This is a genomic window from Paenibacillus sp. JT22N12 (genome assembly GCF_056269365.1).
The window spans coordinates 230,686-346,028 of record NZ_JBWDNU010000004.1; the positions used below are offsets into that span (position 1 = coordinate 230,686).

A 115,343-nucleotide genomic window follows, 5' to 3' on the forward strand; every position below is an offset into this window, starting at 1 on the left:
TATGAGACAGATATGATCGCGCAAGCAAGATGCGAGCATGCTTTCGAGAACTATGATCTGGCGCACACGGTGTTCGAAATCACCAACACGCTGGAGCAGTATTTGCAGCGGAATCTGGAAGAGCGGGATTAAGGAAAAAGGCTCACCCCATGCGGGCGCGGTACGTCCTCGGCGACACCTCGGCGACTTTCTTGAACAGCCGCGAGAAATAGAAGACGTCCGCGTATCCCAGCATGGCGGCAATTTCCTTGAGCGTCTTGTCCGTCCGCAGCAGCAGCATCTTCGCTTCGGCGACCTTCAGCCGATGCACGAACTCGCCCAAAGGATAACCCGTGTATTCATGCACCATACGCCGCAGCGTCGGGATCGAGATATGATGGCGGGCAGCGACCGCCGCACTGTCCAGCGGCTGGTAGACCGAATCGGTCAGATCGCCGATCAGCTTGTGGACGAACAGGCTGCGGCTGGTGGCAGCCGGTTGGCGCGCACGGTCCGCCATCTCGTAGAGCAGCGCCTCAAGCGCCAGCGACGCACGGTCCTGATTGGCCGGTATGCCGCTCTCCATGAGCATGAATACCATCTCCATTTTGCTGAAAAAAGCCTCCTCAATGCCGATCGTCTTGACGGTCTCCGGCTGCTGGCACCAATTCGCCAGCCATTCCTGCAGCCGCTCCCCCTCCAGGGTAAAATAATACTCGTCCCAAAATCCGTCCTGATCCGGCCCATAATGAAATGTCGTGCCCGGATACAGGCAGAACATGGTCCCGGCTTCTACCGTCTGGCGCGGACCGTCTCCGGCCTGGTAATAACCACGTCCGGCTCCGATATAGACGAAGGCCCAATGGTCGAAGGTGGTTCCGTTGCGCTGCAGCGTCCGGCCCGGCAGATGGCCGGCATGCAGAATCACCAGCGATTTGACGCTGAGCTTGCTGTGGTCAACCATGCACTGGAATATCCGGATCGGCAGCGGGCTGATCATATAATCCATGTATGTTGGCATAACGTGCATTCTCCCTCCGCTGAAGCCGTGTTATCGTAAGGACTAAGGTGAACGTTATTACAAGCGTCCCATGCAGATGAATTAATCATGACGTTCATGAACTTATTATATCCGGTTTCAAACCAGGGTGAAAGGATGGAATGGATGACAATTCAGGCTCGGAAGACGAAGTTGAATATTGGTGTTGTTGGTGCAGGTTCCATATCCAGCGCGCATTTGGGGGCTTATGCGGCCAATCCGGATGCGCGTTTGGTTGCGATTTGCGATCTGAATGAAGGACGGGCGAAGGAGGCTGCTGTCAAATACGGGGCCGAGAAGGTATACACGGATTACCGGGAGCTGCTGGCCGATCCTGAGATTGATGCCATCAGCGTATGTACATGGAACAACACGCATGCCGAGATCAGCATTGCTGCGCTGGAAGCCGGCAAGCATGTCCTGTGCGAGAAGCCGCTGTGCAAGACGATCGCCGACGCGCTGCTGGTGGAGGAAGCGGTGAAGCGGTCCGGCCGCCTGCTGCAGGTTGGTTTTGTCCGCCGTTATGCCTCCAACACGGAAGTATTGCGCCGCTTTATTGATGCCGGCGATCTTGGCGAGATCTACTATGCCAAAGCTTCATGTCTGCGCAGGCTGGGCAATCCGGGAGGCTGGTTTTCCGATAAGGAACGCTCCGGCGGCGGGCCGATTATCGATCTTGGCGTGCATATTATCGATGTATGCTGGTATCTGATGGGCAAGCCGAAGGTCAAATCCGTCAGCGGCAACACTTACCGCAAGCTGGGCAACCGGTCGAATGTACAGAATCTGTCTTTCTATAAAGCTGCCGATTACGACGCGGAGCGCAATGATGTCGAGGATATGGCCAATGCGCTGATCCGATTCGAGAACGGCGCGTCTCTGTTCGTGGACGTCAGCTTTACGCTGCATGCCAAGAAGGATGAACTGACGGTCAAGCTTTATGGCGATAAAGGCGGCGCGGAACTGGAGCCGGAGCTTGCGATCATGACGGAAAGCCACAATACCATCGTAAATGTCGCACCTCAGGTCGACCATTTGGGCTTTGATTTCCAGCAGGCTTTCAGCCAGGAAATCGCCACATTCATCAACAGCTGCCTGGGTACGGCGGAGACGCTCAGTCCTGTACAGGACGGCGTGGAAATTACAAAGCTGCTGTCGGCGATCTATGAGTCGGCGAGCCAAGGCAAAGAAATTCATTTTGACTGATGCTCTACCAGGAAAGGAGAGACCATGGTGAAATTAACGAATAAAATCGGCGTCATTGTGGACAGCTTCAATCTTGGCGTTCGCGATGGCTTGTTGAAAGCAAAAGAGGTCGGGGCGGAGGGCGTGCAAATTTATGCCGTTTCCGGCGAAATGGACCCTGCCAACCTGTCCGCTGAGGACAGGCGCGAGCTGCGCAGCATGATCGACGGATTGGGGCTGGATATTTCCGCGCTCTGCGGCGATCTGGGCGGCCATGGCTTCCAGGACCGCGCAGCCAATGCGGTCAAGATTGAGAAATCCAAGCGCATTCTCGATCTGGCGATCGAGCTTGGCACGGATATCGTCACTACCCATATCGGCATTGTGCCGCATGAAGGCAGCGGTGCAATCTATGAGGCGATGCAGGAAGCCTGCGACGAGCTCGGCCGTTATGCGAAAAGCATGAATGCCTATTTTGCGATTGAGACCGGACCGGAGCCTGCGGCCCATCTCAAGAGCTTTCTCGACACGCTCAGCACGAACGGCGTTTCCGTCAACTTCGATCCTGCCAATATGGTCATGGTGACAGGAGATGATCCGGTTCGGGGCGTCCATACGCTGAAGGATTACATCGTGCACACGCATGTGAAGGACGGCAAACGGCTGCGTATCGTGGACCCGCGCAAGGTCTACGGATTTCTTGGCTACGACGCCATGAGCCATGAGCATATTGCCGAGATGGCTGCTTCAGGCGCGGATTTTGAAGAAGTGCCGCTTGGTGAAGGCATGGTTGACTTCAAGGCTTACTTTGCCGCGCTTCAGGAAATCGGCTACAGCGGCTATCTGACGATTGAACGCGAGGTTGGCGACAAGCCGGAGCTGGATATCCGCCGCGCCGTCGAGTTTATCAAGGTCTATCGTTAGCGCCGGTTCTCCCCAAGAAACGAAAGAGGAGCTGCACGAAACCTATGAAAACATCGCTTAGTGTCTGGAGCTGCCACAAATATTTGTTTGACAAATCATGGACCAATGCCGACTTTATCGATTTTGCGGCCTCTACGGGTGCGCAGGGGGTTGAACTGCTCAGCGTATTTTGGAATGAGGAGACGGATATTCCTGCCGTCCGCGATGCGCTTGCTCGTACAGGCATCCAGCTTGCCTGTTTCGGGGCCTGCAACAATCTTGTCCAGACCGATGCCGCCGCGAGAGAGGCACAGGTGCAGGATATCCTGCGCTCCGTCGATATGGCGGTGGAATTTGGCGCCAGGGTCGTACGTGTATTTGCGGGTGACAAGAGGGATGGCATCAGCTACGAGCAGGCAAAAGGCTGGATTGTGGACGGTCTGAAGCAGGGTGCGGATTATGCTGAATCCAAAGGGGTCACGCTCTGTCTGGAGAATCACGGCATCTTCGCAGGCAGGGGAGACCAGGTCGTAGAGCTGATTGAAGCAGTCGGCTCCTCTGCACTGCGGAGCACCTTTGATATGGGCAATTTCCTGCTTGTTGACGAACAGCCCGTGGAAGCCTTCAATCAGGTATCCGCCTATATTCATCATGTGCATGCCAAGGACTTCCGCAAGGTTGGACCGGAAGAGACGGAAGGTGTGTACCGCTCCATCGCCGGCGATCCTTATGTGGGAACCGTTCCTACCGAAGGCGATGTTCCGGCTGCAGTTCTTGTGGGCAAGCTGGCGGAGACGGGTTACGACGGCTGGTTGTCCGTGGAGTACGAAGGACTGGAAGAGCAGCGTTCGGGATCGGAGCGGGCGGTGCGAATCATCAATCAGCTGGTTCATTCGCAGGGTTAATGTTTAACCTGTTATTCCGGGTAGATGAGCTTCATCATAATATACGGCAGGGGTATCGTTGTCTTACAGACTGCGGAGCCCTTGCCGTTTTTTGTTCTACTATGAGAAAGGTTAAAATTCCTTCATGCTCCGCTTATATGCAGATTCATTCAGGAGGTACTTAATTATGTTAAAATGAATGAAATCGTATTTCCGCCAGATGACTAGGATAAGGCAGGTGAGCGAATAGAATGCTTTCTATCAGAAAATCGCTGCTGAGGAGAACCATTTTAACACTGGCAGCGGCTGCAGTTTCCATCTCTATGCTTGCAGGCTCCGCTGCTTATGCGGGCGTCGATCCGCATACCTCTTATGTGGGCAATAATGTTGATACCCCTGTACAGACCAAAACTGTGAAGGATTACTGGGCAATCGCCATGGATAAGCCTGTGGATGATGAGTCCATGGGCGGCGGCGTGGTGGCCTCCGGGGAGAACAAGCTGTTTTTGATCCAGGGAGGCCAATTGCTGGCGGTGCAAACCACAACCGGGAAGAAGCTGTGGTCCTTCGGCAGCAGCCTCAAAACAACCGTTGTGTATGAGAGCGGACATGTATATGTCGTGTCGAACAGCGGCGTGCTGTACGCGGTTGACGCCGCTTCGGGCAAGAAGCTGTGGACATCCGCCGTGCCGAGCAAAGGCACTTCGCAGCTGTATGTGAATGGGAAACAGCTGTACGCTCTGAATGGAGACATCCAGGCCTACCAGGTCTCAGACGGCTCCTTCCTGTGGCGCGATGACTATAAGGAGCCGCTGCCAGGGCCGCTGTTATTTGCCGGGGAGCGCATATTCGCGTCCAACATCGAGTCGGGTGCGTATTCCTACGAAGTGCTCCATGCCTTCAATCAAGATACAGGCAAAGAGGCCTGGCAGAAGATGAACAAGAGCTTTCCGATTGCGGTTGAGAACGATACGATTATTGTGCAGCGGCAGCAGACCATTATCGATAAAGGCATGCTGGTCACGCTCGATACCCTGGGCATTGAGGACGGGAAGGCGATAAAGTCCGTCGATTATAATCCGGAAAATATCGATCTGGATAAAGAGGAATTCTATTCTCCCGGAACAGCCTGGATCAGCGGCAATCAAGTCTATATCGCGGTGGGGATGAAGGTATACGCATATCCCCGGAATGAGGTTCCCGCCGAAGCCGTGAAGCAGACCTATCTGTCTCCGGCAGCCGGCGATGTCCGTTATGCGCTTGGCCCCTTTGAAGGGCGGCTGATCTTCTCGGACAGTCAAAGTATTCTTGGCGTCAAGCTGGCCAACAAGGGGCCAGTTTTCTATAATGGAGGCCTCTCCAATCCTATTGCCCGCATCGATTTGATTGGAGGCGGCATGTATGTCGCCCAGACCGACGGGCGTCTGATTGCCATCGACCTGCTCAAAGCCGAACCGGTCGAGCAGCTGCTGACCTACGGCCGCGTATTCGGGCCGACCTTTGCTGCAGACGGGATGATCGTTGTGCAGACCAAAGGCAAGCTGCTGGCTTTTCCGCAGCCGAAAAGCCTTAAGTAGGAAATACACTATATATATCCAATTTTAGATATAAATGACATGATGCGTCTGCCTGACGAAGTTTCGCCTACGCCAAATCGTTCCACGGACATCGCTGTTGCCGGCTATGGGGACGGAAACAAGTGGTGGAGCAGGCATGGATGACCGCCATCTCCAGTACGTACAAAAAGATCGCCAACCACCTGTCCAGGCAGGCGAGGTTAAGGCGGTCTTTTTAATTCAGGCAAAAAAACTGTTATACAGTATTCAAACACAAAACAAGACAAGGCCCCGAAATCAAGGTCTTGTCGACAACCTATATATTAATTTTTATGAAGAGCTCTCTTTAATGCGTCGACATATTGTGCTTTGGCACGTTTGCTGATTTCCGCTTGAGGAACGACTATTTCAAAACCGTGAAAAGATCCAGGATATAGATGGAATTCAGTTGGGACGCCGGCACGGCTAAGCCGTGCGATATAATCGATCGTTTCATCACGAAAGGGTTCTAATTCTCCAACGCAGGTATAGGTTGGAGGTAATCCTGTTAAATCAGTAGCGCGAGATACGGCCGCGTAGGGTGATACTTCACCCCGATGATCTTCTCCCAGGTACATGGCCCACCCCTTTAGGTTTAATTCCCGATTCCATATTCGTTCATCTACGATTGCATGACTGGATGGAGTTGTATTTCGATCGTCAATCATGGGATAGAGAGGCATTTGGAATATTAACGAAGGACCTTGACGATCTCTTGCCAATAATGAAACTGCTGCTGTTAATCCGCCGCCAGCACTGTTCCCTGCGACAGCAAGACGAGAGGCGTCCACTCCCAGATCAGCTGCATGTTCAGCAAACCATTCTAATGCTGTATAGCAGTCTTCCAATGGAGCCGGAAAAGGATTTTCGGGAGCCAATCGATAATCTACGGAAACAACGACACATTGAGCTTCTGTAACAAAAAGTGAACATAGATCATCATTCATTTCTGGATTGCCAACAACATATCCCCCGCCGTGTATCCATAGGGTTCCGGGAAGAATCTCGTTTCTTACGGCTGGTCCATAAATTCTTATGCGAATATCTGGCCCCCCTTCACGACCTGGAATGAATCGGTCTTCTATAGAAACAGATTCATGTATAACCGGTGTCGATGCCAATAGCATTTCCTTGATCATGCTTCTGGTTTCTTCGGAATGATCAAGCTTCAAAGCCTTCATAGTGTCTAACACTACACTTAATTCCGGATCGTATTTCGTTTCCATTAGATTCTCTCCTCGGTCTGCAGCTATTTATTAGGTGTAAATACAATGGTTAATTGTGAAATAAACTCATCTCTGAGAATAAAATGAAAATCAAGCAAGAGGGGCACCGGCAGACCTGTTTTATCAAAATCGCCATCCACCGCAGCTGTGACCACAGTTTCATTATTGATCTCTTTCGCATCCATAATTTCTATAGTAAGTTTGGTAGAAAAATGCTGATGATCGCACCATTCTTTGATGGAGGCTTTCCCGCTGTATTCCTTCCCTTCATCAACAACAATAGCGTCCTCTGCAAAGATGGCAAGAAAAGCATTCGGATCAGGGAAATTTGTTGCATGGAAATATGTTTCAATAGGTTTTGGCCATTTATTCATCATGTATTGTCTCCCTTTCATCGTTGATTTCACTTCAAAGTATAACCTGTATAATATGACTACGTTATGTCATATTACATAGAGCTTTCACCTTACAAAATCTGGATTTATATTATTTTACACCTGCAGGCAGGCGCTGTTGAACTTGCACCATTTGGAATCAAAACAACGAATGAAGAACCAGGTGTCTTTTAACCCGGATTTAGGGGGCATTCGAGAAAACTGGCTGAACCAAAGCCGGAAATGCCCCCATTTATGAAGCTTTTTATCAAGCATTTGATGCTGCGCAAAAGGAAGATCAGGGTAAAGCGGTAGAAGCAATAATCGCGATGATCAACAGTGAGAATCCGTTTCTTCATATCCTTGTTTTTCCGATGGATTGACGTTGCCCGCCGCTTAACGTAATAATAGGCGATATAAAAGCAATAGTTACTCTACAAGGACGGGGATGAGGGCTTGGCCTTCCTGAGAAGATTGTCGATCCGCTCGCAATTGTTTATATTGGCGGGTTCGTTCATCATGGTGATCCTGATTATTATTTTTCACAGCTACTCCACCATGTCCGGGATGATTACGCGGAATCATGAGGAATATGTCAAGCAGACGATATCGGAGATCCAGAAGAATGTAACCTCCAACAAGGATGTCATCTACAGGCTGATGCAAAATATATCCTACAATGAGGAAGTCCAGAACTACCTGGTGGAGAAGAACGCTTTGCTCAAATACGACATGTTCAAAAAATTAAACAAGCTGTTCATCAGCCAAAGAGAGCTGAAGGAGGGCATTCTGGATATCGTCCTCTCCGGAAATAACGGGCAGTGGGTGGATCTGTACGGCGGGAACAAGTATGTATCCGCACTCAGAGATGCCGTTCCGCCCAAGGTAAATGCCTATTACTCGGGTGTCCAGCGGTTCGGAACGCTATTCGGAGGGGAAGAGGGACTGGTCTTCGCCACCAGCATTTACTACATGAAGCAGGGCGAGCTGTTCAACACGCGGGTCGGCACGATGTTCTTCATCGTAGATCCGAAGGCGCTGGTCGGCGAGCAGGATTATTCCTCCAAGCAGACCAACACGCAAATTTATTTGCTGGACCGGGACCAGAAGGTGATTACAAGCAATCTGCAAAATGTAAGCGTAGGCACCCAATTGACTGGTCTGCCCAGCGGCACTTCAGCCGGAAGCGATAAAGCGCTTCAATGGAACAACAAGCTCTATGTGATGCAAAGGCAAAGTCTTCCGGACATCGACGGAAGCATTCTGAGCATGGCGCCCAAGGATGAGCTGCTGCGCGATCTGCTCGACATCCGCAGGCAGGAGCTGCTGATTCTGGCCATCTGCCTGCTGATTCTGGCGATTCCCTTCATGTTTATTATTAATAATATTCTCTGGCCGCTGAAAAAAATGATGTTCTTCATGACCACCGTCAAGCGCGGGGATCTGCTGAAGTTCAAAAAAAGAATCTCCCTGCAGGGCTATATGGAAATCAGCATTATGGCCTCCGAGCTGAACAGCATGCTGGACGAAATCGACCAGCTGACGCAGCGTCTGATCGAGACCAATACCAGGTTGTACGGCATCGAGCTGGAGAAGAAGAAATCCGAGCTGGCTTTCCTGAGAAGCCAGATCAATCCCCACTTCCTGTACAATACGCTGGAAGCGATTACGGGGATCGCCGTCGTCAACAAGCAGAACCAGATCAAAACAATGACGCGCGCCTTGTCGAGTATTTTCCGCTACAGCATCAAGGGAACGGGCATGGTTCCGCTCAGCGAGGAATTGGGTATCATCAAATCGTTCGTCAGCATTCAGCAGATCCGCTTCGAGGACCGTTTCTCCGTCGATTATGAATGTACGGAAGAGGCTCTGGCGTACCGGGTTCCGAAGATGATTTTGCAGCCGCTCGTGGAAAATGCGGTATATCACGGATTTGAGCCCCGTTTGAAGCACGGGCTTCTGGAGATACGGGGATTCGTCGACGGGCAGGGAAGTCTTGTCGTCAGAATTGTGGATGACGGCATGGGCATAGATCCTGTCCGTCTTACGGAGCTGCGCGCCCTTCTGGCGGCCCCGCCGTCCGCTCTTGCGGAAGAAGACGAGGAGCAGAGGAGCATCGGGCTGGTCAATGTCAATAACCGGATCAGGCTTATGTTTGGAGAGGCATGCGGCATGCGTGTGGAGAGTACGCTTGGCAGCGGAACAGCCATCGAGCTGACCATTGCGGGGAGGAGAGAGCTGAATGCTTAAAGTGCTGATTGTCGATGACGAGAATTGGGTCGTGGAAAGCTTGAAGGATATGGTCGATTGGCAGCGCCACGGCTTCGAGGTGGTCGGCCAGGCCTACAATGGGGTGGATGCGCTTGAGGCGATGAACAGGCTTAAGCCCGATGTCGTCTTTACGGATATCAGGATGCCGGAAATGAACGGCCTGGAGCTGATCCAGCGGGCCAGAAGCCTGGCTTTTCCCATCCATTTTGTCGTCGTAAGCGGTTACGCCGAGTTTGCCTATGCGCAGAAAGCGCTGACGCACGGGGCTCTGGCTTATTGCCTGAAGCCCTTTGATGAAATCGAGATCAACGGAGTGCTGGCGAAAATAAGCCGGATGCATGCGGTCGCAAGGCCAACGCGCGATTCTTCTCTTATCCATCTGCTGGAGGATCCAAGCGCCGGGAATCAGCTGAAGCTGCAGGAGGAGCTGGAGAAGGAGGGGTTCTCCGATTGGAGCAGCGCAGGCATTGCAGCTGTTGTCTCCGTCGGTTCGTCCGAGCTTGAAGGCATCCAGGGGCCCGTCATCAAGCTGAAAATCGGCACCGCCAAAACCGCCTTCCTGCTTCAAGAGCGTCAGGCGGCAGCCCTCAGGGACAAATGGAGGACGGGCGTCCCGCAAGGAATCAGAGGAATCGGCTTCAGCGGCAAAATAACAGATTTGGGCGGGATCAGGGACGCAATCTCAGGCGCCGATATGCTTGCGCATCAATTTTTTGTTACCGGGAAGCCCGCGGTCTATGATCAGCAGCCGTTCCGGGATCAGGAACTGAACCGGTATATGGTGGATATGAGCAGCGCCGTCCGCGACAAGGACAATCCGGCCATTCATCTCGTTTTTGAACGGATCGGGGAGCTGTTCAGAGCGCAGGCTCTGTCTATCCGGCATGCCTTTCAGGTGTATAATATGACGGTTTCGTTCCTGTTCAAGCTGGGACAGACGGAAAGCATTCTGTACAGCTACGAGCAGCTGGTCCAGTCGTATGAGCATGTATTTGCGATGCTGGATGAACTGGAATCGCTCGCCACCGGTTATTCCGGCACCGCCGACCCGCTGTCCGTTGAAACCAAGAACCGGACCTTCAACGCCATTCTCCGCTTTGTTACGGACCATTTCACCCAGGAGCTGTCGCTGCAAAGCCTGGCGGATCAGTTTTTTATGAATCCGAGCTATATCAGCCAGCTCTTCAAGAAAGAGGTCGGAGAAACCTTCACCGGCTATATCTCCAGACTGCGCATCGCTTACGCACGCGAGCTGCTGGATCATGAACAATATTCCATCCAGGAGATTGCCGAGAAAATCGGTTATCAGGATTATTTTTATTTTGCCCGCATTTTCAAAAAAATGACGGGGACAACACCCAGCCAATACCGCAATGACCGGGAGTGACGCTCCCGGCTATGCATTATTTTTAGAATCCATATGGATTATCTTTAGAAAACTTTCCGGGAAAGTTTTCTTTTTTTGTGAGCGCTTTATTTTCAGCTTCAAAACCATAAATTGCGTGCATAGACGCATTGGGCCGGCAGGGGCGATAATAAATGACGAGGTCATGGTAACGCTTACGAGGAGGTCCAAGATGGAAAAATTATTAGGGAAGGGCATTTACAAGCACAGGTTCCTGTACATTCTGCTCCTTCCTACCGTACTTTATTATTTACTCTTTCAATACTTTCCGATGTATGGAATTTTGCTCGCTTTCAAGGAATTTCATATCAAAGCGGGCATCTTGCAAAGCCCGTGGGTGGGGCTGGCCAACTTCGGGGAGCTGGTCAAACAGAGCGATTTCTGGCAGGCGTTCAACAACACCATCATCATCAGCCTGGGAAGGATCGTCATCGAGTTTCCGGCGGCCATTATTCTGGCATTGCTCATCAATGAAGTGATGAAGGAGAAGCTGAAGAAATTTTACCAGACGGTATATACGTTTCCGCATTTCATCTCCTGGGTTATTATAAGCGGAATTATGCTTAACTTTCTCGGCGAATCGGGCGTGCTGAACCAGATCATCTCCGCGCTTGGCTTTGAGAAGCATACGTTTCTGACCGATCCCGGATTGTTCCGGCCGATCGTCTTCCTGTCCAATATGTGGAAGGAAGTAGGCTGGAGCGCGATTATTTATTTGGCGGCCATTGCCGGCATCAACCCGGAGCTGTATGAAGCCGCTTACGTGGACGGCGCAAGCCGGTTTCAGCAGTTGAAGGCTATCACATGGCCGTCTATCCGCGGTACGGCGGCGATCCTGCTCATTCTTGCTGTGGGCAATGCGATGAATGGCGGTTTTGAGCAAATTTTCAACATTTACAATCCCGGCGTCTATAAAACAGGCGATATCATCGATACGTATGTGTACCGCTCCGCGTTCGGCGACGGCTTAAGCTTCGGGGTTACAACGGCGGTCGGGCTGTTCAAGGCTGTCCTCAATTTCGCACTCTTGTATTTCGCGAACTTTATTGTCAAACGACTGGGTGGGGAGGGGCTGGTGTAATGGAACCGGCATTGAATCAAAAAAGCAAGGCACCGGTTGTGGATCATGCAAAATGGGCGCAAAGACGGGGCAAACTGAATGCGGCGGATATGATTATCCATGCGATCCTGATGCTGCTGACTCTTTGTACGATATTTCCGTTCTACAATGTTATTCTGATGTCGTTCAGCAACACGGTTGCGATCTCCAAGCAGGTCGTATATTTGATCCCGACGACCTTCGACTTCTCGGCCTACAGCTATATTTTTCATGAGCCGCGGTTTCTGAAAGCTTTCTACGTCACGCTGTTCGTGACTGCAGCAGGCACGGCCTTAAACATGCTGGTCACCGTGTCGGGCGCCTATGTGCTTTCCAAAAACGGATTTCCCGGACGGAAGTTTATTATGTCGGCCATCCTGTTCACCATGTTTTTCAACGGCGGCCTGATTCCGTTCTACCTGATGATGAAAAATTTCGGGCTCATCAACAATCTGCTGGTCATGATTTTACCGGTGGCCGTCAATACCTTCTATCTGATCATCTGTATCGCTTTTTTCCGGACGCTGCCGGCGGCACTAGAGGAATCGGCCAAGATCGACGGAGCCAACGAGATTCAGATTCTCTATAAAATCATTCTGCAGATATCGAAGCCCATGATCGCCACCATCGCGCTTTTCTATGCGGTGGACCGCTGGAATGAATGGTGGTACGGCGTGCTGTTCATGACCGATGTGCAGCTGCTTCCTCTACAGGCGCTGCTGCGGGAGCTGCTGACCAATTACCAGCAGCTGCTGTCAGGAATCAATGTAAGCTCGGTTGTAGCGCAAAATTCGCAGCTTCGTCCGGAAATGCTGAAAATGGCGGTTCTGGTCGTCAGTGTTCTGCCGATTGTCTGCCTGTACCCTTTCCTGCAGAAATATTTTTCCAAGGGCGTCATGATCGGCTCGATCAAGGGATGATAGAAGCGTAAGGCTTTTATTATAAAAAAATAAAATTAAGGGGATACGTAGAACATGAAGAAAGCAAAACTGCAGGTCCTGTTGTGTTTAATCGCCGCCTTGATGGTTACGCTGATTGCCGGCTGCGGCAGCAATGACACGGGGAATAATCAGCCGGCGGCAGATGCGTCGAATTCGTCAAATGCCGCAAACCAGACGGATACGGGGGCTGCCGCAGATAATCCGTTTGCGGAGCATATGGATATTTCCCTGTCCTGGTGGGGGATCGGCGTAGGCTTCGGGAAGAATGACGAGGTGCTGCAAAAGATTGAAAAGGATTTCAACGTTACTCTGAAGCCAATGGATATCGGATGGGATAACTATAAGGAGAAATCCCAGGTGTGGGCGGCAGCCGGACAGCTTCCGGATATCATTACACACAGCATCACCAACGATAATCCGGCTACGTACAATGACTGGGTGAATCAGGAGCTGATTCATACCCTGCCGGATGACCTTAGCGCTTACCCGAATGTGGAGAAGGTTGCCAAGGCGGAAGACGTGAAAGGAATCTATAAAGACGGCAAGCTGTATGCGATTCCGCGCATGACTTATCCGAACACCGATTTGTGGGCGGTTGACCGCGCGCTGTTCGTCCGCAAAGACTGGATGGATAAGCTGGGCATTAAGGATCCAACTAATTTCGACGAATTTGCAGCCATGATGAAAGCGTTTGCGGATCAGGATCCGGACGGCAACGGCAAGAACGATACAACCGGTGTCGTTATGAATACGCTCGGCTATTTTAAATATGTATTTATCCCTACTTTCCCGCAGTTCGACAATTCAAGCTGGGTGAAGGAAGACGGCAAATGGATTCCGTTCTATTCCTCCAAGCAGATTGAGCAGGTTATGGTGCAGGCCCGCAAATTGTATACGGACGGCGGTCTCGATCAGGATTTTGCGGTTGAGAAGGCGGGAGAAGCAAACCAGAAGTTCTACCAGAACAAGGCGGGCGCTTTGTCGTTTAACGTGGATTCCATCAAAGGCGCAACCGGCGTTAAGGCAGAGTGGGAAAAAAACAATCCGGGTGAAAAATTCGACGACCACGTCAAGCTGCTTCATCTGTGGCCTGCGGCGGACGGCAATATCTACCGTCATACGACAAACACATGGTGGTCTGAAACGATGATTAACGCCGATGTCGATGACAAGAAGCTTGACCGCATCCTGCGCATCTACGACTGGCTGCTTTCGCCTGAAGCCCAGGATTTGTACAACTACGGCATCGAAGGCAAGGATTACACCAAGGATGGCGACAAATATACGATTACCCGTCCAAAAGACGATAAAGGCCAATATGTTGATCTTAAGGAGGAGTATCCGTCCCTGGATATTATCTCGCAGCTGGCTGCCTGGAGAAATGCAAGCACACTGGAGGACAGCGAGGCGAACAGAGCGGCATTCGGCGATGAATCGGTGCAATTTGTCCAGGACGAATTGAACTGGCAGATGACGAACGCCAAGGCGATTCCAACCGCTTTTGAAATTTATACGATGTCCACGCCGGCGAAGGATAAGCTCTCTGGCATCAACTTCGACGATGATTTCACAAGAGTGATTCTCGGCAAGGACGATCCGGTCAAAATGTGGCAGGAAACCCTGAAGGGCTACGACAGCAAAGGGCTGCAGCAGGCGATTACAGAAGTAAACGCCGAAATGGCGAAAATCAATAAATAATTTTCGTTAAGGAAGGATTCCGCCTATCATATGCGGAATCCTTCTTATTGTCCTGGAGCTCAATCTCAATCAATGGCGGATTTCCAGCTTCGCAAACGGTGACCAGGGTGGTATTTTGATTATGCTTGTCATCGATGTGACGGAACGGAAACGGCCAGATCCTTGTTGAAAAACGGCCAGATCCTTGTTGAAAAACGGCCCTATTAATTTTTCAAGCTTGGTTTATTTCGTCAAGCGCCGGCTACCCGGCCTGTTCACAGAACATATACAATCAAACAAAGGATGGTTCATAGAATGCCAACTAAGGAAAAGGGAACATTTCCCGCTCCCGCAGTCATCCAGCTTACCGACTATGGCGTGCTGCCGGATTCCGGGGCGGATTCCATGGTTCCGATGCAGCGTGCGATTGAGGCTGCTTCCCGAATTGAAGGTCCAGTCATGCTGGAATGCCAGACAGGGCGGTATGATTTTCACCCGGAGCACGCGACCAGAACGCCTTATTACATTTCCAACACGGCCAGTGAGGAAGAGAATCCGGATGTGACCAAGACGGTCGGGATCCTGTTCAAAGGCATGAAGGATGTAGTATTGGAAGGGAACGGCTCCCTGTTCGTCTTCCATGGCAAACAGACGATGATTGTGATCGATTCCTGCGAGAATGTCACAATCAGCGGTGTCCATACAGAGTACGAAAGGCCGACCGTCGCGGAGATGACCATCGAGGAAAGCGGGAGCGATTATTTCGATGTCAGGATCCATCCCGATTTCCGTTATGAGCTTGAAGCGGGCAGGCTGTATTTTCTTGGCGACGGCTGGCGCTTCCGGGAAGGTCCCATGCAGGAATATGATCCGGTTATCGACAAGACCTGGAGGATCGATAATCTGATGGAGAAGGCCGTCCGTGTTGAAGAGCTTGAGCCTTACCGGCTGCGGCTGCATATGGAGGCTGCTCCGAATCAGGTTGTGGGTCGGGTTCTGCAGGTTCGCGACGGCTTGCGCGATCAGGTCGGAGCCTTTATTTTGAAGAGCCGCGACATAACCTGGGAAAATGTCGGCATGCACTTTATGCATGGGCTTGGCATCGTATGCCAGTACAGCGAGAATCTGCGCTTTGACAGGCTGAATCTGGCTCCCCGTCCGGAAACCGGCCGAACGGTCGCGGCCTTCGCCGATTTTATCCACTTGTCAGGCTGCCGGGGCAACGTGAGCATCAGCAGCAGCCGGTTCATCGGCGGGCATGACGATCCGATAAATGTGCATGGCACGCATTTGCAGATTATCGGTACGCCTGCGCCTGACCAATTGCATCTCCGGTTCATGCATCCGCAAAGCTACGGCTTTGACGCTTTCTTTCCCGGCGATGAGATTGAATTCGTCAGAAGCAGCTCGCTTGCCGCCTATGCCGGGAATGTAGTAAAGGCTGTTAAGGCCGTCAATCCCCGGGAGATCCTGCTTACCTTAAGCAAGCCTGCTCCGGAGGGGATAATGCCTGGCGATGTTGTGGAAAATATAACCTGGACGCCTGAGGTTGAAATTACGAATAATTATTTTGCACGGGTTCCCACCCGGGGCGTACTTGTGACGACGCGCAGGAGGGTTGTAATCGAAAATAATCACTTTGAACGCATGACCATGAGCGGCGTGCTGGTTGCCGATGATGCGGAGAGCTGGTATGAATCCGGCAGGGTGAAGGATATTGCGATTTGCGGCAACCGTTTTATCGAGTGCGGGAGCAGCAGCAATCCCGTTATTTATATCGCGCCCGAGAACACGGAAGCTCATGCGGATAAGCCTGTCCATGCCAATATCCGTGTAGAAGGCAATTATTTTCTGACGTCTGACGCAGCGGTTCTGGGTGCCAAGAGCACACGGCAATTAAGCTTCACGCACAATGAAGTTTCCGTAACAGGAGAATCATCGGCTATCCCGGATATAATTCGCTTGAGGGCCTGCAGTGACGTGACAATTGCCGATAATTCGTTCTCTGGCGGCGGAGCGGACCATAAACATATCCGAATTCAGGATATGAAACGGGATACGCTGACGGTGTCGCCGGAGCAGAGCTTGCCGGTTATCGGCTAGCGCCAAAAAGCAAAATCTCCATCAATTAAAACCATGAGCCGATCAAAGACGCTCCAGGCGGCAATGATCTTCCGATTGATTTGTACCCTCAATTTCTGAATTTGGATCGCACAAAGCTGAAATTCGGGATACAAAAGAGATCGTTGCCGTTTCTCCAGATTCAAATGCAGAAAAAGGTTGACATGAGGTGCCTGAATATTTGATAATGAGAATCGTTATCATATATTGGATTCGGAGGGGTTTATAACTTGAAAATATTTAAACGCAAATTTCCGGCACTGCTCCTTGCAGCAGTAATGATCATCGGTCTGCTCGGCGGGTGCGGTGCTTCGGAAAATCAAGCCGCCGCTCCAGCCGGAGATTCGGGCAAGGGAACAACCGACGATACAACGCCTGCAACAAGGACGGTCAAGCATCTAAAGGGGGAAGCGACGATTCCGGCCGAACCCAAACGGATTGCCGCATTGGACTATCGGGTGGCCGACTCGCTGCTTGCCCTGGGAATCAAGCCCGTTGCGACGGGAAGCTATGCCGGTACGACGGAAATTTCTTATATGGACGGCAATCCACTGAAAGAGGCCATAAATCTGGGAGATACGCCGAACCTGGAAGCCGTTTTGGCTGCCCAGCCGGATCTGATCATAGGGACGGATGTGCAGAAGCTCGATTATGACAGCCTGACCCAAATCGCTCCGACCATCATTGTATCGGTGACGCCGAAAGACTGGCAGACCGCGCTGCGGGAACTGGGACAAATGCTGAACCGGGAGAGTCAGGCCGACGAATGGATCGCGCAATATTCGGCGAAGGTGGAAGAGGCGAAGAAGCAGTTGAGCGAGCGGATCGGACCGGACGAGACTGTCATGTTCATTCGCGTGCTCAAAAAGGAATACAGGCTGTACGGAGAGCGGCAGCTGACCGGAACGCTTCTGTATCATGATCTCGGGTTGAAGGCGCCTCCGCAGGTGTCGGCCATCGAAGGGGTTAACCAAACGATTTCCTTGGAGACGCTGCCTGAGATCAATCCGGACTATATTTTGCTGGATGTAGGCGCCATTGTGCAGGGCGGAGACAAGCAGGGCGAAGCGTTGTACAATGATTTGCTGCAGAGCTCATTGTGGAAAAATATGAAGGCTGTGCAAAACAATCATGTGTACCGTGTTCCCGACTGGTTTTTCCGCACGGACTTTCCGCTTGCCCGAAGCAAAGCGCTGGGAGTTGTAGTCGACGCGCTCGTTAACGGCGAACAGGCGCTGCCAAAGTAAACCCGGCGTTAACCGGCCGCGGTGTACATGCTTCCCCACAACTGCAAAAAAGGATCAGGGCTGTTCCAAAAAGGTCGTAAAACGGACCTGAGAGAGCAGCCCCTTTTTCTGTGTCAAGAGAGGCAAACAAAGGCGACCTTAACGTCACTTTGCATAAATCTAAGCGGGACACATCCCATGCAGAGGCCGATCTTCTGGCTTCTTAATCGTTGGAACTTTTCGCTGTCCAATATCATAGATAGTTCGAAAATATTATTGTAAAACGCACCGCGTGCAGCTCCAAGTGCGCGGTGCGGCGTTGCATGACGGCTGTCCGGCCACATGCGGATCAAAGAAATAGGTTGATTCGCTGCTCGTTCAGACCTATAATAAGTTAAGCGCTTCACCTAATTATTATTGTATGGTATTAGTTATTAATATCATTAAATAGAAGAAGCGCTTAATCCAATTGCTGAGGAGGATAAAATGAGTACAATACGGTTAACGATGGCACAGGCTCTTTTACGGTTTCTGGATAATCAGTATATCTCGATCGATGGCGAGGAAACGAAATTTATTGCCGGGGTTATGGGGATTTTCGGTCACGGCAATGTGACGGGAATCGGCGAGGCGCTGGAGCGCAGTCCCGGCAGTTTGCAATATGTGCAGGGCAAGAACGAGCAGGGCATGGCCAATGCGGCGACCGCCTATGCGAAGCAGATGAACCGCAGGCAGATTTTCGCCTGTACCTCTTCCATAGGACCGGGAGCCTTGAATATGGTAACGACGGCCGGTACGGCTTCCGTCAACCGCATCCCGCTGCTGCTGCTGCCGGGCGACAATTTTGCATCGCGGCAGCCCGATCCGGTTCTGCAGCAGCTTGAAGTCAGCAGCGACTATACGGTAGCGGCGACCGACTGCTTCAAGCCGGTCAGCAAATATTGGGACCGTATCGTTCGCCCCGAGCAGTTGATGAACGCTGCGATTAACGCAATGCGGGTATTGACGGACCCGGCGGACACCGGCACGGTTACGCTCGCGCTTCCTCAGGATGTCCAGGCCGAAGCCTATGATTATCCCGAAGCATTCTTTAGTAAGCGCGTTCATTATGTTGAAAGACGCCTGCCGGCCCGCGATGCCGTTCAAAGAGCGGTCGAATTAATCAAGTCCAAGAAGCGTCCGATCATCATCGCCGGAGGCGGCGTCCGTTATTCCGCCGCATCGGATGGACTGAAGGCATTCGCGGAGGCACTGGGTATTCCGGTAGCGGAAACACAGGCGGGGAAAGGCTCCATATCCTGGAAGCATCCTCTGAATGTCGGAGGCATTGGGGTAACTGGAGCGCTTGCTGCGAACAAGCTGGCCAAGGAGGCAGACTTGATCATTGGCGTAGGAACCCGGTATTCGGATTTTACGACAGCTTCCAAATCGGCCTTTCTCCATCCGGAAGCGGAGTTTCTCAATATTAACATCAACGGAATGGATTCCGCGAAGCTGGGCGGACTGTCCTTGACCGGGGATGCGAAAGAAACGCTGGCTATGCTGAAGGACAACCTGACGGATATCAGCTTTTCCGGCAGCTATGGGGATGAGGTCGCCAGACTGAGAACGGAATGGGAGAACGAAGTCGACAGGCTGTACGCCCTGGAATGGGAAGGCGGCCTTGCGCAAACCCGCGCACTTGGCGTCATTAACGAAACGATTGGCGAAGATGCTGTTGTGGTTTGCGCGGCCGGAAGCCTGCCGGGCGATCTTCAGCGTCTGTGGAGAGTCGGCAAACCGGGCGGCTATCACATGGAATACGGATTTTCCTGTATGGGCTACGAGGTCAGCGGCGCATTCGGCGCGGCTTTGGCCGAGAAGGACCGGGATGTGTACGCTCTTGTCGGAGACGGCAGCTACCTGATGCTTCACTCGGAGCTCGTCACAAGCCTCCAGGAAGGAAGAAAGCTTACGATTCTGCTGTTCGACAATCATGGATATCAATGCATTCATAACCTGCAAAGAGGCAACGGCAGCGACGGGTTCGGCAATGAATTCCGCTACCGCGAGCCGCAAACAGGCCGTTATACCGGCGATTTCATGCCGATTGATTTTGCTGCCCATGCCCGCAGCCTTGGGGCGGCGTCCTATAAGGCCAATACGGCGGAAGAGCTGCGCGAGGCGATTGTTCAGGCAAAGCAGGAGACGAGGACGACGCTGATTGAGATCCCGGTCGTTCCGGGGACCAATACGGACGGCTACGAGTCCTGGTGGAATGTCGGCGTGCCCGCCGTGTCGGAGAGCGGCAAGGTGCTCGAAGCGCATGCGGAGATGCAAAAACGGCTGCAGACGGCGAAAGCTTACTAAAGGTTGTTCAAACAGCTGAATGTTTGAACACGAATTATTAGGAGGGCATAATGATACAATTTCCTTTTCAATTAGGCGCCCATCCCATTAATTGGGTTGGCGAGGACGTCAAGGAGCACGGGGACGACACGACCTACGAGCAAATTCTGGACGATATGCAGTCGCTGGGTCTGACGGGCACGGAGATGGGGCGCAAATATCCTACGGATACCGCGCTGCTCAAGGAAGAGCTGTCCAAGCGGAATATTCAGCTGGTTTCCCAGTGGAAATCCGTTCTGTTCTCTGATCCCGGCTATCGCCAAGCCGAGCTGGATGCCTTCCGGGAGCATGCCCGGTTCTTGCAGCAGCTGGGCAGCACGGTGATCAGCACATGCGAAGTCGGCGGTTCCCTTCATTTTGACCCCAGGCGCTCGCCCAATGAGCGCGAGGTGCTGCGGCTGGATGAAGCTGGCTGGAGCAGCCTGGCGGAAGGTTTGAACGCGGCAGGCGAAATCGCCAGGGAATACGGATTGAAGCTTACTTACCACCATCATGGCGGCACCGTTGTTGAACGTCCCGACGAAATCGACAAGCTGATGGAGCTGACGAATCCAGAAGCCGTGTTTCTGCTTTTCGATACGGGACATGCGCTGTATGGCGGGGCAGATCCCCTGAACGTGCTGCGCAAGCATTACGACCGGATCGCCTATATTCATCTGAAGGATGTGCGCCTGAATAAGCTTGAGCAGGCCAGAGCGGAGCAGTCGGATTTCATTACCTGCATCCGCAATGGGGTATTCACGGTGCCGGGAGACGGCGTCATTGATTTCCGCCCTATTCTGGAGGAGCTGGTCAGCCGAAATTACAGGGGCTGGGCAATGCTTGAAGGCGAGCAGGACCCGGCTGCGCATCCTGCGCGAGAGTATGCCGAGAAAGCGATCGCATATTTGCAATCCCATATGCAATCCATTTTGACAAGCGGGGCAGGTGACAGAGCATGACCTATGTGACATTTCCCTCGGGAAGAAGCTTTGACTTCACGGCGATCGGACGGCTGTGCATCGATTTGAACGCCAACGAGATCAACCGCCCGATGGAGCAGACGATGACCTTTACCAAATATGTCGGAGGCTCTCCGGCCAACATCACTATCGGCATGAGCAGACTCGGCCACAAAACGGCGTTCATCGGCAAGATAGCGGACGATGCGATGGGACGGTTCATCGCCGGTTATCTGGAGAAGAACAGCATCGACACCCGAAACGTGGTCACGGACAACACGGGGGCAGTAACGGGGCTGGCTTTTACGGAAATCAAAAGTCCCACGGACTGCAGCATTCTGATGTACCGGGATAACGCTGCCGATCTGAAGCTTACTCCCGTTGAGGTCAGCGAGGAGCTGATTGCGGCGAGCCAGGTGCTGCTCATCTCCGGTACCGCGCTTGCGGCAAGCCCTTCACGCGAAGCTGTATTTCTGGCACTGGATTATGCGCGAAAGCATGGAACCACGGTCGTATTCGATATCGATTACCGTCCGTACACCTGGATTTCCGCAGAGGAAACCGCCACTTACTACAATCTGGCTGCTGAAAAATGCGACATCATTGTCGGTACGCGGGAAGAATTCGATATGATGGAACGATTCGAGCAAAATCCGGAGCGCAGCGATCAGTTTACGGCCTCCAAATGGTTCAATTATTCGGCTGGCATCGTCATTATCAAACATGGCAAGGAAGGCTCCATTGCGTATACCCGCGATGGCGCGGAGCATAAGGCCAAATCTTATCCGGCGAAGGTCGTCAAGACCTTCGGCGCAGGCGATTCCTACGCGGCCGGCTTCCTGCATGGCATCCTGTCCGGCTGGACGATCGAGCGGAGCATGGAATTCGGCAGCGCTGCGGCCTGTATCGTGATTTCAAGCCACAGCTGCTCTGATGCGATGCCTAGCGTGGAACAAGTGGAAGACTACATCGAACGCTGCAACCGCGGCGAAATTACAGCGGGGTGAGGCTGCGCCCGTCATTCCTGTCGGGCTGACTTGAACCACCTTTGGCATAATAAAACATAAAAGACTGGAGATTTAGCTGGTGAAGCGGATGGAAACCGAATGGGCCGCTTTTTGAAAATCAGGGGATAACTATCGCCGAAAGTTAAGCTCCCCGCGAACAGCGGAAGACTTTTTCGCCAGCGCAGCCAGCTATCGCCAGTCTTTTAGAATGAGGAGACCTATATGACACAGACGCTGAAAAACTGGATCGGCGGCGAATGGATCGCCGCAATTGCTACGGAAACCGAGGATGTTTATAATCCCGCAACGGAGGAAGTGCTCGTCAAGGTGCCGCTGTCCTCGCAGGCGGATGTCGATCTGGCGGTCCAAGCGGCGAAGCAGGCTTTCCCGGCATGGAGCAAAACTCCCGTACCGCGCCGCGCGCGGATATTGTTCAAATACCAGCAGCTGCTGGTGGAGAACTGGGAAGAGCTCGCCAAGCTGGTTACGCTGGAGAACGGCAAGAGCTATGGCGAAGCCTACGGCGAAGTGCTCAGGGGCATTGAATGCGTCGAATTTGCGGCCGGCGCGCCTTCTCTTATGATGGGCAAGCAGCTGCCGGATATCGCGACCAATCTGGAGTCGGGCATGTACCGTTACCCGGTTGGCGTTGTAGGGGGCATTACCCCGTTCAACTTCCCGATGATGGTGCCCTGCTGGATGTTCCCGCTGGCCATTGCCTGCGGCAACACCTTTGTATTGAAGCCATCCGAGCGGACGCCGCAGCTGGCGAACCGGCTCGCAGAGCTGTTTCAAGAAGCGGGACTGCCGGGCGGCGTTCTGAATATCGTGCACGGGGCCCGCGATGTCGTCAACGGCATCCTGGAGCACCCGCATATTAAGGCGGTTTCCTTCGTCGGCTCCCAGCCGGTTGCCGAGTATGTATACACCACCGCTTCCAGGCATGGCAAACGGGTGCAGGCATTGGCAGGAGCGAAGAATCACTCCATCGTGCTGCCTGACGCCGATCTTGACCTGGCCGTGAAGGAAATCGTAAACGCCGCTTTCGGGTCGGCGGGAGAACGCTGCATGGCCTGCGCCGTCGTTATCGCGGTAGGCGAGATCGGGGACGAGCTAGTCCGCAGGCTGACCGATGCGGCAGACAGTCTGACCATAGGCAACGGCCTGAACGAAGGAACGTTCCTGGGGCCGGTGATCCGTGGGCCGCACAAGGAACGGACGCTCCACTACATCGAGTCCGGCGAAAGCGAAGGCGGCGTGCTGGTCCGGGATGGACGCAAGGACGCTGCGGCAGCGGGCCAAGGCTATTTTGTCGGGCCTACCGTATTCGATCAGGTCAATACAAGCATGAAGATCTGGAAGGACGAAATCTTTGCGCCGGTGCTCTCTGTCATGAGGGCCGATACGCTGGATGAAGCCATCGGGCTTGCCAATCGCTCGGAGCTTGGCAACGGAGCCTGCCTGTTTACGCAGAACGGCAGCAGCGTGCGCCAATTCCGGGAGACGATTGAAGCCGGCATGCTGGGCATTAATCTGGGTGTTCCCGCCCCTATGGCGTTTTTTCCGTTCTCAGGCTGGAAGAATTCGTTCTACGGCGATCTGCATGCCAACGGAACGGATGGCGTTGAATTTTATACCCGCAAAAAAATGGTGACCGCCCGCTGGTAACAGGGGCAGTCACACCTATATATAGCAGCCCGGATGGAGCGGAGGACGATGAGCATGAAGAAGATTAAAATAGGTGTGATCGGCGCAGGAAGGATCGGGAAGATCCATGCCGATAATTTGAGGAGAATTCCGGAAGCCGAGATTGTCGCGGTCAGCGATCTTTTTGCCGGTGAAGAGCTGCAGGAATGGGCCGGGAGCAGAGGGATCGGGATCGTCACGAAGGACAGCGAAGAGATCCTGTCCAACCCGGACATTGACGCGGTGTTTATCTGTTCGTCCACGGACACGCATGTGGAGCTGATCAAGAGAGCGGCGCAGGAGGGCAAGCATATCTTCTGCGAGAAGCCTGTCAGCATGGACATCAGCCTGACGGAAGAGGCGCTTGAAGAGGTCCGCAAGGCAGGCGTACAGCTGCAAGTCGGGTTCAACCGCAGATTTGACCATAATTTCAAACGGGTTCGCGAGCATGTACAGGCCGGAGAGATCGGCAGCCCCCATCTGATCAAGATCACCTCGCGTGATCCCGAGCCGCCGCCAGAGGCATACATCAGGGTGTCAGGCGGAATCTTTATGGATATGATGATTCATGACTTTGATATGGCGCGTTTTCTCTCCGGCAGCGAGGTCGAGGAGGTCTTTGCCCAGGGCAGCGTCCTGATCGATCCGGTTTTCTCCAAATACGGAGATGTGGATACGGCTATTGTGACCCTGCGGTTTGAGAACGGCGCATTGGGGCTCATTGACAGCAGCCGCCGGGCGGTATACGGCTATGATCAGCGTGCCGAGGTATTCGGCTCGAAAGGGGCCGTATCCGTCACCAACGATCATCCCAACACAGCTGTCCTTACGACAGAGAACGGACTCAGAAGCGATAAGCCGCTGCATTTCTTTTTGGAGCGTTATCAAGGCGCTTATATGGATGAGACGGAGCAGTTCATTGACTGCCTGCTGAATGGAAAACCCGTACCGGTGAATGGAAACGACGGCAGACAGGCGGAGCGCATCGCTCTGGCCGCCAAGCTGTCCCACCAGCAGCAGCGGGTTGTGAAGCTCTCGGAGATTGAGGACCTTAAATAAGGAGTGTGAATCTATTGTCACAGCTGATAGTAAGTCCCGGGCAAAAGCCGCTGGAAGACGGCATGCTCATGTCGATTACACCTGAATCAGCAGGCTGGACCTTTGTCGGATTTGAAGTGTACCGGCTGGAGGCCGGCCAGACCCTGAGCCGGGAAACCGGGGACAAGGAGGTCTGTCTGGTCCTGCTCAGCGGGAAGGCAAACGTCAAGACGGCAGACCAGGAGTGGCGGAATATCGGACAGCGGATGAGCGTGTTCGAACGGATACCGCCTTACTCGGTGTACGTGCCGAATGACAATCGTTATGAGCTGGAAGCCTTGACGGAGCTGGAGCTGGCGGTATGCGCGGCTCCCGGTTACGGCAGCCATGGAGCCCGTTTGATCGGTCCCGACGCCGTTGGTGTAGAGGTTCGCGGACAGGGGAATATCGAGCGGCTGGTCCATAATATCCTTCCGGAGCAGGAGCCGGCCGACAGCTTGCTGGTGGTGGAGGTATTCACGCCGGAAGGACACTGGTCCAGCTATCCGCCCCATAAGCATGACCGTGATGCGCTGCCGGACGAGTCCTTGCTGGAGGAAACCTATTATTTCCGCGTCCAGCCCGAGCAGGGTTTTGCGATGCAGCGCGTCTATACGGACGACCGTTCGCTGGATGAGACGCTTGCCGTCCAGAACGGTCAGGCGGTGCTTGTGCCGAGGGGTTACCATCCGGTTGGCGCGCCTGCGGGTTATGATGTCTATTACCTGAACGTGATGGCGGGACCCTCGCGCGTATGGAAGTTTCATAATGATCCGGCGCATGAGTGGATTATGAAGAGGCCTGCCGGGAAACGTGAGGAATAGGGGAATATTGCATTGCTCCGGGAAACAACGGATAATAAATCAAGATATGACGGTAAGCCGTTCTTTCAATCCGATTGTTAATGAGGTTTGGCCATGAAAGCAACCACGATCTATGATGTCGCCAAGGAGGCGGGCGTTTCCATCGCCTCCGTCTCCAATGCCATTAACGGCAAGGGGAAAATAGGCAAGAAGAAGCGGGAAGAAATATTTAAAGTGATGGAGCGCCTGCAGTATCAGCCAAGTGTGATCGCTTCCGCCTTGATGGGCAAAAAAACCTACACACTGGGGCTCCTGATTCCGGATGTATCCAATCCCTTTTTCTCCGAAATCGCACGTTCCGTAGAGGATTTGGCCCATCACGCGGGTTATAGCGTCATTACATGCAGCACCGACAATAAAGATGAGCGGGTGGAGAAATATATCCGCCTGCTGGAGCAGAAGAGTATCGATGGCATCATCATCGGAACCGGTGTGGAGAATACGGATATTCTGATGCAGCTTGCCGAGAAATCCGTCCCGATTGTCATGTTCGCCCGGGAGGTCTCTGGCTTGTCGGTGCACAGCGTGCTGACGGACGATTTCAAAGGCGGCGCGCTTGCGGCCGGGCATCTGCTGGAGCTCGGCCACCGGCAGGTCGCCGTGCTGTCGGAGAACTTCAAGGTAAGCAGCAGCATGGAGCGGGTGAAGGGATTCAAATTCGCGCTTTTTGAAGCTGGCGAGGGCATAGAGGAGGATCGTATTGTCTCCTGCGAATCGAGTATTGCGGACGGCAAGCGTGCGGCGGGCGAGCTCCTTCGCCGGACTGAGCGGCCGACAGCGCTGTTCTGCTGCAACGATTTGCTTGCGATCGGCGCGCTTCAAGCAGCCCGGGAAGCCGGAGTGGCGGTTCCGGCCGAGCTTTCCATTATCGGCTTCGACAATACGATTCTCTCTACCGTTACCAATCCCGCGCTGACCACCATTGCCCAGCCGATGGAGCAGATGGTGAAGCTGGTGTTTGAGCTGCTGATCAGCAACCTGGGGGACAAAGCCTCTCTCAAGCAGCGGATTGTCATGCAGCCTGAATTGATTCTGCGGGAATCCACCTCGAAGCCGGCAGAAATGTAAACGACAAAAGGGAGCGGACTGCAGCCTCTGCAGAGATTCGCTCCTATTCATAGTAAGGAGATATGCTCCATGAATGAGAAGAAGCTTATCCTGTTTCTGGATAGCGGAGACACCATTATCGATGAATCCACAGAGATCAGAGACGAAGAAGGCATCGTAATTAGTGCAAGCGTCATTCCGGGCGCAGATGTGATGGTGAAAACCCTCTTCGAGAGGGGGTACACGCTGGTCCTGGTCGCCGACGGCGATGCGCAATCCTTCAAGAACGTGTTCAAGCAAAACAATCTCTACGATTATTTTACAGCCATGATTTATTCCGAAAATATTAAAGCCAGCAAGCCCAGTCCCCGAATGTTCAAAGCGGCGGCAGGCGCCATCGAGCTGACCGAGGCGGATTACGCCAGAGTCGTCATGATCGGCAACAATCTGAGCCGCGATATCAAAGGCGCGAATGCGCTGGGCATCACCAGCGTTTTTCTGAGCTGGACGTCCCGCTATCCCCATACTCCGGCCGACGAAAACGAGCATCCCGATTATACGGTAAGCGAGCCGCTGGAGTTCCTTGAGCTGGTGGAGCAGTTGAATGATAAACTGACGGTAGGACAAATATAAAAGCTTTTTATCGTAGCCCCTCCGCATTTCGGAGGGGTTTATTCATGTCCATTTTTTTAATATAAGCGAGCAAATACCCGATCGGGCTTTTCAACGGTCCGGCGGTTATAATGGAAGGTAAGACGATAGAATGAGGTGATGGGCCTTGAGTATTTATGATTTTAGCGTATTGACCATTCATGGCGAGCGGCAGCCGCTTGCCGATTATCGCGGGCAGGTGCTGCTCATCGTGAATACCGCCACCAAATGCGGTTTCGCCCCGCAGCTGGATGAGCTTCAGAAGCTGTATGAGACATATAAGGATCAAGGCTTCACCGTTCTCGGCTTTCCCTGCAACCAGTTCCAGAATCAGGAGCCGGGAAGCAATAATGAGGTTGAAGAAGCCTGCCGGATTAATTTTGGCGTCACATTCCCGCTGTTTGCCAAGATTTTGGTGAACGGACCGGATGCCGATCCGTTGTTTGTCTATTTGAAGAAAGCGACAGGAGGGCTCATGGGTTCGGCGATCAAATGGAATTTCACCAAATTTCTCGTCAATCGGGAGGGAAAACCCGTCAAACGGTTCGCCCCGATGACCGCGCCGCTCAAGTTCGAGGATCGTATTGTCCAGCTTTTGAATTAGGGGAATACTTGTAATACTGCGTATGCGGAATATATTCAGGGGGTAAACGCTATGAACGCTTTGGCTTATATGCTGCTTAGCATGCTTGTCCGTAAATCTTACACGGGCTACGAGCTGCAGAAGCTGATGGAATTGTTCTGGCAGGCCAAGCACAGTCAGATCTATCCGTTATTGGCGAAGCTGGTTCAGGAGGGACTGGCCACCTTCGAGGTCGTGGGGCAGACAGGCAAGCCGGATAAAAAAATATATACCGTCACGGATCAGGGCATAGCCGCCCTGCAGGATTGGATAGCCAACCAACCGCCGGCAGCGCCGGTCAACCGGGATGAGTTCATCATCAAAATCTATGCAATCGGCTTGGCCGAGCCGCAGACGGCCTTTCGTTTATTTGAAGACCGCATATCCAGTCTCACCGCAGCGCTCACCTACCTGGAAGAGGAAATACAGCGCATGAAGGAGCAGTACGCAGAGGCGCTGACGGAGCTTGATTCCAGGCATTTCGGACGCTATCTCATTTTTCAGCGGCAGCTTCAGATCAATCGCGAAGAAATCTCGTGGTGCCGGTGGGCGATGGAGCTGTTCTCCCGCCGCGTGTAGTGCGGCTGGCAAGCCGAAGGATAAGGTTGGAAAACGCTTCGCGTCTTCAGGCGCGAGCCGCGGTTCGGGAAACTCCCGCGTTATCAAAACTAGGAGGCTGTATGGGGCATGTTTAATTTTTCTTGGGGAGTTTTGTTTGTCCTTGTCAATTTCTCGATGTTCCTGCTCTGCTACCGCATGTTCGGCAAGAATGGACTGTATGCCTGGGTAGGTGTGGCAACGGTGCTCGCCAATATTCAGGTGGTGAAGACAATTGATCTGTTCGGCCTGACCACGACGCTGGGCAACACGATGTACGGTACGATTTACCTGACAACGGATCTGCTGAATGAGAAATACGGACAGAAGGATGCAAAAAGGGCGGTCTGGTTCGGCTTTTTCTTCATGATCATGTCAATGGTTGTGATGCAGATGGCATTGATCTTCAAGGCCCAGGAAGGCGACCTCGGTCAGGAGCCGCTGAAAGTTATCTTCGGCCTGCTGCCCATGATCGCGCTTGGCAGCTTATGCGCCTATTTCACCAGCCAGTTCCTCGATGTGCGGATCTATTCGTTCCTCAAGCGGGTATTTCCGAGGCCGGGCCAGCTGTGGATCCGCAATAACGGGAGCACAGGCATCAGCCAGCTGGTGGATTCACTCATCTTCTGCGCGATTGCCTTCGGCGGCGAATATCCGTTTGAAGTGTGGCTGGAGATTTTATTGACGACCTACCTGATTAAATTCGTTATTTCCGCAGCGTCGACGCCGGTCTTATATATCGCGAGAAGCCTCAAGGTTCCTTCATCATAAAAATGTTCCGTCCAGGCGCTGCCGCATTATGCGGTTGGCGCTTTTTTTGGTTTCTCTCCTTTGACCCGCTGTTTGCCCGGTCTGTGCCGGCAGCATTGAATTATTCGAAGCGGCAGGTTTAAGTTGAGAGGAATACAGTCATATTTATAAGTGACGGCGTTTTCGGGAGGGGTGGGGAATTGAAGCTTGAACAACTGATTTTGGCGGGAGTCTGGATCGTCTGCATTCCTGTTCTGCTGCTATTCCCGCGCGAGCGCTACCGGGAGGTTATACTGCTGTTCCTATTCAATCAAACTTTCACTTGGCTGCTCAGCCTGATTGTTACAGAGCTTGGCGCCGTAAGCAATCCGGTAAGGGAATTTCCCCGGGCGCTGGCAGCCAACTTCAGCTTCAACTTTGTGTTTTATCCAACGACTGCCGTGTTCTTCGTCTGCTTCTATCCGTTGCGGGGCATATGGAAAAAGCTGGCCTATACTGTGGCGTACGTAGGGGTATCATGTCTGTTTGTTTACATTGTCGCCCGGTATACGTTATTAATCCGTTTTGACCATTTTCCATGGATATGGAGAGCGTTTATCTATCTGGCCGGATTTTTTGCGACCCTCAAATATTATCAATGGTTTTACCGGCTGCCCGCAAAAGGAGGCCTCCACGATGGGGATCGGAGCTGAGCATTATATACTTATGGCGATTAATTCCTCATGCATCATCGCCTTTCTTTTGGTGCCGCAGGAGAGGCGTAGGGAGGCGCACATTATTTTTTTGTTCCACCAGTTTATTACCTGGATACTGGGTATAATGGCAGTAGAATGGGGGCTGCTGGCTTACCCGGTCAGAGAATTTCCCATGGCCAACCATACCAGCTTTACGTTCGAATATATAGCATATCCGGTCATTTCCGTCTATTTCATTCTGTTTTACCCAGCAGGCTCCCGGGCTTCCATGCAGACAGCCTATTACATGGGCAGCTCTATGGCTATCGTCCTGCCGGAGCTATGGTTCAAGTACCATACACAGCTCATTGTGTACCTGCATTGGCAGTGGTATTGGACATGGATAAGCGTGACGGGGACATTCTGGATTACCCGTATGTTCTATTTGTGGTTCTGCCGCACATCCGTTACGGGCAAGCGCAGGATTGTCTTCAAGACGGAAGAGTCCGTTCTGCGCGAATCCGACAAATAAATTTCATGATGCAGCCCGTTTTGCTGAAGCTCCTGTTCGGTCATAAAAGCATGCATCCGAGCTATTGACGCCGGCTCCTCGCTGTACGGGCCAATGTGCAGCATTTGAACGCAGCTTCCTTCCGCCAATGCCTCAGCTTCCAGTTCCATTCCACGCGGGGGACCGAAGCCGCAGGCAGATCGGAATCAAACCACCACAGCCCTTCAAGCTTGGCGACCGTAAAGTCCCGGGCTTCTTTCTTGCAGATGGCTTTAATGCCGTAAGCGCCTTGTATAATGCCTCGACCGCCTGGCTGAAAACCTCACCTCCCGGTTCTCCTCTTCCCGTAAAGGTCAAATAGCTAATGTCCCCCAGCTCTATAAGCTGCGGCGTCTTTCCTGCGCAGTAATAGGTTTTGTCCGCTTTCGTCTAATCAAGCTTATCCATCATGTTATGTTCCCTCCTGAAAATGTCTGTCCAGGTCAGGATACTCCATCTCCCCTGTCAGAAGCACTCAGTGGATAAAGAACGGATTGCGGCGGGCCTGCGGAAGTTCTGTCACCCGCAAGCTTGGCGGCAGTCGCGGGGGAGGCCGTGTAGACGGCAAGCTTCATTCCCGTAACTGTTGTGACTTGAAATGCCGCATAATCAAATTCCAGATCGCCAAGCTCGGGGTGGTTGAATTCCTTATGGCAATCCGGCATTTCCATCACTTGATGCTCCGACCAGAAGCGGACAAAGTCCGGGCTTGCCTCCTCCAGATCATGCTTCAATTCTTCAAACCAGGGATCGCCAGGATATAAAGCGTAATCTGCGCGGAACTGGGCTACCAGTCCTTGAGCCATCTTGGACCAGTTCGGATTCTTCATCAGCTCCGGCATGGCGAAAGCGCGCCACAGCATATTTCGCGAATGGGGTCCCGGTATTTGCGTCAGGTTGAAAACGGTCTCCGCCGCCCGGTTCCAGTGAAGCAGATCCCATCTCCTTCCCATTACATAAGCAGGGTGGGGCTGCAGGGAGCGGAGCATTCGCTCCAGAGCAGGTCCCGCCTGTTCGGCTGGAAATGGCGGATTGATAGTTAACGGTTCCCGGGATAATGTGAACAGATGCTGCTGTTCGGCACGAGTCAGACGAAGCGCTTGAGCCAGGCTGTTAAGCACTTGAACGGAGGGCTGAATATTTCTTCCCTGCTCCAGGGCGGTATACCAGGAAACCCCGATATGCGCAAGCTCGGCAACCTCCTCGCGCCGGAGTCCCGGTGTCCGTCTGCGCGTACTCTCGGGCAGGCCGACGTCCGCCGGCGTCAGCCTCGCACGGCTCATACGCAGGAAATCGGCGAGCGCCAAACGCCTCTCCTCATCCTTCTGCAAATTCTCGTTCATGATCAGAAGCCCCTCCTTATCCTGACACTCGGCATCCTACGATAACGGGCATGTGGATGCCTCTTCAGGTATGCATCATACTTGGTATTGTATCAATTCGCGGGCAGCTATGAAAATAGACCCCGGTTGGAGCGAAGCATAAGAAAACGCCAAGAAAGAGGGAGAAACCATGCATATACTTGTTACAGGAGCGACGGGGCGCGTGGGAAGCAGGCTCATTCGCAGATTGCTGGAACGCGGGGATAAGGTGCGCATGCTTGTCCGCAGCCGGCAGACCGCACAACCGCTGCAGGAGCTGGGAGCGGAAGTGGCGGTGGGAGATCTGCAGCAGCCGGATACCTTGTCTGACGCGGTTAGGGATGTGGAGGCCGTCATTCATCTGGCCGCCTTCTTCCGGGGAGCATCGGAGGCGGAAATGAAGGCTGTCAACACAGCCGGGACGATTGCTCTGGCTCGTGCCGCTGTACAAGCCGGGGTGAAGCGATTTGTATTCGCCAGCACGAATCTGGTGTACGAAGGTCTGGAAGGGCGCGCCCTGCGTGAAGATGACAGGCTCGCCCCGGCGTTTCCCTATCCGGCAAGCAAAATAGAGGCGGAACAGGCGCTTATGGAGCTGCATCGTACGCATGGGCTGGGGCTGCGTATCATACGGCTGGCATTCGTTTACGGCGATGGGGATCCGCATCTGGAGGAAGGCATGAGATGGTTCGGGCAATGGCATCCGGCGAAACGGATTCATATGATCCATCATGCAGATGCGGCGCAGGCGATGATGCTTGCTGCCGACAGGACAGGCATTGATGGCCGTATCTATAATGCCGCCGACCTGGAGCCGGCTGCCGCCGCTGACATTATTGCACTCTTGGGGAAAAAGCTTGACGAGGGCGCCTATGAGCGGACGCTTGAGCGCCCTTGGGAACATATTGTCGATATTTCCTGCATTCAGAGCGAGCTCGGCTATATGCCGGTGTTTCCATCCCTGGCCAAGGCCGCAGAAGCCGGCGTGCTTTGAGGCATGCGGAGCAGCCCTTGTTATGGAGTTAGAGGGTTCGCATCATAAAAAGTGAAGATCATGAAGGATTAACACTATAAACCCGCCGCTGCGCATGCATTGGCGGGTTTATGCTGTTAATTGAAGCTTGTTTCGCCTCTGATCCCTCAATTCCCGCTGCGAAGCCGTAGACAACGCAACAGCTTTATACTAATATATGAGTTATAAAAGAACATTATATGTTATTTTTAAACATTATAAGGAGCTGGTAATGATGTCGGTAACCCCGCGCTTGAACAGAATGTTCAGCAGACAAGGGAAATGCCTTGATGTTGCAATCGATCATGGGTTTTTTAACGAGTTTTCTTTTTTATCGGGCATCGAGAATATGAAGCAGGCGATCGGGACGATTGTGGAAGCGAGTCCGGATTGCATCCAGCTCAGCACCGGGCAGGCGCGCCTGCTTCAGACCATCCCCGGCAAGCAGAAGCCCGGACTTGTGCTTCGCACGGATGCGGCGAATATTTATGGCTCGGAGCTGCCGGACTTTCTGTTCAGCGAGCTGATCGACCGCGCGATCGAACAGGCAGTCCGCCTGGACGCGGTTGCCGTATGCGTGAATCTGCTGCTGCTTCCCAATCAGCCTGAGCTTCATCATCAATGCGTGAGGAACATCGCCCTGCTGAAAACCGAAAGCGAGAAATATGGCATGCCGCTCATGGTTGAACCGCTCGTCATGCTGCCGAATGAGCAAAAAGGCGGCTACATGGTGGACGGCGACATCCGCAAAATTATGGCGCTTGTACGTCAGGGCGTCGAGCTCGGCGCCGATGTGATCAAAGCCGATCCATGCGACGATGTCTCCGAATACCATCGTGTCATTGAGGTGGCATCCGGCGTTCCGGTGCTGGTACGCGGCGGGGGCAGAGCGAGCGACGAGGAAATCGTGAGCCGGACTGTGGAGCTGATGAATCAGGGCGCGTCGGGAATCGTATACGGCCGCAATGTGATCCAGCACCCGAACCCGGCGGGGATGACCAATGCGCTGATGGCGATTGTGCATCACGGGGCTTCGGCTGAGACCGCACTTGATTTGCTGAAGGGAGAAGGGCAATAATGGGAAAAAAGCGAATACGCTTCGGCGTCATCGGATGCGGCCTGATGGGCAAGGAGTTCGCAAGCGCAGCTGCGCGCTGGTGCCATCTCGCGGATGTCGATTTTCAGCCGAGCATTGTGGCGGTATGCGATGCCAATCCTGCCGCAACGGAGTGGTTCACCGAGCAGGTGCCTAGCGTAAAATCCGCGTATTCCGACTATAAAGAGCTGCTGGCTGACGAATCAGTGGACGCCGTCTACTGCGCTGTTCCGCATAATCTGCATGCGCAAATTTACGTGGATATTATCCGGGCAGGCAAGCATCTGCTCGGCGAAAAACCGTTCGGCATCGATGCGGAGGCGAATGCCCTGATCGCGCAGGCGCTGCGCGACAATCCCGGCGTTATCGTCCGCTGCTCCTCGGAATTTCCGTTCTTCCCAGGCGCACAGCAAATTGTGCAGTGGGTGAATGAGAACCGGTTCGGCCGGATCATTGAAGTGGAAGCCGGCTTCTGGCATTCCAGCGACCTTGACCCCACCAAGGTGATCAATTGGAAGCGGAGAATTGCAACCAATGGGGAGTATGGCTGCATGGGCGATCTCGGCATGCATGTGCTGCATCTGCCGATCCGTTTTGGCTGGAAGCCTGCCAATGTACGGGCGCTGCTGTCCAAGATTGTGGAAGAGCGCCCCGACGGCCGGGGCGGCCAAGCGGCCTGCGAGACTTGGGATAATGCCATTCTGGCCTGTGAAGTCGAAACGGCGGATCAGAAGTTCCCGATGGTGCTGTCCACCAAGCGCATTGCGCCCGGCCACGCGAATACCTGGTTCATCCGTATTCAGGGGACGGAATTCTCCGCTGAATTCTCGACGAAGAATCCGAAGCAAGTGGCTTCGCTTCCTTACTCCCCAGGAGGCGTGCAGGCATGGCATGTCGCTGACGCGCCGTACAAATCCGCTTACGGCACAATAACAGGCGGGATCTTCGAATTCGGCTTCTCCGATTCCATCCTGCAAATGTGGGCGGCGTTCTGCGATGAGCTGACCGGCGGCTCTCAGATGAAGCAGCCCTTCCACTGCGCAACGCCGGAAGAAGCGGCGGGAAGCCATCGCGTGTTCACCGCGGCGCTGGAGTCGCAGCGTACCGGACAAACGGTCGCGATTGATTGGAGGGATTAATTTGAGCAGGCCAGCGGCTGAGGTTGTTGTTGCAGGGCATATTTGCCTGGACCTGATTCCTGCCCTGCATGCCAAGGACAGCAGCATTCTCGTACCCGGCAAGCTGGTCGATGTCGGACCGGCTGTCATATCGACAGGAGGGGCTGTTTCCAACACCGGACTCGCGCTGCACCGGCTTGGCGTCGCTACCCGACTGATGGGCAAAATCGGCGATGACTGGTTCGGCAAAGCCATTCTGGAGGTGCTGTCCGGCTACGGCTCTGAGTTGACGGAAGGAATGATCCGCTCCGAGGGCGGCCACAGCTCCTATTCGATCGTCATCAGTCCGCCCGGCGTGGACCGTACCTTCCTGCACTGCACGGGTACGAACGATACGTTCGAAGCGGCAGATGTAAGGGCCGAGGCGCTGCAGGGCGCCCGAATGTTTCATTTCGGCTATCCGCCCCTGATGCGCAGCATGTACAGCAACGGCGGCGGGCAGCTTGCCGGGCTTCTGTCCCGGGTCAAAGCGGAAGGCCTGACGGTTTCCCTCGATATGGCGAAGCCCGATCCGGATTCCGACGCGGGCAAAGCCGACTGGCAGGCGATATTGGCGCTTGCGCTGCCCCATGTGGACGTGTTCCTCCCGAGCTTCGAGGAAATCCTCTACATGCTGCGGCGGGATACCTACGGGCAGTTCGAAAGCGATAACAGCACGGGAGATCTGCTTGGTTATGCGGACGGCGGGCTGCTCTCGTCGCTGGCGGACGAGATGCTGGGCATGGGCACGGCCGTCGCCGCTATCAAGCTAGGCGAGCATGGGCTGTATGTGAAGACGACCGGGGATGCCGGGAGGCTTGCCGCCATGGGCAGATGCGGTCCGGATACGGATAGTCTGAAGGACTGGCTGGGCCGCGAGCTCCTGGCGCCCTGCTATGCCGTGAAGGCAGCGGGCACGACTGGGGCGGGCGATTGCACGATTGCCGGTTTTCTGACCGCCATGGTCAAGGGATTATCCCTTGAAGAGGCGCTTCGCAGCGCCGTCGGCGTCGGGGCCTGCAATGTTGAGCAGCCCGATGCGACAAGCGGCATCCCGCCGTGGGAAGCGGTGCGCGGACGCATCGAGGCAGGCTGGGAGCAGCGGGACGTCACTTTGATGCTCCCGGGATGGCATTATGATGCGCCAAAGGGCGTGTGGTCGAAATAAGCGGTTTATCTTCAAACTGGCCCGCGCCTGGCCGGATTGTGGTGCAGGCTTCATAACCTGCGCTTCTCCCGGTATGCGTTTGGGAAACAGACTGGCGAATGACGATTCTCGGGTAACATCTTGCAGGTTTGAGCGATATCATTGAGGGAGGTCATCAGTTTATGTTGAGAAGCGAAGTGAGGCAAGCGCAGCAGCGTGCGGCTGCGATGTTCGCAGAGGCAGGCATTACCCTTGCGCCGGAGGAGGAAGCTGGAATTGAAGTTGCGGGTTTTGGACTCGGCCAGCTGGAAACGCAGGGCCTCGAGCTTGTTACTTATGTGAATACAGACCGCTACTGCGCCAAGGAGCTTGTGTTATTTCCGCGGCAGACCTGCCCGGAGCATATTCACCCCCCCATTAACGGGGAGCCGGGGAAAATGGAGACCTTCCGCTGCCGCTGGGGCAAGGTTTTCCTTTATGTGGAAGGCGAGCCTTCGAAGAATATATCGGCCATAGTACCGCTCGGCAGCAGCCCGTATTATACGGTTTTTCACGAGGTGGAGCTGAATCCGGGCGAGCAGTATACGATTGCCCCGGGCACCAAGCATTGGTTTCAGGGGGGGAATGAAGGTGCGATCGTATCTGAATTTTCCAGCACCAGCCGGGACGAATACGATATCTTCACCGATCCGGCGATTCAACGGATGCCCGTCATTACGGAAGACGAAGCCTGATTGCATCCAGGGAAGCGGTATCGGCCCGAACCGCGGGCAGTTGCCGGCGGTAGACGTCAGGCTTGCATGACGGCGGTCTGTTACGCTTGAAATCCGGTTCCGAACGTACTTTGAGAGGATGGGCTCGAATGCATTTATACGGAAGAAGCTGGACCCGCCGGGAGCTGGAAGCGCGTGTTGGAAGCATCAGCCAGATCGGCGGAGTACGGCGGATGCAGCTGACGGAAGGCAAGGAGAGGGATGTCGAAGCCATCCAGGTGCGGACTGGCGCCGGTCTGACTTACTACGTCATTCCCTCCAAGGGACTTGATATATCGCTTGCCGAGCTTGGGGGAACGCCGGTCAGCTGGCAGTCTCCCAATGGGGATATTCATCCGGCGTATTATGAAGCGGAAGGCACTGGATGGCTGCGCACCGCTTCCGGCGGATTGCTGATGACCTGCGGTCTTGCCCATGTGGGCTCGCCGGCCGAAGACAGCGGAGGAAGATACGGCCTGCACGGCCGGGTTCATCATACCCCGGCCAGTCAGGTCAATGCGGCCGCCGTCTGGAACGAAGACGAGCTGGATTTGATCGTTTCCGGAACCGTGGAGGAGACGGCCATATTCGGCACGAAGCTCCGGCTGGTCCGCACCATCACCAGCAGATTGGGGCAGAACCGGATCGCCATTGAGGACCGGGTGGAAAATGCCGGCTTCGCCAGCTGTCCGCATATGATGCTGTACCATTTCAATTTCGGCTTCCCGCTGCTTGGCGAAGGGACGCATATCGCGTTTCCCGAGGCAGAAGTGATACCCGTCACCCCGGGCGTGCCGGTTGAAGGCTATGACCGTTGGGAGAAGCCCGATCCGGCTGCAGCCGAACATGTGTATGAGCATATTCTGGCGGAGGACGCGGCGGATAGCCAGGGGATGGCGAAAGCCGTGATTCATTGCCCGGCTTTCCCCGTCGGGGCAGGGTCTCAGCCGATAAGCGCAAGCTTGCGCTGGTCGGTGGACTCGCTGCCCCGCCTGCTGCAGTGGCGGATGCCCGGGGCGGGCGAGCATGTGCTGGGACTGGAGCCGGCCAACTGTACGGTGGACGGTGTGCGCGGCCCAGGCTGTTACCGCGAGCTTGAACCAGGTGAGTCGGTCCTTTACAAGCTGGAGTTGAACCTTGCCTGGAAATCGTGAATAATAGATAAAAATCAGACAAAGCCGTTTGGCGGGAGGACCGCATACGATGAGCATCACGCTTAATGATCGTCAGCAGCAAATATTGGAGCGGTTGAACGCTGAAGGCGAAGTGAAAATCGCCGAGCTCAGGGAAGCATTCGCTGTGACGGAAATGACCATCCGCAGGGATCTCGAGAAGCTGGAAGCGGCCGGACATGCGAAGCGCACCTTTGGCGGGGCCATTGTGTTCGGCAATGACATTGCGCTGCAGGAACGCGCAGGCTATATGACCGAGGAGAAGCGCCGGATCGGAAAACGGGCAGCCGAACGGGTTCTGCCCGGCGAGTCGGTCTTTATCGACGGCGGTTCCACAACGCTGCAGGTGGCTCGCTATCTGAAGTCCGCCGCCGGCATTACGGTCGTGACCAACGCCCTCAATGTGGCGGCCGAGCTTACAGGCAAGCAAATTCCGGTGATTGTCACCGGAGGAACGCTGCTTGATGCGACGGCATCGCTGGTTGGCCCTATCGCTGCCGGGACGGTGGCCGGCATGGCGTTCGACCGCGCTTTTCTGGGGACAAGCGGCGTCAGTCTGCTTCATGGCTTCAGCAATTCCAATATGTACGAAGCGGAAATCAAGAAGCTTGCGATCAGGCAATCCGCAGAGGTGAATGTGGTGCTCGACCACAGCAAATTCGGGGAGAAGGAATTGGTATCCTTCGCGGCTTTTACCGAAGTGCACCGCATTATTACCGACGAGCTGCCGCAAGGAGAACTGGCCGGTGTTTTTCAAGAGGCCGGTGTGGAGATCATGCTGGGCTGATCGTGCGGATATGTGGTCGGACAGCCGTCATGCACCGCCACAGGGATGTTAGGACATTATGGGGCGGCAGGACCGAGAAAGACCATGGAAGCGATAGGCTTCTATGGTCTTTTTTTTAAACGATCAGAAAAGGATGTCTCATCCTTTTCTGACGTTTTGGGGAAAATAGCGTTGCCGCCAAGCACGGCGACAGCCGGTTCTTCTTAAAATATAATAGTGTATAAAACTCCTCCATACTTTTCTTCCCTTAATAAGGGGAGAAACTCCCTCTGCAGCCAAAAGGACGGCGACGGCCATTTCTTCTTGCATACCCGGCTCAAATCGGGGCAGTTATGATCACCTTAAGTACTGGCGGCATTGAGGAGCCGATGCAGTAAGATTTTTCCTTGCTGGAGAGTCCGGCCGGCGGCGGATATATGCTGTTAGCAGGAAATTCCCGCTTGGAGATTGTTTCGAGTGGCGGGTTATGAGATATCTGGCTGGTAGTAAGGTTTTACCTCGCTGGAGCGTCCGATCAACGAGCAGATTCACACTCCAGGCCGGAATTTCCTGCTTAGAGGCCACTTCGTCGGGCAGTATCGGACGACGGGCACCGAGGCTCCCTTGGATTCATGTTCCCGCATGAGCTGACAATCAACAACAGAAATCACTGCTGAGTAAGGTACGGCTTTTTCATCATAGAATGAAAAGTTCAGATTCCCGGATTCTGTTCCTCCATAAAAATAAATATCATTCAGGCTCCTTTCAGAGGTGCTATTACAAATAAGGATAATAGTTACAAAGGAGGTGGAATCATACACTCGAACAGACTGCTGTATTTCCGTTTAATATTTTATCCAATAGTTATTGTACTATCTTGTTTCATTGTTATTGGATCTCCTTTTCTCTTCGTGAAGATTATTCAGTTATTTCTTATTGTAGTTGTTTCAGGCACTCTCGGGGCTTTAATAAGAGAACTGTTCTACCGGAAGGAACAGTCGAAGGCAATCCCGCAGGGACTGACTGAAGAAGAACATACAGATTCCTAAAATAAGGCCTGTCTCGTACTGCTGCCTTTTATGCGCTTGCAAAATATGTTAAAAGACTACAATGAATTGATTTTGGTTGTCCTGCGCTTTAAACTTATAGTAGAGCGACCTCCTGGATGGGTTTTTGAGGCAATGACCTCGTACTTAAGTCCCATCGTAACGAGGCGCTCGTTTGTTTGCCCAAGTGATAATCACAGCAGAATACCGCAATCTTTGAGCTGCCGCGTACCCGTGACGTATGACCGCTGCTTGCCGCCGAAAAAAATTTATTAAACCGCATGTCGATCCGTTCGTCTTTCGTTCGTCGTCTATATAGAGGCAGGTTAAACCGCCCGAATCGGGTGGTACAGCAGGCTTTAGCAAAAATAAGAGGAGGCATACCACGTATGCGATTTATGATGATCGTCAAAGCCACAAAGGATTCAGAAGCCGGCGTAATGCCGAGCGAAGAGCTGTTCGAAGCGATGATGCGGTATAACGAGGAACTGGTAAAGGCCGGCGTGCTGCTTGCTGCCGATGGTCTGCATCCGAGCTCAAGCGCAATCCGGATCTCTTATCCGGAGCCGGGCGGCAAGCCAAAGGTGCTGGACGGACCGTTCACCGAGGCGAAGGAGATGATCGCCGGTTACACGCTGATTGAGGTCAAATCGAGGGAAGAAGCCATTGAATGGGCGATGCGCATGCCGGATCCTCACGGCTTCGGCGAGGGACAGATCGAGCTTCGCCAAGTATTCGAGGGCCCGGAGCTGACGGAAAATCCGGAGCTGCTGGCGGATCATGATGCGCTGCGTGAGGAAATGGAGAGGCGCAGCAGGCCGTGACGCACTCCGCTTCCCACCGGACAATCGATGCTGTATGGCGTATTGAATCGCCGAAGCTTATCGCGGGGTTGACCCGAATGGTGCGCGACGTGGGACTCGCCGAGGATCTCGCGCAGGATGCGCTCGTCATCGCTCTCGAACGGTGGCCGGATTCCGGAATACCGGACAACCCCGGCGCCTGGCTTATGGCTGCTTCCAAGCGGCGGGCGATCGACTTTTTGCGAAGGAGCAAGCTGCGCGACCGGAAATATGAGGAGGTCGGACGCAGCGCCGATTTATACACAGAAGATGATCTGGAAGCTGCGATGGACGGGGAGATCGGCGACGATCTCCTGCGTCTCATTTTTATGACCTGCCATCCGGTTCTGTCCCGCGAGGCTCGGATTGCTCTGACGCTTCGCCTTCTGGGCGGGCTTACAACCGATGAAATTGCACGAGCCTTCTTCGCCGCTGAACCGACCATCGCGCAGCGGATCGTCCGCGCAAAGCGGACGCTTCGGGAAGCCGGGGCTGTATTCGAAGTTCCATCCGGCAGTGAGCTCAAGGAACGTCTTGCGACGGTGCTGGAGGTCATCTATCTTCTGTTCAACGAAGGCTATGCGGCAACGTCGGGAAGCAGCTGGATACGCCCGCTGCTCTGCCAGGAAGCGCTGAGATTGGGGCGCGTCCTTGCGGAATTTGCGCCAGCGGAGCCGGAGGTTCACGGCCTGGTTGCCCTCATGGAAATTCAATCGTCGCGGTTCAAAACCCGGGTAAGCCCCACAGGCGAGCCGGTTTTGCTTATGGACCAGAACCGGGCGCTGTGGGATCAACTGCTGATCCGCCGCGGCTTGGCTGCGCTCAAGCGTGCCCAGACGCTCGACCGCCCGCTCGGCCCGTATGCGCTGCAGGCAGCGATATCCGCATGCCATGCCAGAGCGCGTACTGCCGGGGAGACCGATTGGGCGCGAATTGCCGCGCTCTATGAAGCGCTGTCGCGGGTGATGCCGTCGCCGGTGGTCGAGCTGAACCGTGCGGTGGCCATTGCGATGGCGTTCGGGCCGGCATTCGGCCTTCAGCTCGTTGACGAGCTGACTTCCGAGCCGGCATTAAAGGAATACCACTTACTGCCGAGCGTTCGGGGCGATCTCCTGGTCAAGCTGGGGCGCCGGGAGGAAGCGAGGGATGAGTTTGAGCGCGCGGCATCGCTGACGAGAAATGAACGCGAGCGCGAGCTGCTGCTTAGGCGTGCCGCTGAATGCGAATCGGGAGGATAATGGGAGGAGGAATACTTATGAGATTTATCCTGATGACGAGAGCGACCAGACACTCGGAGGCGGGTGTCCGGCCAAGCCGCGAAAGCATCGATGCAATGAACGCCTATCACGAAGAGCTGGAGAAGGCCGGCGTGCTGCTGGCTGCCGAGCGGCTGTATCCGAGCTCAAGCGGACTGCGAATGTCGTTTTCCAGGCCCGGCGGCCAACCCTCCGTAACCTCGGGGCCTTTGGCAGAGGTGAACGAGCTGGTGGCGGGATTTACGCTCATCGAAGTGAAATCCGAAGAGGAAGCGATTGAATGGGCTTTGCGTGTCCCGGATCCTCACGGCTATGGCGAGGGTGTAATCGAGCTGCGCCAGCTCCTTGACCGCCGGACGCCGGCACAGGATCCGAGAATGCGGGTCCTGGAGGACGAGCTGCACAGCCAGATCGACATGCTGAAAAAAAGTTAAAACATTATTTTTCCGGTTTTGTCGATTTTACGGTCTTCCATTCGTTGTGTAGATAGGAGACGGATTTCTGTAGGTAAACCACTCTTTAACTACATTAGTGAAAGCGGCTGATTACCCTGCGGTAAGAAATATTGACACATTACATCTTGCAGAGGAGAGTCTTAAATGAACCAGGAAGTAACGGATTTTATAGAAGCGGTGAAGGAGCCGTGGCAGGGGCAGCTATGCGCCAGCCTGCGCGAGGTTGTGCACGGGGCGATTCCGGATGTTCATGAGCGGATTCAGTATAAGAAGCCCCATTTCTTGAAAAACGGCAAATATGCGGCTGTCATCTCGACGTCGAAGGACGCGGTAAGCTTCACGATCTTCAACACGGCGGAGCTTGCGCTTCCTGCGGGCTTCGACGGGCCGCCGGAGAGGAAAACGATCAAGCTGCGGCAGGGGCAAACGATCGATGCCGAGATGCTGTCCTCCCTGGTCAGCCAGGCGTCGTCGACGTTATAAATATTTTGATGAGCCGGTTATCTGATGTGGAATCAAGATGAGCGTCAAATAGCTCCCACCTGGCGGCGGGAGCATATGCTGCTGTTGCCGTTTTCTTCATTTGGCAATCAGCCGGAATCGAAGCTGAGCAGGGTATGAACGGTTCAAGCGGTTACGGATTCCGTGCAATCAGCAGCTGACCTTTCTTACGGCCGGCTGCGCTCGCGCGATGCGCCTCCGCAATTCCCTCGGCGCTGAATGGAAAAATTCGCTCAATGTGCACCTTCAGATTTTGTTCCTGGACATTGCGCATAAGGGATGACCAATCGTTGTTGTTCGGCTCTGGGCGGACAAACTGGGCTTCGATGCCGCGAATGCGCGGATTCCCGCTGATTGACGGGGATACGAGGGATAGAAGCTTTCCTCCATCCTTCAATACCGTGTAGCTTTTCCGCTCCGTTTCTCCGCCGTCTCTCACCATATCGAGCACGATATCTACCGGGCTGACAGCTTCTGCAAAATCGGTTGTGACGTAATCGATCACCTCATCAGCCCCCAACTGCCGTACAAATTCTTGATTGTCGCCACGCGCCGTGGCAATCACGTAAGCCCCGTGCTGCTTGGCCAGTTGAACGGCAATATGACCCACAGCCCCAGCGCCTGCGTGAATCAGAATGCGCTGTCCCGGCTGCAGCTCGCCGTACTGAAACAATGACTGCCATGCGGTCAACCCGACAGCCGGTAACGCGGCGGTTTCCTCGAACGAAAGCATAGACGGGATAACTGCGAGTCCCCTCTCATCCACTGCCGCATAATCCGCATAGCCTCCGCCGGCTGCAGTCAGCCCTATGACACGGTCGCCCTGCTTCACATGCTTAACCTTCTCTCCGACTTCTCTCACCACGCCGGCGATTTCAATACCAAGAACATGCGGAAACCGGAGGGGAATGATATTCCGGAACGCCCCTGAGAGGATAAGATGGTCCCCGGAATTGACCGTCGTTACGTACATTTCCACAAGCGCCTCCGTTTCTTTCAACTCCGGCTTGGCTGTTTCCTGTTCCTGCAGAAACTCGGGAGTCCCGTAATCGACCATAACGACCGCTTTCATATTGCTTCCTCCTATTCTGATCTAACAATAGAGAATACGTCTTTATCCGATAGTCATCCATGCTCCAGTGAGCTTAAATTGACCTCGGTTTTATGGAGAAGTATACTTTAGTAAAACATTTAGCCCAAGTGTAAAACTACACCTGAGCCCGAATGAGGGGGGAAAGTCGTGCATGGAAACCGGAGCCCGCAGCATAAATGGCTGAAAGCCGCATTGGGAGAAATCGAAACGCTTCGTATGAAGCGCCAGCGTCAATATGCCGATCAATCCCATCCTTCGTTAAAACGATTCACGCAGCAGGAGCTGAACGACGAGGCCTGCCTGACGTATAAAAACCTGCTGGTTGGACGTTCGCACAGATTGCCGGATCGTCAAACGATGCTTCGTATTGCCGAATATCTTGAATGCACGTCCGATGAGCGCAATGATCTGCTCGCAGCTGCCGGATATCTTCCGATCCTGCCCGAAATGGCGGGAAGATCCCTGGAGCTTGCTCTGGAGCAGGCGCATCAATTGATGGCAAATTTATCTCTTCCAGCCATGATCGTAACCCCGACGTTGGATATCAAGGAGTTTAATGAACCATTCCGCGATTTATTTGATATCCCCCGCGATTTATTTTATGAGAACCGCATGAATCTAATCGATTTTCATTTCAATTCCGATCTCCCCATACGGGCTCGCTCCACTTACGATGCAGCATCGTTTGAACAGTGGGAATCGCATGCCATCAACGGGATACAAGCTTTCAAGAGGAACCATCTGCTTTCCCGACACGATGACTGGTATCAAAGATTGATTCGAAAATTCCATCAATACGGCGATACCGATAAGTATTGGAATATGGAGCCGAAGACTCCGGAACACCAAGAAAACCACTCCAGAAACATATTAGCCAGAACGGAAAGCGCAGGCGGGTTAGTTCCGATCCGTTACAGGCAAGTCTTTCTTTCCGCCGGCAGCAGCATGTATCCAGGAATTGGAGTTTTCCTGCCGGTTGACGAACCGGCGCGTCAAGCGTTTGCCCGCTTAGGTTGTCCTGCCGTGTGATGTTTCGATTCGAAGAGGGCTGAAGCTGCTTTTTATCTTAAATTGTTCTCCAAGCGCGCGTCCGATCAGGATGCTTTTTTTGTCGATGCTAAAATGAGCAGTCCTCACGCAGCATGGACGGGCAGTTTACGGCCGCCCTGCAGGGGTAAAATATAATCATTAGTTGGAATGTGCGCGGACAACAATAAGAATGCAGGGGGATTGTTGCAGATGAATGAAGCCTTCGGCAGACCCGGGGAGCGTCCGACCTGGACGACAGGGGCCAAATCCGGTGTGGGTACCGCGGCAAGTCCCGAATCGCTGGTATGGTTCACTTTTTCGCAAGGGATAATGAATGAGGTTTATTATCCGCAGGTCGATACGGCAAATATAAAAGATACGCAGTTCGTGGTTGCGGGAGATGGATTTTTCTCTGAGGAGAAGTCGGGTACCAGGCATAAAATGGAGCGGTTGGATCTGTGGGCGCCCGCTTTCCGGATTACGAACACCTGCCTCTCGGGACGGTATGAGATTACCAAGGATGTGATCACGGATCCTTCCCGAAATACGCTGATTCAGCAGGTCCGCTTCATTCCCCTGGAGGGAAAGCTTGCGGATTATTCGCTGTTCGCGTTGACCTCCCCGCATATAGGAAATCAGGGTTACCACAATGACGCGCGGATCGGCGAATATCGGGGTAATCCTCTGCTGCTGGCTTCCTGCGGCTCCATCACGCTTGCCGTTATGTGCTCCTCCGGCTTCAGCAAACGCTCGGTCGGATATGCCGGTACCTCCGACGGCTGGCAGGATATCGCCGCAAACTATAGAATGACGAATGAGTTTGATTCGGCCCCGGACGGCAATGTTGTGCTCACAGGACAGATCGATTTGCCGGAGGATGGGATGTTTACGCTTGTTTTCGGCTTCGGGAAGACGGAGGAGGAAGCGGCAGGCCAGGCCTATGCCACGATAGAGGCAGGCTATGAGAACTGCTACACGGCCTATGTGGATCAGTGGAAAAAACGAACGGAGTCTATTCGTAATTTATCCGTCTGTACGGGGGATGACGGGGCATTATTCCGTTCGAGCGTTCAAGTGCTGCTGAGCCACCAGGACAAGCTCCATCCCGGCGGGACGATCGCTTCGCTGTCCTTCCCATGGGGGGAGACAAGCACGGCGGACGGGCAAACGGGCGGTTACCATCTGGTATGGCCGCGGGATTTGGTACAGACGGCAACGGGCCATCTGGCGATTGACGATGTGGAGAGCGCCCGGGCGATCCTGCTCTACCTGGCCGGAATTCAGCAGGAATGCGGGGGCTGGCATCAGAACAACTGGATTGACGGACGCCCTTTCTGGGACGGCATTCAGCTGGATGAGACGGCTTTTCCGGTTATTCTCGCCTGGCGGCTGAGTGAACGAAATGCGCTGGAGGGCTTCGACCCTTGGCCGATGGTGTTCAAAGCAGCGGCTTTTCTGATCCGGCAGGGGCCGGTGACCGGGCAGGAGCGGTGGGAAGAGGACGGCGGGTATTCCCCTTCGACGCTTGCGGCCATGATCACGGCGCTGATCTGCGCTGCCGATCTGGCTGATGCCAGAGGCGAACGGGAGCATTCCGTCTATCTGACAGAGGTTGCAGATTGGTGGGCGAGCAATCTGGATGCGTGGACCTATACGACGAACAGCCTGCTCGATCCGGAGCTGCCTGCTCATTACGAGCGGCTGAACACGGTTGTGGTCGGCAATCCGGATCACGATAGTCCCCATCAAGGCAAAATCCCGATCCGCAATCTGGCGCCGGATGTGCAGAGCGAGTTCCCGGTGGATGATGTGGTGGATGCGGGATTCCTGCAGTTGGTCGATTACGGCATACGCCCGCCCCATGATCCGCATATCCTGAAATCTGTGCAGGTGGTGGATAAGGTAATTAAAGTGGAGCTGCCCGCCGGGCCGAGCTGGTACCGGTATAATCATGACGGCTACGGCGAGCATGAGAACGGTGATCCCTTCCAGGGCTACGGGGTCGGACAGGCATGGCCCCTGCTTACGGGAGAACGGGCGCACTATGAATTGGCAGCGGGAAACAAAGCGGAGGCGGAGCGTCTGGCGCGCGCCCTTGAGGATTTCGCCGCCGGTAATAAGCTGCTGCCCGAACAGCTGTGGACCCTTCCGGACATTCCGGACAAGGGACTGCACAGGGGCAGGCCGACTGGCTCCGCTATGCCGCTGGTATGGGCTCATGCGGAATATCTCAACCTGCTGCGGAGTCTGCAGGATGATCAATTATTCGACCGCGTGCCGATCGTTGCCGAGCGTTATAAGGACGGGCCGCCTGCGCTGCGCAACGTCTGGCGCTTCAATCATAAGGTCAGCTCGACGAATGTGGGCGAGCCTCTGCGGATCGAGGTTCTGGCTCAGGCGCGCATTCACTGGAGCATGGATAATTGGCATACCGTACATGATGATGAGATGCGGGGCAGCGGGTTCGGGACTTATTGGTTTGATATCCCCTTATCCGCCAGCGACAAGCTGACGGGCGTGGAGTTCACTTTCTACTGGACGGACTCCCGGACCTGGGAGAACGCGGATTTTACGATATGGATCAGGCATCCTTTGGCGGAGAATCGTTAAGACGATTCTCCGCCCTGCCCTTCATCGTCAGGATGAAGCCCCTGAAAATTAGTCGACCCCCGCTGATTAATCAGCGGGGGTCATTTGCATTAGTCGCTTAGCCTGCGCCGTCAAACCGATCGATCGATTCAGCGGAGCGCATATGCGATGTATATAATAGCGTAACATTTAGTGGTCTTCGATTCACTTGCACGAAAACAACGAAAGCCCTTACCTCTCAGTCGTCCTTGCGGTTCCAATGACCGCGCCAGTTTGAATCCGTGTTCCTTAAAGCAGCCGTGATAAAAGGAATGTGTTAACTGGATGGGAGGATAACCATCTTAACTAAAACTAAATCGGGGAAAACCATGAGGTTACACTACATATAGATTTATAATATATCACATTCTATTAATAATGTCAAATTCCATTCAAAGAAATTCGCTTCCTCCTGACCGCACTGCTTCCCTCCCTGATGAATCCGACCCGTATGACATTTGTCATGCGCAAGACATTACATTCGTGAATACCTGCCGGCATCACGTCTTGGTAAGATGAAATCAACAAAGAGGCCGCAGCACAAGGCCTGCTGCAAACAAGGAATAAGGGGTGGGAGTCCATGACAGCAGCCATTCAGCTGGATCAGGTGACGAAGATTTATAAAGGGAAGAAAGCAGTCGACGGGTTATCCTTGACGATTGAGAAAGGCAGCGTAGTGGCGCTTCTTGGCCCCAACGGCGCAGGCAAGACAACAACGGTCTCCATGATACTTGGCCTCCATCAGCCGACCAGCGGCAGTGTCAAGCTGCTTGGGGGAGATCCCCGGGACCCGCGGATCCGCGACCAGATCGGCGCGATGCTGCAGGATGTCAGCGTCATCGATAATCTGAAAGTGTATGAAACGATAGAGCTGTTCCGTCATTATTACGAGAAGCCGCTGCCGCTTGAGCAGCTGCTGCGGATTTCCGGCCTAGAGGAGGAGAAGAACAAGATGGCCACGGCGCTCTCCGGCGGACAGCAGCGCCGGCTCGGCTTCGCGCTGGCTGTAGCAGGCGATCCTGAGGTGCTGTTTCTCGACGAACCGACAGTCGGGATGGATGTCTCCTCGCGCCAGCTCTTCTGGGATACGATTCGCGCCATGGCGGGAAGAGGCCGGACTATTGTGCTGACGACCCATTATCTCGAGGAAGCGGACAGTGTAGCCGACCGGATTGTGGTCATCAATAACGGGAAGCTGATCGCCGATGGCACGCCAAGCGAGATCAAGGCGGAAACAACTGGCCGTGTGATAACGTTCACTGCCGGAGCCTCCGTCACCCCGGATTCGCTGGCGGCAATGCCGGGAGTCACGGATATCCAGTGGAGCGGACGGAAGGTCAGACTGTTCAGCGGCAATACGGACCGATTGATCGCCGCCCTTGTAGAGAAACGGATCGATATGCGAGATATTGAAATTGCCAGCGGCGGACTTGAGGATGCTTTTCAGGCGCTTGTTCAGCAAACCACCCAACGATAGGAGAGATTGATAATGAAAAACACAAGTATGCGGGCAACGTGGGCGCAGTGCAAAGCGGAGCTGATTCGCACGGCACGGAATAAACGGTTTGTTTTCTTCTCGGTCATCATGCCGGTAGCTTTCTTCTTTATCTTCACCAGTGCGATGGGAAGCGATACAACGGTCGGAGGTGTGGATTTCAGCTCGTACTATCTCATGTCCATGACGGTATACGGGGTTATCGGGGCAAGCCTCATGTCCTTTTCCCAGCGGATCTCCAAGGAGCGCTCTCAAGGATGGATCAGATTGCTGCATATTACGCCTCTGCCCTCATGGTCCTATATCTTCTCCAAGGTGGCGGCACAGGCGTTCATTAATCTGATTATTATTTCCATGATGTTCATCATCGGCGGGATTGCCAAGGGCATCGATTTATCCCCGGCCGTCTGGATCGAAAGCGGTCTGTGGATATGGATCGGCGGCTTTTCCTTCATGGCGCTTGGCACGCTGCTGGGCACGATCAAGAATGCGGATGTCGTACAGGTGATCAGCATGATCGTGTATATGGGGCTTTCGGTGCTGGGCGGTCTGTGGATGCCGACCTCCACGATGTCGGCAGAGCTGCAGAATCTGGCCCGATTCACGCCGACCTTCCGGCTTGGCCAGGGAGCCTGGAATCTGGTGGCCGGAGGTTCCCTGGACTGGAGCGGTATCCTGATATTGGCAGCGTATGTGCTGGTATTTATGGTATTATCCTCTTATATCATTAAAAAACGGGAAGCGGTGTAATATGAAGCGATCGGCCGTGCGGCCCCGTAAAGGGCCGCCCCTTTACTTTTCATTTGTTTTTTTGTTTTACCTGGCGTTTCCGCTTACCGAGCTGTTTAGCCGTCCCGTCGGGGAGCTTGTAATCGGACTCCTTGTCCTTGCCGTATTTACGGCCCTGTATCTCTACAGTTCAAGAGTGAACCGGGGAAGGCTTATTTCTGTGTTTTTGCAGCTTATCATTATAGGGCTGTTCTGCTACCGGTATAATGCGGGCTTCATTTATATGGCCTTCTATCCGTCCCCCATCATCGGATTGATATCGTCGAGGAAGCAGATGTACGTTGGGATGGGCGCAATGGTTTCGCTGTTCCTTGCCGTGGGATTGTACTATCAGCTGTACCTGAGCGCTAATGACATGATCCAGATTGTACCTGCGATGCTGGTCATGCTCTTCCTGCCTTTTGCGCTGCGGATGGGCCAAAAATCATTTGAGCTGCGGGAAAAGCTCAATCTGGCGAACGAGGAGATTGCGCGGTTGTCCAAGAACGAGGAGCGGCAGCGGATCTCCCGCGATCTGCATGATACGCTGGGTCATACCCTGTCTCTTATCACGCTCAAGAGCGAGCTTGCGGAGAGGCTGATCGTGAAGAATCCGGAGCGCGCCGCGCAGGAGGTCAAGGATATTCACGCCACCTCGCGGGCGGCGCTGAAGCAGGTGCGGGAGCTGGTATCCGGGATGAACGCCGTAACGGTCCGGGACGAGCTGGTAAACGCGAAACAAATATTGGCTGCGGCAGATATTGTGCTTGAGGTTCGCGGCGAGCTCGCGGAAAGCATGGCATCACCGCTTGCCGACAATATTCTGGGCATGTGCCTGCGCGAAGCGGTCACGAACATCGTCAAGCACAGCAAGGCGAGAACATGCACGGTGGAATGGACGGGGGAGCCGGATCTGCTTCATCTTAAAGTTTCCGATGACGGCCGCGGCATCGACCCCGCTGCGGGGGTCACTGACGGGAACGGGCTGAACGGCATGAAGGAGCGGCTTAAGCTGGTCGAGGGCGACTTGAGCTTCGCGCCATTCAAAGGCAGCGGCACTTCTGTAACCTTCACAGTGCCGCGGGTTACCAAATCGATGGAATAAAGGGGGTTAATAACCATGAAAGTCATTGTGGCGGAGGATCAGGCCATGCTGCGCGGGGCACTGAGCGCGCTGCTTGATCTGGAGGACGATATTGAGGTGATCGGCCAGGCGGAAAATGGCGAGCAGGCGCTCTCCATGATCGAGTCGCTTGTACCGGATCTGTGCATCCTGGACATTGAGATGCCGAAGCTGACGGGGCTTGACGTGGCCGAACGCCTGAAGGCGCAAAAGCATTCCTGCCGGGTGGTCATTCTGACGACTTTCTCGCGGGCCGGATATTTTCAGCGCGCGATGCGTGCCGGTGTACAGGGCTTTCTGCTCAAGGATTCGCCGATCGATGAGCTGGGCGCAGCGCTCCGCAGCGTCCATCAAGGCGGCCGGGCAGTCAGCCCCGAGCTTGCTATGACATTCTGGGAAGCGGAGAACCCGCTCAGCGAACGCGAGCGCGAGGTGCTGAAGCTTGCCGCGGAAGGATTATCGGCGGTCGATATGGCAGGCAAGCTATTTCTAACATCCGGAACGGTACGGAACTATTTGTCGGAAGCGATCCAGAAGCTGGAGGCCAAAAACCGGATCGATGCGATCGGAATTGCCCGGAAGAATGGCTGGCTGGATTAATTAATGGCTGTATTCCACGCCGATCGCCTGCTGCTGGTCCCAGTTCCACCAGTCCGTAGACCCCACCAGGGGAGTGGCCAGCTCGGATTCCTGTTTGAGCTTGAGCAGTTCCTTGGTCGGGCCGGTCAATACGGCGCCGTACAGCTTGACGCCGTTTTTCATCAAATAGCTGTAGCGGTCCTCCAGGTTCGCTGCTTTGAATTGCGGGTTCTGCGCATTATTGCGCAGCAGCGCCTCTGTCAGCCTTCCGTGGTCAAGCAGATAACGGATCTCCCTCAAATAGGTCTGCGCGCGGCGTTCGCCTTCCGCGTTGTCTTCTATTGTATAGCTGCCCGGATTATCTTCATCTCCGTACGGCAGCGCATCTGGAGCATAACCGAACACAAGGCCCGAGCCCAGCAGCGGATTGCTTGCGGACAGCTTGCTTTCCACCCCTGTATCGACGGCGAACCAGATGGTGTCGAGGTCGTATTTTTTGATGATCGCGAAATATTCGTCATGTGTCAGCAAATGCCGGAACGAGACGGCAAGCTGGGAGACGGTTCCCTCCGGAAGCTTCTCCAGCGTCAGCCATCCATTCCCGCTCGAAGGTTGAGGATCCGGGTCGGTGCCTTCTGTCGGGTACCGGAAAAAGAAGGGAAGGGCATGCTGGCCGCCTGACCAGTCATATCGGCTCGATACCTTGGCAAAAAACCAATTTTCCCGGAAATAGCCGACGGTATTCTCGCCTCTGCCCACCTGCTCCCGGAGCTCATAATCGCTTGTGAACGTGAGCAGCGCGCTTCCGGTTGCTGAATTGCCGACCTTGATGCCAGGCTTCGTGAATGAAATGACATCGCTGGTGACCCGGATCATGGCATGGGCATCCGGACCAAACCAGCGGGTGGCGAAGAAAACATTGGAATACCCATACAAAACGGATACAAGGAAAATGGCAGCCAGCGTTGTAAAGGTGATCGAAACAACCGAGAACCGGCTCTGCCACTTGCTGCGGCGGATGATGTTAGATTGCATGGCAATGGGCATGCCGCCATGTTCTGGCTTTTCCGTTTCGCCGGGAGGCGGTCCCAGCAGCAGCAGCTCCAGTTGGCCGGCAAAGGTCTCGTTTTGTTCCAGCTCACTACGCAGAAGATTGACCTCCTCCCCTGTAAGCTCCCCCCGCAAATAAGCCGCGATCCTGCTGTTCAATTGTTCATCGGATGGTTGGGTCATCGTTATCCTTCCTCCATAACTGACGTAATTTTTGTCTGCCGCGGTAGATCGATATCTTGACATCGGCCAGCGGGATACCCAGAACCTGGGCGATTTCCTCATAGGTAAGCTGATGATAGTAAAGCAGCAGCAGCGACTGATGCTGTTTGTGCGGAAGCTCCCGGGCAAGAGTCTCGAATTGCTCATGCAATTCCTGCTCAAGCATTCTGCTCTCGGGATCGCTGTCTGGCGGACCAGTGGCTTCAGGCTGCATAACCAGGGGAAGCTCGCGGCGTCGGGCTTTCTTGCGGTGCCAATCGATGAAAGCATGATACGCTACCTTGAACAGCCATGGGCGGACCTTGCCTCCGGTATAGGATTCCAGAAATCGGAAAGCGCGAAAATAAGTTTCCTGGGTGAGATCCTCAGCGGTCTGCCTGTCTCCAGATAGTTTATATAGATAAAGGTAAATGTCATTCATATGCTGGCGGTATAAATCATCCAAGCCCGCTGTCACAAGCGCTTTCCTCCTTACACCACTGCTTGATGCTTCACTTAGTACCACGTTAGCAAGATCATAAAAGTTACACAAGCAACAAACGGTTGTCGACATCCTTTGGCGGTGCTGCAGGTTTCTTCCCTCAGAAATAGAAATTGACAAAAAGGCTGACCGCCGCCGTTGCCTTTTCAATTGCTGTTGGTATAATATTAGGTATTGCCTTAATAAATTAAGTATTGCCTAATTAATCGGCTGAAGAGGAGTGGAGATATGCTCGAATGGATGTTGAGACAAGTAATGGCTGAGCGGGGCGTTTGGTCCGGAGCGGCACTGGGTCGTCTTTTGCATGAAAAAACAGGCTACCGTCTGTCCGCGCCTTCCATCAGCGCTTTGCTGACGGCAGCTCCGAAACAGATGAAGGCTGATACGCTTGATGCGTTGTGTACAGCGCTGGAATGCAAGCCGAATGACCTTTGGGTGCACACCCCCAATCATCAAATGAGAGGAGCTTAAAGCATGAGCATCAAAGCAATTCTGCCGTTCGGCGATCCGATCCTGCGCAAGAAGTCCAAACCCGTCGAGGAGATCACGCCCAGGATTATCAAGCTGCTGGAGGATATGGCAGAGACGCTGCACGACTCCGATGGACGGGCAGGCCTGGCTGCTCCGCAGGTGGGAATTCTGCGCCGGGTCGTGGTGATGGACTGTGGTGAGGGTTTGATTGAGCTGATTAATCCGGAAATCATCAGTACAAGCGGCGAACAGACCGGGCCTGAGGCCTGCCTCTCCTACCCTGGATATGCGGGGATTGTCAAACGGGCACAAACCGTAGCGGTGCGGACATTGAACAGGGCCGGAGAACAAGTGGTGATCGAGGGAGAAGGATTCCTCGCCAGATGCATCCAGCATGAGGTGGATCATCTGGACGGTATTTTATTTATCGATCATGTAACGGAGGATACGCTGTTCCACGAGGTTATGGATCAACGCATCAGCGTGATGGAGGTCAAGCGGATCGCCAACCGGCCAGTTTGATTTTACTAAAGCAAGGGTTTGAAAGGAATAGAGTACAAAATTACAGATATGCGCTAAAACAAAAAAAGACCGCCAAAGGCGGTTTTTCTTATCTAGTAAAAATGATTCCAATCCTGTTTGATAAAAGGCAACCCATCGAGGTTTATACATCACCCATTCATTATTGTTCAAATGCTGAAACTCTCCTGATAGCAATAATTCCGAGTCTAACACAATATCAGCTGACGGCAAAAGATCACTAACAATTTGTGCGCCAGTCGAATTTGGGGAAACAATACGTGCACCATCCTCAATAACTTCCTTCCTGCATAGGTCTACGTTGCTACGTTGCTTCCCTCCGTTTTATATACTTCATTATTTTTCCCTCCCAATTTTATTCCTATGTGACAAAGTCACGGTTACAAGTATTTGATTTTGCTATTATCTTACTTAGGAGCTGATTAAACAAGTAAGGAGAAGGATTAAGCTGAATAATGTTGGCGGAACGGATCGTTGACAAGCTGTAATATTCATTGGAATTGAAATAACCGTATTAAAAAAAATCAGACTAACCAGGAGGTTTTAATCATGAATTTGAAAAACAAAATTGTCATTGCATCTTTAGTTGCCTCGTTTGCACTACTTAGCTTAAATATTAGCAATTCGGTTAATACCGCTCAAGCAGCGGAAAAAGGTACTTCTCTCGTTGCGGCACGCGATACCCTAGTTAATCAATATCAAATTGCTTCCAGCCGTATCACATTCAATCTGGCTAACGGCTATGTACAAGTGGATGGTTTGGATGTATTCAAGCCAAAATCAATCATCAACGGCACTTCCTATGACACAGTGGATACACTTAAAGCAGTCGGAGAAAAAGGCGCTAAACAGCATGGACTGACTTTTGTGCTCATTCACGGCGCTTGGGCTGACAGCAGCTACTTTAATGGAGTGGCTGAGGAGCTCCGAAAGATGGGATACACTGTCTATACGCCGGAGTACGCAGGGCATGGCGCAGGTGCAGACACAAATGTGACTCACGAACAAATTACAACCTCCGTCGTTGATTTTATAAAAGAAAAAGACCTGCATGATATTATCCTTCTCGGACATAGCTTTGGCGGGACTGTCGTTGAGAAAGTCGCTGAACAAATTCCTGATCGCATCAAACGCTTGGTATTCTTTGATGCTTTTGTGCCACAAGACGGTGAAAGTGTGGTTGATCAGTTCCCTGTTCCCATTCAAGAACTTTTCAAGCAGCTTAGAAGCACGTCAACAGACGATACAATTGCTCTTCCATTTCCGATCTTTCGTGATACATTAGCCAACACGGCTTCCCTTGATGTAGCCCAAGCTATTTATAGTCAAGCAGCGCCAGAGCCGGCAGGTCCATTATTTGAGAAATTAGATCTTAAAAAGTTCTATAGTCTTGAGATTCCCAAAAGCTTCCTTTACCTCGATGAAGATACAGCTCTACCTCAAGGTGCTTTAGGATGGCATCCAACTCAATCAAGCCGTCTAGGGATATATCGTTTCATCGAAGGCACGGGAGATCATATCAGTACAGTTATTACGCAACCGAAAATGATTGCTGAAAAATTTGTTGAGGCAGGTAGAGATTAATATGAATTTATTCGAGGAGGAATTATCAATGGCTCAAGAACGCGTAGGAGTGGCAACAGCGAAAGGTTACCCAATTACTCTGGTAGGCCCAGAATTAAAAATCGGAGATAAAGCACCGGATTTCAAGATTAATCAAGATTTACTAAAGGAAGCAAGCCTTTCCGATTATGAAGGTAAAATCAAATTGATTTCGGTTGTCCCTTCGCTAGATACCCCTGTTTGTGAATCGCAAACACGACTTTTCAATGAAGAGGCATCCAAGCTTGGTAATGAAGTGATCTTTTTAACCATTTCAGTAGACCTTCCTTTTGCTCAAAGCAGATTTTGTTCCACTGCCGGGATCGATAAAATGATTACACTCACCGACTATAAACACCGCTCATTCGGTGAAGCGTACGGCGTACTCATAAAAGAATTACAATTGGACATGAGGGCTATCTTCATTCTAGACTCGAACAACACAATTCAGTATGTAGAATATCTCAAGGAAATGACGGATCATCCGAATTATGAAGCCGCTCTGAACGCTCTTCGCGAACTAATCTAAGCCATTATTCGATATCCTTAATCACCTCAAGATAATAATTTAAAATAGGAGGCATTACGATGAACAATTTACAATTAGCAGAACAATTAGTGCAAGAAAAAAATCACTTTATGGCAAGTACACCTGCAGAGGCGCATATGGTATTAGACCGGTCACTACGCGAATTGCAGGACTCTGGAAATTATAATGGAATTTCAATTGGTGAGAAGGCTAAGGATTTTACTGCAACAGATGCTTTAGGCAATAAGGTTAATTTATATGATGAATTGTCCAAAGGACCCGTAGTTTTGGTTTTTTATAGAGGGTCATGGTGCCCATTTTGTAATATACAATTAAAAGCATACCAGCAAATTCTCCCTCAAATTCATGCTTTGGGTGCGCAATTAATTGCGATCAGTCCTCAATCACCGGATAATTCGTTATCCGTAATAGAGAAGCAAGATTTAACTTATAAGGTTCTTAGTGATAGTAATGGTCTTGCCGCAGCTAAATATAATATTCTTTATGAGGTTCCCAGCTTTTTGCAAAGCTTGTTAGAAAATTTCGGTTTGAACCTGGCGGAATATAACAGTACAAATCGTTGGATATTACCAGTTCCAGCTACATTTATGATTGATGAGCGTGCTATAGTTCGCTCTGCGTATGTAAATCCTAATTTCATGCAGCGTATGGAACCAGCGGATATTTTGTACGAATTGCAAAAACTGTAGACCATTTTTGGGGTTTACTCTCTGGAGCTGGTTCGACGGTATTTTGCAACAGTTTTACATATGATAATATACCGATGCCCGTTCATTTGGTGGGATGTTTCATGCAATGTGTGATGAGGTGAAAGAACTGGACTGGGCAATTGCGCTCACTACCCTTGTTGAACTTGTAGAACAAATCGCTTTAAAGACAGGAAAACGCATCACAACTTGGATTCATACGCAACTACTACAATGGATCAGTAGTTTACCTAGCTACATCAAGGCTTACTTGCCAGTTTCTTTGTGCGAAAGTTTGAGTAAAATACAATAGGAAAGCCTTGGGACTCATTTGTCCCAAGGCTTTTTTGAATCCGTCAGAAGCAGAAACGGCTTTCCATTTCTTCCGGATCGTATGTATGTTTTTATACAGAAATCATTCAACATCATAACATACGGTTTCGAAACAGTCTATATTTTTATCGGCATTTTGTTTACGATAGTCCGGAAGCATTCGGGCTTGAGCAGATTTTCCCGAGATACTGCAGTTCTTCCCGGGCTCGAAGGCAGACTCAAGAGAGGGAGTGGAGCATCATGTCGCAAAACAGCGGCGGACACATTAGCCAGGCGGATTTGGAGGAGCATATCAGGGAGATTGGAGGAACCCGGTATCGTCTGAACGACATTAGCCGGATCAGTGATGGGGGCGCGCAGAAAGCGGTCTACAAGCTGAATTGTACGGAAGGACTGTGCTTGATTCTGTTTGTTTGGGACCTGTCGGCGAATTATTTTGAGCGGGATTTGCGGGAGGGAGGGGTAACGGATGCGTCCTACGGGGCACTCCAATTCGAGACCAATACACGCCTGCTGAGCCAAATTGGCGTTCGCGTGCCCGCGATTCGTTATATCAACAGGGAGAGGAACCGCTACCCTTTTGATTATGCCATTGTCGAATATGTTTCCGGCATGAATCTGGAGGTCTGTGAAGAGGCAACGGCGGATGTTAGGGATGGAATTTATGGAGAGCTGGCGGAAATGCTCCAAGCCATGCATGGCAGCTGCGGCAAGGCGTGGGGAAAGGCGCAGCCCGGCGGAGAAGCGCATCATCAAGCACCGGCAAATCCCTGCCATAAACAGATATATGACCATGCACTTAGGGAGCTTGCTTTCACGGTGCCGCGTGTTCAACAAAGCGAATGGAATGAGCATCAGATTTTGAAGCATCTTGAACATCTGATGACCGGTATTCAGCCGCGTGAGCAGTATGGCTTTATCCATGGTGAACTAGGCCCAGATCATGTGCTGGTGAATGAAAGGAATGAGCCGTATCTCATCGATATTGAGGGCGCCGAATATTTTGATATCGAGCATGAGCACAGCTTCATGCAGTTCCGCTTCGGCGCGCAGTATGAACGGTACCTGCAGCGGAGCGGGCTTGATCCCAACCGGATGCGTTTCTACAAATTCCATCATCACCTCTCCTGTACGGCCGGTGGCTTGAAGCTGCTGGAACGGGGATTCCCCAACGTCAAACTGGCCGGATTGATTTACGAGAGCAATCGGCAGAGCGTGCTGAAGCTGATGAAGTCCGGGTAAAATTGCTCCCTGAAATCTCCAATGCTACAATGAAAAGAAAAGTCGGATGGAGCACGGATTATGATTCGTACGTTAGTCATCACGAAGGACAAACAGCTGATTGAGCATACGCCGCTTCTTGAGATCGACCGTGAGCAGGCAAAATGGATCTGGGTTGATTTTTGCAAGCCTACGGAGGAGGAAGTGGAGCTGCTCGACAGCTATTTTCATTTTCACCCTCTGGCGATTGAAGACTGCCTCATGCACCTGCAGCGTCCGAAGCTGGATCATTACGATAATGTCCATTTCTTCGTTCTGCACGCGATGGAGGAGCAGGGCCGGAGGCCGGTGGAAGTGGATATGTTCGTCGGTCCCGGCTTTGTGGTCACCTTCCATTGGAAGCCGCTGCAGGAGATGGAAGAAGCCTGGTCCAAGTTCCTGCGCAAGCCCCAGTTCGAAGAGCAAGGCCCCTTGTACACGGCATATCTGGTGATGGATGAGCTGGTCGATCATTATTTTCCGGCCGTGGAGGCGATTGAGGATCAGCTGCTGGAGTTTGAGGGGGAAGAGCTTGATTTTAAGGTGCAGGGGAAGCTCAGCGACGTTTTTGAAATCCGCAACAAGCTGCTGAAGCTGCGCAAAACGATCGTGCCGATGCGGGATTTGTTATACCGGATTGTGAACACGCAGCGTATTGACGGGATGAGCCATTATTTGCTGTTTTTTACCGATGTTCACGATCATCTGCTGAAGCTGTCGGAGATGGTGGATTCCAACCGCGACATGACCTCCGATATGCGGGATCATTATATGTCGCTCAGCTCCAACCGGATGAACACGATCATGAAGACGTTGACCGTCATTACCACCATCTTCATGCCGCTCACCTTTATCGCCGGCGTCTATGGGATGAATTTTCAAAATATGCCCGAGCTGGACTGGCATGGTGGTTATTTTGGAGTCCTCTCTGTCATGGTTCTTCTCGGTGGCGGCATGTTCGCCTGGTTTAAGATCAAAGGATGGTTTGATTGACTTGGCAGTAAATGGTATAAATTATTTCACAAGCATCCGTTGGGCCTCCGCAAACACGAGCGGGGGGTGAAACGGATGCTTTTTATGATGCGCATGATTCCGTTCCGCAACGGGCAACCTATGCCTAGATAAATCCGGATGGGCAAAAAGGAGTGAGTTATACAATGGCCAGAAGAGGCAGAAGAACACATGTTGTACCTGGCGTAAGCCAGCAGATGAGCGCCTTTAAGGCGGAAGTGATGCGGCGCGAGGGCTATGCAGTGGACCCGAACAGGCCCGACGATGTGAAATACGAGGTTGCCAAATCGCTTGGCGTACCTATGGAGCATGGCTATAATGGCGGTTTGACCACGGAGTCTGTTGGGCATGTGGGCGGACGGATTGGCGGATCGATGGTCCGGGAATTGGTGCGGATGGCGCAGGAGCAGCTGGTGAAGGAACCGCGGCAGTAATTGCCGGTGAAAGAGCCCGGGGTTTTGTTAGAAAAGCGGGACATCTTCTTTATGCGAGTAATATTCGGTGCGGAAAAAGCCGAATTTATTCCATAGAGACGGATGTCCTTTTTTCTGTCCCGCCGCTTCATGCGGCATTCATTTTAATTTCATATTCACCGTTTATAATAGGCCTATTCCAGTAACAAGGGGCTGCTGCGGTTATGCCGGCACATATTCTCGTCATCGAGGACGATCAATATATTCAAGAGCTGATAGCGGAGTATCTGCGCTCCCGGCAGTATGAGGTGGAGGTCGCAAGCGACGGACGGGAAGGCTGGGACAAAATTCAGCAGCAGCCCTACGATTTGGTTATTCTTGATATTATGATGCCGCATCTCGATGGATTTACCGTATGCAGGATGATCCGGGAGCAATCCGACATGCCCGTGATCGTGCTGACGGCACTTGGCGAAGAGAAGGATCAGCTGCGCGCTTTCGAGATGCATGCGGATGATTATGTCGTGAAGCCATTCTCCTTCCAGGTGCTGATGAAGCGGGTGGAGGCGGTGCTGCGCCGGACCAAAAGCAAAGTGAAGCCGGGCGGGCTGTTGTTTGGCGGCCGGCTGCGGCTGGATCCGGATGCCTATAAAGTGTATGTTGACGGTCAATTGATCGATACGACAACCAAAGAGTTTGATATCTTGAGCGTGCTGCTCAGCAACGCCGGCCGGATTATGACCCGCGATATGCTGCTTGACAAAATATGGGGCTATGACTACTTCGGCGATTCCAGAATTGTCGACGCGCATATCAAAAATATCCGCAAGAAGCTGGGTGTTATCTCGGTGATTCGAACAGTCAAAGGAGTCGGATACGCATGGGAGAACGAACCGGCGGAAGCGGAAGGATGAGGCGCGGGGGCGTCACGTTTAAAATATTCACCATCACAGCGGCGCTGCTTGTCGTGTCGGCGCTGCTGATCTATTTGACGCTGTATTTCATGCTGCCCGGCTACTACAAGTCCATCAAACAAGCCCGGCTGGATAGCGGTGTGAATGAGCTTGTTGCGGCTGTCGACGGACAGGATTACGCGGATGCCATTCCGCTGATTATAAAGTTCGGAGAGGAACATAACGCGATGCTGCGTGTGCGGGATGTGAACGGTCAAATGCTGCTGCCCGCTGATTTGATGTGGTTCATTCAAGGCAGCGGAGGCAGCATTGATTTGCCGGGCTTCCGCAAGCTGAGGCAGAATCCGGAACGATTCGTTCCGGCAAGGCCAGCGGTTGCGGCAGGTGCGAATATGCTGACGGTGAACCGGACCATTCATTTCGCCGAAAGCGCGGAGTCCTTTACGCTATCGGTAAACGCTCCGCTCCAGCCAATTGATGAAGCTTCCGAGGTTATTCTGCGATTCCTTCCCTACATGCTGATCGCCATCCTGCTCATTGCTGTCGGCGGAGCGGCCCTTTATTCGCGCCTGATCGCCCGTCCGCTGCTTGGCTTGAACAATGTGGCGCGCAGGCTGGCGAAGCTGGATTTCTCCGCGGCGGCGAATCCGCTGAAGTCGGGCGATGAGATTGGAGAGCTGTCCCAGAGCTTGAGCAAGCTGGCCTCCAACCTGCGTTCGACCATGGCAGAGCTGCAGGAGGCGAACGCGCAGCTGAAGGATGATATCGAACAAGAGCGTGAACAGGAGAAGAAACGGCGTGAATTCGTGGCGACGATATCGCATGAGCTGAAGACGCCGATTACGGCGGTGAGCGGCCAGCTGGAGGCGATGATCGGCAATGTCGGCGCTTACCGGGACCGTGACACCTATCTGAGACAGTCCTATAAAATCATGCGCGACATGGATAAGCTGGTGCACGAGATATTGGACCTGTCCAAGCTGGAGAGCCGGGATTTTCTGCCCTTGATGCGGCAGGTCGATCTGGCTGAGCTTGTCCGCGAGTCGGTCGAAAACATCAGTTACCTGGCTGAGGTTAAGGATATGACGATTGAATGCGAGCTGCCGCAGGAAGCCGTCATTGCCGCCGATGAGCGGCTGATGGCCAAGGCCGTATCCAATATCATCGGCAATGCCGTACAATATTCGGGCGATGGCGAGCATGTTTATGTGCGTATTACGGAGATGAAGGAGCCGCAGGCCGGAGAAGCGTTCATTCCTCTGAGCTCTGCTGCTGGCAGGGGCGTAACCTCAGGGATGGGAGCAGGCATGGAGCAGGACGGGGCGGATGCGAAGGACGGCCGGATGAAACGCCAGTATAAGCTGGAGGTCGTGAACACCGGAGCGCAGCTGGATGAAGCGAAGCTGCCCAGGCTGTTCGAGGCTTTTTATCGCGTCGAGGAATCACGGAACCGGGCTACGGGGGGCAGCGGTCTTGGGCTGTATATCGTCAGCAAGGTGTTTGATGCCCATGGCGCCTCTTACGGAATTGAGAATACCCCCCGGGGCGTAAAATTCAGCGTCGTGCTGCAGGTGGCTTAGGACATACTTGAGATTGACAGCCATCATGAACCGTCACACCTCGCGAGGTGCCAAAAGTGAGAAACATGACCGGCCGTTTGGGGGTTACTTTGAATCTTATAGCATTCATAAACATTTTCCAGCGATAGATTTCTATTACACAGCGACATAATTAATTGCGCATAATTTCGAGACGGGAGCTTCGTTTACAGGCGTGAGCAGGATCGCTTTAATGCTCAATCGTTTTGGGAATTTCTCAAGCAACTGGAATCTACCAGCGCCAAAGAGGGTCGAAGAGAATGGAATTAAAAAAAATTTTAGACGCCTGTGATAGAAAATGAAGTCCCCCTGTGTCTATAGGTTGAATCCCTATCGAAGGCTTCCCTAGCGGGTTCCTACGATTAGGAAAAAACCACATCAAAGGAGAAATGAACAATGAGAAAAGTTGTACTCTTCCTGCACGCATCGCTGGACGGCATCGTCGAAGGACCGAACGGAACGATGGACATTGGTTGGGTTTCCTATGACGACGACTTGGCGAAACACGCCGATAACCTTCTGAGTACGGTAGACACGATTTTGTGGGGACGCGGGACGTATTTTATCATGAAGGACTATTGGCCGACCGTGCCTTCGAATCCGTCGGCCACGCCGCGCGAAGTCGAACATTCAAAGTGGTTGGATCGCACGACCAAAATCGTGTTTTCCTCTACTTTGGACAACATAGACTGGGTCAACACCCGATTAGTGAAAGACAATGCGGCGGAAGAAATCATGAAACTGAAACAACAGCCCGGCAAGGACATCATGATCCTTGGCAGCCCCGGGTTAGGGCACAGTCTTATGCAGCTCGGCTTGATCGACGAATTTCAAATTACGGTGTCGCCTATCGTGGTCGGCCGCGGTTTGCCGTTATTCAAGGGGATCGACGACAAGCTCCGCCTTAAACTGCTTGATAGCAAAACACTGCCATCCGGCGTCGTCTGCCTCCATTATCAGGTGCAGAAATAATCCGACAGGAAAATCCCGCTATTCGTCGAATAACTTGGTTATCCTAATAGGGTGAGCATGCAGCAGGTTTCACCATCACAAGGAGGCATCGTGGATCATTCGTTGGATTTGAAGGACTTGTTAACGCGTATCCGACAAGGCGACCATGCGGCATATGAGACGATTTTCAACCGGTATCGCGCGGCGGCGATGTCGTGGGCGCAAAGTATCGTCCGCGATCCCTACTTGGCCGACGATATCGTGCAGGAAGCGTTTATCCGCATGAAAGACAAGCTGCACCAGTTGACGGACGATCATAAATTCGCCGCTTGGTTCCGTCTGATGATCCGCCGCATGGCGATCAATGCGATCCGCGGAGGGGACAACCGGCGCACGATCGCCATCGAGGAGATGCCCGAGGCGGGACCTGCGAATAGCGGCCGGTCCGACGAGATCCGTGAGTGGCAAGAGCAGGAGGCCAGCGCCGAGTTGGTTCGCCGCTCGCTCGCCAAGCTGTCCAAGCAGGCGCGGGACGTTCTGGACGCCGCCGCCAATGAAGAAGCTACGCCGGAACAACTGGCGGACCGCTACAATATGAAGAAAAGCAATGTCTACAACATCCTCTCCAGAGCCCGGCTCAAAGTGAACGACGAGCGGTTCCGGGAAGAGATTGCCGCCTATTTGCTGGAACGGGAAACGCACGGCCACCCGAACTGTTGCTTGTTGCCGGCGCCGACCTATCCGAGGCCTTATGCGTTCATCTCGGCCATGATCGGCGAAGCGCTGGGCACGGCCGATATTACGAATTTCACGTATACGGAACTGATGGGAATTTCGGCGGAGGCTTTCCGCGTCAATATGCCAGAAAATTGCGATTGGCAGGGCATACTGACGTTCGACTGGAGCTACGCGGCTTACCGGACCGTCGAACGGCTCGGCTTCAGCGGAGTTTGTGTCGGTAGACCGCAGCAGACGACGATAACGCCCGACATGCAGGTCCGAATGCTGTCAGTCGTCCACGGATCGGTCGATCGGGGGATTCCGGCCGTTATCTGGAATATGGAGCGGAACGAAATGGGCTTTGCCCACGGGTACGACGATCGTTCGCAGGAGATCCGGTACAAGGGATACAACGGGGAAACGTGGGTTTATCGTTATGACCAGTTAGGACGCCAAACCGACGAACGGCCGGTCTTCGTCTTCGGATTGCGAAGAAGGGTGTCGCCGCCTTCATCGGAGGACACGGTGCTTCGGGCGATTGTCGATCATGCCCGGGGCAAGGAGCCGCCGCTCAAGGGCTACGTCTTCGGTCTGGATGGTTATCGCGTCTGGCTGGAAGGGGCTCGGCGCAACACGCTCGATCTGAGCGGACATGCTTACCAGGTCGCCATTCTGGCCGAGGCGCGCCAGCAAGCCGCAGCTTTCCTGGAACTGCTGGCGGATAGATCCCGCGGTGCAGATCGCAGAACTCAACTTCTGGCGGCGGCCGATTGCTACAAGCAAGTGAGCAAGTGGTTCGTGCGGCTCTACCCGCGGTTCCCGTTCGGCTACGGCGGCAGCCCCGCGAATCGGTGGCGGGATATCCAGGAGGGGCTGCAGGCGGCATGGAATGCGGAAGAAGAAGGCATCGCGCGAATTGAAGCCGTCATCGCCGGATCATGATGACAAAAATCCCAATATCCCAATATCCCAATTGAAGGAGGAAGTTCAACATGTCTCACCCGATCTCGCCTCGCGTGCCGTCCTTGTTCGTGCCGGTTCGCGATCTGAAACTGGCAACCGAATGGTACGCCAATTTGCTCGAACGGCATATTGTCCCGAGAGAACATGAAGACGGCATATACATCTTCGACTTCGACGGTACGGAGGTCATCCTCGACAGCAATGCCTGGGGGTCTCCGTCCACCATCATGTTCGATACGAAGGATATCGCCTCCGCTTACGATTTCTGCGCCGGTCAGCGGTACGACACATTGACCGACGTGTTCAGCGACGAGTATATCTCCGTCTTTACCGTCAATTCGAATATGATTTGCCAGGCGCACCGGATGCCGGAAACGGCCAAATCGAAGCCGGCGCATGCGCTTCTGTCGAAGATCGGACATGTGCTGATCCATACCGATAAGTTGAATGAAACCGTGGAATGGTACGAAACATTGGTCGCGCGAACCGCCGAACCGGACTCCAGATTCCCCGAGCTCCGCTGCATCCGGCTGGAGAAGGGCGCGCACCTGCTCTTCGACGACAAGCGGCTTTGCGAATCCGGCAAGCCTGTCGGCATTATCGAGACCCCTGACCTGAATGCGGCTCTGGCTCATGTGCAAGCCAAGGGAGCGACCGTCGCCCGCGGTATGGAAACCCGGATGGGCGTCCGCTGCTTCGTATTCGGCGATCCCGACGGCAACGAGTTTATCGTGTGCCAGACCGATGTGTGACGGAATTGCCGGCACCTGCATCCGCCTTAGTAGGGTAAGACGGGGGATTACTCCCCCGGACTTCCCGTCAAACCGTACATGCGGATTTCCCGCACACGGCTTTCCTTCGTAAGATCCCCATCCTCAGGAGTGAGCCTTCTTCCTCCGTTGCCGGAGTGCAAATTTCACGCCTGAATTAGAAACGTGGTCCCCAGATTGCCCGTGCGAATCCTGAACTCCAAGAGGAGTTTAAAAAAACGAAACAATGGGCCGCGGAGACCGATCTTGATTTATGGGCATTGGATGAAGTTCTTTCAACAACACGGTTCTCGTTGCCGAATGTGGGTTCCACCGGAAACGAAAGATCCCGTTTGGCTTCATCACCCAACACGAAAAGGAGTCGGCTACTTCGGTGCCGTTAACCTTCGAGACGGGAGCTTCGTTTACAGGCGTGAGCAGGATCGCTTTAATGCTCAATCGTTTTGGGAATTTCTCAAGCAACTGGAATCTACCAGCGTCAAAGAGGGTCGAAGAGTTATGGTGATAATGGACAATGCCAAGTACCATCACGCGATTCTGCATCGCGAATGGCGTGAGCAGATGGTACCCCACTTTGGGTTGGCCTTTTTACCACCGTATAGTCCTGACCTGGATCGATTGAACGAGTATGGAAACTCACACGACGCCTTTGTTTACATAACCGATACTTTCCTGCCCTAAATCAGGTCGTGGACTCTGTTGAAGAACATTTTGAATCATGGGTCAAACCCAACGTAATCCTAAAAGGATATGTGCAGCGCCGTCAGTGTACCGCATCAGCCGTTTTTCTTGCTGTGGTTTATAGTTCATGTCTATAAAGTATTTAAGATTAATATAATTCATTATGCGAGCCCTTTCAGTCATAATAGAGATATGACTATTCCTGACGAGGTGAAGCGAAATGGGAAAATTGTTTGATGCGATGCTGCCGGAGCATGAGGCCTTTATCCGGAAACAGCATATGTTCTTCGTAGGCTCAGCTCCGCTGCAGGGGGACGGACATGTCAATATTTCACCAAAGGGCTACGATGTGCTGCGTATATTCTCCCCGACCGAGGTGGCTTATCTCGACCTTACCGGAAGCGGCAATGAAACGAGCGCGCATCTGCTGGAGAACGGCAGGATTACGCTTATGTTCATAGCGGTGGAAGGTCCGCCGATGATTCTCAGGCTGTACGGAACAGGCCGCGTCATTCTTTCCGGGTCAAAGGAATGGCAGGAGAAGATCGGTCATTTTCAACTGCTTCCGGGTGCCCGCCAGATCGTATCGGTATCCGTTGAGTCGGTGAAAACCTCATGCGGCTACAGTGTTCCCTTCTTCTCCTATGAAGGGGAACGAAGCACCCTGAAGCTGTGGGCGGAAAAGCAGGATGATGAGAAGCTTGCAGCGTATCGCAAGGAGAAAAACACCTTCAGCATGGATGGGTTGATTACGCCGATGGGGAGAGAGGCCCAGTCTTGACCATTCCTATATGATTGGAAAAGGGTACCTGCTCCAAATGAGCGGGTACCCTTCGTTTTGCATGGATCAGGCCAGCTTGAGGCGAATGACATTCCACGAGGCTTTGCCAAGCGACGCTTCTATCGAGCTGCCGGCAACAACCGCGCTGCCTTTGTTATGCGGAGTGACGTGATCCGGCCTCTCCAATGTATTGGCTGCCTTCAGGTCTTCATGCTCCAGCACGATATGCTCGATCAGGCTGAAATTACCGAAGCTGCGCAGATCGGCGGCGAGCGGCAGGGACTCGGTCAGATTGCGGTTGACCGCAAAAATCGTGACCTCGCCCTGCTCTTCATTATGGACCGCAACGGCTTCCAGATAAGGCACATCGGTATAGTCCTTGGCATCGTATTTCGGTGACTGGATCAGCGGCACAAGAGCCGTCCCCCGTCCGAAGATGCTGGCATGCATGTAAGGATAGTAGATCGTTTGCTTCCACGCCGCACCGCCATTTGCTGTCATAATGGGGGCAATGACATTGACCAGCTGGGCGATACAGGCCATTTTGACCCGGTCCGCGCGCTTGAGCATACTGATCAGCATGCAGCCGACGAGCAGCGCATCCTCATGGTTGTAGATATCTTCGAGCTGCGGAGGAGCGACGGTCCATGGCTCGAGTTTCTTATCGGCTTCATTGGAATGATACCAGACGTTCCACTCGTCGAAGGAAAGATTGATTTTCTTCTTGCCGCGTTTCTTTGCCTGGATGTAATCCGCTGTGGAGATAACGGTATTGATGAACGAGTCCATCCCCATCGACTGCGCCAGGAAGTTGGCCGAATCCTTGTCGCGGTTGCCATAGTATTGATGCAGTGAAATATAATCGACATTGGCGTAACAAAGGTCAAGAACCGTAGCTTCCCATTCGGGGAAGGTAGCCATGCCAAGGCTGGAGCTGCCGCAGGCGACAAGCTCAAGCGAGGGATCGACCCATTTCATCACTTTGGCCGTCTCGTTGGCGATTCTTCCGTACTCGGCTGCTGTCTTGGCGCCGATCTGCCATGGGCCGTCCATTTCATTGCCGAGGCACCAGGTTTTGATGTTATGGGGCTGCTTGTAGCCATGCTGAATGCGCAGATCGCTCAAATAGGTGCCGGAGGGATGATTCGAATATTCCACCAGCTGTCTGGCCTCATCAGGTCCGCGCGTGCCGAGGTTGACGGCCATCATCGCTTCCGTGTCCGCCTTGCGGCACCAGTCGATAAATTCGTTCAGGCCGAACAGATTGGGTTCAACCGTCCGCCAGGCCAGCTCCAGCCGCCGCGGTCTGGATTCGACCGGACCAACCCCGTCCTCCCAATTGTAACCGGAGACGAAGTTGCCGCCCGGGTAACGGACGACCGGTACATCAATGCCTCTGACCAGCTCCATAACGTCGCTGCGAAAGCCCTGTTCGTCTGCCGATTCATGACCCGGCTCGTAGATGCCGCCATAGACGGCTCTTCCCAAATGCTCGATAAACGATCCATAGATCCGTTTGTCCACTTCACCGATCTTGAAATCCTTGTCCACTATCATTTTGGCTTTGTTTGACATGGTCATCACCTCATGTTAAATTAACAAATATATAAATCAATTAACCTGAATAAGTGCCTGCATCATTATTAAACACGAACAATAAACCCATTACAAGCTTTAATTTTCCATCTTGTTGAATTAATGGTTTTGTTAATCGGGATAGAGGGAGAATGGAATGATACGCGCAAATACAGACCGCAAATGGCTGCCTTTATACGAAGCTCTGGCGAGCGGGGTCCGGCTGCATATTCTGGAGCTGCTGGCCGGTCAGCCCATGAATGTGAAGGAGCTTGCATCCGCGCTGGGACTAAGCAGTGCGATCGTGACGATGCATACGAAGAAACTGGAGAAAGGGGGGCTTATCCATACCCAACTGATCCGCAGAGGCGGGGGGACGCACAAGATCTGTTCCCTTGCCGTCAGCCGGGTGGAGCTGAATATACCGCAGATGGGCGAGAAGCAGCGCGAATATCAGGAGGTATCGGTACCGGTTGGCCATTATTCGAGCTTCGAAGTCCATCCGACCTGCGGATTGGCGACACTGGACCGCATCATCGGCCAATATGACGACCCCCGTTATTTTCATGAGCCGCAGCGGATGCATGCCCGCATTCTGTGGTTCGGCAAAGGGTATGTGGAATACCGCATTCCGAATTATGTGCTCAGCAGCCAGCAGCTTGAAGAAATCGAATTTTCGTTTGAAATCGGATCGGAGGCGCCTGGCGTTCAGGCGGATTGGCCTTCGGATATCCACTTCTACCTGAACGATATGCTGCTTGGCGTATGGACCAGTCCAGGCGATTCCGGCGAGGGGCGGGGTATGCTTACGCCAGCATGGTGGACGGTGAACCAGTATGGCTGGCTCAAAATCATACGCGTTACGAGAGAGGGGACGTATCTGGACGGCCAACGGCTGTCGGATGTGAGGCTTGAGGATATCATTATGACCCGCAATGAATGGATGCTCAGGCTGGCTGTGCCCGAGAGCGCCGTCCATGTGGGCGGATTGACGATTTACGGGGAAGGCTTCGGCAACTACAACCAGGATATTGTGTTCCGTACTTATCTTCAAACGGGCGCAGATTAGGGAAATTTTCTTATTTGGACCGGACGGAGTATCGGTTAGTTGCAGCCGAGAGCCAGAACCGCCGGTTCTTGGGGAACGATGAGACAAGGCGAACCAGGTGCCTTGAAGCCGTTGTGCGCACCGGGAAGCGCAGCAGAAAAGGAGCATAACGTCAGTTCTGACGCCATGCTCCTTCTCGTCCGCTGCAGCGGTTTCTATCGTTTGCTGTGGTCCGCAAGCTCGGCAAGCTCGCGGATTTCCCCCTCTTCGAGCGCAAAACGCATCGCGTTGACGTTCTCTGCTGCATGGTGAGGCTTCGATGCGCCGGGGATGGCGAATACGGTTTCGCCATGCGCATGGATGAGCCAGTTGAGCGAAATCTGGCTGGGAGAGGCCCCGTATTTGCCGGCAAGCTCGCTCAGCCGCGAAATAAGCGGCTGTGTGCGCTTCAGGGCATCCGGCTTGAAGCCGCTGGACCATTTGCGCGGGCCGCTGATCTGCTTGACGAGCTCAGGATTGCTGTGGAATTTGCCGCTTAGAATCCCCTGCTCTAGAGGGGAGTAGGCGATAATCGCAACGCCAAGCTCCTTGGCGGTCTGCATAATGCCATTGCGTTCAATGCGGCGGTCCAGCAAGCTGTATTTGACCTGGTTGGATATGAGCCGCAAGCCATGCCGGCGCAGGGCCTTGTCCGCCTCCACCATCTTCGCGGCCGAGAAGTTGCTGACGCCCACATATCTGATCTTGCCCTGCTCCACGAGCTTCGCCATGGCATTCATTTCACTTGAGGCGGAAGAGAAGGAATACGGCTGGTGAACCTGATACAGATCGATAGTCCAGCCCTTTAAACGGCGCAGGCGTTCATCGATCGTCTTTCCGATGCTGGCGGCAGTCCGCATAGCCGGCCACCACTTCGTGGCGACGTGTGCGCCTCTACCTGCATCGCCGAGCGCACTCAGCGCATCGGCCAGCATTTCCTCGGATTGTCCGCCGCCGTAAGCTTCGGCGGTATCAAACCAGTTGATGCCGCCTTCCCAGCTGATCCGCGTGATATCGCGGATGACGCTGTCCTCCAGAACAGGCCAGAACTTCCCGACGAGGCCCCGGCCCTTGCTGAACTGCCAGCAGCCCAGACCAAGCGGCGAGAGCGCAAGATCCGATCCCCCGAGCGAACGCAATATACCTTCCGCCATGAACATCCCCTGCTTTCAAAGTGGAATTTTTTTGACCGTATAGCTTGTAGTGTAGTCCGCAAAAGGACAGCTGCAGCCGTTTCTTCTTACATATACGAACCTTATCAGCGGGTATAGCCGATCGACAACTGCGCCTTGAGCGTTTCGCCTGCGGGCAGCATAAACAGCTCATCCTTGCGGTTGAACTCGGCATTCAGCGCCATCCATGGCTCCACACAGACGAACGGTTTATCATTCACCTGCCACAGCACCACATATTTGAACACATCGCTGTAGGACATGTGCACGCGCCCGGTGCCGCCCGGACCGGGGAAGGCAATTTCGCGCTTGTCCGCATCCAGCAGGGCGACGGATTCCTTGAGTCCGCCCAGATCGACGGCCCCGCGAAGGGGCTTAACCTCATTATCGTTATAATCGAGGTAACGCGTTGCATCGGTGTCATAGACAAGCGCTTTTGAGGTGCTCTTGAAATAAGGATGAAAGCCGGCATAGAACGGCATGGCGGTGTCCGATAAGTTGCGGTAGCTCTGGCGGATATGCAGCTTGCCGTCGACCAGGGCATAGGTAAACAGCAGCTCGAATTCAAAAGGAAACTGCTCCCGCGTGCCTTCTCCGCTCTGCAGCCTCAGTGTTACTGAGGCTTCGCCTTCCTCCGAGGTCGAGACGACCTCCCATGCGCGGTTGCGGGCCACGCCATGGTTGCGCATCGTATATGTAGCGCCATCCAGCTCGTACACGCCCTCTTCAAGCTGTCCGCAGATAGGGAACAGCACGGGATTGCCGCCGCGGATATTGGCCTCTGGATCGTTGAAGGATTCGCGGTCCAGATAGAAAAGCTCCTCGCCTTTCAGCTGGCAGCTGATGGCGATGCCGCCGCGTTCCGGACATACCGTCACCGATGAGTCCGTGCCCGGTTCTTTGAGTGTATAAAGGGTGTAGACATCCTGCTTCACATCGACTTCATAGCTGCTGCTCATGTTCATGCCTCCACATCGCATTCATAGTTTAAACAAAGCATATCATATTGCGCCTGTGCACTAAAGCGGATCGGCATCCCAACCGATATTAGCAGTACCGGCTGGTATAGCGGGAGAGAGCATACAACAGAATGGAGGATGAGCCGTTAATGGACATCGGAGGAATTGGAGCTTTGGTAACTGGCCAGTCGTCAAGCGCGCTGCAGCAGCAAGTTGGAATCGCTGTTCTGGGCAAAGCGCTTGATTCGCAGCAGGAGAACGCGCAGTCGCTTGTTCAGATGATGGAGCGCAGCGTACAGCCCCATCTGGGCGGAAGCATCGACATTCGTATGTAGGACGTAAAGCAGGCAGGATGAGGGGCCTTCCACCTTGAAAATTACGCTTGGCACGAGCGGACAAGACAGGGCGGGAGGCCGATTCCAAAAATATATACCGTATTAAATCCGGCCTATACGCTGCTTATCTTTCTGATGGAATAAACCTGGCTTAACCGGCAAAATGACGGCGTAAGCCTTTTTTTTGAAAATAATGCTCCACTATATTGCATAATTGAATAGCAGGTGATATATTATAGCTGCAGGAGGTTATTTTTTTGCCTCGCTATTCTATAATGATGAATACCATACAATGTATCATAGGGAGCGCTGTGAATGAATGTACAGTTTAAAAAAGGCGTCCTGGATCTGTGCGTGCTCGCTCTGACCGCCTGGGAAGACCGCTATGGCTATGAGCTTGCCGTATCGATCTCCTCCAAATTCGAAGTGGCGGTGGGAAGTGTTTATCCGCTGCTCGCCAGGCTGACGCTGGAGGGATATTTCTCCACCTACCTGAAAGAGTCCACTGAGGGTCCGCCGCGCAAGTATTACAAGCTTACACCGCATGGCCATGAGCATTTGATGGATCTGATCCGGGAATGGCGGTCCTTCTCCATATCCGTGGACCAATTGATTAAGGAAGGTGTGGAACGATGATAAGAGAACAATATTTGCAGCATCTCTGGGACCTGCTTGCGCCGGTTCCCGAACCGCTGCGCCGTGAATGGATGTTTGATTATGAGGAGCATTTCCGGCAGGCTGCCGAGCATGGCCGCAGCGAGGAAGAGGCTGCCCACGAGCTGGGGGATCCGCGCCTTATAGCCAAAGAAATGCTGCTGGGATACCGCGTGGAACAGGCCGAGAGCAGGAACGGAGGCATTACCCATGTGTCTCGCGCGGTGCTTGCCGCGGTAAGTCTGGGATTTTTTAACCTCATATTCGTACTTGGCCCTTACATTGCGCTTCTAGGCGTGCTGCTGGCCTTGTGGGCATCTTCCATCGCCATCGGAATAGCCTCGTTGTATGCCATTTACGAAGGGACGATCGGCGGGACGTTCACACTGATTCAGTCCGTCTTCATCGCTATCTCGCTGCTGGCTGTAGGCATGCTGCTCGGGGCGTTTACGAAATGGCTGACCGGTGCGGTATCAAAAGGGACCCTGCAGTATCTGAAATTCAATTCGAGAATGATAAGGGTGAAAAAACAATGAGAAACTGGATCATTATTGCCTTAATTCTGCTGGTGGTCGGAATAATTGGTACGGGCTCAACGATGGGCAGGGACGGATTCTGGAATTTCGGAACGGTCGATATCGCTCAGAATCAGGCGGTTGACGGCATAGGCGCGAAGAATATTATCCTTTCAATGGAAAGTATGGATGTAACGGTCGTGAAAGGCCCGACGAATGAAATCAAGGCTTCTCTCAGCGGCAAAGTGAGCGAGAAATTTGTGAAGTCCACAAAACTGAAAGTCGTTCGGAATGGCGATACCGTTACGGTCGGTGTTGACGCGAAAAACGGATTCTCCTTTGGAGTGAGCATTTTTAACGCCAAGCTCAAGCTGGAACTGCCAGCGCAGCAGTATGATTCCCTTGCTCTGGACAGCGGCAGCGGCAACACCAGCATAACGGATTTGGCTGCACAGACATTGGATGTCGAAGCAGGTTCCGGGAATGTGAAATTCAACCAATTGACCGTCGGCAAGCTTTCTCTCGATATAGGCAGCGGGAATTCGACAATCACCGATGTAACAGCCGACACGGCGGAGCTGGATATGCGATCCGGGGTTATCACGGTCGAGAAGCTGAAGGCCCGGGAGCTGTCGGCTGAAGCGGGGAGCGGAGATATCAAGCTGTACGATGTGGATGCCGAGCTGGAGGCGAAGACCTCAAGCGGCAACATCCGCGTGGAGCAAAGTGCAATTACCCACCCCATGGAGCTGTCAAGCGGCAGCGGCGATGTTACCGTTAATACGGATGCAAGGCCGGAATCGGTCAGATTCAAATTCGACGGCGGATCTGGAGACCTGCGCAATCATTGGGATGGCGCAGCGCAGTCAACAGACGACGATGATGAGAAAAATGTAGTATTCGGAAATGGCGGCATCCTGGTAAGCGTCGAGACAGGATCAGGTAATTTAACGATTGGAGAACGGTAAAGATCAAGTGTTCATGCAGGACCTGAGTTGATTACAAACAGCCGGCTGCGTTCGCTTCTGCAATTTGCGGGAGGAATTGCAGCCGGTTTTTTTACCTTGTAGAATGCCTGATTAAAACGATATATTACGACAAAATTTGACTGATATTTGTGACTATAGACCTAAATTCTTGACTAAGAAAAGCCGATATAGAGAAAAAGAGCTTTCTTCCAGGACAGTGAAGTCCATTGCTTCCTGGCGCCACATATATGAAATTCGTTTTGCGTATTTAATCAGGGAAACGGGAGGAAGCTTCATGCAGGATAAGGGGAAGTCGATTATCTGGCCGCTGACGATTACGATAGTGCCATTACTGGTTTATGAGCTGCTTCGTTCGTTCCAGGGTACTGACATTTCCGTGAACGCTCCAACAGGACATTTCTACATTGTGAGCGCCATCGCCGCGCTTGCCCTCATTGTAGCGGTAGCGGTCGGCTACACCGGACATCGGCTGCGTAATATCAAGGTCGGGTTTCTGTCCCTGTCCTATGTATCGATGGCCGAAATATTCGTTCTGCATGGCTTGTCCACTCCCGGCTTCCTGATGCATGAGCAGCATATAGCCGGAATCGCCGCACAGCTTAGCGTCATGCTGGCGGTTATGTGGCTTTGTTTGTCGGCAGCGTCTTCGGATCATCCCCTTGTCCGGCTGCTGGCCAAATGGCGCCGATGGTTAATCCCCGGCTGGGTGCTGCTGCTTGCTGCCTTTACCCTGTTTACATTCCTTCGTCCTGATCTGATGGATAGGCTGATGCTGGCGAACCAGCCCTATAACTGGATTGCAGCCGGTTTGACCGGAGCGGGATGCATATGGACGATGTACCGCTACTGGCATTCATACCGGGCTGCGCGGTTTCCGCTTCAGCAGGCAATTGTATACAGCTCGGGCTGGCTGCTGGTTACCCAATATATTATCGTAACCGGAATTACATGGAAGCTCAGCTGGTGGCTCTATCACGGGCTGCTGCTGGGATCGATGATCATCATGATCGCCGGCCTGACCCGCCAATACTTCTCCAGAGGATCATTCACCTCATCTCTGAAGGTATTGTTTCAATCGGATCCCCGCGTCTGGCTGGAAGCCTGCATGACGCCGAGTGTCCGGGCGTTGATTATGGCAACTGAGGTCAGGGATGCCTATACAGCCGGCCATAATATGCGTGTTGCTCTCTATGCGCTGCGGCTGGCGGAAGAAATGGAGCTGACCACGGAACAGCTTCGCGCCATCGCACAGGGAGGCGTCGTTCATGATGTCGGCAAGCTGAAGGTGCCGGATTCCATTCTGAGCAAGCCCGGCAAGCTGCTGCCGGAAGAGCGCACAATTATTGAGCTTCATCCTGTCTCTGGCTATGACATGTGCAAGCGGCTCGGTTTCCTGCAGGATGAGCTGACAGTCATCCGCTCTCATCATGAGAAATGGGATGGCACGGGTTATCCCGACCGCCTGGCGGGAAATGACATTCCGCTGCTGGCCCGCATTACGGCGGTTGCAGATGTCTATGATGCGCTCACTTCTTCCCGTTCATACCGGAGGGCCATGTCGCATGAAGACGCTATGGCGATTATCGTGAAGGACAGCGGAGTGCACTTTGACCCGAAGTGCGTCAAGGCGTGGGTTCGCCTGGCGCAGGATGATGTCGACTTTTTCGAGGAGATTTCCGGCAGCGCCCGCACTCTTAAGCTCGTCAAGCAGACTTCCTGACGAAACAAGTCTGGACCTTGCAAATCAAGCATAACAAGTATAACAAGAAGAAACAGCTTAAAGACCTCCGGTCCGCTTATAGAACCGGAGGTTTTTCTATAGATCGATTCTATAGATCGCCAGGAACGGCAAAGTCGGTCATAACGCCTTTTACCCCTGTGCTGAACAGGCTGTGAATCTGGCCGACATCATTAATGGTATTAATATACGTATAAATTCCTTTTTGCAGCAGCGCTTGAACAAATTCGGGCGTATAGCGGTTTTCGTCCATTACGACAACCCCGATTCCTTTCCCGCTGGCAAAGTTGACCACATCCTTCATGGAGTCACCGTTCATATATAAAGTATAGATGTACTGCCTGAATGGGTATACCCGGTTGACCGCGTCATAATTATCCTGCTTGTACAGCTGTGGAATGAATTGGCGCAGCACCTGCGCATCCACCCCGTTGGCCTCGCTGACGATCTGTTTGAACAGCTGGGTCGCTTTGGTTGAATCGGCTTCCTTCGTATCGGTGACAAGCAGCATATCGGGATGCTCCGACATGAACACACATAGCTCCTTGAAGGTCATGGGAGTGTACTGCTGCTGAATTTTCGTTGATTTGAACCGGGCTAATGTCATCGGCTCCAGGGGGCGCGCGTCCGGAATGGCTTGTCCAAGCACCATGTAGGTGCCGGCTTCCCAGTCATGCCTCAGTACCAGATGGCCATCGGAGGTAGCGGTAATATCCGTTTCAAACACGCGAAGCCCGCTGTTATAGGCCCGCTTCAGCCCCTCGATGCTGTTTGTCCCGGAATATCCGCCTATGCCTCCCAGCGCATGCGAGATCAGCGGCTCCTGATTCACCCATTCATAAGGCATGCTTTCGATAGCGGGCTGAATCGCTACCGGGGCGGTTTCCTTCCCGGAGACTATAAGGGAGGCTTCAGTCGCTATGCCGGGCAGCACCTGGGCAAAGACGAACGGAGAAATAATCAAGGTTGTCAATATAAATCCGATAATACCGTAGAAGATGATTTTTTTGTTCATAGCGGGGGCTCCTCCTCAGATGTCTTATCTACCATTGGACAGATCCTCCGCCGTGCGAACCATACAGGAAGAAACTTGCTGCCATCCTCCTATGGCGGCAAAGCTGGTTTCTTCCTTCGGAAATATCAGAAAAGACAGGATAGATTCCATACTTTCCGATAGCTCAAAGAATAGAATGTTCACTCTTGGGAATGCCCCGGTTCTACTCCTGTTTTTACGTCCGGGTCCCTATCTTGTCCGTCTATGAAGCTATTGGCATGAACGGTATAATAGATGCAATAAAGCCTGCTGCTGCGAAAGGGGTACACCCGGGGTGAAAACGATATCGCTGCGTACCAAAATTCTGGTTCTTGTCGTGCTCATTACATCCATTCCGCTGTCTATTGTCGGCTACGACAATTATAGAATGACCAAGAAGACGGTGCTCACGGCGATTACGGACAATGCGTTCGCCAAGGTGAAGAACAATGCGGATAATTTGGCCGAGTGGGTAAAGGCCAGAAGCACGGAAATTGAATTGATGAGCCGCACCGATATTGTCCGCTACGGGACGGATGCCGAACGCCTGAACTATTTCAGCAAGGAGACGGGGCGGGTCGATTCGGCATTTGTTACGATGGGATTTGCGGATACGGACGGGGATCTGACGCTCTCCAGCCAGAAGCGGATCAATATTGGGGAAGATCCCTCGTTCAAAAGAGCAATGAGCGGAGAGACGATAGTCACAGACCCCTTCGTCAGCGATTGGACCCAAAACCGGATTGTGGTCTTCCAGATTCCGGTCAATGACGAGGCACACCGGGTAATCGGCGTCGTCTGTGCCGCTATCCTGACTGACCGCATTTACCGGGAGCATCTTAATTTTCATATAGCCGAATCGGATAATATTTTCCTGTATACCGATTCCGGAGATATTCTGGAATCTCCGGATCTTAAAGCAGCAGATAAGGGCTCTGTCATGTCCAGGCCTTTTCTGTTCGGATCGCAGACCCAAGACCTCCTCGGCCGTGAGAGCGGCTACATCCAGCTGCAGGAACCGGGGGGAGATTCATTCGTTTTTTTCGCGAAGGTGCCGGGCACGACATGGCGGATTGCCATGCATGTGCCGCTGAATGAAATCGAGAAGCCGCTGGGCTCTATTCTGCTGCGGACGGTCCTGTTGATCGCGATAGCGGAAGTGGTCATGATTGTGCTGCTTTTCTTGTTCATGAACCGGATTGTGATGCGGATCAAGAAAGTTCTCAAAGCGACGGAGGCCGCTGCGGGGGGAGATTTTGACGTCAAGGCGGTCGCCGAAAACGGCGGGGACGAAATTTCGCAGCTTTCCCATTCCGTCAACGACATGCGGCTGCATCTGCGTGACATGTTCGGCCGGCTGGAGGCCATTATCAATCAGAATCAGTTCGCTTTTATCGTGCTTGACGACCAGTACCGGGTCACTTACTTCAGCAAGGCCGCCGAGCTGATGCTTGGCTATAAGGCAGAGGAAGTGGTCAATAAGGCAACAGCCATCACTTTTATTGACCCGGATGACCTGCAGGCGGAAGCGAGAAGGCTGAGCCGCAGGCTGCTCCGCAGCGTTCCCCCCGATCTGTCCGTGCTTCGCGAGCTGAGGCGGGAACAATTCACCTATGACCGGGAGTGGATATATGTCCGCAAGGACGGCGGCCGCTTCCCGGTAGCCTACAGCTCCAACGGCATCCGCGATCAGGATGGCAGATTCATGGGGGAGGCGGGCGTCGCCCGTGATATTACGATTCAGAAGCAGGCGGAGAAGGCCCGCAGCCAGCAGCTTGAAGTCATGGGGGCTGCGAAGGATCTGATCGCCACCTTCGATGAATTGGGGCGTCTCTTGTATATGAACAATGCGGGCCGGCTGCTGCTGGGCGTGGATCTGTATGCCGGCACATCGCCCAAGGAGCTTGTTCCGCAGCGTACGGTCAAGGAGCTGCTGCACGGTCTTGCGATTGCCAAGGAGCTGGGCTTTCATGAGAGCGAGGCGCTTCTGACAACGATGAAAGGAGAGAGTGTTCCCGTCTCCAAAATTGTGGTGGCGCATCGGGACAGCCGGACGGGCGATACGTTCTACTCCTGCATTGCGCGCGATATCTCCGAGCAGAAAAGAGCGCAATCCGATCTTCTGCAGGCGAAACGAGAGGCCGAGGAGGCCAATACCGCCAAGGGCAACTTCCTGGCCCGCATGAGTCATGAGATCAGGACTCCGATTGCCGGGATTATCGGGCTGACGGGCCTGCTGCAGAAGACGGAGCTGACCAGTCTTCAGCAGGATTATCTGGACAAGACCCGCGCCTCGTCCGAAGCGTTGCTGCGCATTATTAACGATATCCTCGACTTTGCCAAAGTGGAGGCGGGCAAAATCAAGCTGGCGGAGGTGCCTTTTGATCCATGGGATATGATCCACCGGTTCGCGGATCTGCTTGCCGTCTTCGTTGGGGGCAAGGAGCAGTTCGAGTTCATTATCGAGATGGATCAGGATATGCCCACGATGCTGGTGGGGGATTCCCTGAGGCTGGAGCAGGTTCTGCTTAATCTATGCATCAATGCGATCAAATTCACGGACCGGGGGCATGTCCGGCTGCAGCTGAAGCTGGTGAGGATCACGGAGGAAGGCCGGGCGGAGATCCGTTTTCTCGTCGAGGATACAGGAATCGGCATGTCCCGGGAACAGCTGGACAAGCTGTTCGAGCCTTTTATGCAGGTGGATGGCGCGGCGAGCCGGAAGTACGGGGGAACCGGCCTTGGACTTGTCATCGTCAAAAGCCTGGTAGGCATGATGGGCGGCTTGATTGAGGTCGACAGCAGTGAGGAAGAGGGCAGCTGCTTCTCCTTTACCCTGGAGCTGCCCGTTACGGCCGGGGCGCGTGAGGAACGGTATAAAATAAGCCGCAACGGTGAGTTGTCGGCTTGGGTGGTCGAGAACTATTCGCTCATGTGCGATCATCTATGCGCCGAGCTGGAAGTAATGGGATTCTCGGCGATTGCGCACGGATCCTGGAGATCGGTGCACGAGCGTCTGCTGCGGGCCGGCATCGGCATTCTTCCCAGCGTGCTCCTGCTGGATTTTGAAATGCCGGATATGTTCGGCGAGGATACCTGGCGCACACTCCATAGAACCGCAACGCAAAGAGGGGTTCCCACGGTTGCGCTGACAACGGCTTACGGCCGGGAGGAGCTGCTCAAGCTGCCTGAGGCAGACCGGCCCGATGCCATCATCGTGAAGCCGGCAGACCGAATCAGCCTGTACCAGTCGCTGCTCGCGGTATGCCAGCGGTCATCCGATGTATCCGTCGCGGCCCAGACAGCTTCCGCTGTGGAAATCACGAAGCCGCCCAGCGGAACGGTACTTCTTGCCGAGGATAATAAAATCAATCAGCTCGTGGCGCTGGAGCAGCTGCGCGAGTGGGGCTTTATCGTGGAGGTCGCCGAGAATGGCCTGCAGGTGCTGAGCAAGCTGGAGGAGCAGCGATGGGATCTGGTGCTGATGGATATTCATATGCCGGAGATGGACGGGGATGAAGCGGCGCGCATTATCCGCTCGGATTCCAAATACGACCGGATGCCGATTATTGCGCTCACGGCGAATGTAATCCGGGAGGATCACGAGAGATACATGCAGCTCGGTATGAATGATGTGCTGACCAAGCCGATTCAGCCTGAAAGCATGCTGCAGATGATTGAGAAATGGCTGCTTGCAGGCAGAGAGAACCGGCTTGGCGCTGCCTCAGCAAGCAGAGAGAGCCAGCGTGAGGCATATGAACCGATTTTGGGCCATGAAGAGGAGCTTCCTTACGAGGTTCCGGGAATGGATCTGGGCGCCGCCATCATGCGGGTGAATGGCAAAAGGGATATTCTGGGCCATATGCTCAAGCTGTTTGCCCGTGATTATGCCGAATTCGAGGTGCGGCTGCGCGAAGCGCTGCAAAGCGGGGATTATGGTCTGGCGCGAAGGATGACCCATACCTTGAAGGGAGTGGCCGGCAATTTGTCCGCGGCGGAGCTTGCGGCCATGGCCGATCAGCTGGAAACGCTGCTGAAGGCCCCTGTGGAGTCCCGCGAACCGCTGGCGATCGCTTCGGCTGCCGCATGTGTCCAAATTGTTTTGACTCCGATGATATCGGCGCTCAACCGCAAGAAATAACAATTTCGACAAATTCCCCTAACATTTTTCTAACAATCTATTGTTGACGGGTCGAACCTTATTGTATATTGGATATAACGTTAACGAAAGAAGCCATCTTCAATTTCTTTTCCATTCCGAGGTGAAATCATTGAATAAGGTACTCGTAATCGAAGATGACGTCATGATGAGCGATATGTTAGCGATGTATTTGTCGGAAGAGGGCTATTCCGTTAAGCAATCGGCCACTGGCGACTGCGGGCTCAAACTGCTGGAGTTGTATCCACCCGATGTGGTTCTGCTCGATCTGATGCTTCCCGATTGGGACGGCATGAAGCTGTGTTCTACGATTCGACAAGCTTCGGGTGTCCCCATAATGATTGTGTCGATGAAATCCGAGGTTTCCGAACGGGTACAGGCTCTGCGCGCGGGGGCTGACGATTATTTGTGCAAGCCGTTCAGCATGCACGAATTGACTGCGCGGGTGGAAGCTTTGATTCGCAGGACGCGAATGGTGCAGGCCGTTCCCGCGAGAGCTGCCTCTCCCGAGGTCACGGAAGCAAGACTGCCGGAAGAGCAGATCCTGCTCGATGCGGACCGCCGGCTTCTGCTTGTCCGTGGAGCAATGGTCGAAACGACATTCTCCGAATTTGAGCTGATGAAATTATTTCTCTCGCATCCGGGAAAAGTGTTCAGCCGGGAGGATTTGATCAATGCGATTCGCGGATTCGATTCCTTCGTAACCGACAGGGCCATTGATGTACATATCGTCAATCTCCGCCGCAAGGTGGAGCAGAATGCCAAAGAGCCCAAATATATTCGTACAGTATGGGGTGTCGGGTATAAATATATGACGGAGTCTGACGGGTAAATTTCAAATTGTAATTGTGGCCTATTTCGCAAACCGGCGGATAAGGGCCTTTTTTGTTTATAGGGTAAAAAATAACCATACCTTTACGTAAACGTTAGGTATATAATGAGGAGAGTTGAAATGCAGAATAAGAAATACAGCATTGAAGAGGTTACGGAACGATTGGGCGTAACAGCGAGAACCCTTCATTATTATGAAGAAATCGGCCTCATAGGGGAAGTCGAGCGCACTGGCGGAGGCCACCGTCTCTATTCCGAGGAAGTAGCGGAGGAGATGGAGCATATTTTGCGGTTGAAGAATGTTCTCGGCTGCTCGCTGCAGGAAATCCGGACGATTCTCGATGCCGAACAGCAGCTGACGGCTCTGCGGGAAACCTACCGCCAGGAAATATCGGACTCCAGCCGCTCAAGCCTTCTGGATCAGGCTGCTGTTCTGCTGAACCGGCAAATATCCCTGATCGATGAGAAGGTGAAGGGGATGCTGGAGATGAAACAACGATTTCAGGAACGGCTTCAGCGGGTAGAAGCCAAGCAGCCCGCGAAGACGAATGACTTTGCAAAGGAATGATAAGCATATGAATGACCGGAAATGGTGGATACTATCGGTAACCAGTCTGGGCGCGCTGCTCTCGGCGCTTAATTTCAGCACATTAATTATTGCTCTTCCGGATTTAATCAAGGGCATGCACGCATCCGTTCTTCAGGCCATGTGGGTCATGCTCGCCTATATGGTTGCCCAGACCGTTGCTGTGCTCATGGCAGGCAGTCTGGCTGACCGCTTTGGACGCAAGCGCATGTATATGTGGGGAATGATTATCTTTACGATCTTCTCGTTTGCAGCCGGGTTCTCGTCCAATGCTCCCATGCTGATTGTATTTCGCATTCTGCAGGGGATTGGCGGAGCCATGGTTATGGCGAACAGTACCGCTCTCGTCGCCGATGCCTTCCCCCGGGAGGAGCTCGGACGTGCGCTGGGCGTGAATATCATGGTGGTCGCCGTCGGGCAGATCATCGGCCCTGTGCTTGGCGGGTGGCTTACAACCGAGTACGGGTGGGAATGGACCTTCTGGTTCAATGTGCCTTTTGGCATAATCGCTATTGCCTGGGGCATGTGGGCTATGGGAATGAAGGATGTGAAGAGCACGGCTGCCGCGAAGAAATTTGATTTTGCCGGGTCGGTGCTGTACATGATTTTCATGACCGGCCTGCTGCTTGGACTAACCTGGGGCCCTATTCAGACCTGGAACTCCCCGGTTGTCTATATCTCTTTTCTTGCCTTCATTATCGGATTTCCGCTGTTTATCCGAACGGAGAGACGCCAGGCTTCTGCGCTGCTGCATCTGCCTTTGTTCAAAAACGTCGTGTTCTCGCTTGGCATCGTCACCGCTACACTGAATGGACTTGCACGCATGGGCGTTATGTTTATGCTGATCTTTTATTTTCAGGGCGCGCTGTCCTATGACGCGCTGATGGCCGGAATTTTGACGATTCCGCTTGCTGCAGGCATGCTCGTGGTATCGCCTGTCGGCGGCTGGCTCGGAGACCGTTTCGGCGAAACGTCGCCGGCAACGGTCGGTATTATTTTCAGCTTTGTCGGCCTGGTCGGGCTGGCGATGGATACGGGCCTTCATACGCCTTATTGGCAGCTTGCCTTCTGGATGACGCTGATGAGCATCGGCTCCGGACTCTTCAATTCGCCGAATTCCAGCAGTATTATGAATGCCGCTGGCCCCAAATTCCGCGGAGAAGCTTCCGGAATCCGCTCCATGACCGCCAATTTGGGGATGATGCTGAGCGTCGCCTTTACGATTCCGCTTGTGACCCAGAGTATTCCCCGCGAAGCCATGCTGGCGATTTTCTCGGGTACCCAGGTGGGTCTCGCCAACCCGGATCAGTCGCTTGCGGGATTCATCCACGGCCTGCATACGGTATTCTGGGTTATGGCCGCATTGATGGTCATCGCCTGCGTGCTTTCGCTGATGCGGGCCGGGCGCACGGAGAAGCGTCAGGTCAAGACCGGCAGCGCCCTGCAGTAAGTTTTTGTTTTGCAGATACAACAAAGGACAGCTGCATGTTATCCGCCTGGTCGGGAACGTGCTACTGTCCTTTTTTTTCAGATAAGTTCAACAAACTTCCATGTAAAGCTTTGTGCCGTCATTATATTGTAAAATCGCCACGTCGCGAATCATCTCCACGGACGATATACGTTTCCATTTTTTGCGAAAGTCAAAGTTGTATTCCATCTCAAGCAATTTATTGTGAAGGAGCTCAATGTAGCTGATCTGCTCGGAAGGGTAATGAACGGGAACGGAATGCTTCTTAAAGGTAATGATTTTAGTCATTGCGGTAACCACCTCCGATCTTGAATTAAGCTTAGTATACCCCAAAATATTTAATCGCTTATAAAGGAGACATGAGGTACATGTTTGCTTTGCTAATGCCTGGCTAACAATTTATATTACCCTTTTCCTGTCGGTTTAGATCACATTAGCGATGCTTTTTTTGCGAGAAACTGGATGTTTATGGAGTTTCATGTAGAATAATGGGGAGTTCGGAGATGGACGGACATTCGCATGAGGCACAAAAACGACAGCGCACAGGGGTCGCCGCCGCAGGCTCAGGCGTCATGAGTCACCGGATATAAAGAAGGGTAATTGACCCTATGTCATTTACATTTAAGGCGGCGAATCAGTTGTTCAGACCTGAAGCATCGGGGCGGAACTTTGAACATATTGGTGCATATTCTTGCGCTTGCGTTATGGAAGTGTGTTCGTATGGGCGTTGCTCGGGCATGATACAGCGGGCTCCTTGAAAATGATGAGCGCCGCACACACGCAGTTCCCGTATATGGTATTCTTTCTAATAGGTATGCGGGACGATCATCTGAAAAGAACGCTGCGTGCGCGCATGCAAATAGCGGAAGGAAGCCGCCGGTTGTACCCGACTATGGCAGGAGGAATCGCGCATGATGTTTGCCAAAGTTTTTTTTGCTAATCTGAGTCTGTTGATTGCCTTGGCCTATCTGTTTAATCTGGGGTATAAATATATTTTCCAGCACGCCTCCGTGAGGGTGAAATATGCGCTGACGGTTGCTGTGTTTATTATAGCCGGATGGCTGACGATGGTGTTCGGCGGCAAAATGGCGGGTACGGCGCTGATTGATATGCGTTTTGTACCGTTGATTATCGCTATTCTGGTGATGCCGAATCCATATTGGATTGCTTTCATCGGGGTCGGCATCGGCGCGGGACGGCTCTTCATCGATTACGATCCCCACAGCTGGCTGGCTGCTCTGAGTATGGGCGTTATCGGACTTGTCGGTACGGCTCTGAATATTTGGCTGAGAAAGCTGCGTTGGCGTTTTATTTGGAAAAGCGCTCTGGTTGTCGTTGTCGTAAATCTCCTGTATTCCATTAATTCAACCGTTATCATGTGCGTTTCCGATACGATGGATGCTTATGAGTACTGGCGTGAGATTGGCGGTTATGCCCTGCCGATCCGAATGGTCTTCAGCGGCCTGCTGGTCTTTATTATCCGCGATTTTCAGAAGGAACAAATCCGTGTCGACGAGCTTCGCACGATGAATATGCTCTTAAGACGGCAGACGCGCGAGCTGCGCCAGGCCAAGCGCGAGGTGGAGGAGAAGGCGCGCGAGCTGCTGCTGGCCTCCAAATACAAGTCGGAATTTCTCGCCAATATGTCCCACGAATTGAAAACGCCGCTTAACAGCATCATTCTGCTCTCCCAGTTTATACGGGATAATGATGATGAGCGCTATGAAGGGGACGAGGTGCGGTACGCCGATCTGATTCATGGAGCCGGCAATGATTTGCTTCAGCTCATTAACGATATTCTGGATTTGTCCAAAGTTGAGGCCGGCAAGATGGATATCGTCTTTGAGCCGGTATCCTCGCATGATCTGGTGCAGATGCTGCACCAGCAGTTTATGCCGATCGCGGATCAGAACAAAGTATCCTTCGAGCTGGACATCGCGCCAAATGTGCCGGCCAGCCTGCAAACCGATGCTCTGCGGGTGAACCAGATTCTGCGGAACCTGCTGGTCAATGCGTTCAAGTTCACCGAAGAGGGTACGGTCCGCCTGGCGGTGCGTCTGGAGGGCGGCGCTCCTTCCATCGAGCCGGGACCGCAGGGGAGAAGGCGTATCCTCAACTGGAATCCCGCCACCTGGGTGCGTCCGGCGGCACGGCCGATTGCTCCGCAGCGGGTGGCCTTCACGGTGCACGACACTGGAATCGGCATCGAGACTGAGAAGCAGAAGGTGATCTTCGAGGCCTTCCAGCAGGAGGATGGCGCCATCAACCGCAAATACGGCGGAACGGGGCTGGGGCTCTCTATCAGTCTGCAGCTGGCCCGCCTGCTTGGGGGCTCGCTGACCTTGAAAAGCGAGAAAGGCAAGGGCAGCTCGTTCACCCTGCACATTCCCGTGCGCCCGCCTGTCCAGACCGATTAACAGCCGCAGCATTGATGGATATTACCCATTGTGGAACGATCGCCAGAGCTGTAAAAAAGGTCATATTTACCCCCGCTGCGCGGTCCCCAAAAGGCTTGACTAATGATTTGTTTTTGCGATATATTATAAAAGTCGCGTCGCGTGCGACGGTGAATATGCTGATGTAGCTCAGGGGTAGAGCAACGCACTCGTAATGCGTAGGCCGGGGGTTCAATTCCCTTCATCAGCACCATACAATGCCAATAACGGCGCGGTTTCCGAATTTCGGGAACCGCGCTTTTTTTCTGCCCGGCATCCAGCCTTTGATTAATTAATCGGTATACAGCCTTCTTGATCTGGCAGAATTATCGGGCTGCACCCCCTCAAGATTGGCTAACGCTCCGGCTGCGGCCTCACGCTGCATGAGTCTTGTTGTGTGTTGGATAAAGAGCTGGTCGAGGCTGTTCAAGCTGCCCTTTTTATACATCAGAAATACATTTTCGGGAGGAAAGGGGTTGGATTTAATGGGAATAGCCGCCATTTCGCGGCGGATCAATTCGTCGCGGAATATGAGCGCTCCGGACAGGAATGCTCCGCTTCCTTCCATGATCCAATGCTTGATGAGGGACAGGCTGTTGCTTTCGTATTTGATCTCATGGCGCAGATTCAGATTGCCGAGAGTAAGCTCCAGCATTCTTCGATAGAGCGTGTCGGAATGATAGGTGATAAGGGGAGTCTCTGCGACCTGCTCCATTGTGATGACTCCGCAGGCGGCCAACGGATGATCCCGCGAAACAATCAGGCGAACGTCTTCCTGATAGATGTTTTTGAAAGTCAGGGCTGGAACGTTCAAGGCATAACGGCTGATGCTGAGCCGAAATTCGTTGTCGGTTATTTTGCGTATTTGCTCCCGTGAGGAATAACCGAGAATACATACGGAAACCTCCGGATAGTGGTCTTTGAATTCGGTCAGTATCCAGGGAAGCAGCGTACCCGCGAAAGAATTGTTGCAGCCGATGGACAGCTTGCCGGTGAGCCCCAGCCTCAGCTGATCGATAGCGCGGCGGCCCTCCTCGATTGAGTTCACCGCCCGCCTCGCAAAAGGCAGAAAGGCGAATCCCTCCTCGGTTAATTGGATCCCTGTTTTGCTGCGGACAAAGAGCAGCTTGTTGAGATCCTGCTCAAGCTGTTTAATCCGGTTGGAGACGGTGGGTTGGGGCAAATATAGATGCTCGGCTGCCTTCTTGTAGCTCCCCAGATGATAGATAGCCAAAAACGTCGTGATCTGCTCAAATGTCAATTTGTCCACCCCTCGGTCAGAATTTATGTCACTATGCTGGAATATTGCGATTTATTTTCACAGCACTCAAGTAACTATAGATAACATCATATCGCCAATTAATGCGTTTACATCCAAATATCTGATCTAAACATTCAGAATACGTTATTTACGAGTCAAGTATACGGACTTATTATAGGTGTACCAACATAGAAATGCCATATATACGTAATTTTATATTACATAGAGAGGATGCGAGGGGGCGGCGGTGTTCATCGGATTTTAAATTCAGAATATTCAGAAATAATTATGAGGGTTGCTGAAAGCGTCAGGGAACAGGGCGGTATGAAAGAACGGATCAACGGTTACAAGTAAGCTTTTTATTAGAGGAGGACTTGTATGAAATCAAGGATAAATCCTGATAAAAGGATCTTAATTCCCATCGTGCTGGCTGTCATGATCACATTCCTGTTAAGCGGCTGCGGCGGGGAGGCCGCTCCTGCGTCGAATGTGCCGGAGACCTCCGCCGAAGCGGCTAGAGGAAAGCTGAGAGTCGGCACGATCTCCGATTTCGGCACGCTGGACCCTGCGAGATCCACCAGGCTGATCGATGAAGAACTCTACAACAATATTTACGATCCGATGGTCAAGCTGACCCCCGACGGCAAATTCATTCCCGGTCTGAGCACGGAATGGAAGGTCAGCGATGACGGCAAGACCTATACCTTTACATTGAGAGAAGGCGTCAAATTTCATGATGGCACCGACTTTAATGCGCAGGCCGTTATCGATAACTGGAACTGGATTATGGATCCGGCGAATGCCTCTCCCCGCAGCTCCGATCTGGTGCTGGTGCAGGAGCTGTCTTCCCCCGACCCTTATACGCTGGTGGTCAAGCTGAAAACGCCGTTCACACCGTTCATTGCCACGATTACAGGCCGTACCGGCTTGATTGCGTCTCCGACCGCGAGGGAGAAATACGGCGATCAATACGAGATGAATCCGGTAGGGACGGGGCCGTTCCAATTCGTGGAATGGAATAAGAATGACCATCTGACCATCCGCAAGAATCCCGACTATTGGGAAAAGGACCAGCCCAAGCTGGATGAAGTTGAATTTATGCCGATCGTCAATCAATCGCAGAAGTTGAACGCGCTGCTTGCGGGACAGGTGGATCTGGTGGATTCGATTCCCTTCCAGGACATACCCAAGGTGGAAAATACGCCGAATCTCAAGCTTGGAACGCTCACCTCTTTCGGTTATTCCCGATTATCGTTCAATCTGCAGAAACCGCCGTTCGATAACGTCAACAACCGCAGGGCGGTCAACTATGCCATCAACCGGGACGAAATCAACCAGTTGATCTATTTCGGCAAATTCGTTCCGGGGTACTCCTTCTTTTCCCCGGCTGGCTTTGCCAACGACCCGGGCATAAAAATCGATTATTCCCTGGAATCGGCCAAGGAAGAGCTGAAGAAAGCCGGCAATCCCGATGGCTTCACCTTCACGCTGCTCAGCGCCAATGATCCTCAGACGCTGCAGCTCAGCCAGCTTTTCCAGAGCCAACTGGCCAAGGTAGGGATCAAGATGAATATCGAAGCGCTGGACTCCACGGCTATCACCGAGAAACGCAACAGCGGCGACTGGCAGACGACCGGCGGCGGCTGGAGCGGAATGATCGATCCCGACCAGAACAGCTATGCGTTCATTGTCACCGATGCGCCTTTCAATTACGGCAAATACAGCAATCTCGAAGTCGACAAGCTGATGCAGCAGGCGCGCGAATCCAGCTCAACCGAGGAGCGCAAGAAGATTTATTCTGAGGTTTCTTCCGTCCTTCTGGAGGAAGTACCTGGCGTGTTCACCGGTTATCAGCCGGTTGTGGATGTCTGGACCGACAAGGTTCAGGGCTTCGAGGTATACCCGGATCAGCTGCTGCGGCTGCATAAGACTACCATCAGCAAGTAAAGGAGGGACGCTTCAATGACCAGTTATGTGGGACGTCGGCTTCTGTGGTTTATCCCGGTATCCTTGCTCCTGATTATTTTCACCTTCAGTCTGATCCATCTGGTACCGGGGAATCCGGCACACACCATTCTGGGCGAGGAGGCGAGTCCGGACGCCGTGCGGCTGCTGGAAGCCAAGCTCGGTCTGGACCAGCCGCTATCGGTTCAATTCTTTGATTATCTGTCGGATACGCTGCAGGGCAACTTCGGCCATTCGCTGTACGGCAGCCAGCCGGTGCTGGAGCTGATCATTACCCGGCTGCCGGTGACGCTTGAGATCTCCGTCCTGGCGATTCTGCTGTCGCTGGCCATCTCGCTGCCCTTGGGCATTCTGGCGGCCAGACGCCCGAATTCCTGGATCGATCATACCGGGCGCCTGATCGCACTCGCCGGAGCGGCCGTGCCTACCTTCTGGGTGTCGCTCATTCTGGTCTTCCTGTTATCCGTCACTGTCCGGTGGTTCCCGGCGCTGGGATGGGTTCCTTTGTCGGAGGGTATCGGCTCCAATTTGTACCATCTGGTGATGCCGGTCATTGCCCTGTCGCTTCCGCTCGCCGCTATGGAATCGAGAATGCTGCGCGGTGAAATGCTCGAGGTGCTCAGTCAGGTCTACATTCAGGTAGCCCGCGCCAAAGGAATGCGCGAGAAGGCGGTGCTGCTGCGGCATGGACTGCGAAATGCCATTCTGCCGGTTATCACGGTGATCGGGCTGCAGATGGGAGGGCTGCTCGGGGGGGCCGTTCTGATCGAATCCATCTTCTCCCTCCCCGGGATGGGCCAGCTGGTGCTGAATGCGATTGTGCAAAGGGATTATCCGGTGGTCAACGGCACCGTCCTGTTTATGGGAGGAACCATTCTGTTTACGAATTTGCTGGTCGATGTTATTTACGCATTCTTGGACCCAAGAATCCGTTATTCCTGATGGAAAGGGGTGCAGCACGATGTCCATGGATCTGACAAGAAGGGAAATCGAGCTTGGCCATCTTCAGGCCAAGCCGAGGAACCGGGCCCGCAAGCTGCTGGCCAAAATCCGTAAAAACGGACTGATCATGTCCGGACTCCTGATGGTGCTCGGCTTTGCTGTTGTGGCTCTCATTCTGCCGTCCTTCGTCCCGTATTCGCCGTTTGCGACCGACTATACCGCTGCGCTTAAGCCGCCGAGCCTGTCCCATCTCCTAGGCACCGATAATCTGGGACGCGATGTGTTCAGCCGGGTCGTCTGGGGAGCGAGGGAGTCGCTCGCATCGGGACTTCTTATTGTCGCGCTGGCTTTTCTGATCGGCGTTCCGCTGGGACTCATATCCGGATTTTACGGCGGCTGGACGGACGAAATATTGATGCGCGTCGTTGATACATGGCTGGCTTTTCCGGGTCTGGTGCTCACCATGGCGCTTACCTTTATTATGGGGCCGTCCTTTATTAACGCTTCTGTCGCCGTGGCTGTAATCATGGCGCCGCAATTCATCCGGATAACCAGGGGACAGGTGCTGAGCATCCGGGACCGCGAATTCGTGCAGGCGGCCCGGAGCCACGGCGTGCGTACCTGGCGGATTCTGCTGCGGCATATTCTGCCCAACGCATCCACATCGCTTACGGTGGCCTGCAATCTGAATATGGGCCATGCGATTATGGTGGTGGCCAGCTTATCCTATCTGGGCCTCGGCACTCCGCCGCCATTCCCGAGCTGGGGAGAAATGCTCCAGAGCGGTACGACGTTCCTGACGATGGCCCCCTGGATTTCCTTTGCGCCGGGTCTTGCGATCTTCCTGCTGGTGCTTGCTTTCACCCTGCTCGGAGAAGGCATCCGGGATGAGTTCGATCCCCATTCCAAGGTCAAGTCAGGCTAGAGCAGGAACATAATTTTATCTGATGGAGGGTTATCGATGAAATTTGGAAACGGAGCAAACTATTGGATCGTGGAAGGCGATGATTTCGATGTCAGCAGAGGAGCGGCCAAAGCCGTCAACATTGACATGAATGAGAATCGCACGTTGAAATTCGATCCCGCGCGGTCGGCCTTTATCATTATCGATATGCAAAATTATTTCTGCTCTCCTCTGCTGGACCGCCCGGAAGGCGCGTTAAAGCTGGTGCCCGCCATCTCTTCGGCCATTAAAAGCAGCCGGCAGCTGGGGATGCGGATTATATGGGTGAATTGGGGACACCGCCCCGATACGGCCAACCTGCCTCCGAGCCTGCTGTACGGTTGGCAGCGCAGCGGACGGCCGGGCATCGGCCAGCCATTGCCGGACGATCTTGGGCTGACGCTGATCAAGGACTCCTGGTCTGCCGCATTGACGGGCGAGCTGGAGGAGCTGCGCGAAGCGGACGATTATTGGGTTGATAAGTACCGGATCAGCGGGTTCCCGGGCAGCTCGCTCGACCCGATCCTGCGCTCGAACGGCATCACCACGTTATTCTTCGCGGGAGTTAATACCGACCAATGCGTCATGGACTCTGTCCACGATGCCGCTTATCTGGGCTACGACAATGTGCTTTTGATGGACTGTACGGCTACGACATCTCCGGCGCATGTGCTGGAAGGCTCCCTGCACAACATGAGGTCGAAGGCGTTTACCGCGCTTTCCACCAGCCTTACGGCTGCTGCGGCGAGCTTTGTGTAATCCTGATATATATCAGCGAATTATCCCGGGTAAAGGCGGTGGCACCATAATGGAAACCCTGCTTAAGGTAAGCAACCTGAGAACATGGTTCACCTCTTCAGACAAAGTGGTGAAAGCGGTCGACGGCGTCGATTTTGAAGTCGGGAGCGGCAAAGTACTGTGCATCGTCGGCGAATCGGGCAGCGGGAAAAGCATGACCTCCCTGTCCCTGATGGGGCTGGTGCCGGGTCCTCACGGGCGCATTGTGGACGGCGAAGTATTGTTCGACGGCGAAGATCTGGTCGGCTTGAGCGAAGCCCGTCTGTCGGATTTGCGGGGCAACAAGATCGCGATGATTTTCCAGGAGCCGATGAGCGCGCTTAATCCGCTGTTCAAAATCGGGGAGCAGATTATCGAGGTGCTGATGCGCCACCGCAAGCTTTCCAGAAGGGAGGCTCACGCCAAAGCGGTCTCCCAGCTCTGCAGCGTCGGCATCCCGCAGCCGGAAACGATCGTGCATTCGTACCCTCATCAATTATCCGGGGGCATGCGCCAGCGGGTCATGATTGCCATGATGATGGCTTGCGAGCCGAAACTGCTTATCGCCGACGAACCGACAACCGCTCTGGATGTCACTATACAGGCGCAGGTGCTTGACCTGATGCGCAGTCTGAAGGACCGGACGGGTACGGCGATCATATTTATCACCCACGATCTCGGCGTTGTGGCGGAGATGGCTGATGATATGGCGGTTATGTATGCCGGTCAGATTGTCGAATCGGGCTCCGCCGATATTGTGTTCGACAAGCCGCTTCATCCATATACACTGGCTTTGATGGGCTCCGTTCCTTCAATGACGGAGGATAATGAGCGGCTGATCGCCATTCCCGGTACGGTGCCAAGCGCCGCCGATTTTCCGCCGGGCTGCAGATTTGCCGAGCGCTGCTCTATTGCAAGCTCCGGCTGTCACACAAGTATGCCGGAGCTGCGCGAGATAAGTCCCGGACATTATGTCCGCTGCGCTCTGATCTAGAACTCGAATGGAAGGTGGCTTGCCAATGACACTTGCAGAGCAGACCGTAACAGAAGCCGGAGCGGCGGCGGGCGGCAGCGATAATTTGCTGGAGGTCCGCAACGTGAAGATGTATTTCCCTATTACTGGCGGCATTTTGCAGCGCAAGACAGGCGAGGTCAAAGCGGTCGATAATGTTTCGTTCTCCATCAAGAAAGGAGATACGCTGGGACTCGTCGGAGAATCCGGCTGCGGTAAGTCCACGACGGGCAGGGTCATTATGCGGCTCTACGAACCGACGGAGGGTTCGATTATATTCGACGGGCATGATATTACGAAAATCAAGGGCGACCGGCTCCGCCAGCTGCGGCAAAATTTTCAGATGGTTTTTCAGGACCCGTTCTCCTCGCTGAATCCGCGGATGACCGTCGCTGCCATTATAGCGGAGCCGATGATTGTAAATACGAAAATGACGCAAAAAGAAGCCATGGAACGGGTCGCCTATCTGCTTCGGGTAGTCGGGCTGCCCCAGGAGGCCGGCTTCAAGCATCCGCATGAGTTCTCGGGCGGCCAACGCCAGCGGATTGCCATTGCCCGGGCCCTGGGCCTGAATCCCAAGCTGATGGTATTGGACGAAGCTGTCTCCGCGCTCGATGTGTCCATTCAGGCGCAGATCATTAACCTGCTTGACGATCTCCGGAGGCAATTCGGCCTGTCTTATCTGTTTATTTCTCATAATTTATCCGTCGTCAAGCATGTAAGCAATAAGGTCGGAGTGATGTATCTGGGCAGAATGGTGGAGATCGCGCCCAAATCCAATCTTTATGGCGCGCCCCTCCATCCGTATACCCAATCGCTGCTTTCCGCAGCGCCGGAGGCAAGCCGCAGGGCAAAGCGCGAACGTATCGTGCTTGCGGGAGAAGTGCCGAATCCTGCCAACCCGCCTTCGGGCTGCGCTTTTCATACCCGCTGTACCAAAGCGATGAGTATTTGCCGGGCAGCGCGTCCCGAACTGCAGGAGATAATGCCGGAACAATGGGTTGCATGTCATTTATATTAAGGAAGCGGGCTATGGAAATTTGGCAGAAAAATCTTTGGGTTTTATGGTTTGGCACCTTTGTCGCATCGGCAAGCCTTACGATGGTAATTCCGTTCCTTCCGCTGTTTCTGATCGATATTGGCGTGAGGGACAATACGGAGATGTGGGCGGGGCTGCTCTTCAGCTCCACGTTCCTGGCTTCTTCCCTGTCATCTCCGTATCTTGGTTCGCTGGCTGACAAATTCGGCCGGAAGAAAATGATTATCCGGGCAGGCATTGTTCTGTTCGTCGTGTTCACTTTAACGTCAATGGTAACCAATCCGTACGAGCTGCTGGCCCTGAGGGTGCTCCATGGCCTCCTGGCCGGATATATTCCTGCCGTAATCGCGCTTGTCGGCACCAACACGCCGGAAAATAAGGTCGGCTATGCGCTGACTACGATATCTACGGCAACGGCGTCGGGACGCATCATGGGCCCTTTGCTGGGAGGCGGGATAGCGCATCTGTTCAACAACCGCGCGGCGTTCGTGAGCGCCGGAGTTCTCATTTTGTTATCCACGCTGCTGGTTATCCTGCTGGTCAAGGAGGAGAAAATCGGCGAATCCAAAGGGCGGAGCTCAGTATTCGAAGCGTTCAAAATCGCAGCGTCCAACCGCTCCTTCTCCATGATCCTGATCCTGACCGCCTTTGTCTCGATTTCGGTGATGACCATCGAGCCGGTAATCAGCCTGTATGTGGTGGAAATCGGCGGGACGGCAGGTGATGCCTCGCTGCTCGCGGGCTTCGTGTTTTCCCTCGTGGGCATTGCAGGCATTATTTTTGCGCCTTTCTGGGGGAGGCTGGCGGATAAGGTCGGCTTCCGACACGTCCTGGTCATTGGACTTGCAGGCGGTGCGGCGGGAAACTTGTTTCAGATGGCCTTTCACAATATTTGGGGCTTTGCCATTGTCCGCTTTGTGTACGGCGCGTTCTTCTGTGCGGTCATTCCTGCGTTGAACGGCATGCTGGTCCGCAATACTCCGAGCGATTTCCGGGGGCGGGCGTTCGGGCTTAACAATACGGCGTCTCAAGTCGGCAATATGATCGGACCGGGCATCGGCGGAGCGATCGGGGCGGCATTTACGACCCATGTGATCTTTGCCGCTACCGGAGCGCTTCTGGCGGGCTCTGCCATGCTGGCCCATCGCCTGACCGAAACGAACAGACCGGAAGCCGCAGCCGCCGGCATAACGCAGGCAAAATAAGCCGGTCTTCAAGAACCGGCATGGCTGAGGCATATAGAGGCTTGCTGCAGTTTCGGCTTTCGTCAGGAGGCTGAAGCCGGCACTCCAATTATGATTAACGATGTTAAACGGTTCTGTCAATAAGAATCCCCGCTATGCCTTGTGGCTGTCGGGGATTCTTGTTTGGCGTTACATAATTTTCCATACCCCTTCTTGGGCAGGGTATTGTGCCTGATGCTTCAACCCCGTTGTTTTGAAGCCGTTGTATAGACTTGAATTTCCGTATCTCCTCCTGCAGATATCGATCAATGTTCCTATAACAATTTCATGCAAATAGTATCAAAGTACTACATATCCCTGAGTCTCCAATACCGATAATATATCATAGTGGATAGTAGTAGATAGATACTGTGTGTTAAGGAGATGTCGATATGACAGATAGACCCCATTCTGCCGGCAAAGCAAAAGGGTGGCTGAAAAATGCGTTGACAGCGCGCACCCAAAGCTATCGTCAGGCGGAATTCTCATCTGAAGCAGAAATACAGTCATCGCTCGCCGAGCACCCGGCATCCGAAATTTCCTTGCTGGATCAGGACAAGGCAGCCCTGGACCTTGTGGTTGCGGTCGAGAATCTCTTGAATGACCGTCAGCTTATCCACTTCAAAAGCAAAGATATCGAGCAGCAGCTTGCCAATGCGAACGAAGATATCAGTCGTCTCAAAAACGACCTGATGAAGAAAGAACAGCTCATTGCCGACAGGGAGCAGGAGTTCAGATTGCTGGAGGATAAGCTGACTGCGAAGCAGATGGGCTATGACCAGCTTCTGGAGGACTACAAGGAGTTCCAGAACGCCTCCAATTCGGGTATCGATAATCTGAAGTACCAGCTGGAGAAGGAAAGAAACAAATACGCCAAGCTCCATGAGGATTCGCACCGTTTTCAGCAGGACAGTCTGCAGAGAACGAAGGAGCTGGAAGAGAAGCTCAGAGATGCGGAAGCGGAGAACCTGCAGCTGGCCAGCCAATATCAGAAGGTCACAGAAGAAAAAACGAAACTGCTGCAGTCCGTCACCGACTTTACAGCACGTATGGCCTTCTCATTATCTCCCCCGTCTGAGTGATTTTTTGTCAGCGAGAAGGGACTGAAAGGGGGAATCCACAATGGCATCCTATACGGGGAAATGGCTGGAGGTCCTATCCGTAGAGAATGAATCCGAGAGCCACTGCATTCATATACAATTAAATCTGGAACAATCCATGAATCTCAAATGGAAGCTGGATTCCTATACGGCCTATCATATCCGCGCCTTGATCGGATCCGGGGAAACGGCTAAATATAGATTGTCCTTACATAGCAATTGGAATGCCTTGAACAACCATCCTTCCGGCTCGCTTACCAAATATGACCGGGGCTCGAGTGAAAAAAGCATATTTCCCTGTTCCCGGCAATTTGCTGAGGAGCTCGCCGCTTTGCGGGAGATTCAGGACTTGTCCCAAATAAAACGATTATCTTCTTTTATTTGCACGGAGGATGGTTCCGAATGCCATGAACAAGCGGCTAATCCGAAGACGGTGCTTGAACGCTTGTCATGGAAGCCTGCATTTCCCGCACGGGCGCTGAGAATTCTGGCGGCTACGTTCGTGGTCGCAGCCTTCTTCCTGATCTTTGTTCCCGACTACCCCTCTACCAATCAGGCGGTGCTGGCCAAGGTCGATACATCGGTATTGGAAGAAAGAACGCAGCAAAGGGGAACGTCATTCACACAGCAGCTTGCCGAGGCGAGAAGCGAGCCGGTTCCGGCTCCTGCCCAGGAGGCCCTCGTCGTACCCGCGGTTGTAACTGAATCCGCTGCTGTCCCTGAGGTTAAACTGGGCGGATTGGTCAATTTCAGCCTGCCCAAAGGCTCCGTTGCGCTTACCTTCGATGATGGACCATCCAAGTATACCCGGGAGATTGTCGACATTCTGGAGAAGCACAAGGTCGGGGGAACGTTCTTCTTCGTGGGGACGCAGGTCAGGAAATTCCCCGAATATGTAAAATATGCCGATGACCATGGGTTTTCGATCGGCAATCATTCCATGACGCATGCGGATTTTGAGGACCTGACATCCGACAAGCGGCAGCTTGAGATTGCCCGTACCAACCAGCTGCTCGAAGCGGTCACGTCAGAGCCCGTGGTGCTTTTTCGCCCGCCCTATGGAGCTACGGATGACGCGCTTTCGCAGCTTGTCGAGAAGAACGGAATGAAGATTGTTCTCTGGAACAAAGATTCGGAAGACTGGAAGGCCTCCAGCTCCCAGACGATTATGAATTATACCAGGCACACCGAGTTATCCGGTTCGATCCTGCTCCTGCATGAGTCGAAGCAGACGGTGCAGGCGCTGCCTCAACTGATTGAATATTTGCAAAAGCAAAAGCTGCAGTTCCCTAATCTGCGGTAGAGAAAAACAACAAGAAACCAGTCGGACACTAATGGTGTCTGGCTGGTTTCTTGTTTATGCAGGGATGGACACGCCTGAACCTCAATAAGGAGTTTTGCCTCAACCGGTGCCATGATTCATGGTTTGAATGAACCCACAGGTTGTGCTACCATGTCGTTAGAATGGGGTGAACCGCATGGAGAAAGCCAAGATCCTGATTATTGAAGATGAAGCAGCGATTGCGGATTTGCTTGCCTATGGCTTGAACAGGGAAGGCTTCGATACGATCACCGCAAACAGCGGGGCGCATGGCTTGCGGCTGGTGGAGCAGTTCAGACCGGATCTGCTGCTGCTGGATTGGATGCTGCCGGATGTGAGCGGACTGGATGTTTGCCGCAAAGTTACGGAGACCCTCAATATTCCGATCATTATGATTACAGCCAAATCGGACATCTCCGACAAAATTGTGGGCCTTGAGTTCGGAGCGGACGATTATATTACCAAGCCGTTTGATCTGAGGGAGGTCATCGCCCGGATTCGAACGGTCCTGCGCAGATTGCCCCAGGCGGCACGCCCTTCCGGCGATCAGCCGGCATCCAGCATCCGTTTTAAAAATATCGAAATTATCAAAGAAGAGCGATTGGTAAAAAAGGATAATGAAGTGGTCGAATTGACGCCCAAGGAATTCGATCTGCTGATGACTCTGAACAATTACCGGGGCAAAATCTTCTCCAGACCGGAGCTGCTGGATGTGGTTTGGGGCTTTGATTATTTTGGAGACACCCGCACCGTCGATATCCATATCCAGCGCCTGCGCAAGAAGCTGGATATTAATGATGTGATCCTGACCGTTTTTGGCGTGGGCTATAAATTTGACAAACAGGCGGACTGACGGCGCTGCTATCCGGAGGCCGCCAACCGATCGGGGGGACAAGCCGGAATGATCCGTACAATCAGAGCCAAATTCATCATCGGCTTCTTCCTGATTTTCTGCCTCTCTTTTCTGCTGCTTAATCAGATTGTCGCGCGTGTCATCCAGACCAGCAACCAGAATATCATCACCGACGATTTGATCGGCTTGAAGAAGAACAGCAATGTTTATGTCCAGCAGGCGTTTATGATCAACCACTTTACGAACGACGATCTCTATTTTGGGCAGATGGCCGAGGAAATGGTAGGCGACCTGCAGCATGCGACCTCCAGCAATGTCACTGCCTATACAGTTGACGGCGTGCTGTTGTATTCATCCGATCAGGACGCTTTCTCAGGCGTTACGGACGATGATCTCAAGCAAGCGCTTCAGGGCAAAACGGCCTACACCATCTCCTACGAGCACGGCATTGCATCCGTTCTGTATTCGTACCCGGTCATCATCGGCGGGGTCAAGGTGGGGATTCTGCGTTTCTCCAAGGATTTTACGCTGCTCTATGAGCAAAGCGGGCATATATTGGATATCATTTTCTATATTGCTTTGGCAGTCTTCGCTGCAGCTTTCCTGTTCTCCTACATGCTCTCCCGGCATATTACGATCCCTCTGGTCAAGCTGGCCAAGGCCTCCACGGAGGTGATGAACGGGAATCTGGATATCCGTATCGCTTTTCGGAGAAAGGATGAAATCGGCCGGCTGACCGCCAATTTCAACGATATGATCGAGCAGATCAGAAGCCAGATTGCCAGAATCGAGCGGGACCGGGATCGGCTCGAAGGATTGAACCAGCAGCGCAAACGCTTCTTCGACAATGTCACCCATGAGCTCAAGACTCCGCTGACCTCCATTCTGGGGTATGCGGAGATCATCCGGGAGAACGGGGAGAGCGACCGCGACTTCTTCGATAAAGGAATGAACCATATTGTGGAGGAGAGCCAGCGTCTGCACGAAATGGTGCTGAGGATGCTGGAGGTATCGCAAGGACCGGCCAGCCGCGATGAATTCGGGCGCGTCGAGACAGGCCGGATTCTGCACGATGTATGCGATGCGATGGCCTTCAAGGCCAAGCGCTATAACAAGACGATTCGCTGCGACACGGAGGAGGGGCTCTTCGTACACGGACATTCGGACAGGCTCAGACAGCTCTTTATCAATCTGCTTGACAATGCGATCAAGTATGGCGACGCTCATTCGGAGATCGGAGTCAAGGCGCTGCTTGACCTCGGAACCGTCCGTTTTGCCTTCGTTAATTCCGGAGAAACGATAGAGCCCGAGCATCTGGCGAACATTTTCGAGTCCTTCCATCTGGCGGATCACAGACCCAAGGAAGCGGGCAGTGTAGGCCTGGGTCTGGGCATTGCCAAGGCCATTGTTGAAGATCACGGGGGAAGCATCCGCATCATCAGCGAGAACCGGCAAACGGGCGTCTATGTGGAAATACCGTACATGAAGGCGGTGAGGTAGCGATTATGAGCAGACGGATTGCGGTCTTGTGCGCAGCGCTTGTGCTTCTGGGCGTCGTTCTGTCCGGATGCATGAGGCAGCTGCGGTCCGAGACGATCATCATACCTGATACGGAAGAAGACAGCCCGGTTGATCAGGCCAGCGGGCCGTTCAAGGTCAAGACCTATTACCGGCTGCCCGCCCAGGCTGCGGAGAACCTGTACCACATCAGCTGGCTCGGCCGGGATACCGTTATCGGCTTGTTCGGGGAAGCAAGGCAGGGGCTGAGCATTGAACGTCTTGTTTCCCCATACGAGACGCCGGAGAAGCTGCGCGATGTGGGCGGGAATAGCCTATTTGCCGGACTGTCGCCGGATGGCCGGTATGTATGCACGATTGCGCTTGCCGACAGAGTCTATACGATTACGCTGATTTCAACGTCCGACCAGCAGGCGAAGATTACCGATACGCTTACGTCCAAGCAGCTGCTGGTATCAAAAAACCTGACATGGTCGGATAACGGCCGATACGTCTCGTATTTGCTTTCCGACAATGGCCAGGGCAGCATCGGCGTCATCGATACGGAGACCGGAACCGCGAAGCGTTATTCACTGCCGGAGTGGAAGAGGAGCGATGTCATCTACTCCATCAAGCTTTCGGATGACGGACAGCGCGTGCTGATCGTCAAGGGCGGGGGCAGCCGACTCAGTTTCAGCGTCGGCGCCTGGAGCGGCAGCGGGTTTGTAAGCCAATACGAGCATGAACTTGGCGGCGACAGTTCGGCGATCTGGGTGGGCGGCGGCAGCAGCCAGGCCGACTGGATCAATAAGGATCAGATCGCTTATATAGGGCCGGATGGATCTCTATATGCGTACGATCTGCGCAATGCGGCGGTAACCGTCCTGCTGGGGCGGGTCGGAAGCTTTCAGCTGTCTCCGGACCGGAAATATATCGCGTACTGGAAGGGCAAGGGTTCGACAACCAAGGATATGAGAATTTATGCGGGCAAGCTGCAGGGAAACAACATCTTGAACGAAACAGCGGTTTATCAGGGAGTCGTTCCTTTCCAGATGGCATGGAATCCGGACAACAGCGGACTTCTGATTGAAGGACAGAAAGTGTATGCGCGAGAGGCGGGTCCTGCGCAGCCTACGCAATCTGCGCCTAGTACTGTGCCTTCTGACCTGGTCCCGCTGAACGATAATCAATCCTTTATTATCGAATTTGAATGAACCGCCCGCCAAGCGGCGGCAGCTGCAGTACCCGATGCATCTTGTTGGAGAGCCAGGAACACTTTTGGTGTTCCTGTCGACTGTTCATCAGGATGTTTTTTTCTTAAAATCATTCAGAAAGTATACAATATGGTTCTACTTTTCTGATATTTTTGAGGAAGAAACTAACTTTGCCACTGAAGGACGGCGAAGTTAGTTTCTTCTTATTGGAGACAAATTGTTTACAAGTCAGTGAAGTTATGTTGACATCTTCGCCTTAGACTGAAGGGGCCCGGATACGCCAAGTTCTCCGGCAGGAAAGGTGATCAACGATGAGAAAAATGATGATTATGTTATTGGGGTTTGTGCTTCTGGTTAGTTTGGCTGCCTGCCGCAGCGGCGGCACCGGCAGCGGGGGAACGGCTTCAGGGCAGGGATCGGCGGTAAGCGACACCGGAACAGCCGCCACCGATACCGGAACAACTGCCCCCGGGCAGGGGAAGGACGGCGATGCGCCCGGGAAAGATTCTCCCCCTGCCAAGGGAGGGAAGACGACAATCACGTTCTCGACGTTCTGGCCGGATGCCCGTTTCCAGGAAGCGAAGAAAAAGTATGAGGCGCTGCATCCGGATGTCGAGATCAAGCTTACGGATATGCCGACCGACAATGCGAATGTGGATGCGGATCTGGAGAAATACCAAACGACTATGAACACAGCCATGCTGGCAGGCAAAGGGCCGGATATGCTGGAAATGAAAGAGCTGCCTGTCGCCAGTTACGTGCAGCAGCAGCTGCTTGTCAATTTGGACACGATGATGGATCAGGATCCGTCGTTCAAGAAAGAGGATTATTTCAGCAACATTCTGGATAACGCCAAAATCGGCGGAGGGCTCTACGGTCTGCCCCTCTCCTTCTTCCTCTACGGCTTCGCCGGCGATATGGATGCCATCGCGCAGGCAGGCGTGCAGATCGACGACAAATCCTGGACCTGGAGCGATTTTGCCGCGGCTACGAAGAAGCTGGCGGAGGACGGTCCCTACAAGAACGTGCTTAACAGCACCCCGGAATATTTGCTGGCGCAGATGGTATCCGACAACTATTCCCAATTCGTCGACGCCGCCAGCCGCAAGGCGAATTTCGATTCGGCAGCTTTTATCGGACTGATGCAGCAGGTGAAGGAGATGGGCGATGACGGCATCATCGGCGAGGGGCGTCCTTATTTCTTTCCCCTCCAAATCAATTCTCCCGGGGATTATCTTACATCGCTCAGAGGATATCTCGCCAAGAATATGAAGCTGCTCATTATGCCGCATCCGCAGGATACGGCTGCCGGAGGCTATTTCATGAATTACCTTACCATCGGCATTAACGCGAAATCGCAGGTGAAGGAGCAGGCCTGGGATTTCCTGAAATTCATGATGTCGGATCAGATCACAACGCCTCCCAATACCGCGGGGTTCCCCCTCAACAAGAAGGCGTTTGCTGCAGAACTGCAGCAGTTGAAGGATGATGGGACGGCGCCAACGAACAAGGAGGGGCCGCTGGAGGGTGTGCCCGTCAAAGTCGACGATGCGCAGCTTGACCAGCTGCAGGGCTTCCTGGAAGGGGCGATTCATTCCGCATTATTCAGATCCGACCAGGTCGCGCAGTTCGTCACTGACGAGTCCAAGGCTTTCTTCAGCGGCCAGAAATCGGCGGAGGACGTCGCCAAGCTGATTCAGAATAAGGTGACGACCTATCTCAATGAATAAGACGAGGCTCCTCTCCACATCAAGATCCTTGTGTCCGCGGCTGGTTAGCGGATGCAGGGATTTTTTTATGGACCCCACATATTTCCTGTGTTGCGAACAAACGTTCTTGTATATAATAAGAATATACGTTCGCAGATGGAGGGGTTGCAATGGACTTCAAGAAATACGTCGGGCAGCATGCGGAAATCATTTATCAGGATGCCAAAAATAACATAACGCAGCGGCGGGTGTTCGTGTATTCACAGAATGATAGCTATGTGCGCGTATTCTGCTTGAGGGCCAAAGCCTACCGCACCTTGAAAAGCGATCAGGTATTGGCCATTGTCCCGGCTCCGGCGAGACGCCATGCCATCTAAAGAGAGAACCATCTTCCTCGCGGACTGCCGGAGCTTCTATGCCAGTGTGGAGAAGGCGGACAATCCGGAGCTTATCGATAAGCCGGTAGCGGTCGCAGGCGATCCTGCGCGGCGCTCGGGAATTATTCTGGCAGCCTGTCCGCTGGCCAAAGCTAGGGGTGTTACGACAGCCGAAAGGCTTGGCGATGCGCTTGGCAAATGCCGCGATCTGGTTGTCGTCAGGCCGCGGATGCAGCACTACATCGATGTCTCTCTTCAAATCACGCAGATTTATGAAACCTACACGAGCCTCGTTGAACCCTATTCGATCGATGAGCAGTTCATCGATGTGACCGACTCCCTTCACCTGTATGGCGATGCGCAAACCACCGCCCATCTGATGCAGCAGGAAGTATTGGCCTTAACCGGCATATATACGCGTTTTGGAATCAGCCATAACAAAATCCTCGCCAAGCAGGCCTGTGACAATTACGCCAAGAAAAATGACTCGGGCTTGTATGTTTTGCGCCGCGGGGAACTGGCCGATTCCCTGTGGCAGCTGCCGATCAACAAAATGTTTATGGTCGGCGGCAGGATGACGAACCATTTTGTCCGCATGGGCATTCATACGATCGGAGATCTCGCCCGGATGCCGCTCCCTGAATTGAAGCGCAGGCTGCGCAGCAAGTTCGGCAAGAACAGCGATATTCAGGCGGAGGTGTGCTGGCGAATCGCCAATGGAATTGACGATTCGCCGGTTCTGCCGGGCACACATGCCGGGGAGAAATCCGTCGGCCACATGATGACGCTGCCGCGCGATTATGCTGCACGCGATGAGATCAAGGTGATCATTCTGGAGCTGTGCGAGTTGGTGGGCCGGCGCTGCCGGTCGATCGGCAAGATGGGCCGGACCTTGTCGGTGAACTGCCGGGGAGCTGATTTTGACAGGCCGACCGGCTTCAGCAGACAGATGACGATGCCTTATCCCTCCCATGTGACCAACGACCTTTACTATCATGCTCTTGAGCTGTTCGACCGTCACTGGGACGGCCTGCCCGTCCGCAGGGTAGGGGTGTCGGTAACCGGCTTCCAGAGCGACGAGCAGTACCAGCTTGTCATGGACGATACGAGGGAGCGCATGGGCGCTCTGGAGGCAGTGACAGACCGGCTTAAGGACAAGTACGGCGATGATGTCATTATCCGCGCCGTCTCGGGAACACCGGCCGGGCAGGCGGCGGACCGGGCCAGCAAGATAGGCGGCCACTACAAATAGGAGGGCGGGGCAAGCGATGGGCAAAACAAAGAAGCTGACACCAGGCGGCAACTGGATGTGGGAGGACAGCCGGATGATGCTTCCCGAGCACAAGCTGGAGCATAACCGGCATCAGCAGAATCTGAAGCGCCGGGAGCAGAAGGTATTGGACGAAGCCCGGTGGAGCGAGATTGCCATGCTTTTCAGCGAGTCGCTGCACCGGCACAAGGAGATTCGCGTCAAGCTGTTCGATGCGTTCGAGGAGCTGTCCGTAATCGGGATTGTGGAGCGGATTGACCAGCGGGGCGGCCAGTTTATGGTCAATGGGGACTGGTTCAGGCTCTCCGATGTCGAGGGTGCCGAGCTGGAAGCAGAAGATCATGATTTTTTCGATTCATGAAGATCCGCTGAGCAGCCCCTTTTGAAGGAGAGCTCCTTAGCGTGAAAGATTACCCTGGAGGTATATTTGTCATCGGCTACTGACGCCTATGCGGGAACGGCGGATTGAAGAATATGCGGGTTACGGGGCATTCTTGTCCATGCTTTTTACATGTCCTCCTCATAAATTGGATTATGTACATCCGAGAGGAGGGAAAACAGATGTCAGCCAAAATGAAGTTTGCCAATATTAAAGTTGCGAAGAAAACCCGCAGCCGCGCGCGGATTTCTTCCAACAGCTGCTGCAAAAAAACAGACAGTGCCGTCGAAGGCATTCAGGAAGCCGGTCAGGATCTGTGCAAGCTGTTCTGCCAGCTGAAGGATGCCGATAACGCAGCCGCACTTGTCCGCGCCATTCGCTGTAAAAACCGTAAAGTGGTAGACAACATTATCGGGGATAACTGCAGCGTGGTCTGCTTCTTCAATCAAGGCAGAAGCTCTTGCGTACGGATCAGCTGTGTTTTTGGAGAATGCTGCGACGTCCGTATTACCTTCGATATTTGCGTATCGAATGGCCAATGCAATATCCTGTAAGACCGTAGCTCCCTTCACCTACCCGGCTTCAGGCCGCAAAGAACCGTCTTGCGTCTTTATGCGCGGACGGTTTTTTTGCGCTGCAAGCGGCAGGGAAAAGAACCAATAGCAGTTAACCGCATAAAATAGCATAAACGGATGTACGGCAGGAGGGAACAGTAATGCCCATTATTCCTAATTTTCCGGCGGCGCTCCTGGAGGAGCACCGTCTTTGGCATCATACAAACCATCACAGCAATCCGGCAAACTTGCCGCCTGGCTATGGGGAGAAATTTCTGCAGTTCCACCGGCAATATATCGCCAAGGCTCTTCAGTGGTATGAGCGGCAGGAGTATGACATGCGCCTTGTTGCGCCATGGCAGGAAGTGCCGGAGGAGATTCGCAGCGCCCCGTGCTACGATCGGAATGCCGAGATGCGGATCCGCAATAATCCGGAATCGTTTGCGACTGCGGATGAGCTTGGCTTGTTTCTGGAAGCGTCCAATTTGCACGGCTGTATCCACGAGACAGCGGCCAAGCTCTATGGGCAGCCGGATTTGAACGATTTTGACCTTGCTCCGGCGAATACGATATTTTATAACATACACAGCATGATCGATCAGTGGTACCAGAATTGGGAGCGCGCGAAGGGCATGCGTTTGAAGAACGCGGCCAGGAACGGCGGAGCCAGTGTGCGGGCGGCTGGAAAAGCGGGCAGACCAGGCAGTATGCGCGCAGCATCGGGCGGCAGGAGCAAGTCCGTGCGGCGTTCCGCCGGAGGCAAGCTTCCCCGCAAAGCGGGAGGCAAGCTGGTGCAGTCGTCCAGCCGCCGGCAGTCTGCGCCCTGGCACCGGCCGGCCAGGAGCGGAGCAAGCCCATGGCATCGGCAGGGCGGCATGGCCCCGCAGGAGAAAAGGTAGAGGGAACCTCTTCCCGAGCCGGCAAACCTGACATGCTTATGACAAGAACCCGGGAGCGGGACCGTAAGGGAATGTTCCGCGAAGGGATGTGCCGGGAGGCGGCATATAACGATTTTCGCTTAGGGGATCCGAGAGGGATGGCGACAGTCCTCTCTTCTTAGATATGGGAGAGCAGGGCGCGAAACACATCCGTATAATAAGGCGCCGGCCGCGGTACAAAATGCCCGGCTCCCACAATAAGGGAAGCGCGCTGAAGCTGGCCGCCGCTCAGGGCTGCGACGCCTTCGGCGTTCAGGCTCTCGCAGCGTCCTTCGAACAGATTGATCATCTGGGCAAGCTCCGCCTCGTAAACCCCGGCCACCTCCTCGGCCTGCAGCCGCAGCGAATCCAGGGGGGCATGGTACACCAGCCCGAAGACGTCGCTTATTTCCCGGTCGATGAAGGGGATGCCCTGCGCCGTGCCTTCCGCCTCCTTGCGGGCGGTGCCGAGCGGAATAAGCTCGGAGAACGGCGCGCGGACGCCGAGCTCCTCTTCAAGCTCCCGGGCAGCCTCCGCCATCGTCTCGCCGGCAGCCAAATGGCCGGCAGCCGTAATATCCAGGAAGCCGGGGAAGGTATCCTTGCCGGACTGCCGCTGCTGGAAGAGCACAAGGCGCCGGCTGCCTTCCCGGCGGACCAGCCAGCAGTGGAACGAGCGGTGCCAATGACCGGCGGCGTGAACCTCGCTGCGGCTGGCTGTGCCGATCGGCGCGCCTGAGCTGTCATAAATATCGAAGAATTCCTCGGCGGCGGGTCGCTTGTCGTCATGGGCCGCCATGCTAGGACAGTCCCTCCTGAACGCCCTCAAGCTCTTCATCATTCAAATGCGAAGTACAGTGGCCGCAGCGGGTTGCTTTTATCGGAATTTTGGACAGGCAGTACGGGCATACCTTCTCCGTAGGCTCCGTGACCGATTCCGGTTCCTTAGCGTTCAGCCGGCGCAGCGCGTTCGCGCCCTTCACGATCAGAAAAACGCAAAATGCGACAATGGCGAAGTCGAGGATGACATTAATAAAATTGCCGTAAGCGATCACCGGTGCGGAATGGGCCTGAGCTTCAGCCAAAGTATCGTAATGTTCGTCCAGAGATAAATTAATGAACATATCCTTAAAATTCACTCCGCCGAGTATTCCGCCGATTGGCGGCATGATGATATCATTGACCATCGAAGTGACAATTTTACCGAATGCGCCTCCTATAATGACACCGACTGCGAGATCGAGCACGTTGCCGCGAACCGCAAATTCCCTGAATTCTTTTAATACCTTCATCATGGGCCAATCCTCTCCTTGAGCTGCAAGTCTCTCGATTGAATTCTATTATAACGTAAAGCCGCACCGCAAAAAAAGCGTCGTCCCATGCTTTAATCCCACATTTCATGTCACAGAAAAAAGGATTATTTGGAAAAATGTCGAATTGTCACATGAATATAACAGAATTTCTAGGTAATCGAGGATAGGTATGAGCGAATTGATCGTTTCGGACAAATGGATGTACCTGCTTTTGGCATTAGCTATCAATCTATTTGCCTCTTTTACAATGTACAATATGATCGGTCATTTCAAGCTAGTCAGAAAGCTCCGGCATTATTGGCTGCTGAGCGGGGCTGCCGTATATGCGCTGGGGCTGTGGGTTTGCCACTTTATTGTTCTGATTGCCACGGATAATATGATTGTGATTGATTGGACATCCGTCATCAACCTGTTTGGAATCATGTGCTGCGCTTATTTCTCCTTATGGCTGCTTGGCTCGGCCCGGATCTTCGTCATCAAACTGCTGATGAGCAGCCTGATTATGGCGGCAGGGACCGTGTTCTTGAATTATGCCAGTCTTCTGAGCGACCAGGTCCAGGATTACAGCGTCCACACCGGGCTGGTTTGCTTCGCCTTTGTCTTGAGCTTTCTGGGAACGGCCTACTCCTTCCATCTGTTCGAGCAAAAGAACGGCACCTACCTGATGCTGCCGGGCCTGATGCTCGGCTTGTCAGGGTTTGCTACGCACTTGATCGGCCTGCTTGCGATAACCATCCTCTATTCCATTGTGCTGACAACGGACCGGCTGAACGAATACATGCGGCTGCTTGCTGTCATTCTCGGAATTACCACCCTGGTGATCTTTGCCTTCAGCCTGCTGGCGAGCTTCGTTGAGCGTCGCTACAATGCCATGAATGAACGCTATAAGCTGCTGGTGGAGAATTCCATGGATATGATCGCGATTATCCGCGATGAATATTGGGAATATATCAATGACTCGGGCCTGCAGATGTTCGAAACGGATAATGAGTCGGATTTGCTGGGAAAGTCGATTTATATGCATCTGCAGCCCAAATGCCATTCGGATATGAAACGGATGCTGCAGGTAACCGCGCAGGGTCTGGGACAGGGGCCGACGGAGCTGGTATGGAACACGGTCAAAGGCAAGCCGCTGTTCACGGAGGTGGTCCAGACCAGCACGAGAATGTCGGGCAAGCCCGTCTTTCAAGTCATTGTCAGAGATATCTCGGAGCGCAAGAAGAATGAGGAATTGCTCATTAACTCGGAAAAGCTGTACGTCGCGGGGCAGCTGGCGGCAGGCATCGCGCACGAGATCCGCAATCCGCTGACCTCCCTGAAGGGGTTCCTGCAGCTGCTCGCCTCCGGCAGGCATAACAATAAAAACTATTTTGATATTATGAAATCGGAACTGAACCGCATCGAATCGATCGTCAGCGAACTGCTTATGCTGTCGAAGCCGCAAATTTATGAGCTGTCCCACAAGGATATCCGCCAGATTATGAATGATACCATAACCCTGCTGGAAGCCCAGGCGATTCTGCACAACATCGAGATGGAATGGAGCCCCGGCCAGGAGCCGCTGTGGGTGCTCGGCGTTGAGAATCAGCTGAAGCAGGTATTCATTAACGTGATTAAGAATGCCATTGAAGCCATGCTTGATGGGGGCAGGATTCTGATCCGCTGCATCCGGGAAGACGGCCAGATCATGGTACGGATTGAGGACTACGGACCGGGCATTCCGGAGGAGCAGATGGCCAAGATCGGTCAGCCCTTTTACACTACCAAGGAAAAAGGCACGGGGCTTGGTCTCATGGTCAGCTACAAGATCGTCGACAATCATCAAGGCAGCATTCAAGTCACCAGCAGGCTGGGAAAAGGGACGACCTTTGAGATCGTGCTGCCTTATCTCGAACCTGCGGCAGAAGCGGAGGTCGGCCCCGGCAAGGTGACGCGGATTCGCCGGAGCCGGACGGATGAGGGGAAGCTCTAGCAGGAACTGTGCTTCAACCAAGCAGAGGGAAAACGCGCCTCTGCTTTTTTGAACTATAATAAAGGATAAAATTCCATCGACCTTTGCTTATATTTCCAAAGGAAGAAAATGGGTCTAGCCATGATAGGACGGGGTAGTCGTTTCTTCTTGGTGAATTCGGCTATAATAGCGTGAGGAGGCGGTAATAAAGAAATGGCACAACCTTTGAGAAAAATGTTTGACCTGCTTGTGGAAGAAGAGCTGCGGCCGCTTGCGGAAGGAGGCGGAGCATGACAATCGGCGCACGCGTGATGAAGACAGGCCTTGCGGTTGCACTGGCCGTTTATATAAGCGGTATGATTGGTTTCTCATCCCCGATCCTTGCAGCGGTTTCATCCATTTTCACGATTCAGCCTTCAATTTCACGTTCATGGAAGCAGATCCTTGATCAGCTTCAGACCAATGTGCTGGGCGCAGCTATCGCGCTTGCAGCCGTTCGTTTATTCGGCAATACGCCGATTTCGCTGGGACTGGTATGCATTATCGTTATTTTGTGCTGTATCCGGCTGCGGATGGAAGCGACGATCGGACTGACGCTTGTCACTGTAGTAGCAGTCATGGAAGCGGATGGAGGGAGCTGGCTGTATGCGCTGGAACGATTCTCCATGGTCCTTACCGGGATGGGGGCGGCTTTTCTGGTGAATGTGCTCGTCTTTCCTCCCAGGCCGCGCAAGCAGTTCGTCAGGCAGGTCCATGACGCCTTCGGCCAGCTGTCGCTGCTGCTGCGGATGGCGATATCCAATGAGATGAAAGAGGATATCCACCGGCAGGAGAAGGAGAAGCTGCATGGCACGCTGCGCAAACTGGAGGAGCGTTATACGCTGTTTGAAGAAGAACGGTCGCTGCTCCCCGGGCGCAAGTTGGCGCGTATCCGGCAGCTGCTGCTGTCCAAGCAGATGATAAGAGCGCTGCAGCAGGGAGCGGATCTGCTTGAGGTTGTGGAGGAGCATTATTTTGCCGCTCCGGGATCAAGAGAGTGGGCGCAGCGGTTTGATCAGCAGATCGAGGAGCTGACGAAGTATCATGAGCAAATTCTGCTGAAGCTGGAAGGAAAGATGAAAGCCGGTGCCGATATCGAGCCTGAAGAGGAGCGGGAGGCGCGCCTGGTGAAGCAGCTGACGGATTACTTCAGCGATGATCTGAATGAGCATAAACGGCTGGTATTTGTCGCTTCTTCCATGTTTGAATATGCCTATCATCTGCGGCGGCTGGACAGGCTGGCGGAGCAGGTTATTGAGCGGGAAGAGCAGGAGACGCCGGTACTGGGGCATTAGTGAAAAAAAGCGAAACGCCCATGTCCGGCAGATGAGAGATCTGCGCGGCATGGGCGTTTTCAATTCGTTGAACGGCTGGTACAATTGTCAGCCTTTGCTGCGGGCATGCGGAAGCAGCTGTGCTGCCGCCAAAGAATCCGCCTCGTTCCTAGTCCTCTTCTTTTTTGTCCGGATGGCGGCGCGGATGCTGCAGATGCGCCTCCTTCTGGGTGATTTCCTTCTTGGGCACCAGCCTCTTGTCGGTACGTCCTTCATGGTGGTTGTCAAAATCAAGCTCGACAAGCTCCCATTCCGATGTGCCAAGCTGCGGATCGGCGGGAAACAGGTCGCCGCGTTCAAGCTTTTCCTCGCGCCCCCATTGGTTGCGGTAGACGCCTTCGGTTTCTACGCGTTCACCGGACATCGGGTCCATCTCATTATGACGCTCATCGCTCATTGCTGTTTTCCTCCTGCAGAGTCATTATAGATCGGTCTTTCCTCATAATTTCAGTATGAGATAGCGCAGCTAACTCCGAATTCTTCTTTAGCATGCCGCGGGTACAGGCAAACTATGTATAAGGAGGCAAGTATTGCTCGGGATATCAACAAAAAAAGCCCCGGATGATCTGAAGGATCATTCGGGGCTCTGTCCGGTTTTATAGCGTTCATAAGCATCATGGCGATGCATCGAGACAATGGCAATCAAGGCTGCCGCAAGGAAGGACGCGGCCCTAGAGCAGCCGCAGGCCGCAAGCGGGACAATCCCGATGTTCATGGGTGACTGGCTCGCCGCAGGCGGGACAGAGCTCGCTGAAGGGCTTCAGCGGGCTGGCCAACGTGCTTGTCTCATTCTCTTCGGCAGCGGGCTCGTCCCCTCCGCTGCGCAGATGAGCCGGTGTGCCGAAAATGGTCTCCATATATTCCTTCATTTGCTTGTACTTGTCCGAATCGTCGCTCATAAGCCGGATAAGGAAGAGCATTCCCCCTACCAGCGCCGCTGTAAACAGCAGCACGACCGCCGTAGCCAGCCCGCCCATGATGCTTACAAGCGGGAACATCCCCTTTTTCAAAGCCCACTCCCCCGCCTTCCTGGGACATCCGATATGTGTTTGCATTATTTAAGGTGATAACGGGCTTCGACTCTTTTGCCGCCAAGCCACATGCCCAGAATAAGAGCGACTGTAAGGACAGGACGCCAGGGCTCCTGCGCGATGCTGCTGATGTCGAAGCTCAGGAGCGAGACGCTGAGAATCATAACCGCCTTGCCCAGCATAATCGCCAGCATGAATGAGCGGAAGGAAACGTTGCTTAGTCCGGAAACAATATTAATAAGTGCGGAAGGCGAGAACGGGAAACAGGCGAGAAAGAAAATAGGGGTGAAGCCTTTCTGCTCGATCCAGTCAAAGAAACGGACGCTTTTGGGAAAGCGTCTCCGGATCCAGCTGCCAAAACGTTTCCCCAGCTTGCGGGCAATCCAGAAGAGCAGCATCGATCCGCTGCACACGCCAATCCATGAATAGAGAGAACCCAGCCAGAATCCGTAAATATTGGCGTTAGCCGCCACGAAGACCAGCAGCGGCAGAACGGGAATAAACGATTCCAGCAGCGGCAGAAAAATCCCCGGAAGCGGCCCATATGCAGAATAGCTCCGCAGTGTGCGCTGAAGATGCTCCAGATCGATCTGCTTCATCTGCTGAATCCATTCTTGTATTTGACTCATTGATTCCAATCCTCCTGCTATTCCACACGGGCGCCATTATCCGCGAACGCACGGAACGGGAACCATATATAGAAGAATCCAATAATCAGAAACATAACCGCACTGACCCATATGACAAGCGACTCGCCATGCCAGGAGGCAAGTGTGCCCCCAACGACAGGTCCTATCATACCGCCGATGCCTTCAACGGTCGAGAAGATACCCCAGCCAAGGCCCTGCTGCCTGGGCGGGACATAGTTGGCGAGCAGCGCATTCCATGCCGGCAGCAGCGTTGCATAGGAAAGCCCCAGCACGCTGGCCAGCAGGATGCTCTCCCATAAGGGCGGAGCAAGCCCGATCAAATACAGACCAAGTCCGATGCCGCCGAAGCCAAGCACAAGAAACCATTTCTTCCCGCCGAGCTTGTCCGACAAACGGCCAAGCGGAATGAGGCTGATCACGGTAAATGCGCCTCCGGCGAGCAGCAGAAACGAATACTGCGTGCCGCTCATCCCCAGATGGTCCTCGGCGAAGCTGGGCAGAATCGGCACGAGCATGCCGGCTCCCATCGTCTGCAGCACCATGCCCGGCAGCAGGAGGCGCATGTGGCGCAGACGGTCTCTCAGGATGGCGAATTGCTCACGCAGGGGCAGGGAAGTCACTGTGCTGTTCTGACGGTTGCTGATGAACATAGCCAGAATCCAGGCGGCAAATGAAAGTCCCAGCAGCAGGTAGTAGGGTATTTTCGTACTGTAATCAAGCAGGATATTGCACACGATGGGGCCGGAGCCGAGACCGATAAACCAGATGGTGTACAGAAACCCCATTTGGGTGGCGCGCTGATCGTCGGACACCTTGGTGAGGCAGACGATCCATATCGGGGAGATGCCTACCCCATAGACGGCTGCGGCCACAATGAAAATCCAGGGCTGATAAGCGAATTGAAAGAGCAGCACGCCGACCAGCGAGAACAAGAGACCGATATGGACAACAAAACGGATGGAGAAGCGGTCCAGCAAATACCCGATCGCCATTTTCAGCAGAGTATCAATAAGGTAGTGGGCTGTGATCGCAACGCCTATAATATCAAGCGTGAGGCCGAGCTGCTTCTCTCCGAAAATCGGC

Annotated in this window: 108 protein-coding genes, 1 tRNA gene and 1 pseudogene (2 of these 110 only partly in view); 90 read left to right on the forward strand and 20 right to left on the reverse strand. The window is 53.5% G+C overall.

Annotated elements, in window-relative coordinates; genetic code table 11:
- Positions 1-132, forward strand: partial view of a guanylate kinase gene (locus AC0YOA_RS16655; RefSeq protein ID WP_210043570.1) — the end only. The gene continues 456 nt to the left of window position 1, outside the view; the window shows 132 of its 588 coding nt (coding positions 457-588); the start codon falls outside the window, past its left edge; its stop codon occupies positions 130-132.
- Between the two features lie 10 nt (positions 133-142).
- On the opposite strand, the gene AC0YOA_RS16660 is transcribed toward AC0YOA_RS16655, so the two are convergent.
- On the reverse strand, positions 143-1,000 hold the full coding sequence (locus AC0YOA_RS16660; protein WP_475787538.1) for a helix-turn-helix domain-containing protein: 858 nt from the start codon (positions 998-1,000) through the stop codon (positions 143-145).
- 144 nt (positions 1,001-1,144) lie between these two features.
- On the opposite strand from AC0YOA_RS16660, the gene AC0YOA_RS16665 reads away from it, so the two are divergent.
- The 4 genes from AC0YOA_RS16665 to AC0YOA_RS16680 all read left to right on the forward strand — a co-directional run bounded on the left by AC0YOA_RS16665 (position 1,145) and on the right by AC0YOA_RS16680 (position 5,567).
- Entirely contained in the window at positions 1,145-2,224 is a 1,080-nt protein-coding gene (locus tag AC0YOA_RS16665) for a Gfo/Idh/MocA family protein (protein ID WP_475787539.1), read from the forward strand.
- A gap of 24 nt (positions 2,225-2,248) precedes the next feature.
- Entirely contained in the window at positions 2,249-3,127 is an 879-nt protein-coding gene (locus AC0YOA_RS16670; RefSeq protein WP_475787540.1) for a sugar phosphate isomerase/epimerase family protein, read from the forward strand.
- A gap of 44 nt (positions 3,128-3,171) precedes the next feature.
- Positions 3,172-4,011: a sugar phosphate isomerase/epimerase family protein gene (locus AC0YOA_RS16675; protein WP_475771241.1), complete on the forward strand. Its 840-nt coding sequence runs from the start codon at positions 3,172-3,174 to the stop codon at positions 4,009-4,011.
- 230 nt (positions 4,012-4,241) lie between these two features.
- Positions 4,242-5,567: an outer membrane protein assembly factor BamB family protein gene (locus AC0YOA_RS16680; protein ID WP_475787541.1), complete on the forward strand. Its 1,326-nt coding sequence runs from the start codon at positions 4,242-4,244 to the stop codon at positions 5,565-5,567.
- Between the two features lie 302 nt (positions 5,568-5,869).
- Here AC0YOA_RS16680 and AC0YOA_RS16685 read toward each other — a convergent pair whose 3' ends face one another.
- Together AC0YOA_RS16685 and AC0YOA_RS16690 are read right to left on the reverse strand one after the other, a co-directional pair.
- Positions 5,870-6,811, reverse strand: a complete 942-nt coding sequence (locus AC0YOA_RS16685) for an alpha/beta hydrolase (RefSeq protein ID WP_475787542.1) — start codon at positions 6,809-6,811, stop codon at positions 5,870-5,872.
- A 23-nt stretch (positions 6,812-6,834) separates the two neighbouring features.
- Positions 6,835-7,188, reverse strand: a complete 354-nt coding sequence (locus AC0YOA_RS16690) for a nuclear transport factor 2 family protein (RefSeq protein ID WP_475787543.1) — start codon at positions 7,186-7,188, stop codon at positions 6,835-6,837.
- A gap of 453 nt (positions 7,189-7,641) precedes the next feature.
- Between AC0YOA_RS16690 and AC0YOA_RS16695 the strand changes: the two genes are divergently transcribed.
- The 20 genes from AC0YOA_RS16695 (at position 7,642) to AC0YOA_RS16790 (ending at position 30,760) form a co-directional block, all read left to right on the forward strand.
- Positions 7,642-9,435: a sensor histidine kinase gene (locus tag AC0YOA_RS16695; protein WP_475787544.1), complete on the forward strand. Its 1,794-nt coding sequence runs from the start codon at positions 7,642-7,644 to the stop codon at positions 9,433-9,435.
- Entirely contained in the window at positions 9,428-10,843 is a 1,416-nt protein-coding gene (locus tag AC0YOA_RS16700) for a response regulator (RefSeq protein WP_475787545.1), read from the forward strand. Before AC0YOA_RS16695 ends, AC0YOA_RS16700 begins: the two co-directional genes overlap by 8 nt.
- Before the next feature lie 190 nt (positions 10,844-11,033).
- The gene (locus tag AC0YOA_RS16705; RefSeq protein ID WP_210043472.1) at positions 11,034-11,942 is read left to right on the forward strand and encodes an ABC transporter permease; all 909 of its coding nucleotides are present in this window, start codon (positions 11,034-11,036) and stop codon (positions 11,940-11,942) included.
- Positions 11,942-12,880 carry a carbohydrate ABC transporter permease gene (locus AC0YOA_RS16710; RefSeq protein WP_210043470.1) on the forward strand — a complete coding sequence of 313 codons (939 nt, stop codon included), beginning with the start codon at positions 11,942-11,944 and terminating at the stop codon, positions 12,878-12,880. The genes AC0YOA_RS16705 and AC0YOA_RS16710 overlap by 1 nt, the downstream gene beginning before the upstream one ends.
- 54 nt (positions 12,881-12,934) lie before the next feature.
- Complete coding sequence (locus tag AC0YOA_RS16715; protein ID WP_475787546.1) at positions 12,935-14,599, forward strand: type 2 periplasmic-binding domain-containing protein; 1,665 nt, start codon at positions 12,935-12,937, stop codon at positions 14,597-14,599.
- A gap of 294 nt (positions 14,600-14,893) precedes the next feature.
- A complete protein-coding gene (locus AC0YOA_RS16720) occupies positions 14,894-16,681 on the forward strand; it encodes a right-handed parallel beta-helix repeat-containing protein (protein WP_475787547.1) in 1,788 nt (595 codons plus the stop codon).
- 248 nt (positions 16,682-16,929) lie between these two features.
- Positions 16,930-17,946: an iron-hydroxamate ABC transporter substrate-binding protein gene (locus AC0YOA_RS16725; RefSeq protein WP_475787548.1), complete on the forward strand. Its 1,017-nt coding sequence runs from the start codon at positions 16,930-16,932 to the stop codon at positions 17,944-17,946.
- Positions 17,947-18,411: 465 nt separating this feature from the next.
- Positions 18,412-20,274: a 3D-(3,5/4)-trihydroxycyclohexane-1,2-dione acylhydrolase (decyclizing) gene (gene iolD, locus AC0YOA_RS16730; protein WP_475787549.1), complete on the forward strand. Its 1,863-nt coding sequence runs from the start codon at positions 18,412-18,414 to the stop codon at positions 20,272-20,274.
- A 50-nt stretch (positions 20,275-20,324) separates the two neighbouring features.
- Entirely contained in the window at positions 20,325-21,254 is a 930-nt protein-coding gene (gene iolE / locus AC0YOA_RS16735) for a myo-inosose-2 dehydratase (protein WP_475787550.1), read from the forward strand.
- A complete protein-coding gene (gene iolC / locus AC0YOA_RS16740) occupies positions 21,251-22,261 on the forward strand; it encodes a 5-dehydro-2-deoxygluconokinase (protein WP_475787551.1) in 1,011 nt (336 codons plus the stop codon). Before iolE ends, iolC begins: the two co-directional genes overlap by 4 nt.
- A 222-nt stretch (positions 22,262-22,483) precedes the next feature.
- Complete coding sequence (locus tag AC0YOA_RS16745; protein ID WP_475787552.1) at positions 22,484-23,929, forward strand: CoA-acylating methylmalonate-semialdehyde dehydrogenase; 1,446 nt, start codon at positions 22,484-22,486, stop codon at positions 23,927-23,929.
- Positions 23,930-23,983: 54 nt separating this feature from the next.
- Positions 23,984-25,006, forward strand: a complete 1,023-nt coding sequence (gene iolG / locus AC0YOA_RS16750) for an inositol 2-dehydrogenase (RefSeq protein WP_475787553.1) — start codon at positions 23,984-23,986, stop codon at positions 25,004-25,006.
- A gap of 14 nt (positions 25,007-25,020) precedes the next feature.
- Positions 25,021-25,848, forward strand: a complete 828-nt coding sequence (gene iolB / locus AC0YOA_RS16755) for a 5-deoxy-glucuronate isomerase (RefSeq protein WP_475787554.1) — start codon at positions 25,021-25,023, stop codon at positions 25,846-25,848.
- Positions 25,849-25,941: 93 nt separating this feature from the next.
- Complete coding sequence (locus tag AC0YOA_RS16760; protein ID WP_475787555.1) at positions 25,942-26,955, forward strand: LacI family DNA-binding transcriptional regulator; 1,014 nt, start codon at positions 25,942-25,944, stop codon at positions 26,953-26,955.
- A 69-nt stretch (positions 26,956-27,024) separates the two neighbouring features.
- On the forward strand, positions 27,025-27,567 hold the full coding sequence (locus AC0YOA_RS16765; RefSeq protein ID WP_475787556.1) for an HAD family hydrolase: 543 nt from the start codon (positions 27,025-27,027) through the stop codon (positions 27,565-27,567).
- A gap of 145 nt (positions 27,568-27,712) precedes the next feature.
- Positions 27,713-28,189 carry a glutathione peroxidase gene (locus AC0YOA_RS16770; protein ID WP_475787557.1) on the forward strand — a complete coding sequence of 159 codons (477 nt, stop codon included), beginning with the start codon at positions 27,713-27,715 and terminating at the stop codon, positions 28,187-28,189.
- 51 nt (positions 28,190-28,240) lie between these two features.
- Complete coding sequence (locus AC0YOA_RS16775; protein ID WP_475771260.1) at positions 28,241-28,786, forward strand: PadR family transcriptional regulator; 546 nt, start codon at positions 28,241-28,243, stop codon at positions 28,784-28,786.
- Positions 28,787-28,894: 108 nt separating this feature from the next.
- Positions 28,895-29,575, forward strand: coding sequence for a queuosine precursor transporter (locus AC0YOA_RS16780; protein ID WP_475787558.1), 681 nt, complete (start codon positions 28,895-28,897; stop codon positions 29,573-29,575).
- Between the two features lie 179 nt (positions 29,576-29,754).
- Entirely contained in the window at positions 29,755-30,246 is a 492-nt protein-coding gene (locus AC0YOA_RS16785; RefSeq protein WP_475787559.1) for a CBO0543 family protein, read from the forward strand.
- On the forward strand, positions 30,230-30,760 hold the full coding sequence (locus tag AC0YOA_RS16790) for a CBO0543 family protein (protein ID WP_475787560.1): 531 nt from the start codon (positions 30,230-30,232) through the stop codon (positions 30,758-30,760). The genes AC0YOA_RS16785 and AC0YOA_RS16790 overlap by 17 nt, the downstream gene beginning before the upstream one ends.
- On the opposite strand, the gene AC0YOA_RS16795 is transcribed toward AC0YOA_RS16790, so the two are convergent.
- A complete protein-coding gene (locus AC0YOA_RS16795; protein ID WP_475787561.1) occupies positions 30,670-30,909 on the reverse strand; it encodes a GyrI-like domain-containing protein in 240 nt (79 codons plus the stop codon). The genes AC0YOA_RS16790 and AC0YOA_RS16795 overlap by 91 nt on opposite strands.
- 312 nt (positions 30,910-31,221) lie before the next feature.
- The gene (locus AC0YOA_RS16800) at positions 31,222-32,121 is read right to left on the reverse strand and encodes a helix-turn-helix transcriptional regulator (protein ID WP_475787562.1); all 900 of its coding nucleotides are present in this window, start codon (positions 32,119-32,121) and stop codon (positions 31,222-31,224) included.
- 169 nt (positions 32,122-32,290) lie between these two features.
- Between AC0YOA_RS16800 and AC0YOA_RS16805 the strand changes: the two genes are divergently transcribed.
- The 11 genes from AC0YOA_RS16805 to AC0YOA_RS16855 all read left to right on the forward strand — a co-directional run bounded on the left by AC0YOA_RS16805 (position 32,291) and on the right by AC0YOA_RS16855 (position 43,323).
- On the forward strand, positions 32,291-33,133 hold the full coding sequence (locus AC0YOA_RS16805; RefSeq protein WP_475787563.1) for an NAD-dependent epimerase/dehydratase family protein: 843 nt from the start codon (positions 32,291-32,293) through the stop codon (positions 33,131-33,133).
- Between the two features lie 250 nt (positions 33,134-33,383).
- Positions 33,384-34,229, forward strand: a complete 846-nt coding sequence (locus AC0YOA_RS16810) for a class I fructose-bisphosphate aldolase (protein ID WP_475787564.1) — start codon at positions 33,384-33,386, stop codon at positions 34,227-34,229.
- On the forward strand, positions 34,229-35,386 hold the full coding sequence (locus AC0YOA_RS16815) for a Gfo/Idh/MocA family protein (RefSeq protein ID WP_475787565.1): 1,158 nt from the start codon (positions 34,229-34,231) through the stop codon (positions 35,384-35,386). Before AC0YOA_RS16810 ends, AC0YOA_RS16815 begins: the two co-directional genes overlap by 1 nt.
- A 1-nt stretch (position 35,387) precedes the next feature.
- Entirely contained in the window at positions 35,388-36,572 is a 1,185-nt protein-coding gene (locus AC0YOA_RS16820; protein ID WP_475787566.1) for a carbohydrate kinase family protein, read from the forward strand.
- Between the two features lie 161 nt (positions 36,573-36,733).
- Positions 36,734-37,285 carry a D-lyxose/D-mannose family sugar isomerase gene (locus AC0YOA_RS16825; protein WP_475787567.1) on the forward strand — a complete coding sequence of 184 codons (552 nt, stop codon included), beginning with the start codon at positions 36,734-36,736 and terminating at the stop codon, positions 37,283-37,285.
- 128 nt (positions 37,286-37,413) lie between these two features.
- A complete protein-coding gene (locus AC0YOA_RS16830; protein WP_475787568.1) occupies positions 37,414-38,457 on the forward strand; it encodes a DUF4432 family protein in 1,044 nt (347 codons plus the stop codon).
- A 49-nt stretch (positions 38,458-38,506) separates the two neighbouring features.
- The gene (locus AC0YOA_RS16835; RefSeq protein ID WP_475787569.1) at positions 38,507-39,262 is read left to right on the forward strand and encodes a DeoR/GlpR family DNA-binding transcription regulator; all 756 of its coding nucleotides are present in this window, start codon (positions 38,507-38,509) and stop codon (positions 39,260-39,262) included.
- 1,414 nt (positions 39,263-40,676) lie between these two features.
- Positions 40,677-41,111 (forward strand): YciI family protein, encoded by a 435-nt coding sequence (locus AC0YOA_RS16840; protein ID WP_475787570.1) that lies wholly within the window; start codon positions 40,677-40,679, stop codon positions 41,109-41,111.
- Positions 41,108-42,367 carry an RNA polymerase sigma factor gene (locus AC0YOA_RS16845; protein WP_475787571.1) on the forward strand — a complete coding sequence of 420 codons (1,260 nt, stop codon included), beginning with the start codon at positions 41,108-41,110 and terminating at the stop codon, positions 42,365-42,367. The genes AC0YOA_RS16840 and AC0YOA_RS16845 overlap by 4 nt, the downstream gene beginning before the upstream one ends.
- A gap of 17 nt (positions 42,368-42,384) precedes the next feature.
- A complete protein-coding gene (locus AC0YOA_RS16850) occupies positions 42,385-42,819 on the forward strand; it encodes a YciI family protein (protein WP_475787572.1) in 435 nt (144 codons plus the stop codon).
- A gap of 165 nt (positions 42,820-42,984) precedes the next feature.
- Positions 42,985-43,323, forward strand: a complete 339-nt coding sequence (locus AC0YOA_RS16855) for a DUF1801 domain-containing protein (protein WP_475769706.1) — start codon at positions 42,985-42,987, stop codon at positions 43,321-43,323.
- A gap of 151 nt (positions 43,324-43,474) precedes the next feature.
- On the opposite strand, the gene AC0YOA_RS16860 is transcribed toward AC0YOA_RS16855, so the two are convergent.
- A complete protein-coding gene (locus AC0YOA_RS16860; RefSeq protein ID WP_475787573.1) occupies positions 43,475-44,413 on the reverse strand; it encodes an NADP-dependent oxidoreductase in 939 nt (312 codons plus the stop codon).
- Positions 44,414-44,650: 237 nt separating this feature from the next.
- Between AC0YOA_RS16860 and AC0YOA_RS16865 the strand changes: the two genes are divergently transcribed.
- From AC0YOA_RS16865 to AC0YOA_RS16890, 6 genes are all read left to right on the forward strand, one after another.
- On the forward strand, positions 44,651-45,463 hold the full coding sequence (locus AC0YOA_RS16865) for an MmyB family transcriptional regulator (protein ID WP_475787969.1): 813 nt from the start codon (positions 44,651-44,653) through the stop codon (positions 45,461-45,463).
- Positions 45,464-45,673: 210 nt separating this feature from the next.
- Positions 45,674-48,073 (forward strand): glycoside hydrolase family 15 protein, encoded by a 2,400-nt coding sequence (locus tag AC0YOA_RS16870; protein WP_475787574.1) that lies wholly within the window; start codon positions 45,674-45,676, stop codon positions 48,071-48,073.
- Positions 48,074-48,671: 598 nt separating this feature from the next.
- Entirely contained in the window at positions 48,672-49,568 is an 897-nt protein-coding gene (locus AC0YOA_RS16875; RefSeq protein WP_475787575.1) for an ABC transporter ATP-binding protein, read from the forward strand.
- A gap of 12 nt (positions 49,569-49,580) precedes the next feature.
- Positions 49,581-50,336 carry an ABC transporter permease gene (locus AC0YOA_RS16880; RefSeq protein ID WP_475787576.1) on the forward strand — a complete coding sequence of 252 codons (756 nt, stop codon included), beginning with the start codon at positions 49,581-49,583 and terminating at the stop codon, positions 50,334-50,336.
- Position 50,337: 1 nt separating this feature from the next.
- A complete protein-coding gene (locus tag AC0YOA_RS16885; RefSeq protein WP_475787577.1) occupies positions 50,338-51,459 on the forward strand; it encodes a sensor histidine kinase in 1,122 nt (373 codons plus the stop codon).
- A gap of 15 nt (positions 51,460-51,474) precedes the next feature.
- A complete protein-coding gene (locus AC0YOA_RS16890; protein WP_475787578.1) occupies positions 51,475-52,077 on the forward strand; it encodes a response regulator transcription factor in 603 nt (200 codons plus the stop codon).
- Here the strand turns inward: AC0YOA_RS16890 and AC0YOA_RS16895 are convergent, their stop codons facing one another.
- Together AC0YOA_RS16895 and AC0YOA_RS16900 are read right to left on the reverse strand one after the other, a co-directional pair.
- Entirely contained in the window at positions 52,078-53,289 is a 1,212-nt protein-coding gene (locus tag AC0YOA_RS16895; RefSeq protein ID WP_475787579.1) for an anti-sigma factor, read from the reverse strand. It lies immediately after the preceding gene.
- Positions 53,270-53,785, reverse strand: coding sequence for an RNA polymerase sigma factor (locus tag AC0YOA_RS16900; RefSeq protein ID WP_475787580.1), 516 nt, complete (start codon positions 53,783-53,785; stop codon positions 53,270-53,272). Before AC0YOA_RS16900 ends, AC0YOA_RS16895 begins: the two co-directional genes overlap by 20 nt.
- A gap of 252 nt (positions 53,786-54,037) precedes the next feature.
- Here AC0YOA_RS16900 and AC0YOA_RS16905 point away from each other — a divergent pair, with 252 nt between their 5' ends.
- From AC0YOA_RS16905 to AC0YOA_RS16980, 16 genes and pseudogenes are all read left to right on the forward strand, one after another.
- Positions 54,038-54,280, forward strand: coding sequence for a helix-turn-helix domain-containing protein (locus tag AC0YOA_RS16905; RefSeq protein ID WP_475787581.1), 243 nt, complete (start codon positions 54,038-54,040; stop codon positions 54,278-54,280).
- Between the two features lie 3 nt (positions 54,281-54,283).
- Positions 54,284-54,802 (forward strand): peptide deformylase, encoded by a 519-nt coding sequence (def, locus tag AC0YOA_RS16910; RefSeq protein ID WP_475787582.1) that lies wholly within the window; start codon positions 54,284-54,286, stop codon positions 54,800-54,802.
- Between the two features lie 567 nt (positions 54,803-55,369).
- On the forward strand, positions 55,370-56,404 hold the full coding sequence (locus tag AC0YOA_RS16915) for an alpha/beta fold hydrolase (RefSeq protein WP_475787583.1): 1,035 nt from the start codon (positions 55,370-55,372) through the stop codon (positions 56,402-56,404).
- Positions 56,405-56,432: 28 nt separating this feature from the next.
- On the forward strand, positions 56,433-56,951 hold the full coding sequence (tpx, locus tag AC0YOA_RS16920; RefSeq protein WP_475787584.1) for a thiol peroxidase: 519 nt from the start codon (positions 56,433-56,435) through the stop codon (positions 56,949-56,951).
- Positions 56,952-57,010: 59 nt separating this feature from the next.
- Positions 57,011-57,661, forward strand: a complete 651-nt coding sequence (locus tag AC0YOA_RS16925; protein WP_475787585.1) for a peroxiredoxin-like family protein — start codon at positions 57,011-57,013, stop codon at positions 57,659-57,661.
- Positions 57,662-57,731: 70 nt separating this feature from the next.
- Positions 57,732-57,971, forward strand: a pseudogene (locus AC0YOA_RS16930) (IS4 family transposase); the annotation flags it as partial.
- A gap of 260 nt (positions 57,972-58,231) precedes the next feature.
- Positions 58,232-59,233 (forward strand): phosphotransferase family protein, encoded by a 1,002-nt coding sequence (locus AC0YOA_RS16935; protein WP_475787586.1) that lies wholly within the window; start codon positions 58,232-58,234, stop codon positions 59,231-59,233.
- 60 nt (positions 59,234-59,293) lie between these two features.
- Complete coding sequence (gene corA / locus AC0YOA_RS16940; protein WP_475787587.1) at positions 59,294-60,244, forward strand: magnesium/cobalt transporter CorA; 951 nt, start codon at positions 59,294-59,296, stop codon at positions 60,242-60,244.
- Positions 60,245-60,408: 164 nt separating this feature from the next.
- Entirely contained in the window at positions 60,409-60,696 is a 288-nt protein-coding gene (locus tag AC0YOA_RS16945; protein ID WP_210043283.1) for an alpha/beta-type small acid-soluble spore protein, read from the forward strand.
- 203 nt (positions 60,697-60,899) lie between these two features.
- Positions 60,900-61,589 (forward strand): response regulator transcription factor, encoded by a 690-nt coding sequence (locus AC0YOA_RS16950; RefSeq protein WP_475787588.1) that lies wholly within the window; start codon positions 60,900-60,902, stop codon positions 61,587-61,589.
- A complete protein-coding gene (locus AC0YOA_RS16955; RefSeq protein WP_475787589.1) occupies positions 61,556-63,169 on the forward strand; it encodes a sensor histidine kinase in 1,614 nt (537 codons plus the stop codon). The genes AC0YOA_RS16950 and AC0YOA_RS16955 overlap by 34 nt, the downstream gene beginning before the upstream one ends.
- 414 nt (positions 63,170-63,583) lie before the next feature.
- On the forward strand, positions 63,584-64,159 hold the full coding sequence (locus AC0YOA_RS16960; protein ID WP_475787590.1) for a dihydrofolate reductase family protein: 576 nt from the start codon (positions 63,584-63,586) through the stop codon (positions 64,157-64,159).
- 90 nt (positions 64,160-64,249) lie between these two features.
- Positions 64,250-65,800, forward strand: coding sequence for an RNA polymerase sigma factor (locus AC0YOA_RS16965; protein WP_475787591.1), 1,551 nt, complete (start codon positions 64,250-64,252; stop codon positions 65,798-65,800).
- 50 nt (positions 65,801-65,850) lie between these two features.
- Entirely contained in the window at positions 65,851-66,573 is a 723-nt protein-coding gene (locus tag AC0YOA_RS16970; protein WP_475787592.1) for a VOC family protein, read from the forward strand.
- Positions 66,574-66,855: 282 nt separating this feature from the next.
- The gene (locus AC0YOA_RS16975) at positions 66,856-67,272 is read left to right on the forward strand and encodes a transposase (RefSeq protein ID WP_475787970.1); all 417 of its coding nucleotides are present in this window, start codon (positions 66,856-66,858) and stop codon (positions 67,270-67,272) included.
- A gap of 220 nt (positions 67,273-67,492) precedes the next feature.
- Complete coding sequence (locus tag AC0YOA_RS16980; protein WP_475787593.1) at positions 67,493-68,053, forward strand: pyridoxamine 5'-phosphate oxidase family protein; 561 nt, start codon at positions 67,493-67,495, stop codon at positions 68,051-68,053.
- Between the two features lie 66 nt (positions 68,054-68,119).
- On the opposite strand, the gene arfA is transcribed toward AC0YOA_RS16980, so the two are convergent.
- A complete protein-coding gene (arfA, locus tag AC0YOA_RS16985; RefSeq protein ID WP_475787594.1) occupies positions 68,120-69,628 on the reverse strand; it encodes an arabinosylfuranosidase ArfA in 1,509 nt (502 codons plus the stop codon).
- A gap of 157 nt (positions 69,629-69,785) precedes the next feature.
- On the opposite strand from arfA, the gene AC0YOA_RS16990 reads away from it, so the two are divergent.
- Positions 69,786-70,697: an ArsR/SmtB family transcription factor gene (locus tag AC0YOA_RS16990; protein WP_475787595.1), complete on the forward strand. Its 912-nt coding sequence runs from the start codon at positions 69,786-69,788 to the stop codon at positions 70,695-70,697.
- A gap of 194 nt (positions 70,698-70,891) precedes the next feature.
- On the opposite strand, the gene AC0YOA_RS16995 is transcribed toward AC0YOA_RS16990, so the two are convergent.
- The gene (locus AC0YOA_RS16995) at positions 70,892-71,869 is read right to left on the reverse strand and encodes an aldo/keto reductase (protein ID WP_475787596.1); all 978 of its coding nucleotides are present in this window, start codon (positions 71,867-71,869) and stop codon (positions 70,892-70,894) included.
- A gap of 104 nt (positions 71,870-71,973) precedes the next feature.
- Positions 71,974-72,846, reverse strand: a complete 873-nt coding sequence (locus AC0YOA_RS17000) for an aldose epimerase family protein (RefSeq protein ID WP_475787597.1) — start codon at positions 72,844-72,846, stop codon at positions 71,974-71,976.
- Positions 72,847-72,995: 149 nt separating this feature from the next.
- Between AC0YOA_RS17000 and AC0YOA_RS17005 the strand changes: the two genes are divergently transcribed.
- The 5 genes from AC0YOA_RS17005 to AC0YOA_RS17025 all read left to right on the forward strand — a co-directional run bounded on the left by AC0YOA_RS17005 (position 72,996) and on the right by AC0YOA_RS17025 (position 77,059).
- Positions 72,996-73,181 carry a YjfB family protein gene (locus tag AC0YOA_RS17005; protein WP_475769724.1) on the forward strand — a complete coding sequence of 62 codons (186 nt, stop codon included), beginning with the start codon at positions 72,996-72,998 and terminating at the stop codon, positions 73,179-73,181.
- 315 nt (positions 73,182-73,496) lie between these two features.
- Positions 73,497-73,817: a PadR family transcriptional regulator gene (locus AC0YOA_RS17010; protein WP_210043243.1), complete on the forward strand. Its 321-nt coding sequence runs from the start codon at positions 73,497-73,499 to the stop codon at positions 73,815-73,817.
- A complete protein-coding gene (locus AC0YOA_RS17015) occupies positions 73,814-74,371 on the forward strand; it encodes an HAAS signaling domain-containing protein (RefSeq protein WP_210043241.1) in 558 nt (185 codons plus the stop codon). The genes AC0YOA_RS17010 and AC0YOA_RS17015 overlap by 4 nt, the downstream gene beginning before the upstream one ends.
- Complete coding sequence (locus AC0YOA_RS17020) at positions 74,368-75,318, forward strand: DUF4097 family beta strand repeat-containing protein (protein ID WP_475787598.1); 951 nt, start codon at positions 74,368-74,370, stop codon at positions 75,316-75,318. The genes AC0YOA_RS17015 and AC0YOA_RS17020 overlap by 4 nt, the downstream gene beginning before the upstream one ends.
- A 295-nt stretch (positions 75,319-75,613) precedes the next feature.
- On the forward strand, positions 75,614-77,059 hold the full coding sequence (locus AC0YOA_RS17025) for an HD-GYP domain-containing protein (RefSeq protein ID WP_475787599.1): 1,446 nt from the start codon (positions 75,614-75,616) through the stop codon (positions 77,057-77,059).
- A gap of 109 nt (positions 77,060-77,168) precedes the next feature.
- Here the strand turns inward: AC0YOA_RS17025 and AC0YOA_RS17030 are convergent, their stop codons facing one another.
- A complete protein-coding gene (locus AC0YOA_RS17030) occupies positions 77,169-78,092 on the reverse strand; it encodes a phosphatidylinositol-specific phospholipase C/glycerophosphodiester phosphodiesterase family protein (protein ID WP_475787600.1) in 924 nt (307 codons plus the stop codon).
- Between the two features lie 313 nt (positions 78,093-78,405).
- Between AC0YOA_RS17030 and AC0YOA_RS17035 the strand changes: the two genes are divergently transcribed.
- From AC0YOA_RS17035 to AC0YOA_RS17050, 4 genes are all read left to right on the forward strand, one after another.
- Entirely contained in the window at positions 78,406-82,251 is a 3,846-nt protein-coding gene (locus AC0YOA_RS17035) for a response regulator (RefSeq protein ID WP_475787601.1), read from the forward strand.
- 130 nt (positions 82,252-82,381) lie between these two features.
- Positions 82,382-83,101 (forward strand): response regulator transcription factor, encoded by a 720-nt coding sequence (locus AC0YOA_RS17040; RefSeq protein WP_475787602.1) that lies wholly within the window; start codon positions 82,382-82,384, stop codon positions 83,099-83,101.
- 120 nt (positions 83,102-83,221) lie between these two features.
- Entirely contained in the window at positions 83,222-83,668 is a 447-nt protein-coding gene (locus AC0YOA_RS17045; RefSeq protein ID WP_210043216.1) for a MerR family transcriptional regulator, read from the forward strand.
- A 7-nt stretch (positions 83,669-83,675) separates the two neighbouring features.
- Positions 83,676-85,136 carry an MFS transporter gene (locus AC0YOA_RS17050; RefSeq protein WP_475769733.1) on the forward strand — a complete coding sequence of 487 codons (1,461 nt, stop codon included), beginning with the start codon at positions 83,676-83,678 and terminating at the stop codon, positions 85,134-85,136.
- A gap of 87 nt (positions 85,137-85,223) precedes the next feature.
- Here the strand turns inward: AC0YOA_RS17050 and AC0YOA_RS17055 are convergent, their stop codons facing one another.
- Positions 85,224-85,442: a hypothetical protein gene (locus AC0YOA_RS17055; RefSeq protein WP_210043205.1), complete on the reverse strand. Its 219-nt coding sequence runs from the start codon at positions 85,440-85,442 to the stop codon at positions 85,224-85,226.
- A gap of 623 nt (positions 85,443-86,065) precedes the next feature.
- Between AC0YOA_RS17055 and AC0YOA_RS17060 the strand changes: the two genes are divergently transcribed.
- Positions 86,066-87,571, forward strand: coding sequence for a sensor histidine kinase (locus tag AC0YOA_RS17060; RefSeq protein ID WP_475787603.1), 1,506 nt, complete (start codon positions 86,066-86,068; stop codon positions 87,569-87,571).
- 157 nt (positions 87,572-87,728) lie between these two features.
- A tRNA-Thr gene (locus AC0YOA_RS17065) sits at positions 87,729-87,803 on the forward strand.
- Between the two features lie 78 nt (positions 87,804-87,881).
- On the opposite strand, the gene AC0YOA_RS17070 is transcribed toward AC0YOA_RS17065, so the two are convergent.
- Complete coding sequence (locus tag AC0YOA_RS17070) at positions 87,882-88,850, reverse strand: LysR family transcriptional regulator (protein ID WP_475787604.1); 969 nt, start codon at positions 88,848-88,850, stop codon at positions 87,882-87,884.
- A 378-nt stretch (positions 88,851-89,228) separates the two neighbouring features.
- Between AC0YOA_RS17070 and AC0YOA_RS17075 the strand changes: the two genes are divergently transcribed.
- From AC0YOA_RS17075 to AC0YOA_RS17160, 18 genes are all read left to right on the forward strand, one after another.
- Positions 89,229-90,797, forward strand: a complete 1,569-nt coding sequence (locus AC0YOA_RS17075) for an ABC transporter substrate-binding protein (protein WP_475787605.1) — start codon at positions 89,229-89,231, stop codon at positions 90,795-90,797.
- Positions 90,798-90,812: 15 nt separating this feature from the next.
- Positions 90,813-91,757 carry an ABC transporter permease gene (locus AC0YOA_RS17080; protein ID WP_210043157.1) on the forward strand — a complete coding sequence of 315 codons (945 nt, stop codon included), beginning with the start codon at positions 90,813-90,815 and terminating at the stop codon, positions 91,755-91,757.
- 19 nt (positions 91,758-91,776) lie between these two features.
- Positions 91,777-92,682 carry an ABC transporter permease gene (locus AC0YOA_RS17085; RefSeq protein WP_379114167.1) on the forward strand — a complete coding sequence of 302 codons (906 nt, stop codon included), beginning with the start codon at positions 91,777-91,779 and terminating at the stop codon, positions 92,680-92,682.
- Between the two features lie 36 nt (positions 92,683-92,718).
- A complete protein-coding gene (locus tag AC0YOA_RS17090) occupies positions 92,719-93,459 on the forward strand; it encodes a cysteine hydrolase family protein (protein WP_475787606.1) in 741 nt (246 codons plus the stop codon).
- A gap of 49 nt (positions 93,460-93,508) precedes the next feature.
- Positions 93,509-94,471, forward strand: coding sequence for an ABC transporter ATP-binding protein (locus AC0YOA_RS17095; RefSeq protein ID WP_475787607.1), 963 nt, complete (start codon positions 93,509-93,511; stop codon positions 94,469-94,471).
- A gap of 25 nt (positions 94,472-94,496) precedes the next feature.
- Positions 94,497-95,510, forward strand: a complete 1,014-nt coding sequence (locus AC0YOA_RS17100) for an ABC transporter ATP-binding protein (protein ID WP_475787608.1) — start codon at positions 94,497-94,499, stop codon at positions 95,508-95,510.
- Positions 95,511-95,521: 11 nt separating this feature from the next.
- On the forward strand, positions 95,522-96,733 hold the full coding sequence (locus tag AC0YOA_RS17105; RefSeq protein ID WP_475787609.1) for an MFS transporter: 1,212 nt from the start codon (positions 95,522-95,524) through the stop codon (positions 96,731-96,733).
- Between the two features lie 410 nt (positions 96,734-97,143).
- Positions 97,144-97,833, forward strand: a complete 690-nt coding sequence (locus AC0YOA_RS17110) for a hypothetical protein (protein WP_475787610.1) — start codon at positions 97,144-97,146, stop codon at positions 97,831-97,833.
- Between the two features lie 40 nt (positions 97,834-97,873).
- Entirely contained in the window at positions 97,874-99,154 is a 1,281-nt protein-coding gene (locus AC0YOA_RS17115) for a polysaccharide deacetylase family protein (RefSeq protein ID WP_475787611.1), read from the forward strand.
- A gap of 175 nt (positions 99,155-99,329) precedes the next feature.
- The gene (locus tag AC0YOA_RS17120) at positions 99,330-100,025 is read left to right on the forward strand and encodes a response regulator (RefSeq protein WP_475787612.1); all 696 of its coding nucleotides are present in this window, start codon (positions 99,330-99,332) and stop codon (positions 100,023-100,025) included.
- 48 nt (positions 100,026-100,073) lie between these two features.
- Entirely contained in the window at positions 100,074-101,525 is a 1,452-nt protein-coding gene (locus AC0YOA_RS17125) for a sensor histidine kinase (RefSeq protein WP_475787613.1), read from the forward strand.
- Positions 101,526-101,530: 5 nt separating this feature from the next.
- Entirely contained in the window at positions 101,531-102,736 is a 1,206-nt protein-coding gene (locus AC0YOA_RS17130; RefSeq protein WP_475787614.1) for a WD40 repeat domain-containing protein, read from the forward strand.
- A gap of 311 nt (positions 102,737-103,047) precedes the next feature.
- The gene (locus AC0YOA_RS17135) at positions 103,048-104,466 is read left to right on the forward strand and encodes an ABC transporter substrate-binding protein (protein WP_475787615.1); all 1,419 of its coding nucleotides are present in this window, start codon (positions 103,048-103,050) and stop codon (positions 104,464-104,466) included.
- 149 nt (positions 104,467-104,615) lie between these two features.
- Positions 104,616-104,822 carry a hypothetical protein gene (locus tag AC0YOA_RS17140; RefSeq protein WP_210043126.1) on the forward strand — a complete coding sequence of 69 codons (207 nt, stop codon included), beginning with the start codon at positions 104,616-104,618 and terminating at the stop codon, positions 104,820-104,822.
- Positions 104,812-106,074: a DNA polymerase IV gene (locus AC0YOA_RS17145; protein ID WP_210043124.1), complete on the forward strand. Its 1,263-nt coding sequence runs from the start codon at positions 104,812-104,814 to the stop codon at positions 106,072-106,074. Before AC0YOA_RS17140 ends, AC0YOA_RS17145 begins: the two co-directional genes overlap by 11 nt.
- Positions 106,075-106,090: 16 nt before the next feature.
- Positions 106,091-106,453 carry a YolD-like family protein gene (locus tag AC0YOA_RS17150; RefSeq protein WP_210043123.1) on the forward strand — a complete coding sequence of 121 codons (363 nt, stop codon included), beginning with the start codon at positions 106,091-106,093 and terminating at the stop codon, positions 106,451-106,453.
- A gap of 200 nt (positions 106,454-106,653) precedes the next feature.
- Positions 106,654-107,025, forward strand: coding sequence for a hypothetical protein (locus AC0YOA_RS17155; RefSeq protein WP_475769744.1), 372 nt, complete (start codon positions 106,654-106,656; stop codon positions 107,023-107,025).
- Between the two features lie 161 nt (positions 107,026-107,186).
- A complete protein-coding gene (locus AC0YOA_RS17160; protein ID WP_475787616.1) occupies positions 107,187-107,924 on the forward strand; it encodes a hypothetical protein in 738 nt (245 codons plus the stop codon).
- Positions 107,925-108,081: 157 nt separating this feature from the next.
- Here the strand turns inward: AC0YOA_RS17160 and AC0YOA_RS17165 are convergent, their stop codons facing one another.
- Both AC0YOA_RS17165 and mscL read right to left on the reverse strand, forming a co-directional pair.
- Positions 108,082-108,741 carry an NUDIX hydrolase gene (locus AC0YOA_RS17165; RefSeq protein WP_475787617.1) on the reverse strand — a complete coding sequence of 220 codons (660 nt, stop codon included), beginning with the start codon at positions 108,739-108,741 and terminating at the stop codon, positions 108,082-108,084.
- 1 nt (position 108,742) lies between these two features.
- Positions 108,743-109,237 carry a large conductance mechanosensitive channel protein MscL gene (mscL, locus tag AC0YOA_RS17170; protein ID WP_475787618.1) on the reverse strand — a complete coding sequence of 165 codons (495 nt, stop codon included), beginning with the start codon at positions 109,235-109,237 and terminating at the stop codon, positions 108,743-108,745.
- Between the two features lie 187 nt (positions 109,238-109,424).
- Here mscL and AC0YOA_RS17175 point away from each other — a divergent pair, with 187 nt between their 5' ends.
- Both AC0YOA_RS17175 and AC0YOA_RS17180 read left to right on the forward strand, forming a co-directional pair.
- Positions 109,425-111,227, forward strand: coding sequence for an ATP-binding protein (locus tag AC0YOA_RS17175; RefSeq protein ID WP_475787619.1), 1,803 nt, complete (start codon positions 109,425-109,427; stop codon positions 111,225-111,227).
- A 269-nt stretch (positions 111,228-111,496) separates the two neighbouring features.
- Positions 111,497-112,540 carry an FUSC family protein gene (locus tag AC0YOA_RS17180; protein ID WP_475787620.1) on the forward strand — a complete coding sequence of 348 codons (1,044 nt, stop codon included), beginning with the start codon at positions 111,497-111,499 and terminating at the stop codon, positions 112,538-112,540.
- A gap of 148 nt (positions 112,541-112,688) precedes the next feature.
- Here the strand turns inward: AC0YOA_RS17180 and AC0YOA_RS17185 are convergent, their stop codons facing one another.
- From AC0YOA_RS17185 to AC0YOA_RS17200, 4 genes are all read right to left on the reverse strand, one after another.
- Positions 112,689-112,976, reverse strand: a complete 288-nt coding sequence (locus tag AC0YOA_RS17185) for a transposase (protein WP_475769748.1) — start codon at positions 112,974-112,976, stop codon at positions 112,689-112,691.
- A 274-nt stretch (positions 112,977-113,250) separates the two neighbouring features.
- On the reverse strand, positions 113,251-113,589 hold the full coding sequence (locus AC0YOA_RS17190) for a hypothetical protein (protein ID WP_475787621.1): 339 nt from the start codon (positions 113,587-113,589) through the stop codon (positions 113,251-113,253).
- A gap of 44 nt (positions 113,590-113,633) precedes the next feature.
- Positions 113,634-114,239, reverse strand: coding sequence for a TVP38/TMEM64 family protein (locus tag AC0YOA_RS17195; RefSeq protein WP_475787622.1), 606 nt, complete (start codon positions 114,237-114,239; stop codon positions 113,634-113,636).
- A gap of 17 nt (positions 114,240-114,256) precedes the next feature.
- Positions 114,257-115,343 carry the 3' portion of an MFS transporter gene (locus tag AC0YOA_RS17200; protein WP_475769750.1) on the reverse strand. Its footprint extends 104 nt past the window's final position, so only the last 1,087 of its 1,191 coding nucleotides appear in the window; its start codon lies beyond the right edge, outside the window; the stop codon is at positions 114,257-114,259.

Bases quoted from the DNA above. Each gene is read 5' to 3' on its own strand.
- AC0YOA_RS16660 (WP_475787538.1), bottom strand. From the start codon at position 1,000: ATGCCAACATACATGGATTATATGATCAGCCCGCTGCCGATCCGGATA.
- AC0YOA_RS16665 (WP_475787539.1), top strand. From the start codon at position 1,145: ATGACAATTCAGGCTCGGAAGACGAAGTTGAATATTGGTGTTGTTGGT.
- AC0YOA_RS16670 (WP_475787540.1), top strand. From the start codon at position 2,249: ATGGTGAAATTAACGAATAAAATCGGCGTCATTGTGGACAGCTTCAAT.
- AC0YOA_RS16675 (WP_475771241.1), top strand. From the start codon at position 3,172: ATGAAAACATCGCTTAGTGTCTGGAGCTGCCACAAATATTTGTTTGAC.
- AC0YOA_RS16680 (WP_475787541.1), top strand. From the start codon at position 4,242: ATGCTTTCTATCAGAAAATCGCTGCTGAGGAGAACCATTTTAACACTG.
- AC0YOA_RS16685 (WP_475787542.1), bottom strand. From the start codon at position 6,811: ATGGAAACGAAATACGATCCGGAATTAAGTGTAGTGTTAGACACTATG.
- AC0YOA_RS16690 (WP_475787543.1), bottom strand. From the start codon at position 7,188: ATGATGAATAAATGGCCAAAACCTATTGAAACATATTTCCATGCAACA.
- AC0YOA_RS16700 (WP_475787545.1), top strand. From the start codon at position 9,428: ATGCTTAAAGTGCTGATTGTCGATGACGAGAATTGGGTCGTGGAAAGC.
- AC0YOA_RS16705 (WP_210043472.1), top strand. From the start codon at position 11,034: ATGGAAAAATTATTAGGGAAGGGCATTTACAAGCACAGGTTCCTGTAC.
- AC0YOA_RS16710 (WP_210043470.1), top strand. From the start codon at position 11,942: ATGGAACCGGCATTGAATCAAAAAAGCAAGGCACCGGTTGTGGATCAT.
- AC0YOA_RS16715 (WP_475787546.1), top strand. From the start codon at position 12,935: ATGAAGAAAGCAAAACTGCAGGTCCTGTTGTGTTTAATCGCCGCCTTG.
- AC0YOA_RS16720 (WP_475787547.1), top strand. From the start codon at position 14,894: ATGCCAACTAAGGAAAAGGGAACATTTCCCGCTCCCGCAGTCATCCAG.
- iolD (WP_475787549.1), top strand. From the start codon at position 18,412: ATGAGTACAATACGGTTAACGATGGCACAGGCTCTTTTACGGTTTCTG.
- iolE (WP_475787550.1), top strand. From the start codon at position 20,325: ATGATACAATTTCCTTTTCAATTAGGCGCCCATCCCATTAATTGGGTT.
- iolC (WP_475787551.1), top strand. From the start codon at position 21,251: ATGACCTATGTGACATTTCCCTCGGGAAGAAGCTTTGACTTCACGGCG.
- AC0YOA_RS16745 (WP_475787552.1), top strand. From the start codon at position 22,484: ATGACACAGACGCTGAAAAACTGGATCGGCGGCGAATGGATCGCCGCA.
- iolG (WP_475787553.1), top strand. From the start codon at position 23,984: ATGAAGAAGATTAAAATAGGTGTGATCGGCGCAGGAAGGATCGGGAAG.
- AC0YOA_RS16760 (WP_475787555.1), top strand. From the start codon at position 25,942: ATGAAAGCAACCACGATCTATGATGTCGCCAAGGAGGCGGGCGTTTCC.
- AC0YOA_RS16765 (WP_475787556.1), top strand. From the start codon at position 27,025: ATGAATGAGAAGAAGCTTATCCTGTTTCTGGATAGCGGAGACACCATT.
- AC0YOA_RS16775 (WP_475771260.1), top strand. From the start codon at position 28,241: ATGAACGCTTTGGCTTATATGCTGCTTAGCATGCTTGTCCGTAAATCT.
- AC0YOA_RS16780 (WP_475787558.1), top strand. From the start codon at position 28,895: ATGTTTAATTTTTCTTGGGGAGTTTTGTTTGTCCTTGTCAATTTCTCG.
- AC0YOA_RS16790 (WP_475787560.1), top strand. From the start codon at position 30,230: ATGGGGATCGGAGCTGAGCATTATATACTTATGGCGATTAATTCCTCA.
- AC0YOA_RS16795 (WP_475787561.1), bottom strand. From the start codon at position 30,909: ATGGAACTGGAAGCTGAGGCATTGGCGGAAGGAAGCTGCGTTCAAATG.
- AC0YOA_RS16800 (WP_475787562.1), bottom strand. From the start codon at position 32,121: ATGAACGAGAATTTGCAGAAGGATGAGGAGAGGCGTTTGGCGCTCGCC.
- AC0YOA_RS16805 (WP_475787563.1), top strand. From the start codon at position 32,291: ATGCATATACTTGTTACAGGAGCGACGGGGCGCGTGGGAAGCAGGCTC.
- AC0YOA_RS16810 (WP_475787564.1), top strand. From the start codon at position 33,384: ATGATGTCGGTAACCCCGCGCTTGAACAGAATGTTCAGCAGACAAGGG.
- AC0YOA_RS16815 (WP_475787565.1), top strand. From the start codon at position 34,229: ATGGGAAAAAAGCGAATACGCTTCGGCGTCATCGGATGCGGCCTGATG.
- AC0YOA_RS16825 (WP_475787567.1), top strand. From the start codon at position 36,734: ATGTTGAGAAGCGAAGTGAGGCAAGCGCAGCAGCGTGCGGCTGCGATG.
- AC0YOA_RS16830 (WP_475787568.1), top strand. From the start codon at position 37,414: ATGCATTTATACGGAAGAAGCTGGACCCGCCGGGAGCTGGAAGCGCGT.
- AC0YOA_RS16835 (WP_475787569.1), top strand. From the start codon at position 38,507: ATGAGCATCACGCTTAATGATCGTCAGCAGCAAATATTGGAGCGGTTG.
- AC0YOA_RS16840 (WP_475787570.1), top strand. From the start codon at position 40,677: ATGCGATTTATGATGATCGTCAAAGCCACAAAGGATTCAGAAGCCGGC.
- AC0YOA_RS16850 (WP_475787572.1), top strand. From the start codon at position 42,385: ATGAGATTTATCCTGATGACGAGAGCGACCAGACACTCGGAGGCGGGT.
- AC0YOA_RS16855 (WP_475769706.1), top strand. From the start codon at position 42,985: ATGAACCAGGAAGTAACGGATTTTATAGAAGCGGTGAAGGAGCCGTGG.
- AC0YOA_RS16860 (WP_475787573.1), bottom strand. From the start codon at position 44,413: ATGAAAGCGGTCGTTATGGTCGATTACGGGACTCCCGAGTTTCTGCAG.
- AC0YOA_RS16865 (WP_475787969.1), top strand. From the start codon at position 44,651: ATGAAGCGCCAGCGTCAATATGCCGATCAATCCCATCCTTCGTTAAAA.
- AC0YOA_RS16870 (WP_475787574.1), top strand. From the start codon at position 45,674: ATGAATGAAGCCTTCGGCAGACCCGGGGAGCGTCCGACCTGGACGACA.
- AC0YOA_RS16875 (WP_475787575.1), top strand. From the start codon at position 48,672: ATGACAGCAGCCATTCAGCTGGATCAGGTGACGAAGATTTATAAAGGG.
- AC0YOA_RS16880 (WP_475787576.1), top strand. From the start codon at position 49,581: ATGAAAAACACAAGTATGCGGGCAACGTGGGCGCAGTGCAAAGCGGAG.
- AC0YOA_RS16885 (WP_475787577.1), top strand. From the start codon at position 50,338: ATGAAGCGATCGGCCGTGCGGCCCCGTAAAGGGCCGCCCCTTTACTTT.
- AC0YOA_RS16890 (WP_475787578.1), top strand. From the start codon at position 51,475: ATGAAAGTCATTGTGGCGGAGGATCAGGCCATGCTGCGCGGGGCACTG.
- AC0YOA_RS16895 (WP_475787579.1), bottom strand. From the start codon at position 53,289: ATGACCCAACCATCCGATGAACAATTGAACAGCAGGATCGCGGCTTAT.
- AC0YOA_RS16905 (WP_475787581.1), top strand. From the start codon at position 54,038: ATGCTCGAATGGATGTTGAGACAAGTAATGGCTGAGCGGGGCGTTTGG.
- def (WP_475787582.1), top strand. From the start codon at position 54,284: ATGAGCATCAAAGCAATTCTGCCGTTCGGCGATCCGATCCTGCGCAAG.
- AC0YOA_RS16915 (WP_475787583.1), top strand. From the start codon at position 55,370: ATGAATTTGAAAAACAAAATTGTCATTGCATCTTTAGTTGCCTCGTTT.
- tpx (WP_475787584.1), top strand. From the start codon at position 56,433: ATGGCTCAAGAACGCGTAGGAGTGGCAACAGCGAAAGGTTACCCAATT.
- AC0YOA_RS16925 (WP_475787585.1), top strand. From the start codon at position 57,011: ATGAACAATTTACAATTAGCAGAACAATTAGTGCAAGAAAAAAATCAC.
- AC0YOA_RS16935 (WP_475787586.1), top strand. From the start codon at position 58,232: ATGTCGCAAAACAGCGGCGGACACATTAGCCAGGCGGATTTGGAGGAG.
- corA (WP_475787587.1), top strand. From the start codon at position 59,294: ATGATTCGTACGTTAGTCATCACGAAGGACAAACAGCTGATTGAGCAT.
- AC0YOA_RS16945 (WP_210043283.1), top strand. From the start codon at position 60,409: ATGGCCAGAAGAGGCAGAAGAACACATGTTGTACCTGGCGTAAGCCAG.
- AC0YOA_RS16950 (WP_475787588.1), top strand. From the start codon at position 60,900: ATGCCGGCACATATTCTCGTCATCGAGGACGATCAATATATTCAAGAG.
- AC0YOA_RS16955 (WP_475787589.1), top strand. From the start codon at position 61,556: ATGGGAGAACGAACCGGCGGAAGCGGAAGGATGAGGCGCGGGGGCGTC.
- AC0YOA_RS16960 (WP_475787590.1), top strand. From the start codon at position 63,584: ATGAGAAAAGTTGTACTCTTCCTGCACGCATCGCTGGACGGCATCGTC.
- AC0YOA_RS16970 (WP_475787592.1), top strand. From the start codon at position 65,851: ATGTCTCACCCGATCTCGCCTCGCGTGCCGTCCTTGTTCGTGCCGGTT.
- AC0YOA_RS16975 (WP_475787970.1), top strand. From the start codon at position 66,856: ATGAAGTTCTTTCAACAACACGGTTCTCGTTGCCGAATGTGGGTTCCA.
- AC0YOA_RS16980 (WP_475787593.1), top strand. From the start codon at position 67,493: ATGGGAAAATTGTTTGATGCGATGCTGCCGGAGCATGAGGCCTTTATC.
- arfA (WP_475787594.1), bottom strand. From the start codon at position 69,628: ATGTCAAACAAAGCCAAAATGATAGTGGACAAGGATTTCAAGATCGGT.
- AC0YOA_RS16990 (WP_475787595.1), top strand. From the start codon at position 69,786: ATGATACGCGCAAATACAGACCGCAAATGGCTGCCTTTATACGAAGCT.
- AC0YOA_RS16995 (WP_475787596.1), bottom strand. From the start codon at position 71,869: ATGGCGGAAGGTATATTGCGTTCGCTCGGGGGATCGGATCTTGCGCTC.
- AC0YOA_RS17000 (WP_475787597.1), bottom strand. From the start codon at position 72,846: ATGAGCAGCAGCTATGAAGTCGATGTGAAGCAGGATGTCTACACCCTT.
- AC0YOA_RS17005 (WP_475769724.1), top strand. From the start codon at position 72,996: ATGGACATCGGAGGAATTGGAGCTTTGGTAACTGGCCAGTCGTCAAGC.
- AC0YOA_RS17010 (WP_210043243.1), top strand. From the start codon at position 73,497: ATGAATGTACAGTTTAAAAAAGGCGTCCTGGATCTGTGCGTGCTCGCT.
- AC0YOA_RS17015 (WP_210043241.1), top strand. From the start codon at position 73,814: ATGATAAGAGAACAATATTTGCAGCATCTCTGGGACCTGCTTGCGCCG.
- AC0YOA_RS17020 (WP_475787598.1), top strand. From the start codon at position 74,368: ATGAGAAACTGGATCATTATTGCCTTAATTCTGCTGGTGGTCGGAATA.
- AC0YOA_RS17025 (WP_475787599.1), top strand. From the start codon at position 75,614: ATGCAGGATAAGGGGAAGTCGATTATCTGGCCGCTGACGATTACGATA.
- AC0YOA_RS17030 (WP_475787600.1), bottom strand. From the start codon at position 78,092: ATGAACAAAAAAATCATCTTCTACGGTATTATCGGATTTATATTGACA.
- AC0YOA_RS17045 (WP_210043216.1), top strand. From the start codon at position 83,222: ATGCAGAATAAGAAATACAGCATTGAAGAGGTTACGGAACGATTGGGC.
- AC0YOA_RS17050 (WP_475769733.1), top strand. From the start codon at position 83,676: ATGAATGACCGGAAATGGTGGATACTATCGGTAACCAGTCTGGGCGCG.
- AC0YOA_RS17055 (WP_210043205.1), bottom strand. From the start codon at position 85,442: ATGACTAAAATCATTACCTTTAAGAAGCATTCCGTTCCCGTTCATTAC.
- AC0YOA_RS17060 (WP_475787603.1), top strand. From the start codon at position 86,066: ATGATGTTTGCCAAAGTTTTTTTTGCTAATCTGAGTCTGTTGATTGCC.
- AC0YOA_RS17075 (WP_475787605.1), top strand. From the start codon at position 89,229: ATGAAATCAAGGATAAATCCTGATAAAAGGATCTTAATTCCCATCGTG.
- AC0YOA_RS17080 (WP_210043157.1), top strand. From the start codon at position 90,813: ATGACCAGTTATGTGGGACGTCGGCTTCTGTGGTTTATCCCGGTATCC.
- AC0YOA_RS17085 (WP_379114167.1), top strand. From the start codon at position 91,777: ATGTCCATGGATCTGACAAGAAGGGAAATCGAGCTTGGCCATCTTCAG.
- AC0YOA_RS17090 (WP_475787606.1), top strand. From the start codon at position 92,719: ATGAAATTTGGAAACGGAGCAAACTATTGGATCGTGGAAGGCGATGAT.
- AC0YOA_RS17095 (WP_475787607.1), top strand. From the start codon at position 93,509: ATGGAAACCCTGCTTAAGGTAAGCAACCTGAGAACATGGTTCACCTCT.
- AC0YOA_RS17100 (WP_475787608.1), top strand. From the start codon at position 94,497: ATGACACTTGCAGAGCAGACCGTAACAGAAGCCGGAGCGGCGGCGGGC.
- AC0YOA_RS17105 (WP_475787609.1), top strand. From the start codon at position 95,522: ATGGAAATTTGGCAGAAAAATCTTTGGGTTTTATGGTTTGGCACCTTT.
- AC0YOA_RS17110 (WP_475787610.1), top strand. From the start codon at position 97,144: ATGACAGATAGACCCCATTCTGCCGGCAAAGCAAAAGGGTGGCTGAAA.
- AC0YOA_RS17115 (WP_475787611.1), top strand. From the start codon at position 97,874: ATGGCATCCTATACGGGGAAATGGCTGGAGGTCCTATCCGTAGAGAAT.
- AC0YOA_RS17120 (WP_475787612.1), top strand. From the start codon at position 99,330: ATGGAGAAAGCCAAGATCCTGATTATTGAAGATGAAGCAGCGATTGCG.
- AC0YOA_RS17125 (WP_475787613.1), top strand. From the start codon at position 100,074: ATGATCCGTACAATCAGAGCCAAATTCATCATCGGCTTCTTCCTGATT.
- AC0YOA_RS17130 (WP_475787614.1), top strand. From the start codon at position 101,531: ATGAGCAGACGGATTGCGGTCTTGTGCGCAGCGCTTGTGCTTCTGGGC.
- AC0YOA_RS17135 (WP_475787615.1), top strand. From the start codon at position 103,048: ATGAGAAAAATGATGATTATGTTATTGGGGTTTGTGCTTCTGGTTAGT.
- AC0YOA_RS17140 (WP_210043126.1), top strand. From the start codon at position 104,616: ATGGACTTCAAGAAATACGTCGGGCAGCATGCGGAAATCATTTATCAG.
- AC0YOA_RS17145 (WP_210043124.1), top strand. From the start codon at position 104,812: ATGCCATCTAAAGAGAGAACCATCTTCCTCGCGGACTGCCGGAGCTTC.
- AC0YOA_RS17150 (WP_210043123.1), top strand. From the start codon at position 106,091: ATGGGCAAAACAAAGAAGCTGACACCAGGCGGCAACTGGATGTGGGAG.
- AC0YOA_RS17155 (WP_475769744.1), top strand. From the start codon at position 106,654: ATGTCAGCCAAAATGAAGTTTGCCAATATTAAAGTTGCGAAGAAAACC.
- AC0YOA_RS17160 (WP_475787616.1), top strand. From the start codon at position 107,187: ATGCCCATTATTCCTAATTTTCCGGCGGCGCTCCTGGAGGAGCACCGT.
- AC0YOA_RS17165 (WP_475787617.1), bottom strand. From the start codon at position 108,741: ATGGCGGCCCATGACGACAAGCGACCCGCCGCCGAGGAATTCTTCGAT.
- mscL (WP_475787618.1), bottom strand. From the start codon at position 109,237: ATGATGAAGGTATTAAAAGAATTCAGGGAATTTGCGGTTCGCGGCAAC.
- AC0YOA_RS17175 (WP_475787619.1), top strand. From the start codon at position 109,425: ATGAGCGAATTGATCGTTTCGGACAAATGGATGTACCTGCTTTTGGCA.
- AC0YOA_RS17180 (WP_475787620.1), top strand. From the start codon at position 111,497: ATGACAATCGGCGCACGCGTGATGAAGACAGGCCTTGCGGTTGCACTG.
- AC0YOA_RS17185 (WP_475769748.1), bottom strand. From the start codon at position 112,976: ATGAGCGATGAGCGTCATAATGAGATGGACCCGATGTCCGGTGAACGC.
- AC0YOA_RS17195 (WP_475787622.1), bottom strand. From the start codon at position 114,239: ATGAGTCAAATACAAGAATGGATTCAGCAGATGAAGCAGATCGATCTG.